At 70.9% G+C, this 115,343-nt stretch carries 93 protein-coding genes, 1 tRNA gene and 2 pseudogenes (1 of these 96 only partly in view); 48 read left to right on the plus strand and 48 right to left on the minus strand.

Annotated elements, in window-relative coordinates:
* Positions 1-211 (plus strand): hypothetical protein (locus tag ACIBG8_RS39735; protein WP_397348379.1); only part of this gene is annotated, 211 nt, incomplete at its 5' end.
* On the opposite strand, the gene ACIBG8_RS39740 is transcribed toward ACIBG8_RS39735, so the two are convergent.
* Complete coding sequence (locus tag ACIBG8_RS39740; RefSeq protein WP_397348380.1) at positions 208-747, minus strand: TetR/AcrR family transcriptional regulator; 540 nt, start codon at positions 745-747, stop codon at positions 208-210. The two genes, ACIBG8_RS39735 and ACIBG8_RS39740, sit on opposite strands and share 4 nt — an antisense overlap.
* 56 nt (positions 748-803) lie before the next feature.
* Between ACIBG8_RS39740 and ACIBG8_RS39745 the strand changes: the two genes are divergently transcribed.
* Entirely contained in the window at positions 804-2,003 is a 1,200-nt protein-coding gene (locus ACIBG8_RS39745; RefSeq protein WP_397348381.1) for an FAD-dependent monooxygenase, read from the plus strand.
* 867 nt (positions 2,004-2,870) lie between these two features.
* Here the strand turns inward: ACIBG8_RS39745 and ACIBG8_RS39750 are convergent.
* Positions 2,871-3,242 (minus strand): VOC family protein, encoded by a 372-nt coding sequence (locus ACIBG8_RS39750; RefSeq protein WP_397348382.1) that lies wholly within the window; start codon positions 3,240-3,242, stop codon positions 2,871-2,873.
* Positions 3,243-3,268: 26 nt separating this feature from the next.
* A complete protein-coding gene (locus ACIBG8_RS39755) occupies positions 3,269-4,504 on the minus strand; it encodes a LuxR C-terminal-related transcriptional regulator (RefSeq protein WP_397348383.1) in 1,236 nt (411 codons plus the stop codon).
* A 110-nt stretch (positions 4,505-4,614) separates the two neighbouring features.
* Here ACIBG8_RS39755 and ACIBG8_RS39760 point away from each other — a divergent pair, with 110 nt between their 5' ends.
* The 3 genes from ACIBG8_RS39760 (at position 4,615) to secA2 (ending at position 8,534) form a co-directional block, all read left to right on the plus strand.
* On the plus strand, positions 4,615-5,190 hold the full coding sequence (locus ACIBG8_RS39760) for a flavodoxin family protein (RefSeq protein WP_397348384.1): 576 nt from the start codon (positions 4,615-4,617) through the stop codon (positions 5,188-5,190).
* A 138-nt stretch (positions 5,191-5,328) separates the two neighbouring features.
* Positions 5,329-6,246, plus strand: coding sequence for a DMT family transporter (locus ACIBG8_RS39765; protein ID WP_397348385.1), 918 nt, complete (start codon positions 5,329-5,331; stop codon positions 6,244-6,246).
* 95 nt (positions 6,247-6,341) lie between these two features.
* Entirely contained in the window at positions 6,342-8,534 is a 2,193-nt protein-coding gene (gene secA2, locus ACIBG8_RS39770) for an accessory Sec system translocase SecA2 (protein WP_397348870.1), read from the plus strand.
* A 4-nt stretch (positions 8,535-8,538) separates the two neighbouring features.
* Here the strand turns inward: secA2 and ACIBG8_RS39775 are convergent, their stop codons facing one another.
* From ACIBG8_RS39775 to ACIBG8_RS39790, 4 genes are all read right to left on the minus strand, one after another.
* Positions 8,539-9,393, minus strand: coding sequence for an SAM-dependent methyltransferase (locus ACIBG8_RS39775; RefSeq protein ID WP_397348386.1), 855 nt, complete (start codon positions 9,391-9,393; stop codon positions 8,539-8,541).
* Positions 9,394-9,436: 43 nt separating this feature from the next.
* A complete protein-coding gene (locus ACIBG8_RS39780) occupies positions 9,437-9,901 on the minus strand; it encodes a DUF6328 family protein (protein WP_397348387.1) in 465 nt (154 codons plus the stop codon).
* Positions 9,902-9,960: 59 nt separating this feature from the next.
* Positions 9,961-10,320, minus strand: a complete 360-nt coding sequence (locus tag ACIBG8_RS39785; protein WP_397348388.1) for a PRC-barrel domain-containing protein — start codon at positions 10,318-10,320, stop codon at positions 9,961-9,963.
* Between the two features lie 72 nt (positions 10,321-10,392).
* Entirely contained in the window at positions 10,393-11,115 is a 723-nt protein-coding gene (locus ACIBG8_RS39790; protein WP_397348389.1) for a hypothetical protein, read from the minus strand.
* A 91-nt stretch (positions 11,116-11,206) separates the two neighbouring features.
* Between ACIBG8_RS39790 and ACIBG8_RS39795 the strand changes: the two genes are divergently transcribed.
* Positions 11,207-11,884, plus strand: coding sequence for a response regulator transcription factor (locus ACIBG8_RS39795; protein WP_397348390.1), 678 nt, complete (start codon positions 11,207-11,209; stop codon positions 11,882-11,884).
* A 38-nt stretch (positions 11,885-11,922) separates the two neighbouring features.
* Positions 11,923-12,072: a GPGG-motif small membrane protein gene (locus ACIBG8_RS39800; protein WP_169807523.1), complete on the plus strand. Its 150-nt coding sequence runs from the start codon at positions 11,923-11,925 to the stop codon at positions 12,070-12,072.
* Here ACIBG8_RS39800 and ACIBG8_RS39805 read toward each other — a convergent pair.
* Positions 12,062-13,606 carry a Coagulation factor 5/8 type domain-containing protein gene (locus ACIBG8_RS39805; protein ID WP_397348391.1) on the minus strand — a complete coding sequence of 515 codons (1,545 nt, stop codon included), beginning with the start codon at positions 13,604-13,606 and terminating at the stop codon, positions 12,062-12,064. The genes ACIBG8_RS39800 and ACIBG8_RS39805 overlap by 11 nt on opposite strands.
* A gap of 129 nt (positions 13,607-13,735) precedes the next feature.
* Here ACIBG8_RS39805 and ACIBG8_RS39810 point away from each other — a divergent pair, with 129 nt between their 5' ends.
* Together ACIBG8_RS39810 and ACIBG8_RS39815 are read left to right on the plus strand one after the other, a co-directional pair.
* Positions 13,736-14,743 carry an SDR family oxidoreductase gene (locus tag ACIBG8_RS39810; RefSeq protein WP_397348392.1) on the plus strand — a complete coding sequence of 336 codons (1,008 nt, stop codon included), beginning with the start codon at positions 13,736-13,738 and terminating at the stop codon, positions 14,741-14,743.
* A gap of 19 nt (positions 14,744-14,762) precedes the next feature.
* Positions 14,763-16,583, plus strand: a complete 1,821-nt coding sequence (locus ACIBG8_RS39815) for a transketolase (protein ID WP_397348393.1) — start codon at positions 14,763-14,765, stop codon at positions 16,581-16,583.
* Here the strand turns inward: ACIBG8_RS39815 and ACIBG8_RS39820 are convergent, their stop codons facing one another.
* Positions 16,584-16,844: a DUF6458 family protein gene (locus tag ACIBG8_RS39820; RefSeq protein WP_397348394.1), complete on the minus strand. Its 261-nt coding sequence runs from the start codon at positions 16,842-16,844 to the stop codon at positions 16,584-16,586. It lies immediately after the preceding gene.
* Positions 16,845-16,881: 37 nt separating this feature from the next.
* Between ACIBG8_RS39820 and ACIBG8_RS39825 the strand changes: the two genes are divergently transcribed.
* Positions 16,882-17,364, plus strand: coding sequence for a shikimate kinase (locus ACIBG8_RS39825; RefSeq protein ID WP_397348395.1), 483 nt, complete (start codon positions 16,882-16,884; stop codon positions 17,362-17,364).
* A gap of 4 nt (positions 17,365-17,368) precedes the next feature.
* On the plus strand, positions 17,369-17,902 hold the full coding sequence (locus ACIBG8_RS39830; RefSeq protein ID WP_397348396.1) for a GNAT family N-acetyltransferase: 534 nt from the start codon (positions 17,369-17,371) through the stop codon (positions 17,900-17,902).
* Here ACIBG8_RS39830 and ACIBG8_RS39835 read toward each other — a convergent pair.
* Together ACIBG8_RS39835 and ACIBG8_RS39840 are read right to left on the minus strand one after the other, a co-directional pair.
* Positions 17,889-19,016: a BTAD domain-containing putative transcriptional regulator gene (locus ACIBG8_RS39835; protein WP_397348397.1), complete on the minus strand. Its 1,128-nt coding sequence runs from the start codon at positions 19,014-19,016 to the stop codon at positions 17,889-17,891. The two genes, ACIBG8_RS39830 and ACIBG8_RS39835, sit on opposite strands and share 14 nt — an antisense overlap.
* Entirely contained in the window at positions 19,013-21,724 is a 2,712-nt protein-coding gene (locus ACIBG8_RS39840; RefSeq protein WP_397348398.1) for a BTAD domain-containing putative transcriptional regulator, read from the minus strand. The genes ACIBG8_RS39835 and ACIBG8_RS39840 overlap by 4 nt, the downstream gene beginning before the upstream one ends.
* Before the next feature lie 17 nt (positions 21,725-21,741).
* Here ACIBG8_RS39840 and ACIBG8_RS39845 point away from each other — a divergent pair, with 17 nt between their 5' ends.
* Positions 21,742-22,182, plus strand: coding sequence for a GNAT family N-acetyltransferase (locus ACIBG8_RS39845; RefSeq protein ID WP_397348399.1), 441 nt, complete (start codon positions 21,742-21,744; stop codon positions 22,180-22,182).
* Here ACIBG8_RS39845 and ACIBG8_RS39850 read toward each other — a convergent pair.
* Positions 22,166-22,555: a DUF3291 domain-containing protein gene (locus ACIBG8_RS39850; RefSeq protein WP_397348400.1), complete on the minus strand. Its 390-nt coding sequence runs from the start codon at positions 22,553-22,555 to the stop codon at positions 22,166-22,168. The two genes, ACIBG8_RS39845 and ACIBG8_RS39850, sit on opposite strands and share 17 nt — an antisense overlap.
* A 69-nt stretch (positions 22,556-22,624) precedes the next feature.
* On the opposite strand from ACIBG8_RS39850, the gene ACIBG8_RS39855 reads away from it, so the two are divergent.
* Positions 22,625-23,197: a TetR/AcrR family transcriptional regulator gene (locus ACIBG8_RS39855; protein WP_397348401.1), complete on the plus strand. Its 573-nt coding sequence runs from the start codon at positions 22,625-22,627 to the stop codon at positions 23,195-23,197.
* Here the strand turns inward: ACIBG8_RS39855 and ACIBG8_RS39860 are convergent.
* Complete coding sequence (locus tag ACIBG8_RS39860) at positions 23,187-23,660, minus strand: GNAT family N-acetyltransferase (protein WP_397348402.1); 474 nt, start codon at positions 23,658-23,660, stop codon at positions 23,187-23,189. The two genes, ACIBG8_RS39855 and ACIBG8_RS39860, sit on opposite strands and share 11 nt — an antisense overlap.
* Before the next feature lie 306 nt (positions 23,661-23,966).
* Here ACIBG8_RS39860 and ACIBG8_RS39865 point away from each other — a divergent pair, with 306 nt between their 5' ends.
* Together ACIBG8_RS39865 and ACIBG8_RS39870 are read left to right on the plus strand one after the other, a co-directional pair.
* Positions 23,967-27,323, plus strand: coding sequence for a serine/threonine-protein kinase (locus ACIBG8_RS39865; RefSeq protein WP_397348403.1), 3,357 nt, complete (start codon positions 23,967-23,969; stop codon positions 27,321-27,323).
* A 46-nt stretch (positions 27,324-27,369) separates the two neighbouring features.
* Positions 27,370-28,812: a BTAD domain-containing putative transcriptional regulator gene (locus ACIBG8_RS39870; RefSeq protein ID WP_397348404.1), complete on the plus strand. Its 1,443-nt coding sequence runs from the start codon at positions 27,370-27,372 to the stop codon at positions 28,810-28,812.
* Here the strand turns inward: ACIBG8_RS39870 and ACIBG8_RS39875 are convergent.
* From ACIBG8_RS39875 to ACIBG8_RS39885, 3 genes are read right to left on the minus strand one after another with little or no spacing between them, the layout of a single operon-like run.
* Positions 28,804-31,617: a BTAD domain-containing putative transcriptional regulator gene (locus ACIBG8_RS39875; RefSeq protein WP_397348405.1), complete on the minus strand. Its 2,814-nt coding sequence runs from the start codon at positions 31,615-31,617 to the stop codon at positions 28,804-28,806. The two genes, ACIBG8_RS39870 and ACIBG8_RS39875, sit on opposite strands and share 9 nt — an antisense overlap.
* Positions 31,617-33,428, minus strand: coding sequence for a potassium transporter TrkA (locus ACIBG8_RS39880; RefSeq protein WP_397348406.1), 1,812 nt, complete (start codon positions 33,426-33,428; stop codon positions 31,617-31,619). The genes ACIBG8_RS39875 and ACIBG8_RS39880 overlap by 1 nt, the downstream gene beginning before the upstream one ends.
* 3 nt (positions 33,429-33,431) lie before the next feature.
* Positions 33,432-34,397, minus strand: coding sequence for a hypothetical protein (locus ACIBG8_RS39885; RefSeq protein ID WP_397348407.1), 966 nt, complete (start codon positions 34,395-34,397; stop codon positions 33,432-33,434).
* Positions 34,398-34,524: 127 nt separating this feature from the next.
* Here ACIBG8_RS39885 and ACIBG8_RS39890 point away from each other — a divergent pair, with 127 nt between their 5' ends.
* Positions 34,525-36,309 carry a BTAD domain-containing putative transcriptional regulator gene (locus ACIBG8_RS39890; RefSeq protein WP_397348408.1) on the plus strand — a complete coding sequence of 595 codons (1,785 nt, stop codon included), beginning with the start codon at positions 34,525-34,527 and terminating at the stop codon, positions 36,307-36,309.
* Positions 36,310-36,384: 75 nt separating this feature from the next.
* Positions 36,385-37,221: a DUF4344 domain-containing metallopeptidase gene (locus ACIBG8_RS39895; protein WP_397348409.1), complete on the plus strand. Its 837-nt coding sequence runs from the start codon at positions 36,385-36,387 to the stop codon at positions 37,219-37,221.
* Here ACIBG8_RS39895 and ACIBG8_RS39900 read toward each other — a convergent pair.
* Entirely contained in the window at positions 37,211-37,645 is a 435-nt protein-coding gene (locus tag ACIBG8_RS39900; RefSeq protein ID WP_397348410.1) for a GNAT family N-acetyltransferase, read from the minus strand. The genes ACIBG8_RS39895 and ACIBG8_RS39900 overlap by 11 nt on opposite strands.
* 42 nt (positions 37,646-37,687) lie before the next feature.
* On the opposite strand from ACIBG8_RS39900, the gene ACIBG8_RS39905 reads away from it, so the two are divergent.
* Entirely contained in the window at positions 37,688-38,752 is a 1,065-nt protein-coding gene (locus ACIBG8_RS39905) for a hypothetical protein (RefSeq protein WP_397348411.1), read from the plus strand.
* 294 nt (positions 38,753-39,046) lie between these two features.
* On the opposite strand, the gene ACIBG8_RS39910 is transcribed toward ACIBG8_RS39905, so the two are convergent.
* Positions 39,047-41,797 (minus strand): BTAD domain-containing putative transcriptional regulator, encoded by a 2,751-nt coding sequence (locus tag ACIBG8_RS39910; protein ID WP_397348412.1) that lies wholly within the window; start codon positions 41,795-41,797, stop codon positions 39,047-39,049.
* On the minus strand, positions 41,754-43,568 hold the full coding sequence (locus ACIBG8_RS39915) for a BTAD domain-containing putative transcriptional regulator (protein WP_397348413.1): 1,815 nt from the start codon (positions 43,566-43,568) through the stop codon (positions 41,754-41,756). Before ACIBG8_RS39915 ends, ACIBG8_RS39910 begins: the two co-directional genes overlap by 44 nt.
* 103 nt (positions 43,569-43,671) lie before the next feature.
* On the opposite strand from ACIBG8_RS39915, the gene ACIBG8_RS39920 reads away from it, so the two are divergent.
* Complete coding sequence (locus ACIBG8_RS39920) at positions 43,672-44,358, plus strand: TIGR00266 family protein (RefSeq protein ID WP_397348414.1); 687 nt, start codon at positions 43,672-43,674, stop codon at positions 44,356-44,358.
* Here the strand turns inward: ACIBG8_RS39920 and ACIBG8_RS39925 are convergent.
* Together ACIBG8_RS39925 and ACIBG8_RS39930 are read right to left on the minus strand one after the other, a co-directional pair.
* Positions 44,322-46,097 carry a hypothetical protein gene (locus ACIBG8_RS39925; RefSeq protein WP_397348415.1) on the minus strand — a complete coding sequence of 592 codons (1,776 nt, stop codon included), beginning with the start codon at positions 46,095-46,097 and terminating at the stop codon, positions 44,322-44,324. The genes ACIBG8_RS39920 and ACIBG8_RS39925 overlap by 37 nt on opposite strands.
* Before the next feature lie 48 nt (positions 46,098-46,145).
* Positions 46,146-46,814, minus strand: coding sequence for a winged helix-turn-helix domain-containing protein (locus ACIBG8_RS39930; protein WP_397348416.1), 669 nt, complete (start codon positions 46,812-46,814; stop codon positions 46,146-46,148).
* Between the two features lie 67 nt (positions 46,815-46,881).
* Here ACIBG8_RS39930 and ACIBG8_RS39935 point away from each other — a divergent pair, with 67 nt between their 5' ends.
* Together ACIBG8_RS39935 and ACIBG8_RS39940 are read left to right on the plus strand one after the other, a co-directional pair.
* Entirely contained in the window at positions 46,882-47,988 is a 1,107-nt protein-coding gene (locus ACIBG8_RS39935) for a winged helix DNA-binding domain-containing protein (RefSeq protein ID WP_397348417.1), read from the plus strand.
* 22 nt (positions 47,989-48,010) lie between these two features.
* Positions 48,011-48,544, plus strand: a complete 534-nt coding sequence (locus ACIBG8_RS39940; RefSeq protein WP_397348418.1) for a DinB family protein — start codon at positions 48,011-48,013, stop codon at positions 48,542-48,544.
* Here ACIBG8_RS39940 and ACIBG8_RS39945 read toward each other — a convergent pair whose 3' ends face one another.
* On the minus strand, positions 48,545-49,219 hold the full coding sequence (locus ACIBG8_RS39945; protein WP_397348419.1) for a TioE family transcriptional regulator: 675 nt from the start codon (positions 49,217-49,219) through the stop codon (positions 48,545-48,547).
* A gap of 49 nt (positions 49,220-49,268) precedes the next feature.
* On the opposite strand from ACIBG8_RS39945, the gene ACIBG8_RS39950 reads away from it, so the two are divergent.
* From ACIBG8_RS39950 to ACIBG8_RS39960, 3 genes are read left to right on the plus strand one after another with little or no spacing between them, the layout of a single operon-like run.
* Positions 49,269-50,423, plus strand: a complete 1,155-nt coding sequence (locus ACIBG8_RS39950; protein ID WP_397348420.1) for an erythromycin esterase family protein — start codon at positions 49,269-49,271, stop codon at positions 50,421-50,423.
* A 58-nt stretch (positions 50,424-50,481) separates the two neighbouring features.
* On the plus strand, positions 50,482-51,243 hold the full coding sequence (locus ACIBG8_RS39955; protein ID WP_397348421.1) for an IclR family transcriptional regulator: 762 nt from the start codon (positions 50,482-50,484) through the stop codon (positions 51,241-51,243).
* A complete protein-coding gene (locus tag ACIBG8_RS39960) occupies positions 51,240-52,157 on the plus strand; it encodes a sugar kinase (RefSeq protein ID WP_397348422.1) in 918 nt (305 codons plus the stop codon). Before ACIBG8_RS39955 ends, ACIBG8_RS39960 begins: the two co-directional genes overlap by 4 nt.
* On the opposite strand, the gene ACIBG8_RS39965 is transcribed toward ACIBG8_RS39960, so the two are convergent.
* From ACIBG8_RS39965 to ACIBG8_RS39975, 3 genes are read right to left on the minus strand one after another with little or no spacing between them, the layout of a single operon-like run.
* Positions 52,158-52,631, minus strand: a complete 474-nt coding sequence (locus ACIBG8_RS39965) for a DUF4232 domain-containing protein (protein WP_397348423.1) — start codon at positions 52,629-52,631, stop codon at positions 52,158-52,160.
* 7 nt (positions 52,632-52,638) lie between these two features.
* Positions 52,639-55,581, minus strand: a complete 2,943-nt coding sequence (locus ACIBG8_RS39970; protein ID WP_397348424.1) for a chondroitinase family polysaccharide lyase — start codon at positions 55,579-55,581, stop codon at positions 52,639-52,641.
* A 15-nt stretch (positions 55,582-55,596) separates the two neighbouring features.
* A complete protein-coding gene (locus tag ACIBG8_RS39975) occupies positions 55,597-57,726 on the minus strand; it encodes a glycogen debranching N-terminal domain-containing protein (protein WP_397348425.1) in 2,130 nt (709 codons plus the stop codon).
* Positions 57,727-57,821: 95 nt separating this feature from the next.
* Between ACIBG8_RS39975 and ACIBG8_RS39980 the strand changes: the two genes are divergently transcribed.
* From ACIBG8_RS39980 to ACIBG8_RS39995, 4 genes are read left to right on the plus strand one after another with little or no spacing between them, the layout of a single operon-like run.
* Positions 57,822-58,790 carry a LacI family DNA-binding transcriptional regulator gene (locus ACIBG8_RS39980; protein WP_397348426.1) on the plus strand — a complete coding sequence of 323 codons (969 nt, stop codon included), beginning with the start codon at positions 57,822-57,824 and terminating at the stop codon, positions 58,788-58,790.
* Complete coding sequence (locus ACIBG8_RS39985; protein ID WP_397348427.1) at positions 58,787-60,004, plus strand: extracellular solute-binding protein; 1,218 nt, start codon at positions 58,787-58,789, stop codon at positions 60,002-60,004. Before ACIBG8_RS39980 ends, ACIBG8_RS39985 begins: the two co-directional genes overlap by 4 nt.
* A 4-nt stretch (positions 60,005-60,008) precedes the next feature.
* A complete protein-coding gene (locus tag ACIBG8_RS39990; protein WP_397348428.1) occupies positions 60,009-60,986 on the plus strand; it encodes a carbohydrate ABC transporter permease in 978 nt (325 codons plus the stop codon).
* Positions 60,983-61,801 (plus strand): carbohydrate ABC transporter permease, encoded by an 819-nt coding sequence (locus ACIBG8_RS39995; protein ID WP_397348429.1) that lies wholly within the window; start codon positions 60,983-60,985, stop codon positions 61,799-61,801. Before ACIBG8_RS39990 ends, ACIBG8_RS39995 begins: the two co-directional genes overlap by 4 nt.
* Here the strand turns inward: ACIBG8_RS39995 and ACIBG8_RS40000 are convergent.
* Both ACIBG8_RS40000 and ACIBG8_RS40005 read right to left on the minus strand, forming a co-directional pair.
* Positions 61,798-62,235 carry a hypothetical protein gene (locus ACIBG8_RS40000; RefSeq protein WP_397348430.1) on the minus strand — a complete coding sequence of 146 codons (438 nt, stop codon included), beginning with the start codon at positions 62,233-62,235 and terminating at the stop codon, positions 61,798-61,800. The two genes, ACIBG8_RS39995 and ACIBG8_RS40000, sit on opposite strands and share 4 nt — an antisense overlap.
* 58 nt (positions 62,236-62,293) lie before the next feature.
* A complete protein-coding gene (locus ACIBG8_RS40005) occupies positions 62,294-62,866 on the minus strand; it encodes a TetR/AcrR family transcriptional regulator (RefSeq protein WP_397348431.1) in 573 nt (190 codons plus the stop codon).
* 57 nt (positions 62,867-62,923) lie between these two features.
* Here ACIBG8_RS40005 and ACIBG8_RS40010 point away from each other — a divergent pair, with 57 nt between their 5' ends.
* A complete protein-coding gene (locus ACIBG8_RS40010; RefSeq protein WP_397348432.1) occupies positions 62,924-63,853 on the plus strand; it encodes an ATP-binding cassette domain-containing protein in 930 nt (309 codons plus the stop codon).
* Positions 63,850-64,614, plus strand: coding sequence for an ABC transporter permease (locus ACIBG8_RS40015; RefSeq protein WP_397348433.1), 765 nt, complete (start codon positions 63,850-63,852; stop codon positions 64,612-64,614). The genes ACIBG8_RS40010 and ACIBG8_RS40015 overlap by 4 nt, the downstream gene beginning before the upstream one ends.
* Here the strand turns inward: ACIBG8_RS40015 and zwf are convergent.
* Positions 64,604-65,953, minus strand: coding sequence for a glucose-6-phosphate dehydrogenase (gene zwf / locus ACIBG8_RS40020; protein WP_397348434.1), 1,350 nt, complete (start codon positions 65,951-65,953; stop codon positions 64,604-64,606). The two genes, ACIBG8_RS40015 and zwf, sit on opposite strands and share 11 nt — an antisense overlap.
* A gap of 35 nt (positions 65,954-65,988) precedes the next feature.
* Here zwf and ACIBG8_RS40025 point away from each other — a divergent pair, with 35 nt between their 5' ends.
* On the plus strand, positions 65,989-67,482 hold the full coding sequence (locus ACIBG8_RS40025) for an MFS transporter (RefSeq protein WP_397348435.1): 1,494 nt from the start codon (positions 65,989-65,991) through the stop codon (positions 67,480-67,482).
* A gap of 71 nt (positions 67,483-67,553) precedes the next feature.
* Here the strand turns inward: ACIBG8_RS40025 and ACIBG8_RS40030 are convergent, their stop codons facing one another.
* Positions 67,554-68,753 carry an MFS transporter gene (locus ACIBG8_RS40030; protein ID WP_397348436.1) on the minus strand — a complete coding sequence of 400 codons (1,200 nt, stop codon included), beginning with the start codon at positions 68,751-68,753 and terminating at the stop codon, positions 67,554-67,556.
* An 80-nt stretch (positions 68,754-68,833) separates the two neighbouring features.
* Here ACIBG8_RS40030 and ACIBG8_RS40035 point away from each other — a divergent pair, with 80 nt between their 5' ends.
* On the plus strand, positions 68,834-69,769 hold the full coding sequence (locus tag ACIBG8_RS40035; protein ID WP_397348437.1) for a DUF5937 family protein: 936 nt from the start codon (positions 68,834-68,836) through the stop codon (positions 69,767-69,769).
* Here ACIBG8_RS40035 and ACIBG8_RS40040 read toward each other — a convergent pair.
* The 4 genes from ACIBG8_RS40040 to ACIBG8_RS40055 form a co-directional block, all read right to left on the minus strand.
* The gene (locus tag ACIBG8_RS40040) at positions 69,766-73,326 is read right to left on the minus strand and encodes an AAA domain-containing protein (protein WP_397348438.1); all 3,561 of its coding nucleotides are present in this window, start codon (positions 73,324-73,326) and stop codon (positions 69,766-69,768) included. The two genes, ACIBG8_RS40035 and ACIBG8_RS40040, sit on opposite strands and share 4 nt — an antisense overlap.
* On the minus strand, positions 73,323-73,679 hold the full coding sequence (locus ACIBG8_RS40045) for a hypothetical protein (protein ID WP_397348439.1): 357 nt from the start codon (positions 73,677-73,679) through the stop codon (positions 73,323-73,325). The genes ACIBG8_RS40040 and ACIBG8_RS40045 overlap by 4 nt, the downstream gene beginning before the upstream one ends.
* A 126-nt stretch (positions 73,680-73,805) precedes the next feature.
* Positions 73,806-74,018, minus strand: coding sequence for a helix-turn-helix domain-containing protein (locus tag ACIBG8_RS40050; protein WP_397348440.1), 213 nt, complete (start codon positions 74,016-74,018; stop codon positions 73,806-73,808).
* Positions 74,019-74,346: 328 nt separating this feature from the next.
* A complete protein-coding gene (locus tag ACIBG8_RS40055) occupies positions 74,347-75,003 on the minus strand; it encodes an SDR family oxidoreductase (RefSeq protein ID WP_397348441.1) in 657 nt (218 codons plus the stop codon).
* A 38-nt stretch (positions 75,004-75,041) separates the two neighbouring features.
* On the opposite strand from ACIBG8_RS40055, the gene ACIBG8_RS40060 reads away from it, so the two are divergent.
* The gene (locus ACIBG8_RS40060) at positions 75,042-75,461 is read left to right on the plus strand and encodes a hypothetical protein (protein WP_397348442.1); all 420 of its coding nucleotides are present in this window, start codon (positions 75,042-75,044) and stop codon (positions 75,459-75,461) included.
* On the opposite strand, the gene ACIBG8_RS40065 is transcribed toward ACIBG8_RS40060, so the two are convergent.
* The 4 genes and pseudogenes from ACIBG8_RS40065 to ACIBG8_RS40080 all read right to left on the minus strand — a co-directional run bounded on the left by ACIBG8_RS40065 (position 75,440) and on the right by ACIBG8_RS40080 (position 78,176).
* A complete protein-coding gene (locus tag ACIBG8_RS40065) occupies positions 75,440-75,709 on the minus strand; it encodes a hypothetical protein (protein WP_397348443.1) in 270 nt (89 codons plus the stop codon). The genes ACIBG8_RS40060 and ACIBG8_RS40065 overlap by 22 nt on opposite strands.
* Positions 75,710-75,738: 29 nt before the next feature.
* A pseudogene (locus ACIBG8_RS40070) lies at positions 75,739-75,795 on the minus strand (hypothetical protein); the annotation flags it as partial.
* Between the two features lie 51 nt (positions 75,796-75,846).
* Positions 75,847-76,734 carry a zinc-binding dehydrogenase gene (locus ACIBG8_RS40075; RefSeq protein WP_397348444.1) on the minus strand — a complete coding sequence of 296 codons (888 nt, stop codon included), beginning with the start codon at positions 76,732-76,734 and terminating at the stop codon, positions 75,847-75,849.
* A 5-nt stretch (positions 76,735-76,739) separates the two neighbouring features.
* Positions 76,740-78,176, minus strand: a complete 1,437-nt coding sequence (locus tag ACIBG8_RS40080; RefSeq protein WP_397348445.1) for a PLP-dependent aminotransferase family protein — start codon at positions 78,174-78,176, stop codon at positions 76,740-76,742.
* Positions 78,177-78,265: 89 nt separating this feature from the next.
* On the opposite strand from ACIBG8_RS40080, the gene ACIBG8_RS40085 reads away from it, so the two are divergent.
* Positions 78,266-79,837 (plus strand): FAD-binding oxidoreductase, encoded by a 1,572-nt coding sequence (locus ACIBG8_RS40085; protein WP_397348446.1) that lies wholly within the window; start codon positions 78,266-78,268, stop codon positions 79,835-79,837.
* On the opposite strand, the gene ACIBG8_RS40090 is transcribed toward ACIBG8_RS40085, so the two are convergent.
* Entirely contained in the window at positions 79,806-80,324 is a 519-nt protein-coding gene (locus tag ACIBG8_RS40090; protein WP_397348447.1) for a nucleotidyltransferase domain-containing protein, read from the minus strand. The genes ACIBG8_RS40085 and ACIBG8_RS40090 overlap by 32 nt on opposite strands.
* A complete protein-coding gene (locus ACIBG8_RS40095) occupies positions 80,324-80,818 on the minus strand; it encodes a DUF1772 domain-containing protein (protein ID WP_397348448.1) in 495 nt (164 codons plus the stop codon). The genes ACIBG8_RS40090 and ACIBG8_RS40095 overlap by 1 nt, the downstream gene beginning before the upstream one ends.
* Positions 80,819-80,994: 176 nt before the next feature.
* Here ACIBG8_RS40095 and ACIBG8_RS40100 point away from each other — a divergent pair, with 176 nt between their 5' ends.
* The 5 genes from ACIBG8_RS40100 (at position 80,995) to ACIBG8_RS40120 (ending at position 98,454) form a co-directional block, all read left to right on the plus strand.
* Positions 80,995-92,040 carry a hemopexin repeat-containing protein gene (locus ACIBG8_RS40100; RefSeq protein ID WP_397348449.1) on the plus strand — a complete coding sequence of 3,682 codons (11,046 nt, stop codon included), beginning with the start codon at positions 80,995-80,997 and terminating at the stop codon, positions 92,038-92,040.
* 14 nt (positions 92,041-92,054) lie between these two features.
* Positions 92,055-94,130, plus strand: a complete 2,076-nt coding sequence (locus tag ACIBG8_RS40105) for a hypothetical protein (protein ID WP_397348450.1) — start codon at positions 92,055-92,057, stop codon at positions 94,128-94,130.
* Positions 94,131-94,272: 142 nt separating this feature from the next.
* The gene (locus tag ACIBG8_RS40110) at positions 94,273-95,568 is read left to right on the plus strand and encodes an NAD(P)/FAD-dependent oxidoreductase (RefSeq protein ID WP_397348451.1); all 1,296 of its coding nucleotides are present in this window, start codon (positions 94,273-94,275) and stop codon (positions 95,566-95,568) included.
* On the plus strand, positions 95,565-96,737 hold the full coding sequence (locus tag ACIBG8_RS40115) for a cytochrome bc complex cytochrome b subunit (protein ID WP_397348452.1): 1,173 nt from the start codon (positions 95,565-95,567) through the stop codon (positions 96,735-96,737). Before ACIBG8_RS40110 ends, ACIBG8_RS40115 begins: the two co-directional genes overlap by 4 nt.
* Positions 96,730-98,454: an FAD-dependent oxidoreductase gene (locus ACIBG8_RS40120; protein WP_397348453.1), complete on the plus strand. Its 1,725-nt coding sequence runs from the start codon at positions 96,730-96,732 to the stop codon at positions 98,452-98,454. Before ACIBG8_RS40115 ends, ACIBG8_RS40120 begins: the two co-directional genes overlap by 8 nt.
* Positions 98,455-98,709: 255 nt before the next feature.
* Here ACIBG8_RS40120 and ACIBG8_RS40125 read toward each other — a convergent pair.
* From ACIBG8_RS40125 to ACIBG8_RS40140, 4 genes and pseudogenes are all read right to left on the minus strand, one after another.
* Positions 98,710-101,190: pseudogene (locus tag ACIBG8_RS40125) on the minus strand (BTAD domain-containing putative transcriptional regulator); the annotation flags it as partial.
* 208 nt (positions 101,191-101,398) lie between these two features.
* A tRNA-Lys gene (locus ACIBG8_RS40130) sits at positions 101,399-101,472 on the minus strand.
* Between the two features lie 45 nt (positions 101,473-101,517).
* On the minus strand, positions 101,518-102,441 hold the full coding sequence (locus tag ACIBG8_RS40135; protein ID WP_397348454.1) for a nucleoside hydrolase: 924 nt from the start codon (positions 102,439-102,441) through the stop codon (positions 101,518-101,520).
* Positions 102,442-103,281: 840 nt separating this feature from the next.
* Complete coding sequence (locus ACIBG8_RS40140; RefSeq protein ID WP_397348455.1) at positions 103,282-103,671, minus strand: OsmC family protein; 390 nt, start codon at positions 103,669-103,671, stop codon at positions 103,282-103,284.
* A gap of 72 nt (positions 103,672-103,743) precedes the next feature.
* Here ACIBG8_RS40140 and ACIBG8_RS40145 point away from each other — a divergent pair, with 72 nt between their 5' ends.
* Positions 103,744-104,415 carry a hypothetical protein gene (locus ACIBG8_RS40145; protein WP_397348456.1) on the plus strand — a complete coding sequence of 224 codons (672 nt, stop codon included), beginning with the start codon at positions 103,744-103,746 and terminating at the stop codon, positions 104,413-104,415.
* Between the two features lie 59 nt (positions 104,416-104,474).
* Positions 104,475-105,242, plus strand: a complete 768-nt coding sequence (locus tag ACIBG8_RS40150) for an FAD:protein FMN transferase (protein WP_397348457.1) — start codon at positions 104,475-104,477, stop codon at positions 105,240-105,242.
* A 5-nt stretch (positions 105,243-105,247) separates the two neighbouring features.
* Here the strand turns inward: ACIBG8_RS40150 and ACIBG8_RS40155 are convergent, their stop codons facing one another.
* The gene (locus ACIBG8_RS40155) at positions 105,248-105,523 is read right to left on the minus strand and encodes a hypothetical protein (protein WP_397348458.1); all 276 of its coding nucleotides are present in this window, start codon (positions 105,521-105,523) and stop codon (positions 105,248-105,250) included.
* Between the two features lie 100 nt (positions 105,524-105,623).
* On the opposite strand from ACIBG8_RS40155, the gene ACIBG8_RS40160 reads away from it, so the two are divergent.
* From ACIBG8_RS40160 to ACIBG8_RS40170, 3 genes are read left to right on the plus strand one after another with little or no spacing between them, the layout of a single operon-like run.
* Positions 105,624-106,823, plus strand: coding sequence for a cation:proton antiporter (locus ACIBG8_RS40160; protein ID WP_397348459.1), 1,200 nt, complete (start codon positions 105,624-105,626; stop codon positions 106,821-106,823).
* Positions 106,820-107,188 carry a phage holin family protein gene (locus ACIBG8_RS40165; protein ID WP_397348460.1) on the plus strand — a complete coding sequence of 123 codons (369 nt, stop codon included), beginning with the start codon at positions 106,820-106,822 and terminating at the stop codon, positions 107,186-107,188. Before ACIBG8_RS40160 ends, ACIBG8_RS40165 begins: the two co-directional genes overlap by 4 nt.
* 5 nt (positions 107,189-107,193) lie before the next feature.
* Positions 107,194-108,477 carry an aromatic amino acid lyase gene (locus tag ACIBG8_RS40170; RefSeq protein WP_397348461.1) on the plus strand — a complete coding sequence of 428 codons (1,284 nt, stop codon included), beginning with the start codon at positions 107,194-107,196 and terminating at the stop codon, positions 108,475-108,477.
* On the opposite strand, the gene ACIBG8_RS40175 is transcribed toward ACIBG8_RS40170, so the two are convergent.
* Genes ACIBG8_RS40175 through ACIBG8_RS40190 form a run of 4 tightly spaced genes read right to left on the minus strand, consistent with a single transcriptional unit; the run spans position 108,436 to position 111,833 of the window.
* Positions 108,436-109,092 carry a hypothetical protein gene (locus ACIBG8_RS40175; protein WP_397348462.1) on the minus strand — a complete coding sequence of 219 codons (657 nt, stop codon included), beginning with the start codon at positions 109,090-109,092 and terminating at the stop codon, positions 108,436-108,438. The genes ACIBG8_RS40170 and ACIBG8_RS40175 overlap by 42 nt on opposite strands.
* A complete protein-coding gene (locus ACIBG8_RS40180) occupies positions 109,089-109,790 on the minus strand; it encodes a hypothetical protein (protein ID WP_397348463.1) in 702 nt (233 codons plus the stop codon). The genes ACIBG8_RS40175 and ACIBG8_RS40180 overlap by 4 nt, the downstream gene beginning before the upstream one ends.
* Positions 109,783-110,913, minus strand: coding sequence for an ATP-grasp domain-containing protein (locus tag ACIBG8_RS40185; protein ID WP_397348464.1), 1,131 nt, complete (start codon positions 110,911-110,913; stop codon positions 109,783-109,785). Before ACIBG8_RS40185 ends, ACIBG8_RS40180 begins: the two co-directional genes overlap by 8 nt.
* Positions 110,910-111,833, minus strand: coding sequence for an NAD-dependent epimerase/dehydratase family protein (locus ACIBG8_RS40190; protein WP_397348465.1), 924 nt, complete (start codon positions 111,831-111,833; stop codon positions 110,910-110,912). Before ACIBG8_RS40190 ends, ACIBG8_RS40185 begins: the two co-directional genes overlap by 4 nt.
* A gap of 97 nt (positions 111,834-111,930) precedes the next feature.
* Here ACIBG8_RS40190 and ACIBG8_RS40195 point away from each other — a divergent pair, with 97 nt between their 5' ends.
* The 4 genes in view from ACIBG8_RS40195 to ACIBG8_RS40210 are tightly spaced (each overlapping or abutting the next) and all read left to right on the plus strand, a layout consistent with a single transcriptional unit that may run on beyond the window.
* Entirely contained in the window at positions 111,931-112,932 is a 1,002-nt protein-coding gene (locus tag ACIBG8_RS40195; RefSeq protein WP_397348466.1) for a GNAT family N-acetyltransferase, read from the plus strand.
* The gene (locus ACIBG8_RS40200; protein WP_397348467.1) at positions 112,929-113,909 is read left to right on the plus strand and encodes a hypothetical protein; all 981 of its coding nucleotides are present in this window, start codon (positions 112,929-112,931) and stop codon (positions 113,907-113,909) included. The genes ACIBG8_RS40195 and ACIBG8_RS40200 overlap by 4 nt, the downstream gene beginning before the upstream one ends.
* On the plus strand, positions 113,906-114,616 hold the full coding sequence (locus ACIBG8_RS40205) for a hypothetical protein (protein WP_397348468.1): 711 nt from the start codon (positions 113,906-113,908) through the stop codon (positions 114,614-114,616). The genes ACIBG8_RS40200 and ACIBG8_RS40205 overlap by 4 nt, the downstream gene beginning before the upstream one ends.
* Positions 114,613-115,343 carry the 5' portion of a hypothetical protein gene (locus ACIBG8_RS40210; RefSeq protein WP_397348469.1) on the plus strand. It continues 460 nt past the right edge of the window, so 731 of the gene's 1,191 nt are visible here — the first part of the coding sequence; the start codon lies at positions 114,613-114,615; its stop codon lies off the right edge, out of view. Before ACIBG8_RS40205 ends, ACIBG8_RS40210 begins: the two co-directional genes overlap by 4 nt.

Here is a 115,343-nt window from a genome sequence, read left to right on the forward strand (position 1 = left end):
CGTGGTGGGCGGCGCGTGGTGGGCGGCGCGTGGTGGGCGGCGCGTGGTGGGCGGCGCGTGGTGGGCGGCGCGTGGTGGGCGGCGCGTGGTGGGCGGCGCGTGGTGGGCGGCGCGTGGTGGGCGGCGCGTGGTGGGCGGTGCGTGGTGGGCGGTGCGTGGTGGGCGGGGGGTGGGCGGTGCTCGGGAGGTGGGGCTTTTTGGGGTGGTTTAGGGGGTTTGGAGCATGCCGTTGAGGAGGTCGTGCAATGCTCTGCGGAGGTCGGCCAGGGTGGGCTCTACGCCTGCTCCCGCCACTGCGTCGAACATGATGCCCTCGCTGAAAGCCACGAGCTGCCGACCGTGGCGTACCGGGTCAGGTGAGCCCGCTGCCGCCATCAGGGCCACGGCGGGGTTGCGGAACTGGGCTCCTGTTCGGTCGTAGATTGCCCTCAGCTCTGGGCGTCTGGTTGCCTCCAATGCCAGTTCGTACCTGGCCAGTGTCCGGCGGCGGTCCTTCAGTTGCGTCATCAGGATCTTTGAGAGGGTCTCCACCAGGTCGCCTTCGCCGACCGTGAAGACGGCCGCCTCCAGCTCCGCCAGCCTCGCCAAGGTCAGTTCCAGGAGTGCCGCGCGGGTGCGGGCCAGGTTCGACGTGGATCCCGGCGGTAGCCCGGCCGCCTCGTCCACCGCGCGGTGCGTGAGCCCGCGCATCCCCCGCTCGGCCAGCAACGTGATGGCCGTTTCCGCGACGACCTCTGAGCGCTTCACAGACCGAATACTACATGTGTAGTATCGAAACTACAGACGTAGTGAAGGGGTCGGAAATGGCGCGAGCAGTAGTGATCGGTGGCGGTATCGGGGGGCTGACCGCTGGTGTGGCCCTGCACCAGCGCGGCTGGGACGTGACCGTCATGGAACGCGCGGAGAAGATCGAGCCCGTCGGCTCAGGGCTGGCGATCGCCGCCAACGCGCTCAAGGCGCTCGATGTGATCGGCCTTGGCGACGAGGTACGCAAGCTCTCCTCGATCCAGGGCATGGCGGGCATCCAGAGCGCGGACGGGCGCTGGATCACGCACACCACGGAGGACACCGCGCACGAGCGCTACGGCGACTCCATCGTGATGATGCTCCGCGCCACCCTGACCGAGCTCCTGCTCGACGCGCTGCCCAACGGTGCGCTGAGGCTCGGCGCTGAGGTCAGGGAGATTCCGGATGCCGATCTGGTCGTCGCGGCCGACGGAATCCACTCGGCCACGCGCAAGAAGCTCTTTCCCGAGCACCCCGGGCCCGTCTACTCGGGCACCACGGCCTGGCGCGTGCTCGTACCCAAGCCCGACCGGCCCCTCCAGACCACGGAGACCTGGGGCAGGGGGATGGTCGTCGGCGTGATGCCGCTGGCGGGAGATCTGGTCTACATGTACGCGACGGACGTGCTCCCGGCGGGCACGGTGTTCCCGAAAAGGCAAGACGAGCGGACCGAGCAAGACGAGCGGGCTGAGCAACACGAGCGGGCTGAGCAAGAAGAGCGGGCTGAGCAGGATGAGCGGGCTGAGCTGCTGAGGAGGTTCGGTGGGTGGCACGATCCGATTCCTGCGCTGCTCGAATCAGCCGACAACGCCAGGATCATCAGAAACGACGTCTACTACCTCGACACCCCCCTCCCCGCCATGCACCAGGGCAACATCGCCCTGCTGGGCGACGCCGCGCACCCCATGACCCCCAACCTCGGCCAAGGCGCCTGCCAGGCGATCGAGGACGCCGTGGTGCTGTCACTGCTGGCCGACAGAGGCCTGGCGGCCTACACGGCGGCCAGGCTCGACAGGACGGCCAAGGTGGTGAAGATGAGCAGGCAGATCTGCGCGCTGACGAAGGTCAGGAACCCTCTTGCGGTACGGCTGCGCGATGCGGGGATGCGACTGGGGTCGCGGCTGAATCCAGATCTGATGCTGAAGTCGATGGACGAGGTGCTGGCGTGGCACCCGCCGGTGCCTTCGAGTGGTCAGGCGCCAGCCGTCCAAGGGTGATCGTGCCGCCGATGGTCAGCGCGGCCGCCAGGAGCGCGGGGATCGCGGTGGACGGGCTGGTCGGCAGCGGTTCGCCGAGCAGGATCGCCCCCGCGAGGACGCTGGTGATCGGGTCGACGACCTGGACACCGGCGTAGGCGATGCCGAAGTAGCCCACGGCGTACGAGCGCTGGAGCAGCACCACCGCGAAGACCAGCAGCGTGGGCACGGCCAGGGTGAACCAGTGGAGCAGTTTGCCCCAGTCGCCCCCCATCCCACCGCCGACGACGCGGACGAACGTCGACACGCTCGCCGTCACCACGCCAGCCCCGATGGACAGCACCAGCGCCTTCGCCGGGCCGTGCAGCCTGGCGCCCCACACCTGCGTGATCAGCGCGAGCACGCCGATCACGGCCAGGAAGGCCAGCGCCGCCCCCGTGCTCAGCGACGGCGTCACGTGGTGCTGCGGCACGAGCAACATCAGCCAGAGCAGCCCGACGGCCACCGCGATGGATCCGAAGATTTCCGCCTTGTACGGCTTGCGCCCGTACATGAAAGCGGCGAGCGGGACCGCGAACACCAGCGTCGCCACGCTGATCGGCTGCACGGCGACGAGCGGGGCGAAGCTGAGCGCGACCGCGTGCAGGCACGCGCCGACGAAACCGATGATCCCGCCGATCCACCATCGAGGGCGTCGCATGAGTTTCAGCGAGGCGCCCTCGGCGACGGCTTCGTATTGCTGCAGCGCCGCGCCGAGCGCGTATCCCAGGGCCCCAGCGAGGGCAATGACCAGGCCAACCCAGGTCATGGGCGCCTACAGAGGGGCGTGGATCCTTCCAAGAGCATTGATACAGACTATTCGCCCTGGCAAAGCGCTGGAATCAGCCTTTAGGAGGACTGCGGCGGGCAGACGTCGAAAAGGTGGCCCTCCGGGTCCTGCATGACGACCCAGCCGCCCATGTCGACGCCGGGCTGGAACTCCGGCTTGGTGGCGCCGAGCGCGATGTACTCCTCGACCGCCTTGTCGACGTCCTCGACCCGGAAGTCGAGGTGGAACTGCTTGTCGTCGCTGGGCCACGCGACCGGCTTGCGTCCGGGGACGCGGCCGAAGTAGAGGGCGTGCGTGCCGTCGCCGACGGCCGAGTATTCCTCCTCGGCCACCTGGATCGGCCAGCCGGTGACCGCGCTGTAGAACTCGGCCATCCTCTTCGGGTCCGAGCAGTCGATGGTGGTCGCGATGAATGTTGCCTTCTGTGTCATGTGCACCATCCTTCCCCTCATACCTGTCACCTCATGTCAGGTACCCGAACTCCCGCGTCGCGAGCCACCGCCGCGGCCTCGCCGCGCGAGCCGACGCCGAGTTTGCCCAGGATGTTGGCCACGTGGAACTTCACCGTGTGCGGGCTGATACCCAGGTGCTGGGCGATCGTCTGGTTGCGGTGCCCCCTGCTCAGCTCACCGAGCACGTCGAGCTCGCGCGGGTTGAGCGCGGTCAGCGGGTGCGCGTCCGGCACCTCCGGCGGCGCCAGCGGGATGCTCGCCGTGATCGTCGTACCCCAGCCGGGCACGGCGTCCACCGCGAGCGTGCCCTCCAGCGACGCGAGCCGGTCGGCCAGCCTGTGTACGGCGAGCGCCTCAGCCGACAGCGTCCCCGGCCCGTCGTCGCGTACGGTCACCACCAGCCGCGCCTCCTCCAGCAGCCACGCCGCCCTGATCCGGCCCGCGCCGCCCTGGTCGAGCATGGTCAGCACGCTCCCCCGCACGGTCGCCGCCCCCGCCTGCGCCACCTCGCGCGGCAGCGGCCGACCGCCGCGCTCCGGCGGCACCAGCTCCAGCCGCACGTCGCTGTAGCGGGCCAGCAGCGTGAACTGCTCCGACAGCCGGGCGAACGCCTCGGCCGCCGTCTCGTCGCCCTCGTGGCGCTCGCCGCCGGTCCTGAGCTCGATGAGGCTCGACGCGGTCATGTCGGTGACCGTACGGCGGGCCGTGGCGTCGTCCAGGTTCCTGGACCGCAGGGTGGCCAGCAGCGCGGTCAGCGTGGCCGCGTGCGCGTCGACCAGGTCGGCCATCGCCGAGGCCCGCTCGCTGGCTGCGGCCCTGGTCTCGGCGAGGTAGACGGGTTCGCCGGTCGAGGCCAGGTCGTTGACGTGGATCACGGTGATGTCCCACAACTGCTGGACCGTGCGCATGGTCGGTTCGTCCGGTACGGCGTCGCCGTCCAGCACGACGGCCAGCAGAGAGCCCGCGGAGCCTTGGGGCGCGCTCGCCGCCAGGAGCACCGGGCCCGTTTCCGCCCTGCCGTACCTCGGGGTGCCGATCGCGACCGTCGCGGCCAGCCTGCCCAGCTCGGCGCTGGTGAGCTCGGGCTCGCCGTACAGGATGAGCGGGGAGCGGAAGCAGTCGCCGGTCAGCATCGCCAGCGCGCGGTGCGGCACCAGCGGCTGGAGCACGGCCGAGACGGCGCGCAGGATCTCGCCCGCCGGGGCGCGCAGGAGGGTGAGAACGGCGTCGAGGCTGTCCATGGACGCCACGCTAACCGGCCTGGGCCCGATCCTGCGCCGGTCGTTCGGGCGGGTGGAACCGGCCGTCCGGCCGGGGTTCCCCGCGGGCTTTCTCGGTGATGCTGGCCCGCATGACAACCGTTGCACTGGCCTACCACAGCGGGTACGGCCACACCGCGAGGCTCGCTTCAGCCGTGGAGGAGGGGGCCGCGTCCGTCGAGGGCGTGCGCACACGGCTGATCCGCGTCGACACGATCACTCCAGAGGAGTGGGAGGCGCTCGACCGGGCGGACGCCATCATCTTCGGCTCGCCGACCTACATGGGGTCGGCCAGCCCCGAGTTCCACGCTTTCGCCACCGCCACGGCGGCGCGGTGGCAGGAGCAGGCCTGGACGGACAAGCTGGCCGGCGGGTTCACCAACTCGGGGTCGAAGGGCGGCGACAAGCTGCACACGCTGCAGTATCTGGCGATCCTGGCGGCGCAGCACGGCATGCACTGGGTGAGCCTCGGACTGCTGGCCGGGTGGAACTCCAGCACCTCCTCGGAACACGATCTCAACCGGCTGGGGGTGTGGCTGGGGGCGGCCGCTTCCTCGAACGTGGACGAGGGGCCTGACGCGATGCACGAGGCCGATCTGATGACGGGGGCGCATCTGGGACGGAGGGTGGCGGAGCAGGCGCAGTTGATGGCGCGGGCGGTCCGCTAAGCTGCTGTCCGTGCCGTTCTACGTGATCTCTCCGCCGCCCGCCCAGTAGCGGGCGCTTTCTCCGGATTTTTCTCCATCCGGGGGTGAATGCTGCCCGCTTTTCGGGCCCATTCCCTTCTGATCTCGGAGAGATCCATCGTGAACGTCTCCGCGCGCCGTGGCGCGCTCTACATCTGCGTGGCCGCGGCCGCCTGGGGCACCGGCGGGGCGGCGGGCAACCTGCTCTTCGCCACCGCCGACCTGGGACCGATCGCGGTCTCCTTCTGGCGCTACCTCCTCGGCGCCGCCCTCCTCCTCACCCTCACCCGCACCCAAGGCACCCTGAGCAAGGCCCGCTCCCGGCGCCCCCGTACGGCGAGCATCCTCATGATCGGCGTCGGCATGGCCGCCTACCAGGCCGCCTACTTCGGCGCGATCCAGCAGACCGGCGTGGCCCTGGCAACGGTGGTGACCATGGGCGCGACCCCCGTGTTCACCGCCCTCGGCGGCCGTTTCTTCCTGGGCGAACGCCTGGGCGGGACGGGCCTGATCGCCCTGGCCACCGCGCTCCTAGGCCTGGGACTGCTGACCTCGGGCGGCTACGGCGCGGTCCACACCGGCGGCATAGCCCTCGCCCTCCTGTCCGCCCTCGGCTACGCGAGCGTCACCCTCGCCTCGCGCAAACACAACACCGACCCCAAGGGCACCGCGCTGGGTGGTTTCGCCGTAGGCGCACTCTGCCTGCTCCCCTTCGCCCTCGCCGAGGGCATCACCCCGGTGATCACCCCGACGACCGCAGCCCTGCTGGTCTACCTCGCCGCCGTCCCGACCGCCCTGGCGTACGGCCTGTTCTTCCGCGCCCTCACCGCGCTCAAAGCCACCACCGTCTCGGTGATCTCCCTCGGCGAGGCCGTCGGCGCGGCGGTCCTGGGAGTGGCGGTGTTCGGCGAGCGCCTGACGCCGTTGGCCGTGGTGGGAGGGGTGGTCCTGCTGGGGTCCGTGGTGGTCCTGACGTCGCATGCGAGCAAAGCCACCCCGACGCCTCAGGTCGGACGTCCGACTCAGGAGGCAGCATGAGCTAATGTCCGGTACGGCGCCTGCCGTACCGGACCCCATGGAGAAGGCCGGGGAACGGTGCCGACGGAGCGCGCGTTGGAGGAACTGTGGCCTCGATATCCGGATTTGTCAGGAACTTGCTGGACCGCCCCGGTGGGGTGAACCTGACGCCGTACAAGAAGATCGTCCATGCGGCTGGTGACCGGGCGCAGAAGGTCGGCGCGCTCGACGAGCTGCCCGAGCCGTCCATGGACGACCTGGCGGAGTTCTGCGCCGTCGCGCGCGAGGCCGCCGACAGGACCCTGGGGCTGCGGCCGTTCGACGTGCAGTTGCTCGGCGCGCTCGCCCTGCTGCACGGGCACGTCGCCGAGATGGCGACCGGCGAGGGCAAGACGCTGTCCGGCGCGATCGCCGCCGCCGGATACGCGCTGCAGGGCAAGCGGGTCCACGTGATCTCCGTCAACGACTACCTGGCCAAGCGCGACGCCGAGTGGATGGGCCCGTTCTACGAGGCGATGGGCGTCACCGTCGGCTGGGTCGGCCAGAACTCCACCCACGAGGAGCGGCGCGACGCCTACACCTGCGACGTCACCTACGGCGCGGTCAGCGAGATCGGCTTCGACGTGCTGCGCGACCGGCTGCGCACCTCGGCCGACGAGCTCATCATGCCCGCGCCCGAGGTGGCGCTGGTCGACGAGGCCGACTCGGTGCTGGTCGACGAGGCGCGCGTGCCGCTCGTCATGGCGGGCGCGGCCGACCCGGCGGACGCGGTGCCCGAGATGGCGGCTCTGGTGCGTACCCTCGTCAGGGGTTATCACTACGAGATCGACGAGCAGGCGCGCAACGTCTACCTCACGCCCAAGGGCGCGGACAGCGTCGAGAACATCCTCGGCGTCGAGCTCTACGACGAGAACGAGCCTGGCACGCTCATCGAGCTCAACCTGGCCCTGCACGCCCATGCGCTGCTGAGCAGGGACGTCGACTACATCGTGCGCGACGGCAAGGTCCAGCTGATCAACGCCTCGCGCGGGCGCGTCGCCGTACTCCAGCGCTGGCCTGACGGCCTGCAGGCGGCCGTCGAGGCCAAGGAGGCGCTGGCGCCCACCGAGAAGGGCGAGATCCTCGACTCGATCACCGTCCAGGGACTGATCAAGCGGTATCCGCAGGCGTGTGGCATGACGGGTACGGCTGTCGCGGTCAGCGAGCAGCTCGGCGAGTTCTACGGGTTGAAGGTCGCGGTGATCCCGCCGAACCAGCCGTGTGTCCGCGAGGACGAACCCGACCGTATCTACCCGACGGTGCCCGACAAGGACGCGGCGCTCGTGGAGGAGATCCAGGAGGCTTCGGCCACCGGGCGGCCCATCCTCATCGGCACGCTCGACGTGGCGGAGTCAGAGAACCTGGCCAAGCTGCTGCAGCGGCGCGGGCTCGACCCCGTGGTACTCAACGCCAAGAACGACGCGGAAGAGGCGTCGATCATCGCGCGGGCCGGTGAGCGGGGGGCGATCACCGTGTCCACGCAGATGGCGGGGCGGGGCACGGACATCCGGCTGGGCGACGGGGTCAAGGAGCTCGGCGGGCTATATGTCATCGGGTCGGGGCGGCACGCTTCGAGCCGGTTGGACGACCAGTTGCGCGGGCGGGCGGGGCGCCAGGGGGATCCTGGGGCTTCTGTCTTCTTCGTGTCGATGAAGGATGAGCTGATCACCCAGTTCGTTCCCGACGAGCGGCCGCCTGGGGCTGATGCCGACGGGCTGGTACGGCACCGCCGGGGGGCCTACATCGTGGGGCACGCGCAGCGGGTCGCCGAGGGGGTGAACCTGCAGATCCATCGGAACACGTGGCGGTACACGCGGTTGCTCGAGCATCAGCGGGAGCTGGTGCTGGAGTGGCGGGACAAGGTGCTGCACACGTCGTCGGCCGCCGATGCGCTGTCCGCTGCGGATCCTGAGCGGTGGGAGGCGCTTCCTGCCGACTCCCGGGAGGAGACGGCGCGGCAGATCGTGCTGTATCACCTGGACCGGTGCTGGACGGAGCATCTGGCGTTCCTCACGGATCTGCGTGAGGGGATCCATTTGCGGGCGTTGGGGCGGATGAGCCCGGTGGACGAGTTCCAGCGGGAGGCTGTGGCTGAGTACAAGGGGTTGCTGGGGGAGGTGGAGCGGCGGTCGCTGGAGTCCTTCGAGGAGCCCGCGGCCGAGCTCAAGCGACCTACGGCCACGTGGACGTACATGGTGCAGGACAACCCGTTCGGGACCGAGTGGGACCGCATCCTCAAACGCGTCACCTCAGCTACCCGCCGCGGCTGATCTGTCAGGGTTTGCGGGCTACGCCGCCGAGGAGGATTTGTTCCCAGCTCTCCAACGGTGCGGACACCTTCTCGTCCGGGTGCCACTCCGGGAAGGCGACCACGCCGGGGTCCACGAGGTCCAGGCCGTCGAAATAGCGGGTGATCGCCTCCCTCGACCGGAAGAAGCCGGTGCCCATCGTGGCGTGCAGCATCGCCTCCAGCGCCTTGGCCCTGGGGTTGGGGGCGGCGAACATGTTGGACGCGGCCAGGTAACTACCTGACGGCATCGCGTCCATGTAGTCACGCACCAGCCCCCAAGGGTTGTCCTGGTCGGGGAACAGGTGCAGCAGGCCGATCATCAGGACCGCCACCGGCTGCGAGAAGTCCAGGTGCCGCGTCACCAGAGGATGCCCCAGGATGACGTCCACGTTGCGCGCGTCCTCGGTGATCGCGACCGCGCGGGTGTTCTCCCGTAACAGCATCCGCGCGTGCGGCTCGACCATGGGGTCGATGTCCACGTAGACGACACGCGTCTCGGGGGCGGCGAACTGCGCGACCTCGTGCGTGTTCTCGATCGTCGGCAACCCGGCGCCCAGGTCGATGATCTGCCTGATCCCCGCCTCACGGACGAGGAAGTCCACGACCCGCCCGATGAAGGCCCGGTTGCACCACGTGAGCCGCCCCAGCTCGGGCACCGCCTCCTTCAGCCGGTTGGCGATGGCCCGGTCGACGGCGAAGTTCTCGGTGCCGCCGAGGAGGGCGTCGTGGACGCGGGCCACGCTGGGCTTGGTGGAGTCCACGCCGGGAAGGGTCCACTCGTTGCTGACGTCCATGATCACTCCGGTCGCCGAGTCGGGTGCCCGGAGCGTATCCCCCATCAGGGCTGTATGTCCCTCACCAGACTCACTGTCATCCCCCCGGTCAGTCGGGGAAACGGTGGAGGTCGATCAGGGGCTGGATGATCCAGAACCAGCCGCCGGTCAGGGCGACGGCTCCGGCGAACAGCGCGGCGGGCCAGGCGTTGAGCACGGTCTCCGCGACCAGCGCCACCGCACTCGTCATCGCGACCAGTAAGAAGACCGCCCCGGCGACCCCCAAGGAGTTGGCGCGGTGGATCATGCGCTCCTTCAGCCCGGTCCTGAAGAACAGGCGGTGCTGCGCCGCGGGGGTGATGAAGCAGATCGACGCCAGCGCGGACCCGCTCAACGCGACGAAGAACAGCACGACGCCCAGGGAGTCGAGCTTGCCGTACCCCGCCTGGAAGGGCACGGTCAGCAGGAACGCGAACAGCACCTGCACCCCCGTGACCGCCACCCGCAGCCCCTGGAGAAGCTCCCCCAGCTCCCTGTCCACCCGTTCCTTGTGACTCTCGCCCGTCGTCGTCATAAGAACTCCTAATAGAGGGGCCGCGCCCCGGCGAAAGGACGCGGCCCCTGGAGGAAGGGTCAGAACGTACCGGGGCCCTTGGGGAAGCGGCCGTAGTACTCGCCCGTCCGCGTCCTGAACTCAGGCTCCTTGTAACGGGCCTCGTCGAACTCGGGGGCGTTCTTGATCTCTTCCTTGGTGCGGGAAACGTAGACGTCGCGCTCCTGCGGGTCGATCTTCGTGATGACCGACGCGGGCAGCAGGACCTTCTTACCGAAGATCCACGGCCCGGTGTCGACGATCACGTAGCTCTCGCCGACCTGGTAGGTCGCCTCGTCCACGGACCCGATCTTCCCGTCCGTCGCCTGAACGTGGTATCCCGTGAGATCCAGGCTCTTGCTACGGTCGTAGACGTCAGGGTGATAGTCCCAGAGCTCCATTGGTGCTCTCTCCTTCTCTCTTCCGTCTTGTTCGGGCCTACTCCGGCTACCCCTGTCTCCTCGGGTAAACCTTCACGACGTCGGCCGCCCGGCGACGAGGTCCTGGAGCCCCCGCTTGAGCCGTTCGACCGGTTCGCGGACCTTCTGCTCCCGCCACTCGGCCTTGCGCAGCTTGCGCGAGCCGTCCTTGTAGCGCCATCGCGCCCACGGCGATCCCGGCCTGGCCAGGCGGATCGCGCCGATCAGCGCGAGCGGGGTGAGGTAGATGCCGATGAGCCCCGTCCACACCTTGCCCTTCATCAGCGTGATGACGGCGAACAGCACGTTCGGCAGGACGATGAGACCCCAGTCCCACAGGTCCTCGGAGTCGGCGATCTCCAGCGGGCTGACGCCGAGCAGCGCCAGCCCGGTCAGCGAGACGGCCACGAACACGGTGTCCACCGACAGCCTGCCCTGCTGCGCCCAGTAGACGTCGTCGAGGTGCAGCACCAGGGCGAACTCGTCGAGGACCAGCGCCGTCCCCACGCCGAAGAGCGCGGCGAGCAGCGCCGCCGCGACCGAGGAGCTGTCCTGTACGGCCAGCCCGCCGATGCCGCCGACGCACATGAAGACGAGGCCGAACACCACGTGGTGGATGTGCAGCCCGCCGGGCGCCACGTTGCCCGGCCACCACCTGACCTGCTTCCTGATCATGCGTACGGAGAACCGGATGAACAGGAAGGTCAGCAGGAAGAGAACGAAGAACGAGAACAGCCGCAACTTCCCCGCCCCGACGATCTCCGTCGCGAACCACATGCCCCGACTGTTTCACCAGCCTCACCAGTTTCCGGCAAAGCAACCACCCAGCCAGCACAAACCGCCCACAAGCCCGGCGTAGCGTGATCATGTGGTCCATGTGTTGCTGATCGAGGACGACGCGGCCATCCGCTCCGCGCTGAGCCGCGCGCTCACCGATCGCGGCCACGCCGTCTCCTCCAGCCCGACGGCGATGGCCGGGCTCAACGCGGTGATGGAGGAGCGCCCCGACGTGGTGGTGCTCGACCTGGGCCTGCCCGACCTGGACGGGTGCGAGATGCTGCGCATGCTCCGCGCGGTCAGCCAGACCCCGGTGGTGGTGGCGTCGGCGCGGGACGCGGAGTCGGAGATCGTGCGCGCGCTCAACGCCGGCGCGGACGACTACGTGATCAAGCCGTTCGGCGCCGAGCAGCTGGAGGCGCGGATCAAGGCGGTGTTGCGGCGGGCCGTACAGGAGCCGTCAGATCCGTCGATCGCGGTGGGCGGGCTGACGGTGGACCCGCTGTCACGCGAGGCGCGGCTGGACGGCGCGCTGGTGGAGCTGAGCCCCAAGGAGTTCGACCTGCTGCACTACCTGGCGGCCAGGCAGGGCCGGGTGGTGACCAAGCGGGAACTGATGGTCGAGGTGTGGCAGTTGCCGTACGGCGGCGCAGACAAGACGGTCGACGTGCACCTGTCCTGGCTGCGCCGCAAGCTCGGCGAGACCGCGGATGAGCCTCGCTACCTCCACACCATCCGGGGCGTCGGCGTGAAGCTCTCGGCGCCCTAGGAAGTTATTTCGCGATTTCTCAGGGCAGCAGCATTTCCATGGCTACATTGCTCTGGATCATCGCAGTCGTCCTCGTCATCGCCGGGATCTACGTCATCCTGGCCCGTCGCGACATCCTCTGGGGAATCGTCCTCATCGTTCTCGGATTCCTGGTCGGCCCCGGCGGTGTCAGTATCTTCAACGTTTGACGCTGGACGTGGTGGCCTCCCAGGTCTGCAGATAGGCCTCGGCTCCGGCCGCCATGTCCTGCACTATCCCGTCGCCGGCGATGAGCCGCATGTCCTCGACCCAGTCAGGGACGAGGCCGTAGTTGGCCACGCCGTCGACGTTGTAGTCCCATGTCCGCTGGCCGGTGACCTGGCGACCCAGCGTCACCGAGCCGTCGTAGGAGGCGAACGGGTAGCTGACCGCGCTCCCCTGGCGGGGGCTCGGCAGCGGACCCATCCCGTTCACGTCCAGGCCGTAACCGTATCCGGGCCTGGTGGTCTGAGCCCGGGTCTCGCGCCACGTCTGCACGAACTGGTCGGCAGGCGTGCCGTACCCGGTGATCATGCCGCCGAGCTGGTAGATGCGGCGGAAGTATCCGGGGTCGGCCCAGCTGTGCGAGGAGATGACGCCCGGGTAGCCGGCCGCTTCGAGCAGGTCGAGCGTCTGGTCGGCGGCCTTCACGCTCATGTGGTCGATCTCCACCATCATGCCGCGCTTGATCATGCCCTGGACCATGTAGCGGCCGAGTGAGGTCAGGCCCTTGGTGTTGCAGTGCGGCGCCGGCGGGTAGACCGGCAGCCCCACCCCGGGCGGAAGGATGTCGTCGAGCGGCGGCGGCAGCGTGCCCGAGATCTCGATCGGGTTGTCGTGCTCGGGCCCCGTGCACTTCTCGACCCGCCAGAAGCTGCCGGAGGACAGGAAGTTGGCCGCGTTGACGGCGACGCCCGCCACCCCTGAGTCGAAGCGGACCCCGCACAGCGCGTTGTCGTACTTGTGGCAGACGAACATGCTCTGGACGCCGAGGGCGTGCATCTCGTCCAGCCCGCGGTCGATCATCCCCTTGGTGCAGTGCGGGATGAAGAGGGTGGTCCTGCAGCCGAACGGCTCCGAGGTCTCGATGCCCAGCACGATCGCGAGCTTGCCTGCCGCGATCACCTGGCGCGCCTCCGCCGGGCTGCGCACGATGCGCAGCCAGCCCTGGCCCGGCCCGCCGTTCTGGCTGTCGATGTAGGCCTGCAGCTCGTTCATCCGCTGGGCCTGGAGCCTGATGGTGGCCATCTCGTCGCAGGAGTTCTTCTTCAGCGGGTAGATGGCGCACAGCTGCCGGTTGGCGACCAGGTCGTTGACCATGATGCGCAGCCCACCGCGCCAGGCCCGCTCGATCCAGGTGTAGTAGGCCTGCTGGTGGGTCCTGGAGTACCAGGCGGGCCAGTCCTTGAAGGTGGGCCACCCGACCGGGTCGTGCGTGCCGACCGGGGTGCCTTTGCTGACCAGGTTCTCCCACCAGGCGGCTGCCCCGTTGGGGTAGTGGTCCTTGCAGTCGGCCAGAGCCTCCTCGATGCCGTCGGGATCGAAGGGCTTGCCGCACATGAGAAGGCCGCCGAAGGCTTCGTAGGCCATCACATGGCTGTGGGCGTCGACGAAACCCCTGACTGGGGCGGTCGAGGCCTTGACGGGACCGGAGACCAGAAGGGCCCCCACGCACGCTAGCGCGGCGATGATACGGGTGATCACGCGCTCCAGGTTGACCGCGAGTTAACCTCTCGTCAAGACCTAACATGAGGCTTGCTCGCCATTATCACCCGTTAAGCGGCAGTCGCTGAGGGTACGTGGGCCCCCTGGCTCACAAGAGGAGGTCGGCCCATGGCAGAGCTACGTGGCAGGGTGGTCGTGGTCACCGGGGCGAGCGGCGGCGTCGGCCGCGCGGTCGTGCGCGAGCTGGGCGCGAAGGGCGCCCGCGTCGCGCTGATCGCGCGCGGCACGACGGGCCTCGGGGCGGCCGCCGTCGACGTGGGCGTCGCCGGGGGCAGCGCCAAGGTCTACGCGGCCGACGTGGCCGTCTACGAGGAGGTACGGCAGGCGGCCGAGCGCGTCGAGGCCGAGCTCGGCCCGATCGACGTCTGGATGAACGTCGCCTTCTCCTCGGTCTTCGCGAAGTTCACCGACGTGGAGCCGGCCGAGTTCAGCCGCACCACGGACGTCACCTACCTCGGCTACGTGTGGGGCACCAGGGTCGCCCTCGACCTCATGCTCCCCCGGAACAAGGGCGCGATCGTCCAGGCGGGGTCGGCGCTGTCCCAGCGGGGCATCCCGCTGCAGTCCGCCTACTGCGGGGCCAAGCACGCCATCAAGGGGTTCACCGAGTCGGTGCGCACCGAGCTGCTCGCCGACCGCAGCAACGTGCACGTCACCATGGTTCAGCTGCCCGCGCTCAACACCCCGCAGTTCGGCTGGGTGCTGTCCAAGCTGCGCAGGCACCCCCAGCCGGTGCCGCCCATCTACCAGCCCGAGGTCGCGGCGCGCGCGATGGTCTTCGCGGCGGAGCACCCCGAGCGCAAGGAGTACTGGGTCGGCGTCACGACGGCCGCCACCATGCTCGCCCAGCGCCTCGCGCCCGCCCTGGTCGACAGGTACGTGGCCAGGACCGGCGTGAAGTCGCAGCAGACCGGCGAGAAGAGCCCCAGCGGCGTGGCCAACCTGTGGAACCCCGCCGACGAGTCGCGCGACTACGGCGCGCACGGCGAGTTCGACGACCGCTCGCACGCGCACAGCCCGCAGGTCTGGCTGTCGCAGCATCGCCGTCCCGTCCTGCTGGCCGCTGCCGGAGTCGCGGCGGGCGCCGTGCTCGTCCGGCTGCTCCGCGCTCATTGAACCCCTGAGGTAGAGAACCATGCCTGACCTGCAATTCCTCTGCGACCTGGCCGCTCAGCTACGGGTCGACTCGATCCGCTGCTCCGACGCGGCCCAGTCCGGCCACCCCACCTCGTCCATGTCGGCGGCCGACCTGATGGCCACGCTGTTCGCCGGCCACCTGCGTTACGACTTCGACCACCCGGACGACCCGGGCAACGACCATCTGATCTTCTCCAAGGGGCACGCCTCTCCCCTGCTCTACTCGCTGTACAAGGCGGCCGGGGCGATCACCGACGAGGAGCTGTTGACGTTCAGGAAGCGCGGCAGCAGGCTCGAAGGGCATCCGACGCCGCGGCTGCCCTGGGTGGACGTGGCGACCGGCTCGCTGGGCCAGGGGCTGCCCGTCGGTGTGGGCATCGCGCTGGCCGGGCGGCTGGAGCGCCTGCCGTACCACGTGTGGGTGCTCTGCGGCGACGGCGAGCTGGCTGAAGGCTCGATCTGGGAGGCCGCCGAGCACGCGGGCGACGAGGGTCTGGCCAACCTGTGCGCCATCGTGGACGTCAACAGGCTCGGCCAGCGAGGCCCGACCAGGCACGGCTGGGACACCGGCGCCTACGCGCGCCGCCTCGGCGCGTTCGGCTGGCACACGATCGAGATCGACGGGCACGACCCGGGCCAGATCGACTACGCGCTGGCCGACGCGCGCAACACCCGCAGGCGGCCCACCGCGATCCTGGCCCGCACCCGCAAGGGCGAGGGCGTCAACGAGGTGGAGAACCGGGAGGGCGCGCACGGCAAGCCGCTGAAGAACGCGGCCAGGGCGATCGAGGAGCTGGGCGGGGAGCGCGGCGTCACCGTCCGAGTGAGTCCGGCGGGCGGCTCCCGCCAGCCGTACCGGCCCGAGGCGGGCGAGCTGAAGCTGCCCGGCTACGAGGTGGGCGAGGAGGAGTCGACCAGGGAGGCGTTCGGCGCCGCGCTGGCCGCCCTCGGCGCCGCGCGCGGCGACGTGGTCGCGCTCGACGGCGAGGTGGCCGACTCGGTCAGGACGCAGGCGTTCGCCGAAGCCTTTCCCGAGCGGTTCTTCGAGTGCTACATCGCCGAGCAGCAGCTCGTGGCGGCGGCCGTCGGGCTGCAGGTGCGCGGCTGGGTGCCGTACGCGGCCACCTTCTCGGTCTTCCTGACCCGGGCGTACGACTTCATCCGCATGGCGGCGGTGTCGCGGGCGGACATCAGGCTCGTCGGCTCGCACGCCGGGGTGTCGATCGGGGAGGACGGGCCGTCGCAGATGGGCCTGGAGGACCTGGCCATGATGCGCGCCGTGCACGGCAGCACGGTCCTCTACCCGTGTGACGCCAACCAGACGGCCGCGCTGACCGCGGCGATGGCCTCGCTGGACGGGGTCGTCTACCTGCGCACCTCGCGCGGTCCCACGCCGGTCGTCTACGGCAGGGACGAGCAGTTCCCCGTCGGCGGATCGCGCACGCTGCGCCGTTCGGACGGGGACCGGGCGACCGTCGTGGCGGCCGGGGTGACGGTGCACGAGGCGCTCGCGGCGGCCGACGAGCTGGCGGCCGAGGGAATCTCCGTCGGCGTGCTCGACCTGTACTCGGTCAAGCCGGTCGACGTGGCGGCGCTGGTCGCGGCCGCCACGACGACCGGGACGCTGATCACCGTCGAGGACCACCGGCCCGAGGGCGGGCTCGGCGACGCCGTCCTGGACGCGGTGTGCGATCTCGGTCCGCGCGTGGTCAAGCTGGCCGTACGGCATATGCCGGGCTCCGCCACCCCGGCCGAGCAGCTGGCGGAAGCCGGCATAGACAGGACCGCCATCGTGGCGGCCGTCAAGCGCCTGCTGTGACTACAACGGAGGTTCGTCGTAGCGGCGCTGCTCGTACACCGTGGTCCTGCGCGGCTCCTCATAAACGGTGTCGACGACCGGGGACTCGACCACCTTGCGGGCGGTCCTGATCCGGTAGATGCCGAACAGCAGCCCGGCGAGGCCGCCGAGCATGAGGATGACGCCCACGATGTTGATGTCGAGGCCGGCGAGGTCGAACTCGACGGCCCAGGTGAGTATGGCGCCGAGCATGATGAGGATGATGCTGCCAGCAATAGTCATGCGACTACCTCCTTAGCTCGGAGGAACATCTATCCCCATGGGGAAAAACAAACACGTGGTCTTGATCGGGCTCATGGGCTCCGGCAAGTCGACGGTGGCCCGGCTGGTCTCCCGCGCGACCGGGTTGCCGGTCAGTGACAGCGACACGTTCCTGCGTGAGCGCTACGGGCACAAGGCCGCCGAGATCGCCGCGACGCAGGGTGTGGACGTGCTGCACGAGCGGGAGGCAGAGCACGTGCTGGACGCCCTGGACGGGCCGCCCGCGGTGATCACCGCGGCGTCCAGCGTGGTGGAGCGGCCCGAGGTGCGTGAGGCGTTGCGCGACGCCCTCGTCGTCTGGCTGGACGCGCCGGACGAGGTGCTGGCGGAGCGGATGAAGGCGGACGACCACCGCCCGCCGTTCGCCCCGGCGCTGATGCGCGCGCGGCGGGAGCCGTACTTCCGCGCCCTCGCCGGCCTGGCCTTCCACTCCGGTACGCCGGGGGAGGCGGCAGCGACCATTTCCCGCCACCTAAGCTGATGCGATGTTCGCCAAGAAACCCACCCTTCACGGTGACCGCGTCACCCTGCGCCCCGTCGGTCCCGACGACGTGCCCGGCCTGATCGAGCTGACCAGCGACCCCGAGGTGGGCCGCCTGACCGGGTCGCACGGCGCGCCGAACGACGCGGCGGCCGCGCAGTGGTACGCCACCCGCGGCGACCACGCCGACCGGCTGGACCTGGCGATCTGCGACGCCGAGACCGGCGAGTACGCGGGCGAGATCGTGATCAACGAGCTCGACGAGGACAACCTGTCGTGCAACCTGCGCATCGCGCTGGTCGGCTCGCGCGCCTACGGCAAGGGGTACGGGACCGAGGCGATCAGGCTGACGATCGCCCACGTGTTCGCCACCACGCCGCTGCACCGGATCAGCCTGGGCGTCTACGCCTTCAACGAGCGCGCCGTGCACGTCTACCGCAAGGTCGGGTTCGTCGAGGAGGGCAGGCTGCGCGACGCCCTGCGCTGGGACGGCCAGTGGTACGACGAGATCGTGATGTCGGTGCTCAGGACAGACTGACCGAGGCCGCGTTGTCCGCCGCGACCAGCCCGGCCAGGTCGGCGCGGGTCGTCACCACCACCAGGCAGCCGGGCGAGCCCGGCAGCAGCGGCCTGACCTGCGCCGACGACGCGGCGTTGGCGAGCAGGATGAGCATCCGCCGCCCGCGCAGCGCGGTGCGCAGCAGCGCGGACCGCTCGTCCGGGTCGTCGGGAACGGCGTCGACGCCCAGCGCGGGCAGGAACGCCGGAGCCTCCCTGCTCAGGTCGGCGTAGAGCTGCCCGTCGGGGTAGCGCGGCGCGATCCGGTGCGCCCAGGGCAGCACCGCCTCGTCGTTCCCGGTGATCACGATCACGCCGGGGCGCTCCTCCAGCAGCCGGTCCAGCGGGTCGCAGCTGCGCGGCCTGGCGGGCGGGAGCTGCGCCGGGCCCGGCGCGCCGCGCAGGATCGCCTCGTGCAGGTCGCGCAGCCGCCTGCCCGGCTCGGTGCCCAGCTCAGCGGCCAGGAGCTGGTGCCCCTCCGCGTACACCCTGAGCGCCTCGGCCTGCCGTCCCGACCGCCACAGGGCCAGCATGAGCAGCTCGCGCAGCCGTTCGCGCAGCGGGAACCTCGCCACCGGCGACACCAGCTCGACCGCGGTCTCCCGGTGCCTGCCCAGCTCCAGCTCCGCCCGCGCCCACTCCTCGGTGACCGTCGGCAGCAGCTCCTCCCAGCGCGCCACGGCCGGGTGCGGCAGGCCGTCGAGCACCGGGCCGCGCCAGAGCCCCATCGCGGTACGCAGCAGCGTGGAGCGTTCCCCTGGGCCAGCGGTGCGCGCCCTTTCCAGCAGCCGTTCCGCGTCGTGCGCGTCCAGGCGCAGCTCCTCGGTCCTGATCCGGTAGCCGCCCGGAGCCGTCTCGATCGCGTCGTGGCCGAGCGCGGCGCGCAGCCTGGAGATCCGTACCCGGACCTGGGACTGGGCCGACGGCGGCGGGCTGCCCTCCCACACCAGGTCGGCCAGGCGCTCCACGCTGACGACCGCGCCCGCCTGCAGCAGCAGCCCGGCCAGCAGCGTCCTGGCCCGCGGCCCGCCCAGGTCGACGGGGCGCCCGCCGGAACGCACCTCCAGCGGGCCGAGGATCCGCGCGTCGATCACAGCTGCTGCCTGATGACCTCGGGGGTGACCGGCGAGCCGCTGAGCTCGATCTCGCCCGCCTGCGCCTCGGTGATCAGCCCCAGCCGCAGCAGGATCGCCGCCGACCTGCGGTAACAGGAGTGGTCGTCGAGCGTGCGGCCCAGCCCCCACAGGTGCTCCGCCTCCCAGTAGGTGCCCTCCAGGCCGCGGTGCGCGCCGAGCCTGAGCGCCTCGCGGAACGCGGCGGCCGCGCGCGCCTGCTGGCCGTCGAGCCGGTAGGCCTCGCCGAGGTTGCCGAGCGCCATGATCTCGGTGACCCGCGCGCCCGTCGTGCGCGCCAGCCGTACGGACCGGTCGTGGGCCGCGATCGCCTCGGCGTGGTCGCCCTTGCGCTGGTGGGTCAGCCCGATGCCGGTCAGGCAGGAGCTGACGTGCCGCTCGTGGCCGGTGACCCGCCACAGCGCCATCGCCTGGCGCAGCGCGCCCAGCGACTCCTCGTAGCGTTCCAGCGCGCGCAGCGTGGTGCCCCTGCCGTGCAGGGCGAGCGCCACGCCGGTGTCGTAGTGGATCGGCAGCCACCACTCCAGCGCCAGGTCGAAGGCGGCCAGCGCCTCGTGCTGGCGGCCGAGCGCGAACTTCGCCCAGCCGAGGTCGTTCTGCCCGAGGCCGTGGTGGCGCGGGTCGCCGGTGTATCTGGCCGCTTCCAGCGTGATCTCGGCCAGCGCCAGCTGCTCGCGCCAGGCCGCCCGGTGCTCCAGCGGCGTGTCCAGGCACGCGCCGAGGTAGGCCCCGATGGCCGGATCGTCGCCCGCGACCGCCTGGCGCGCGGCTGCCACCAGGTTCTCGCTCTCCGCCTCGACCCACTCCAGCACGTCGGCGGTGCTCTCCAGGGGCTCGCCCGGATGGCCGAGATCCTCGGGGACCCAGTCGATGCGCCACATGATGCGCGGCTCGACGGTCAGCGCGGCCCGGCGCGCCGTCGCCACGTAGCAGTGCAGGGCCCGGTGTACGGCCCGCGCCCGGTCGCCCGCGCTCTCCTCGACCATCGCCCGCTCCCTGGCGAACAGCCGCAGCAGGTCGTGCATCCGGTACCTGCCCGGCCCGCACGCCTCCATGAGCTGGATGTCGGCCAGCCGGTCGAGCAGCGCGGCGGTGTCGCTCTCGCCCAGCCCGGCCAGCGCCGACGCCACGGGCACGCTCATGGTGACCACGTCGAGCAGGCCGAACAGCCGGAAGAGCCGCGCCTCAGCCGCGCCCAGGTCGGTGTAGCTGGCCGAGAAGCTGGAGCGGACCGCCTGGTCGTCGACGGCGAGCTCGGCCAACCTGCGGCGCTCGTCGGCCAGCCGGTCGGCCAGCGCCCTGACCGACAGGCCTGGGCTGGTGACGAGCCTGGCGCCGAGGATCGTCATGGCCAGCGGCAGCCCGCCGCACAGCCGTACGACGTCGGCCACCGCCTCGGGCTCGCGCTCCAACCGCGCCGGGCCCGCGAACCTCGCCAGCAACGCGCGCGCCTCCCGCGGCTCCAGCACGTCGAGCCAGCGGTGGGTGAGCGCGAGCTGCGGGGTGCGCCTGCTGGTGACGAGGACGCCGCAGGTGGCGCTGCCGGGCAGCAGCGGGGCGAGCTGCTCGGCGCCCGCCGCGTTGTCCAGCACGATCAGCAGCCGCTTTCCGTGCGTCAGCGTACGGAACTCCGCCGCCGCCTCGCCCTCGTCTGCGGGGATCGACGCGGCGGCCACGCCCAGCGCGCGCAGGAACCGGCCGAGCACGGCGGCGGCCTCGACCGGCTGCGCCTCGGGGGTGAAGCCGTGCAGGTCGACGTAGAGCTGGCCGTCGGGGAAGCGCTCGGCCACCCGGTGGGCGACGTGGATGGCCAGCGCCGACTTGCCGATCCCGGCCGGGCCGGAGATCGCCACCGGGCCCCGGGTGACGAGGTCGCACAGCTCCTCGACGTCGGCCTCGCGCCCCGTGAACCTGGTGATGTCGCCGGGCAGCTGCGCGGGGACGGACGCGGCCGTGGAGCCGAGCACGGTCCTGGCCGCCTTCTGGAGTTCGGCGCCGGGCTCGATGCCGAGCTCGTCCGCCAGGCGCTGCCTGCCCTCGTGGTAGACGCGCAGCGCCTCCTGCCTGGCGCCGACGCGGTCGAGGGCGACCATGAGCTGGGCGCGCACGCCCTCCCTGTGCGGGTGGTCGGCGACGAGCGGGGTGAGCGCGTCCACGACCAGGGCGGCGTCGCCGTGCTCCAGCTCCAGCTCCGCCCATTCCTCGCTGGCCGACAGCCGGAGTTCCGCCAGCCGTTCCGCCTCGTGCCCCGGGTGTCCGTCCAGGACAGGGCCGCGCCACATCCTCAGCGCGGCGCGGTAGGCGGACGGGTCGCGGCGCTGCCTGCCGTCGGCGATGAGCCGCTCCACGACGTGCGCGTCGATGTCGGCCTCGTCGGGGTTGACCCGGTAGCCGCCTGAGACGGTCTCGATGGCGTGGCGCTCGCCGAGGGCCTTGCGCAGCTGGGAGATGAGGATGTGCAGCTGGGTGCGGGCGGAGGCGGGCGGGTCCTGGGCCCAGAGCATCTCCGCGAGGCGGTCGGTGGTGACGGTCTGCCCGGCTTCCAGGAGGAGCGCGGACAGCGCCACCTGGGCTCGCTGGCCGCCGAGGTCGATGGAACGCCCCTGCCTGCGCACCTCCAGGGGTCCCAGGATCAGAAACTCGATCCCTTTCGTGTCGTTTGTCGCCACTCTGGGATACTCCCACGATGGAGTTGCGACCTGCCGTCCCTGACGATCTCGAAGCGATCGCCGAGCTGCGCGCCGTCGTGATGCGGCCCGATCTCGAGCGCCTCGGACGGTATGACCCGCATCGGGTGCGGCAGCGCTTCCGCGACGCCTTCGTGCCCGAGCACACCTCGATCATCGTCGTCGAGGGCGAGTTCGCGGGCAGTGTCGCGGTGCGGCCCGCTTCCGAGGGGCACTGGCTGGAGCACTTCTATCTCGCGCCGGAGCTCCACGGGCGCGGGGTCGGCTCCGCCGTACTGCGTGAGGTTCTGGCCGGGACCGACGCTGCGGGGGCGCCGGTCCGGCTGCAGGTGTTGCAGGGGAGCCCGGCCCGCCGCCTGTACGAGCGGCACGGGTTCACCGTCGAGGCCGAGGACCCGATCGACGTGTCCATGGTGCGGCCGCCTAGCGCTCTGCGTTGATCCTGGTGACGGCGTCGTCCCACTTCATGGGCAGGGCACTGGCGGGGACCGTCCAGAAGACGAAGGTCGACTCCTTCATGACCTTGCGCTTGCGGCGCATGGCCGACTTGTGGGGCTCTGATCCTGCGTAGGCGTTGATGGCTGCTCTGTCGGTCCAGGCGGAGAGGGTCCAGAAGGTACGGCTGAGCAGGTCGGCCCTGAGCGAGACGCCCAGCGCCCCCTTGGACCTCAGCGCCTGGCGCCACAGCTTCATGGAGGTCATGAAGAAGCCGGGGACCTGGCTCAGCGACTTGACCTCGAACCTGGAGGCCATGACCAGCACCTCGGCGGTGTCGTCGGCGGAGTTGGCGTTCATCCACGGAATCGTCGGCATGTCGAGCCCTTTCTGGGTTATCTTGTCGTTGACAAGATTGCACGATCACCTAAACTTGTCAATGGCAAGATGTATTCCGCTCGGTTCGGGGAGGCTTCCATCAGTTACCACCACGGCAACCTGCGCAGGACGATCATGGACGCGGCCGTCGACGCCATCACCGAGACCGGCACGGCGACCTGGAGCCTGCGGGAGCTCGCGCGGCGCGCCGGGGTCTCGCACGCCGCGCCCGCCCACCACTTCGGCGACAAGGCGGGGCTGCTGACCGCGATCGCGGCCGAGGGTTACGCGCTGTTCGCCGACGCGCTGGCTGCGGCCGGGGATGACTTCCTGGACGTGGGGGTCGCCTACGTGGGGTTCGCGGTGTCGCATCGGGCGTATTTCGAGGTGATGTTCACCCCGTCGCTCTACGAGCCTTCCGACCCGGAGGTGGTGGCCGCCCGCGACCGCGCGGGCGCGATCCTGGCGAGGGGGGCTCGTACGGTGCCGCGTGGGGGGTCGCAGCGGGAGGCGGGGCTGGCGGCGTGGTCGATCGCGCACGGGTTCGCCAGCCTGTGGCTCAGCGGGGCTCTGCCGCCGGACCTCTCCCCCAGCCCGGAGGAGGCCGCCCGACCGGTGCTCAGGACCCTTTTCAGTACGTGACCCCCATGTAGTACTCGTCCACCCTTCGGCCGTCCACGTCGAGCGCCGACCGGCGGAGGCCCTCGACCTGGTAGCCGGAGGAGAGGTAGAGGTTGAGCGCCTTGCGGTTGTGGCACATGACGGTGAGCTCCAGCCGGACCAGCCCGGCTGTCTGGGCTTCCTCGGCGGCTCTGGCGAGCAGCGCCTTCCCGAGCCCCTTGCCCGCGGAGGCGGCCCGGACCCCCATCACGACGTAGCCGGTACGGCGGGCGCGAGCGTAGGGCATGACGTCGACATGCACGTATCCCGCCGCCGGTCCGCCCTCGTCGACCGCCAGCAGCAGAAAGGACGGCTCAACCACCTCCACCGCCCCTTGGCGCTCACCGGGTTCGAGCAACATGAAGGTGGACTCCTTGTCGAGCGCCAACTGCAGCTCAAGGAGGCGAGCGGCGTCCTCGGGGGTGGCCCGTCTGATCACAGTCACGCCGCGAGCCTGCTTCCCCACGCCCCCGGTCGTCAATGCCGCGATCGCTCCGGCTTCACGATAGGCCTCAAGAAGAGCGAGGCGAGTTGGGGCCGTCCTGCCAGTGCCATGTCCGCCAGTCGGTGGCGACCGGGATCTGCGCGGCGAAGCCGCGTCCAGGGACGCCCACGACGGACGGGCACTGCCTGCGATGGTCAGCCACAGCGGGACCGAGGGCGGGTTGGTGGGCGGGCCCTGGGCGGGAAACCGGGTGGGGGATGAGGACAGAACCAATTTGGGCTTTCGTGCATCTAAGCTGCAGTGACGATGCGTTTGGTCCCCGGTGATCCAGAACGGCTTGGCAGCTACTGGCTGGCAGGTCGTCTAGGCGCTGGCGGTCAAGGCATCGTCTACGACGCCTACGACGAGCGCGGTGACCGCTACGCCGTGAAAGTGCTTCACGGCGGCGTCTCGGCCCAGCTCGCCAAGGAAGCCCAGGCCGCCCAGCAGGTCGCTTCCTTCTGCACCGTGAAGATCGTTGATGTCCGGCTGGACGGGGCTCCGCCGTACATCGTCAGTGAGTTCGTTGAAGGGCCCAGTCTTCGGCAGGCCGTCGAGGAGCGCGGGGCGTACCAAGGGGATGCGCTCAGGAGGCTGGCCACCGCCCTCGCCACCGCCCTGGCTGCGGTCCACGAGGCCGGGGTCGTTCATCGGGATCTCAAGCCGGAGAACGTCCTCCTCGCCCCCGACGGCCCCCGGGTGATCGACTTCGGCGTGGCGCGCACGGCCGAGATGTCACTCACCACCACCGGGTTCGTCGCCGGGACACCCACCTACATGGCGCCCGAAGTGTTCACGGGCAAGCGCGCCGGGCCTCCGGCGGACGTGTTCGCCTGGGGTGGCGTGGTGCTCTACGCGGCCACCGGGGTCGACCCGTTCCAGGCCGAGAGCCTGGGCGGGGTCATGCATCGGGTGCTCACCGTCGATCCCGATCTCAGCGCCATCGACGCCCCCCTCAGGGACCTGCTCAAGGACGCGCTGGCCAAGGATCCCGAGCAGCGGCCCGCCGCCAAGGACCTGCTCATGCGCCTGCTGCAGAGCCCCGGCACCGACGCCAGGCTGGCCCCGCCCGAGGGGATCGGCGGTGACAGGCCGCTGGGGGTGATCGCCGAGGAGGTCTACGCAAGCCTCACCCCCCAGCAGCAGAAGTCCGTCCCCAGCATGCTGCTCCGCATGGTCGGCGAGGATTCGGTCCGCCGTATCCCCCTCGACGAGGTGGAGGACGACGACGTCCTGTGCCGCTTCTCGGAAGCGGGCCTGCTGGTACGGCACAGCATCAAGGTCACCCCCACCAACACCGCCGACGGCGTCCTGGTAGCCGTCGCGGGCGACTCCGTCGCCCCGGCGAGCGGCGCGCTCTTCCACGCCTGGCCCAGGATGCGCGCATGGCTCGCCGACGAAAGAACCGGCCTCGCCGTACACAGGAGGCTGCGCGAGCAGGCCATCTACTGGGACGGCCACCGGCGCAAGTCCGGCGACCTCTACCAGGGCACCGCCCTGGACAGCGCGCTCACCTGGGCCGCGACCGGCCGCCGCCACCTGGAGCTGAACGGCCGCGAGCGCGCCTTCCTCGACGCCAGCGCCCGCCTGGACCGGGGACGCACCCGCAGGCGCAGGGTCGTCACGTTCGGCCTGGCTGCCCTGCTGGCCGTGGCGGTGTCCGCCTCGGTGATAGCCGTACGGCAGAGCAAGGACCTGAGCGTCAAGCTCGACGAGGCGAACGCCAGGGCCGTCGCCGCCCGCGCCGACAGCCTGCGCGCCGCCGACCCGCGCGCGGCGATGCGGCTGAGCGTGGCCGCGTTCAAGATGTCGCCGGTCTTCGAGGCCAGGACCGCGTTGCAGCGCTCGCTGGCCCAGCCCGAGGTGGCGGCGTTCGCCGCGCCGAGCGGCGACAGCGAGGCCGTCTACCGGCTGACCTCGGACGGCCAGCGCCTGCTGAAGTGGAAGGGCGACAAGCTCACCGCCTGGGACGTCGGTTCCGGCAAGAAGACGGGCGAGTTCACCCTGCCCGAGGGCGAGCAGTCCGACCTGAGCGGCGACGGCAGGTTCGTCGCCGTGGCCGCGAAGGGCAAGGTCAGGCTCTGGGACGTCGCCTCGGGCAAGCAGGTCGGCGGCCCGTGGGCAGGCTCGTTCCCGACCTTCTACGGCGGGCTGCTGTCGACGGCGACCGGCCGGCTGTTCGCCGCGGGACAGAACGCGCCGGTGTTCACCACGAAGACCGACGAGGGGTTCGCCGTCTCCCCGGACAAGAGGTGGGTCGGCAAGTCGTTCAGCAGCGGCGCCGTCGAGCTCTGGGACCTGGTCAGGAACGCGAAGATCTACTCGGGCGAGGTGGCTGCGCCGATCAGCGCGAAGGGGGAGACGGGCACCCCGTTAATGGCGTTCTCCGACGACGGCGCGCTGCTGGCGGTCTCGGGCGACACCGGGATGACGCTGGTCAACACGGCGACGGCCGCCGAGCGCTACCTCCAGGACACCGCGGGCGGCCAGCCGCTCTTCTCCCCCGACGGGCGGTTCGTCGCCGAGCTGACCGAGACGGCGGTGAACCTCTACCGCGTCGCCGACCGCCACGTGCTGGCCACCTATCCCACCAGGCGGGCGGGCAACCAGTTCGCCTTCACCCCCGACGGCAGGACCATCCGCTACCTGACCGACCAGGGCTCCGTGGTCTCGCTCGACGTCTCCGCCCCGGTCGCGGCCCCCTCGCCGACCTGGCCGGTCTACGACACCACCCCGTCCGTCCTGTCGGCTGACGGGCGCATCGCCGCCTCCGAGGCGGGCCACGAGGTCCAGCTGTACGACGCCGTACGGCGCAAGCCGATCGGCACCGTCAAGGCCTCCGGCGACCTGGCCCTGGACGGCAAGGGCACGATCCTCGCGGTCAAGGCCAACCCGGTCACGGTGTGGGACGTGGCCACCCGCAAGCGCCTGGCCTCGCTCGACGTCGGCCCCGACCCCAAGGCGATCGCCCTGTCCCAGGACGGCACGCTGATGGCGGTCACCAGGGGCACGACGGTGCAGCTCTGGGACCTGGCCGGCCGTACCAAGGTGCGGTCCGTGGACAGGGCGGGCGACTGGGCGCTGGCCTTCTCGCCGGACGGCAAGCTCCTCGCCACCGGCGCCGACCTGGTCGACGTGGCCTCGGGCAAGGTCGACCGCGACGTCGCCAGGCTCTCCGGCAGGACGCCCACCGCGATCACCTTCTCCCCCGACGGCCGTACGGTGGCGTACGCGCTGAGCAGGGGCCAGGTCGTGTTGTGGGACCTGGCGGGCGGCCGCGAGGCCGGCACGTTCGAGCTGAGCTCGGGCGACGTGTCCGTGCTGCGCTTCTCCCCCGACGGCAGGATGCTGGCCGTGGACGGCGAGCAGATCAGGGTCTGGGAGTCGTCGCCGCTGCGCGAGCTGGGCGAGCTGCCCGTCGGCAGGTTCGCCTCCGGGCTGGCCTTCAGCGCGGACGGCAAGAGCCTGCGCGGCGTGCGCGGCGACGGGTGGGTGCAGGAGAGCCCGGTCGACCCGGCGCTGACGGTGACCGCGGTGTGCGCGCGGGCCGGTGGCGCGCTCACCGAGCAGGAGTGGAAGCGCCTGGTGCCGGAGGCGGATTACCGCGCGGACACCTGCGGTTGATTCGTTTCCAATTACGGTGCGACCCAAATGCTGACAATAAGATCGTATGGCGGAAAAGCTGGAATTCTCCTTGCTGGGGCCGGTCCGAGGCTGGCGTGACGGCAGGGAACTCGACCTGGGCTCCCCGCAGCAGCGTTCGCTGCTGGCGGTGCTGCTGCTTGCCGAAGGCCGGGCGGTAGGGCTCGCCCAGCTGGTCGACGCGCTCTGGGGCGACGACCCGCCGACCAGCGCGATCGGCACCGTCCGCACCTACGTCTCCCGCCTGCGCGCCGTCATCGGCGGCGACCGGCTCACCTCCCTCGGCAACGGCTACAGCGCGTACGGCGAGCTGGACGTGACCCGCTTCGCCGACCTGGCGGCCAGGGCGGAACGCACCTCCGACGCCGCCGTCGCCCTGCGGCTCCTGCGCGAGGCGCTCGACCTGTGGCAGGGCGAGCCGCTGTCCGGCCTGCCGGGCACGTACGTGGACGCGCAGCGGGTGCGCCTGGCCGAGCTGCGGTTCAGCATCCAGGAGCGGCGCGTGTCCATCGACCTGGCGGCGGGACGGCACCGCGAGGTGATCGGCGAGCTGAGCACGATGTGCGCCGAGCACCCGCTGCGCGAGCGGCCGCGCGCGCTGCTCATGCTGGCGCTGGCGCGGGCGGGCAGGCAGGTGGAGGCGCTCGACGTCTACGCCGACGCCAGGCGGCTGCTGGCCGAGGAGCTCGGCGTCGATCCCGGCCCCGAGCTGGCCGCGACGCACGCCAAGGTGCTGGCCGCCGACGCGTCTCTGGCGTGGCCGTCGCCTTCCGCGCCGCGCGCACGCACGGGTACGGCTCCGCGCCAGCTTCCCGCCGACATCGCCGACTTCACCGGCCGGGCCGTACAGCAGGAAAGGCTCGTCCGCGCGTTGCGTTCCGGCGGGCTGGCCACAGTCGGCGGGGTGGGCGGCGTGGGCAAGACGGCGCTGGCCGTGCACGTGGCGCACGCCGTCGCGCGGGAGTTCCCCGACGGGCAGCTCTACGCTGACCTGCACGGCGCCACCGACGTGCTCGCCGGATTCCTCCGCGCCCTGGGGGTCGATCCCGGCGAACCGGGCGAGCGCGCGGCGCTCTTCCGTGCCACGGTCGCCGAGCGGCGGCTGCTGGTGCTGCTCGACAACGCCACGGACGCGGACCAGGTGCGGGCGTTGCTGCCCGGTTCCGTAGGGTGTGCCGTCCTGGTGACGGCCAGGGAACGGCTCACCGGTCTCCGGGCGGACGTCCACGTCGAGCTGGACGGGCTCAGCCCCGGCGAGGCGTTCGCGCTGTTCTCCAGGATCGTCGGCGAGTCGAGGACCGCGGCCGAGCGGTCGGCGGCGGCGGACACCGTCGCCGCCTGCGACCACCTGCCGCTCGCCGTCCGGGTGGCGGCGTCGCGGCTGGCGGCCAGACCGGCGTGGACGGTGGCCCACCTGCGCGACCGCCTGGCCGACGAGCGCAGGCGGCGCGAGCCGCTGGTCCTACACTGACGCGGCGGCGAGCAGGTCGCGCACGTCGGACGCCTCGGGCAGCGACAGCCGTTCGAAGATCTCCAGCGCCTCCGCCAGGCAGGCGCGCGACCTGGCGGGCTGCCCGAGCTCGCCCAGCGCCCGGCCCAGCACGGTGAGCGTCATCCCCTGGCCCCAGTCGTCGCCCGCCTCCGTGACGACGGCGAGCGCGTCCTCCGCGCAGTCGACGGCGCGGCTCGGCAGGCCGATGGCCAGGTAGGTTTCCGCCATCCTGAACAGCACGGCCCCCTCCCACGTGCGCTGCTTGAACCGCCTGAACTCGGTCAGCGCCTGGTCGAGCCGGTCCAGCGCCTGCTCTGGACGGCCGGCGGAACGCAGCACGATCGCCAGCTGGTAGTCGGCGTTCGGATCCGGCCGCCCCTCCCCCAGGGCGACGACGATGCGGTTGGCCTCCTCCGCCGCCTCGACGGCCTCGGCGAACCGGCCCGCCTCGGCCAGCGCGCGGGCCAGGTTGCTGAGCCCGAGCGACAGGTCGGCCAGGTCGCCCCGCTCCCGCCACACCTCGACGGCCTGGCCGTACAGGTCCAGCGCGTCCTCGTTGTCGCGCCTGGCCATCGCGGCGAGCGCGAGCAGGTTGAGCGAGTCCGCGTAGGTGTCGTCGTCGCCGGCGCGGAGGCTCAGCTCGCGCGCCGTCCTGCCGTCGTCCTCCGCGCCGTCGATCAGCCGCCGGTTCATCCTGGTCGTGCCGCGCAGGCACAGCGCCCTGGACTGGGCGACGAGGTCGCCGCGCTCGACGGCCGCGGCCACGAGCAGGTCGGTGAGCCGCTCGTACCCGGCCGGGTCGGACTCGAAGCCGAGCGCGTCCGAGGCCATGTCGAGCAGCTGGATGACCTGCGTCAGGCTCGTCCCGTGCGCGTGGGCCGCCTGCTCGACGCAGCTCATGATGGTGGCCTCCTCCTCGTCGGCCCAGTCGACCGCCGCCTCCTCGTCGGCGAACGCGAGACCGGGACGCGACGTGCTGACCTCCTCCGGGCGGCGGTCGCCGGGATAGGCGAAGCGGAAGGCAGCGCTCATCGTGGCCAGCAGGAACTCCAGCAGCCTGGACAGCGCCGCCTCACGCACCTCCTCCTCGACCTTGGACCTGGCGTAGATGCGCAGCAGGTCGTGGAAGCGGTAGTGGGCGGGCGACGGCGACTCCAGCATGCTCACGTCGACCAGCGCCTCGCACACGTCCTCCGCCTCGTCGACGTCCAGGTCGAGCAGCGCCGCAGCGGCGCTGAGCGACACGACGGGCGCGTCGGGCACCGACAGCAGGCGGAAGGCGCGCTGGTGGGCCGCGTCGAGCTGGTCGTAGCCGAGCGAGAAGGTGGCCTCGACGGCCAGGTCTCCCGTGCGCAGCTCGGCGAGCCTGCGCCGCTCGTCGGCCAGCCGGTCGCGCATCCTGGCCACGCTCCAGTTGGGCCTGGCGGCCAGCCGCGCGGCCGCGATCCTGATCGCCAGCGGCAGGAAGCCGCACGCCGCTACCAGGTCCATCGCCGCGCCGCGCTCGGCGCGCGCACGCGCGTCACCCACGATCCTCGTGAACAGCTCCAGCGCGTCCACCGGGCCAAGCACCTCCAGATCGACCTGGCGCGCACCGGTCAGGCCGATCAGCCGCGCCCTGCTGGTCGCCAGCACCGCGCAGCCCGCCGCGCCGGGCAGCAGCGGCCTGACCTGCCCGATGCCCTCGGCGTTGTCGAGCAGCACCAGCACCCGCAGGTCCGCCAGCATCGACCGGTAGAGCGCCGCCCGCTCGGCCAGCTCCTCCGGCGGGTCCTCCACCCCGAAGGCGCGCAGGAACGAGGCGAGCACCGCGCCGGGCTCCGCGGGGTGCGGGCTCGACCCGCGCAGGTCGACGAAGAGCTGGCCGTCCGGGTAGTCGTCCACCAGCTGATGGGCGACGTGTACGGCGAGCGTCGTCTTGCCGACCCCGCCCGCCCCGGCCACCGCCGAGATGACCAGCGCCGAGGCGTCGCCGGACCGCAGCGCGCCCACCATGTCGGCGAGCTCGGACTCCCGCCCGGTGAAGTCGGCCGCGTCGGCGGGAAGCTGCCTCGGCACCCGGTTCACCAGGGTGTGCTGCTGCTTGGACGTCAGCGACGGGTCGGCGCTGATGATCTGCTGGTAGAGCTGCGCCAGCTCGGCAGAGGGGTCGATGCCGAGCTCCTCGGCCAGCAGCTCCCTGGTGTCGGTGAAGACGCCGATCGCCTCCGCCTGCCTGCCCGACCGGTAGAGGGCCAGCATCAGCAGGCCGCGCAGCCGTTCCCTGGTGGGGTGTTCCGCGCTCAGGGCGTTCAGCTCGGAGACGACCTCGGCGTGCCTGCCCTGCTCGACGTCGAGGGCGAGCCTGCGTTCGAGTACGGCCAGCCGGCGCTCGGCCAGCCTGGCCCGCTGCGCCTCCACGTAGAGGCCGTCGAGCCCGCCCAGCGGCTCGCCCTGCCACAGCGCTGCCGCCTCGGCGTACCGCTCCTCCGCGTAGAGCCGCTCCATGACGGCCAGGTCGCACTCGCCCACGCGGATCGCGTACCCGTCGCCCACGGACGCGATCACCTCGCCGCCGAGCACCGCGCGCAGCCGCGACACGTAGGTGCGCAGCGTGCTCAGCGCCGAGCGCGGCTGCGCCTCGCCCCACACCATGTCGATCAGCTGGTCGTGACCGATCGTCCTGCCCTCGGCCAGGACCAGCGCGGCCAGCACCAGGCGTTGCTGCGGCGAGCCCAGCTCCACCTCGGCCTCGCCCCGCCAGGCACGGACCGGCCCCAGCAGCGAGAACGTCAGATCACCCATCACCCCTCCGAAAGTACGATCACCCGATCGTCCTGGCTGAAGACCAGGGACTGCGATTTGGGCGGGTTGAGCACGACCCCGTACGCGGGCGCCCTGCCGAAGTCCGCGGCCAGCCGGTAGCCGATCGCGGTCTCGCCGCGCCGCCTGGCCGACTCGATCAGCGTCGCGAACGTGGCGGGCGTGCCAGGCACGACGTAGTCGTCAGCGGGCTTGAGGTAGATCTCCGAGCCCTCGTGCGAGAACAGGTGGTCGAAGACCTGCGCCAGGTGCCTGTTCTCGGCGAGCTGGGTGAGCAGCAGGCTGACCAGCTTGCCGCCCACCACGAAGTCGTCCGCCTGCGCCACCTCGGCGAGCCTGCGGTTGCGCTCGTCGTTCATCTCGCTGACGATCGCGCAGCCGGTGCGCATGTCGCGCAGGTGCAGGAGCGTCACCAGAGTGCGCGCGTCGGCCTTCTGCGCGTCGTAGGCCTCGTCGGACAGCACGATGGCGTGGTCGTAGGCGGCCACGTTCAGCGCTTCGAGCGCGGTGCGGCTGGTGGTGTCGCACTCCTTGGAGGTCACCAGGACGCCGGGGATCTCCTCGGGCGGCGGCCCGGCCAGGTGGATCTCCGAGCCGGGCATCAGGTACGGGCCGAGCTCGCGCAGGATCCGCCGCCTGCGGCTGTTGCTGCCCAGGATGAGGGTCCTGGACGGCTCCCGCGACGTGGTGCGCGCCTCCCTGATCGCCCCGGTGACGACCGTGGGCGGCGCGCCGGCGAGCCTGATGGCCGAGTCGTCGGGGGCGATGACGATCATCTGGTCGCCGTTGCCGATCACCGTGGCGCTCGGCGGGTTGATCAGCACCCGGCCGTCGTCGGCGCGGATCCCGATCGGGGTCGCGCTGTCGTAGGCGAACAGGGCCTCGCCGTACATCCTGCCGACGAGGGCGGGCTCGGCCCTGATGTAGATCTCGTCGCCGTCGAAGTCGAGCAGGTCGGTGTAGACGGCCGACAGCCCGGACTGGCGGCACGACTGCACGACCAGCCTGGCCGCGATGTCCTGGGAGTCGATCACCTCGGCGTGCAGCCCGCCGGCCAGGCGCGCGGCGGCCAGGTTGTCGCTGTCGGAGACGGCCGCGATGACCGGCGGGCGACCGCCGGTCCAGGCCCGGTTGCCGAGCGCCAGCAGGGTCCTGATCAGCTCGGCGTCGTCGGTGGGCAGCACGAGGACGGAACCGGCCGCGTCCGGGCTGACGAGGTCGAGCGCGGACGGCTCGGCCGGGTCGCCGCTGCGGCACACGATGCGCGTCGTGCCGGTGTCGCCCAGCCTGGCGCGCAGCTCCTCCTCCATCTCGACCTTGTCCCTGTCGGCCAGGACGGCCACGACCGAGCGCTTCTCGCTCTCCTTGGCCTTGACCAGCTCGGCGACGATCGCGAAGATCTCCTCCGACCAGCCGAGGACGATCGTGTGGCCCTTCTCGACGACGCGAGAGCGCCCTTTGCGCAGCGATTCGAGCTTGTTGTCGAGGCCCGCGCTGAGCACGCCGACCAGGGCGCTGACGATGAACAGGCCGCCGATGGTGACGACCAGCATCATGAAGACGAAGAACGGACGCTGATCGTCGCCGCCCATGGTGCCCGGGTCGAGCGTCCGCAGCAGGCTCATCCAGGCGACTTTGTACCAGGGCAGGTCTCCGTCGCCGGAGAAGGGGAAGGCGATCACGGTCGCGACGAGGATCATGACCGCGGAGACCACCGCCAGCCAGCCGATGAGGGCCGGGGTGCCCTTCGACATCGTGTTGTCGAACCAGTAGCGCAGGCGCTCTCGGGACATCGGTTATTGCCCCTTGTTGGCGTAGCCGCAGGGCTCGACTTCCTGGGTGCCGCCGTTGGTGAAGTCGGGGTCGAGCTCGATCTGACCCAGCAGGGTCGCCTCGATCGGCCGCCTGACGGTCTCCATGGTGCCGCAGTTGTAGAGGAGGTAGGCCCCCTCCTTCTCGCCCAGCACCAGCGCCCGGTCGTCGTCCTTGATGACGGCCTTGTTGTCGCCGTCGTGCACGGTGGCCCACTGGTTCCTGAAGCCGACCAGGTCGAGGAAGCCGTTGCCGTTGCCGTTGGTGTGGATGTCCTGGGCGCCCGCGACCATGCCGACCACCACGAGGAAGCCGAGGCCGACGCCGAACAGGGCGCCCGTCATGACCTTCATCCCGGCCCTGCTGCCCGACTTGCGGCGCATGACCCGGTAGGGGATCAGCAGGCCGACGACCGCGATCAGCAGCGCCTGCATGCCCGCCCCGCTCAGGGAGAGTTCGTTCCCGAGGAAGTCGCCGTGGATGTAGAGGTAGACCCAGTAGCCGAAGCCGGACAGGGCGGCGCCGACGAGCGCGGCGATCCAGGGGTTCTCCCTGAGCTTGCCGGTCAGGCGGCCGACGGCTCCCTTGGTGACGAGGTTGAGCAGCCAGGAGAGGGCGACGCCCACGCCGATCACGGGGATCAGGATGAGGAAGACCTGGACCAGGGTGCCGATCAGGCGGGCGAAGATCGTGGACTGGTCCATGCCCGCCTGCTCGGGGGTCACGCCGAAGACCCCGTAGACCTCCTGGATGCCGAGGTAGAGCATCGCGTAGAGGGAGACGGCGACGGGGACGGCGATGGAGCCGATCTTCTCGACCACTTCGAGCACGCTGCCCTTGGTGGACGCGGCCGGCGGCTGCTCGACGGGCTCCATCGGCTCGGCCGGGGTTTGCGGCGGCGCGGGCACGGGAACGTAAGCCTGTTCTGGCGAAAAAGGCTGATAAGTCATGAAGCCTGAATATGGGCCCTCCTGCTCGACACCTGGTTGACGGGAGATAAACGTCCCCGTCCATCTCCCGTCTATGCCGATGCAATGTCATGCGTGCCGCTCCCCGAACCCCCATGGAAGGCAACACGTGAGCGGCCTTCGCTTCGCCGTACTGGGCCCTGTCCGCGCCTGGCGCAACGGTCTCGAGCTGGACGTCGGCGCCCCGCAGCAGCGGGCGTTCCTCGCCCTCCTGCTCTTACGCAGCAACCGCATCGTGCTGCTCGCCGACGTGCTGACCGCGCTGTGGGGCGACGCGCCGCCGCCGAGCGCGGTGGCCACCGTACGGACCTATGCCTCGCGCCTGCGCCGGGTGCTCGAACCTGAGCGCGGCGCGGGCGAGCGGCCCGCGATCGTGCTGGCCGCCGACGGCGGCTACCTGGCCAGGGTCGCGCCGGAGGCCGTCGACCTGCACGAGTTCGAGACCAAGACGGCAGCGGCCGAGCAGGCGCGCGCGCACGACGATCCGCAGGAGGCGGCCAGGCTGCTCAGCGCCGCGCTCGACCTGTGGCGCGGGGAGCCGCTGGCGGGGGTGCACACGGCGTTCGCGGACGCGCAGCGGTCGTGGCTGTCCGAGCGCAGGCTGGCGGCGCTGGAGGCGAGGATCGACGCCGAGCTCGCTGCGGGCAGGCACACCGAGATCATCGGCGAGCTGCGCACCCTGGTGGCCGACGAGCCTTTGCGCGAACGGCTGCGCATCCTGCTGATGACCGCGCTCTACCGGTCGGGACGGCAGGCGGAGGCGCTCGACGCCTACGCGGAGGCGCGCCGCGTGCTGGTCGCTGAGCTGGGCATCGAACCGGGGTCCGAGCTGCGCGAACGGCACCGGCAGATCCTGGCGGGAGAGCTGACGTCCGCGCCCGTCCCCGTGCTGCGTCCCCTGCGACCGACCCCTGCCCAGTTGCCGCCCGACATCGGGGACTTCACCGGCAGGACGGCCGAGCTCAAGCATCTGCGCGAGATCCTCACCGCCGCCGACCCGGCCGCGCTCCCCGTGTGCGTGGTGTCCGGAATGGCCGGGTCGGGCAAGACCACGATCGCGCTGCACCTGGCGCACAGCGTGCGCGAGCACTTCCCCGACGGTCAGCTCTACGCGGACCTGCGCGGCGTCGCCGACCCCTGCCAGGTGCTCGGCGCGTTCCTGCGCGCGCTCGGCGTGCCGGGCGAGAGCGTGCCCACCGGCATGGGCGAGCGGGCCGGGCTGTTCCGCTCGCTGCTCGCCGACCGGCGGGTCCTCGTGGTGCTCGACGACGCCAGCGACGCCGAGCAGGTCAAGCGGCTGCTGCCGGGAAGCGCGGGCTGCTCGGTGCTGGTCACCGGGCGCACCCGCCTGCTCGGGCTGGTCGCGGACGCGCGGGTCGACCTCGGGGTGTTCCCGTTCGAGGACGCTCTGGCGCTCTTCTCGCGGATCGCCGGGGCCGAGCGCACCACCGTGGAGCTCCAGGCGGCGGGCGAGGTCGTGCGGCACTGCGGGCTGCTGCCGCTGGCGGTGCGGGTCGCGGCCGCACGGCTCACCGCCAGGCCCACCTGGACGGTGTCGCGGCTGGCCGGGCGGCTGGCCGACGCCTCGCGCAGGCTGGAGGAGCTGCGGGCGGTCGTGGCGGCCTTCGCCTCCGGGTACGAGCGGCTGGAGCCCGAGCTGGCCAGGGCGTTCCGGCTGCTGGCCGTACAGCGGGAGTTCTCCGCCCCCGCGGCTGCCGCCACGCTCGGGCTGCCCGAGTGCAGGGGCGAGGAGCTGTGCGAGGCGCTGGTCGACACCGGGCTGCTGGAGTCGCCTGAGCCCGGACGCTACCGCTATCACGAGCTGCTGCGCCTCTACGCGACCCGCGACGACGAGCCCGGACAGGGCGCTGGACGGCTGTGCCTCATTCGCTGACCGCTTGTCCATCGTCCGTCAAGATCACTGGTGGACAGTCCTGGGGTCGAAGGAAAGTGTCTTAGGAGACCCCTCATGAACATGAACAAGCTGGCCCTCGGGACGGGCGCGCTGCTTCTCGCCGCCACGCTGACCGCATGCGGCGGCTCCGCCGACGCCCCGGTCGCGGCCAAGAAGTCGACCGCCGCCACCGCGGAGGCCGAGCCCGCCGGCAAGGCCACGGTGGTGTACGGCGACGCGACCACGGACACCGCGACCCAGGGGCTGGACGTGCTGAAGAGCAGCGGCGTGATGGAGGCGTTCACCAAGTTCCTGAACGACACCTTCAAGCTGCCCCAGGACGTCACCGTCGCGGGCGAGCAGTGTGACGCGGTCAACGCCTTCTACACGCCGGACGAGAAGAAGATCACCGTCTGCTACGAGCTGGCGATCGACGGCTACACCCGTTACGCGGAGAAGGCGGAGACCGACAAGGAGAACGAGGAGCACGGCGACGCCAACCTCCTGGACACCGTCTACCACGAGCTCGGGCACGCGGTCATCGACTGGTACGACCTGCCCGCCCTCGGCAAGGAGGACGACGCCGCCGACCAGCTCTCCGCCTACCTGCAGACGCTGGAGATCGAGAACACGGGCGACGACTCCACCGCCGTGCAGACGATCACCTACTACTTCGACACGGCGCAGGACCAGGACAGGGCGTCGCTGCCCTTCTACGACGAGCACTCCATGGACGAGCAGCGCGCCTTCAACTACATGTGCTGGATCTACGGCTCAGACCCCAAGGCCTACGCCTCCTGGGTGGACGACAAGGAGGGGCTGCCCGAGGCCCGCGCCGAGCGTTGCCCCGGCGAGTACGAGAAGCTCTCCAACGCCTGGAACAAGCTCCTCGAGCCGCACATCAAGGGGTGATCTGGTACAGGATGAACCCCCTGTTGACCGCCACCTGGTCGTACAGGCGACGGGCGGTGGCGTTGGTCTCCTGGGTCGACCAGTAGACACGGCTGCACCCGCGCTCCCACGCCCAGTCGGTGACGGCCGCGATCAGCGCCCGCGCCGCCCCCTTGCCCCTGGCCTCCTCGGCGGTGAACAGGTCCTGCAAATAGCAGACGTCCGCCGCGGTGGTGCTGGCGTGCACGAGGAAATGGGTGATCCCGACCAGCCGCCCGTCGAGCTTCGCGCCCAGGGCGTGCATGACGGTGTCGTCCTGGAAGGCCGTCCACGCCCGGTCGAACGCCTCCTGCGGCAACGTCCGCCCGTAGAAGGTGTTGTAGCCGGTGAACAGCTCCTCCCAGGCGGGCCTGTCCGCCGGGGTGAGCTTGCCGATGGTGATCACGGGAACCCCTTAATGTCGGTGCGGCCTGACACGATGCCAGACATGGCCCAACCGCTCAAAGAGATGATCAACGCGACCTCCGTCGGCGCCCTCGCCGACGGGCTGGCGTCGGCCTGGGCGCCGTTCCCCCGCGACCGCTTCACCGCCGCCGCGCTGTCGGGTCTGGACGGGCTGGAGCTCAAGGACCGGGTGCGGCACGTGTCCACGGCGCTCGGCGACGCGCTGGCGCTGCCGTTCACCGACGCCGCCGCCGCGCTGCGGGAGAGCGCGGCGGGGCTCGACATGTGGAGCGGGTGGCCGGCCACCGACTACGTCGCCACCCACGGCCTCGACCACCTCTCCGCGTCGATGGCCACCCTGGCGGCGCTCACCCCGCACGCGACGGCGGAGTTCGCCGTGCGGCCCTACCTCGAGCGTTACGAGCACGAGGCTCTGTCGATCATGTGCGGCTGGGCCGAGTCCGACGACGAGCACCTGCGGCGGCTGGCCTCCGAGGGTTCCCGGCCGCGGCTGCCGTGGGCGTCGCGGGTGCGGTGGCTGATGGCTCCGGGGCCGACGTACCCCATCCTCGAGCGGCTGCGCGACGACCCGAGCGGCTATGTGCGGCGGTCGGTGGCCAACCACGTGAACGACCTGACGAAGGACCACCCGGCGGAGGCGCTCGCCCTGCTGGCGCGGTGGCAGGGCGAGGGCGGTTCCCACCTGGAGGCGGTGCTGCGCCACGCGGTCCGCGGCCTGCTCCGCGCGGGCCACACGGACGCGCTGTCCCTGGTCGGCGCCACGCCGGGGTCGGGGACCGTGGACTCGTTGGAGCTGGCTGTGACCGAGGTCCCGGTCGGCGCCCACCTCCCGTTCACGGTCACGATCACGGCGGGTACGGCGGGGCCGCTCGTGCTGCGGTATGCCGTGGTGCGGGACGGGTCCCGCCGCGTCTTCCACCTCGCCGAGCGGACGGCGACGCCTGAGGTGCGCACGTTCACGATCACCAAGCGCCACAGCTTCCGCCCGGTCACCACCCGCGTCGAACCGCCCGGCCCGCGCACCCTGGAGATCATCGTCAACGGCCACCCCCGCGCCACGGCCCCCTTCACCCTGACGCCGTCTTGAGAGACATGAGCTCGTAGGGGCCGCCGCTCAGCTCGCCGAGCCACACCCCCCACGCGAGCACTACGTGGGCGGACCTCGCACGCCTCCGGGCCCCATCCCGGGAAACGCACCACGCGGTGCCGCCCACCCGGCGTGTTGCCCCGCCCAGGCCTCGCCCGCTCGTGGGTTATTGCCATCGGCGGGCTTATCACACGCCCGACTGCCCAGAGCTCACCCGCTCTCGAGGGAGCCTCACCGTCACCTGCGGTCGTGCTCTCCTCTAGCCCCTACCCCAGGGACGAGTGGGGTGGCGGGTCAGACCAGGATGCGGACGTCCTCCGCGTCCGGGAGGTCCAGCCGTTCGAAGATCTCCAAAGCCTCCCCCAAACAAGCGTGCGCCCGCCCCCCAGCCCCCAGCTCCGTCAACGCCCGCCCGATCGCCAGCAACGCCTTCCCCTGCCACACCTCGTCCCCGCACTCGATGAGCAGCGCCAACCCCTCCTCCCCCCTCTCCAACGCCTCCTGCGGACGCCGCAAATCCAGCAGAACCCCAGCCATCCGCACCAGCACCGACCCCATCCACTCCCGCTGCCGCAGCTCGCTGAACCCCGCCAGCGCCGAGCTGAACAGCGACAGCGCCTCGGCAGACTCCCCCGCCGCCGCCAGCACGAGCGCGTAGCTGTAGTCCCCGTTGGCCCCCGCGTTCCCCCCGTGGATGACCTGCTTGAGCTCGTAGGCCCGCCGCGCCGCCGCCAGCCCGTCCCCGCCCATCGCCGACAGCACCACCGCGATGTTCCCCTGCACCGAGGCCTCCTCCGCCAGGTCCCCCCGCGCCTTCGCGATGGCGCCCGCCGACGTCAGCAGGTCGATGGCCTCCGCATAGGACCTGGCGTAGTAACCGAGCAACGCGAGCTGCGACAGGCAGTAGCCGTACAACCGCGTGTCCCCGCACGCCAGAGCCAGGTCCCGCGCGGCCATCGCCTCCTTGCGCGACGTCTCCGGGTCCATCGTGTAGAGCGTGCTGCGGTTGTACCGGGCGAACGCCTCAGCCGCGACGTCCCCGCGCTGGATGGCCGCGTCCAGCAGCAGCCCCAGCGTGTCGCCGAAGGCGCCGACGTCGCCCATGAGGTTGCCGACGAGCTCCAGCAGGTGGGCCAGGCCGTACAGGTCGTGGAAGGGGATCGCCTGCTGCACCAGGCTCAGCAGCGACTCCGACTCCTCGATCAGCCACCCGATGCCCAGGGACGGCGCCGCGCCCGGCTGCGGGGACAGGCGGCCTGGATAGCGCTGCCGGTAGACGGCCTCGACGGTCTGCGTGTAGAAGCCCAGCGCCCTGACCAGCGCCTCCTGCGCTGAGGGTTCCTCCTGCCCCCGCGCGAAGACCTTGAGCAGGTCGTGGAAGTGGTAGCGGCCGGGCGACGGCGACTCCAGCATGCTGAGGTCGACGAGCGCCTCGCACAGGTCCTCCGCCTCGAACCGGTCCACGCCGAGCAGCGCCGCGGCGACGGGCAGCGCGACGGTGGCCGCCTCGGGCAGGGCGAGCAGCCGGAACGCCCTGGACAGCGGCGCGGGCAGCTGGTCGTACCCGAAGGAGAACGACGCTTCCACGGCCAGGTTGCCTGTCCTGAGCTCGGCCAGCCGCCTGCGCTCGTCGGCGAGCCTGTCGCGCAGCCGCGCGATGCTCCACTGCGGCCTGGCCGCCAGCCGGGCGGCGGCGATCCTGATGGCCAGCGGCAGGAACCCGCACGCCGCGACCAGGTCCATGGCCTGCCCGTGCTCGTTCCTGACCCGTTCCTCCCCGGCGACCTTGGCCAGCAGCGCCAGCGACTCGACCGGGCTGAGGACCTCCAGGTCGACCTGGCGCGCCCCGCCCAGCCCGACGAGCCTGGCCCTGCTGGTGACGAGCACGGCGCAGCCGGGCGCACCGGGCAGCAGCGGCCGCACCTGCGCGGCGGACACGGCGTTGTCGAGGACGACGAGCATCCTGCGCTCGGCCAGCAGCGAGCGGAACAGCGCCGAGCGCTCCTGGGTCGCCTCGGGCAGCTCCTCCTCTCCGAGCGCGCGCAGGAACGCCCCGAGCACGGCGCCGGGCGCCGACGTGCCCTGGAGGTCGACGAAGAGCTGCCCGTCCGGGTAGTGCGCGGCGAGCCGGTGCGCGACGTGCACGGCCAGCGTGGTCTTGCCCACCCCGCCAGGCCCGGCCACGATCGACACGGGCAGTGCGGCCGAGCCGCCGGACAGCGCGGAGACCAGGCACGAGATCTCGGCCGCCCGCCCGGTGAAGTCGGCGACGTCGGCGGGCAGTTGACGCGGGGCGTTGCGCGGCGGCGCGAGCCGGGTGGTGACCGTGCCGCCCAGCTCGGCGTCCGCCGTGATGATCTGCTGGTAGAGCTCGGCGAGCTCGGGCGACGGGTCGATGCCGAGCTCCTCGGCGAGCAGCCGCCGGGTGTCGGTGTAGACGCCGATCGCCTCTGCCTGCCGTCCGGACAGGTAGAGGGCGCGCATGAGCAGCCCCCTGAGCCGCTCGCGCTCCGGGTGCGCGGCGGACAGGCTGGTCAGCTCGGCGACGGTCTCGACGTGCCTGCCGAGCGACAGGTCGGCTTCGATCCTGGCTTCCAGCGCGCTGAGCCGCAGCTCGCCGAGGCGCACCCGCTGGCCCTCCGCGTACGCGCCGGACAGCCCGGCGAGCGGCTCGCCGCGCCACAGGTCGAGCGCGCGGCCGAGCAACGCGCGCGCCTCCTGCGGCCGGGCGTCCCTGGCCTGCGCGACCAGCTCGCTGAAAACGTTTACATCCACTGCCGCGGCAAGTTGGTAGCCGTCGCCGACGGAGACGATCAGCGACGGCCCGAGTACGGCACGCAGCCGCGAGATGTAGGTGCGCAGCGTGCCCATCGCGCTGCGCGGCCGTTCCTGCCCCCAGAGCATGTCGAGCAGCTGGTCGGCGCCGAGCACGCGCCCACCGGCCAGGAGGAGCGCGGCCAGCGTGAGGCGCTGCTGCGGCGAGCCGAGCTCCAGCTCGTCGTCATCCCGCCAGCCGCGGACCGGTCCCAGCACCTCGAAGCGCACCACAGAAGTCTAGACCTCCTTTTTGTCCGGTTTTGATGCGCGGCAGATCATCGAGAATCGCCTGCCGGACGACCGGCTGCGCGAACCGCAAGGGCAGATCGTCGCAGATGAGGCCCATCTCCACCAACACTTCCAGTCCTTCCAGGTCCTCCGGCAGGTCGGAGCCGTCCAGAACGGCGACGGTCCTGGCCAGCTCGGCGGCCCGCGGCCCCGCGTGCCGCAGCCGGTCGGCCACCCATCGCGAGATCGACGCGGGCCGCGCGCCGGCCGCCAGCCCCTTCATGTGCTCGGCCAGCAGGAACGCGTTGCCGCCCGTCTCGCGCAGGCAGGCGGTGACGAACGCGGGCTCGGGCGCCACCCCGAACAGCTCGACCGCCAGCGCGGTAGCCGCGCCCTCCGGCAGGCCGCCCAGCTCGACCGGCCCGAGCAGAGCGCACAGCTCGTCCAGCAGCGCCGGGTCCGCGGCGGGCACGCCGGCCGCCCTGGTCGCGGCGACCACCACGGGCACCCGCCCGATGCGCCTGGCCAGGTAGGCCAGCCAGCGCTGCGACTCGGGGTCGCACCACTGCAGGTCGTCGAGGGCGATCAGCAGCGGCGCCCGCTCTGCCAGCCGTACGGCCAGCCAGTAGAGGGCGTGCAGGACGGCGGAACCACCGGTCGACGGCTGGTTGTGCCACACCACGTCGGCGGCGGGGGCGACGATCCCGCCGAGCACCTCGGCCCGCTCCTCGGCGGGCAGCGCGCACAGCAGCGGCTCGAAGACCTGCCTGGCCACGCCGTACGGATGGTCGCGCTCCAGCGGGTGCGCCTGCGCCCACGCCACGGTGAAGCCGCGCAGCCCGGCCAGCGCCTCGGCGCCGCGCAGCAACTGCGTCTTGCCCGCGCCCGGCTCGCCGTCGAACACCAGGCTGCCGCCCGTCCCCGCCTCGGCCGACGCCAGCGCAGCCCCCGCTGCGGCCAGCTCGTCGTCCCTGCCCAGGCAGCGGATGGGCGTCGGCGCCACGTGGGCGCGCGGCAGCTCCAGGCTGACGGTCTGCGCGAGGATGTCGGCCTCCAGCTGCCGCAGGCCTGGCCCTGGGTCGACGCCCAGCTCCTCGGCCAGGTAGGAGCGCGCGTCGCGGAGCGCGGCCAGCGCGTCGCCCTGGCGCGAGGAGCGGTAGAGGCCGAGGGCCAGCAACCGCCAGCCCTCCTCCCGCGTCGGGTGGCTGCGCGCGTGCGCCTCCAGCTCCGGCACGGCCTCGGCCTGCCTGCCCAGCGTGAGGAGCGTGTCCAGCCTGCGCTCCGTGGCGCCGAGCCGCAGCTCCTCCAGCCTGGCCACCTCGCCCTCCGCCCACAGCGTGTGCGCGAACTCGGCGTAGGCGGGCCCGCGCCACAGGTCGAGCGCCTGGTCGATCAGACCCAGCGCCTGGCGCGGGTCCCTGGCCGTACCTGACTCACGGACGAGTCGCTCGAATCTGGCGGAGTCGAGCGCATCCTCCTCGGTACGGAGCACGTAGCCGCGCGGCTCGGTCACCAGGACGGACGGCTGCGCCCGCCCCTCCACCCGAGGCTCGAGCACGCGGCGCAACTGGCAGACGAACGTGCGCAGCGACGACAGCGCCTGCGGAGGCGCCTCGCCCTCCCACAGGTCGTCGATCAGCCGGTCGATCGGGATGACCTTCCCTCGCGACAGCAGCAGCCGGGCGAGCACCGCCCGGTTGCGCGGCGTGCCCACCTCCAGCCGGTCGTCGTCGCGCCACACTTCCACGGTGCCCAGAACACCAAATCTCATGAGTAACCCCCATCGTCAGGGGCACATCTTGTTGGTCGCCGGTCGACAACCCATATATGAAACGTCAACGCGCTGTTTACGGGCCCCGACCAGCCTCTCCGCCATGAAGACAGAGATCAGGCATCCAGGTTCGTTCGCCGTCGCCCGCTGCTTCCTCGACGGCGGCGAGAGCCTGCGCGTCGAGGCGGGCGCGATGGCGGCCACGAGCGGCGGCGTGCAGCTCCAGGCCAAGATGGAGGGCGGCCTGCTGCGCGGGCTGGCCCGCTCCGCGCTGGGCGGCGAGTCGCTGTTCACCACCCGCTACACCGCCCCGGCCGGCGGCGGCTGGGTGGACATCGCCCACCACCTGCCCGGCGACGTGAAGGTGGCCCCCGTCAGCCGCGACAGGGCGCTGATGCTCACCCGTGGTGCGTGGATCGCCTCGTCCGAGGGCGTGGAGATCGTCACCAAGTGGGGTGGCATGTCGAACCTGATCGGCGGCGAGGGCGGCTTCCTCATCAGGGCAGAGGGCGACGGCGACGTGGTGCTGGGCTGCTACGGCGCGATGGACGTGGTCGAGCTGGCCCCGGGCGAGACGATCACCGTCGACACCGGCCACCTGGTCGCCTACGACGAGACCGTGAAGAGCGACCTGCGCAGGGCGGTCGAGGGCAAGACCATCCAGTCGCTGAAGTCGGGCGAGGGCCTGGTCTTCGACTTCACCGGCCCCGGCCGCATCCTCACCCAGACGAGGAACCCGTCCGCCCTGATCAGCTACCTGACCGCCGAGCTGCCGTTCAAGACGGCCTGAATCTCGGCGGCCCGCGGGTCGTCGTGCCGCTGGAAGATCTCCAGCGCGGAGTCCCAGTCCCGCCTGGCCTGCTCGGCCTCGCCGAGCAGGCTGAGGGTCCTACCCCGCTCGTCGAGCGCCCTGGCCTGCCCCAGCTCGTAGCCGATCTCCCCGAGTACGGCATGCGACCGGGTCGCCGCCTCGACGGACTCGGCCAGCCTGTCCGCCTCGCGCAGCGCCCTGGCCCGCAGGAACAGCGCCCGGCCTGACCACAGCGCGGAGCGCGCCCCGTCGAAGATCGCGACGGACTCCAGCAGCCCGTCGGCCGCCTCGCCGGCGCGACGGGCCTCCATGAGGACGTAGCCCTGGTGGTAGAGGGCGAAGGCGAGGCCCTGCCGGTTGCCGAGGTCGCGCAGCAGGGTGACCGAGCGCCCGGCCACCGCCACCGCCTCGCCCATGTAGCCGAGCTCGGCCAGCTTCGGCGCCATCGTGCTGAGGTGCTGGGCCTCCCCCAGCAGGTCGCCGGTGGAGCGGAACAGTTCCAGCGCCTCCCGGTCGTAGACCATCGCCTCCTCCGGGCTCACCAGAATCATCAGCGTGCTCAGCACGAACTGGTAGGTGCGCAGGTCACCCGCCCCCTTGCTGAGCTCGCGGGCCTGGTGCGCCTCGGCCAGCGCCCGCTCGCCGTCGCTGGTCTGCAGCACGTGCGCGATGCAGGCCCTGGCCATGCCCTCGGCGCGCGCGTCACCCATGGCCCGCGCGACCGGCGCGACCGCCTCCGCTGCCCTGCCGTACTCGGCCAGGTAGTAGCCGGACTCGGACAGGTTGTAGATGGCCACCAGCAGGTCGGCCGCCACGCCTGGCAGCCCGGCCTCCGCGAGCTGGCGCACGGTCGTGTGCAGCAGCCCCGCCTCGACGAGCAGCCAGTCCATGGCCTCGGCCGGGTCGGTGAAGGGAAGCCCGTCCGACTCCGTCGCGCCGAGCGCGGCGATGATCGACTCGTCGTCGTTGATCGCCACGAAGGCGTTGCGCGCCGAGGCGACGAGGAAGTCGGCCAGCCGGTCCAGCGGCGCTTCGCCGCGCGAGCGGGCGAAGACCTTGAGCAGGTCGTGGTAGCGGTAGCGGCCGGGCGAGGGCGATTCGAGCAGGCTGAGGTCGACCAGCGACTCGCACAGGTCCTCGGCGTCGAGCAGGTCCATGTCCAGGACGGCAGCGGCGGCGGGAGCGGGCAGGTCGGCCGCGTCGCTCCCGGCCAGCAGCACGAACGCCCTGGCCTGCGCCTCGGTCAGCTGGTCGAAGCCGAGCGAGAACGACGCCTCCACGCCGAGGTCGCCGACGCTGAGCTCGGCCAGCCTGCGCCGCTCGTCGGCCAGCCGCTCGCCCATCACCGCGATCGGCCATCCGCGCCTGGCCGCCAGGCGCGAACCGGCGATCCTGATCGCCAGCGGCAGGAACCCGCACGCCGCCACCAGGTCCATCGCCGCGCCGCGCTCGGCCGCCACCCGCTCCTCGCCGGCCACCCTGGCCAGCAGGTCGAGTGCCTCGCGCGGGTCGAGCACCTCCAGGTCGACGGCCCTGCCCAGCTCGGCGAGGCGCGCCCTGCTGGTGACGAGTACGGCGCAGCCGGGCGCACCGGGCAGCAGCGGGCGCACCTGCGCGGCCGATTCCGCGTTGTCGAGCAGGAGCAGCAAACGCCGCCCCGCCAGCGTCGAGCGGAACAGCGCGGCGCGCTCGTGGAGCTCCTCCGGCGGCTTGCGCACACCGAGCGCACGCAGGAAAGCCCCCAGTACCGCGCCTGGCGCGGCCGGTTAGCCGCCCGCGCCCCGCAGGTCGGCGAAGAGCTGGCCGTCGGGGAAGGACTGCCTGACCAGGTGGGCCACGTGGACGGCGAGCGCCGTCTTGCCCACGCCGCCGATGCCCGCGACCGCCGAGATCGCCACGGTGGCGCCGGGTTCGAGCGTCTCCGCCAGGTCGGCCACGAGGCGGTCGCGGCCGGTGAAGTCGGCCAGGTCGGCCGGTAGCTGCGCCGGGCGGTTCGGGTCGGCGAGCTGCTCCTCGGCCAGGCGCCTGCGCTCGGCGAGCCTGGTCCGCTGGGTTTCGGCGTACGTGCCGGTCAGGCCGTCCAGCGCGTCGCCCTGCCAGAGGTCGAGCGCCTCCCGCCACTGCTTGGCCGTACAAAGCTCGTCGAACCGGTCGAGGTCGCTGGTTCCGCCGCTGATGGCCCAGCCGTCGCCCAGCGAGGCGATCGTGGCCGCGCCCAGGAGGCCGCGCAGCCGCGAGACGTAGGTCCTGAGCACCTGCGTGGCACTGCGCGGCGGCTCGCCGTCCCAGAGCTGGTCGATCAGCGTGCGCTGGCCGACCACCTGGCCGCGCGCCAGCACCAGCGCGGCGAGGAACAGGCGCTGCTGCGGAGGGCCAAGGGGCACTTCCCGGCCGCCCACCCACGCGCGGACCGGTCCCAGAACGGAGAACATCATGGATGTCACCTTATGGGCGGTTCCATTGCGGCCCGTTCCTGGCCGCGACCGGCTCTAGGGTGTGGCTATGGAAACCCTCCTCAGCCGTCGCGCGCTCAACCGGGCCACGCTCGACCGGCAGCTGCTCCTGCGCAGGTCCACCCGCTCCGCGCTCGAGGTCGTCGACCACCTGGCCGGGCTGCAGGCGCAGACCCCGCACAGCTGGTACACCGGGTTCTGGAACCGGATCGAGGGGTTCAAGGCCGAGGAGGCGTCCGAGCTGCTCGAGTCGCGCCAGGTGGTGCGCATCGCGCTGCACCGCTCGACGATCCACCTGGTCAGCGCGCGCGACTGCCTGGCCATGCGGCCGCTGCTGGACGTGGTGACCGGGCGGATGACGAAGACGACGTTCGGCAAGAAGCTGGACGGCATCGACCTGGACGAATTGGCCGCGCTCGGCAGGCAGCTGGTGGAGGAGCGGCCGATGACCTTCGCCGACCTGGGGCGCGCCCTGGCCGAGCGGTGGCCGTCGCACGACAGGCACGCCATGGGCCAGGGGGTGCGCTGGCGGGTGCCGCTCGTGCAGGTGCCGCCGCGCGGGTTGTGGGGCAGGAGCGGACCGATCGCGCACACGAGCGCGGAGGCGTGGCTGGGGCTCGACGTGCCGCCGATGACGCCTGCCGAGCTGGTGCTGCGTTACCTGGCCGCGTTCGGGCCGGCCACGGTGAAGGACGTGCAGACGTGGTCGGGGCTGACCCGGCTGGCCGAGGCGGTGGACGGGCTCGACCTGGTCCGTTACCGCGACGACGAGGGGCGGATCCTCTACGACCTGCCGTCGGCCGAGCTGCCGGGCGAGGACGTCCCCGCGCCGGTGCGGCTGATGTACGAGTTCGACAACCTCTTCCTGTCGCACGCCGACCGCTCGCGGGTGATCACCCAGAAGGCGCTGGAGGTCTCGCCCGCCTTCGTCAAGACCAACGTCATGTGGAGGTTGATCCTGGTGGACGGCTTCACGGCCGGAGACTGGACCGTCAGCAGGGCCAAGCGCACGACCACGCTGACGATCCACCAGTGGGAGCCGTTCGCGGAAGAGGACCTCGCGGCCGCGACGGCCGAGGCGGCGGCGCTGCTGGAGTTCCTGGCGCCGGGCGACGACCACGTCGTCACGACCTCGCTGGGCCCTTCCCTGAGCTGATCTTCTGGACGACGATGTCGTCATGGAATTAGAGCGCAAGTTCGCATGGTCGGACATGTTCGTCCACCCCGACGACGACCCGCGCGCGGCCGCCGGATACACCACAGAGCGCGACACCCTGGTCGGCTTCCTGCGCGACCAGCGCCTCACCCTCGAACTCAAGTGCGCGGGCCTGGACGCCGAGGCCATGGCGAAGCGGTCGGTGGAACCGTCCGACCTGTCGCTGCTCGGCCTGGTGCGGCACATGGCGCGGGTGGAGCACGCCTGGTTCCGCCGCACCATGGTCGGTGACCCGGCGCCCAGGCTCTTCCCCGACAACTCCGACTTCGAGGGGGCCGTCGCCGACCCCGAGGTGGTCGCGGAGGCGTGGGCGTTGTGGCGGGCCGAGGTGGCCTTCGCCGAGCAGTACGTCGCCGACAACCCCGACATGGGTCACGTGGGCAAGCACGGCTCCGTGCTGCGCGACGTGATGGTGAGCATGATCGAGGAGTACGCCCGGCACAACGGGCACGCCGACTTCCTGCGCGAGCGCATCGACGGCCGCGTGGGCCGGTAGCTAGCCGAGGTAGTCGTCGAGCGCGGAAGCGGCGCGCAGCATCGCCCGGCCGCGCGTGGTGAGCCGCGCGCCCCACTCCTCCAGCGTCGCCTCCAGCGGTTCCACGCCGCCGGCCGAGCGCACCTGGTCGAGCAGCGCGGCGATCTGGTGCAGCAAGTAGCCGCCGCGCCTGAGCTGGTGGGCCAGCCGGGCGTCGCGCACGTCAGCCGCGCTGTAGACGCGGTAGCCCGTCTGCGGGTCGCGGGCCGGGGTGACCAGCCCTGCCCGCTCCCACTTGCGGAGCGTGGCGGGTTTGATGCCGAGCTGCCGGGCGAGCGGGCCGACGAAGGCGGCGCGCTCGCGCTCGTCCTCCAGCGGCGTCAGGTCGCGCAGCGCGCGCTCGACGGCGGCCAGCGTCTGCCGGTCGGCGAGCAGCTGCGCGTGGCTCTCGTCGATCAGTGCGAGCGCCTCGTCGGCCGCGCCGCGACTGGCCGCCTGCATGATCGCGGTGGCCGTCTGGTGGCCGTGCGCGGGGACGAGCGCGATGAAGGCGCGCAGGGCGCGGGCGTGCACCTGGGTGTAAACCCGGTAGCCGTGCGGCGTGCGGTCGGCGGGCGGCAGGATGCCCGCGTCCTCGTAGTTGCGCACTGCCTGAGTGGACAGCCCGTGCTCACGGGCCAGGTCGACCGGTCTCACGATCCTCCTGCAAAAGTTTCAACCGAAGGTTCAACGATACGGTATAAGCATGACTCTCAAGGACGCTGGCAGCCAGCTGAACGAGACCACCTTCTCCGCATTCCTCCACTCCCGTACGGCCAAGCCGTCCCTGCTCGCGCTCGGCGAACCCACCCACGGCGTGGAGGGCTTCCCCCTCCTGCGCAACCGCCTCTTCAAGCACCTGGTCGAGCACGAGGGCCACCGGGGGATCGCGCTCGAGAGCGACTGCATGGCCGGGCTGATCGTGGACGACTACGTGGTCAACGGGGTCGGCGACCTCGACACCGTCATGCGCACCGGCTTCAGCCACGGCTGGGGCGCCTCTCCGGCCAACCGCGAGCTCGTCGTGTGGATGCGGGAGCACAACGAGGGCCGCGCGCCCGCCGACCGCGTGCACTTCTACGGCTTCGACGCGCCCACGGAGACGATGTACGCCCAGAGCCCCAGGCAGCCGCTCACCGCGCTCCTCGCCTACCTGGGCATCGAGGACACCGCCGGCCCCCTGATCGGCGACGACGAGCGCTGGACCAACGAGGCGGCGGCCATGGACCCCTCGCAGTCGGTCGGCAACCTGCCCGAGGTCGCCGAGCTGCGGCTGCTCGCCGACGACCTGGTGAGCAGGCTCTGGTCGCGGGCGCCCGAGCTGATCGCGGCCTCGCCCGAGGCGTTCTGGCTGGCCGAGCTGCACGGCCGTACCGCTCAGGGGTTGTTGCGCTATCACGCGGAGATGGCCGGCACCTCGCCCGAGCGGCTCAACACCCTGTGCGCGCTGCGCGACACGATGATGGCCCACAACCTGCTGGCCATCGCGGAACGCGGCCCGGCGATGGTGTTCGCCCACAACAGCCACCTCCAGCGGGACATGAGCACCATGACCATGGGCGAGTTCAAGCTGGAGTGGTGGAGCGCGGGCGCCATCGCGGCCACCCAGCTCGGCGACCGCTACACCTTCCTGGCCACCACCACGGGCGCCGCGCCCGGCCTCCTCGACCCGGGCCCGGACACGATCGAGGGCGCCCTGTCCGCCCTGCCCGACGACACCTACCTCTTCGACGCCGTACGGCTGGCCGGGGAGCTCGGCACCGGGCTGGCCGTCAGCCCCACCGACTACCGCTACGGGCCCCTGGACCCCGCCAAGCTCGCGGAGGCGGACGGCGTCGTCTTCATCAGCAGTTGTGCATAGCACAATCATGTCCTGCAAAATGTGACATCTGCCGCACCTCTCCCCTACCGTGGCTGACGTGCACGAACGCAACCAGTCGGCCTCGCTGCGGCGCGCGCTGGTCGTGCTCGAACACGTCCGCGACCACGCCGGGCTGACGCTCACCCAGCTCGCCGACGCCGTCGGCCTCACCAAGAGCACGGTGCTCAGGCTGGCCACGCCCCTGATCGAGACCGGCCTGCTGCACCGCGACAGGAAGAGCGGCGCCTACCACCTCGGGCCTGGCGCGCTGCAGCTCGGCCAGGCCTACCTCGCCACCCTCGACCTGCGCACGGTGGCCGCCGAGGAGACGCACCGTCTGGCCGAGGAGGTGGGCGAGACCGTCCACCTGGTCGTCTACGACGCGCCGCACGTCGTCTACATCGACAAGGTGGAGAACCAGACGAACGTCAGGATGGCCTCGCGCATCGGCAGCCGCGGCCCGGCGCACTCCACCGCGGTCGGCAAGGCCATCCTGGCGTGGCAGCCCGAGCAGGCGATCTCGTCGGTCATCGCGCTCGGCCTGCCGCGGCACACGAAGCACACGATCACCGACCCCGCGCTCCTGCTCAAGGAGCTGGCCAGGGTCAGGCAGCGCGGTTACGCGGTCGACGACCGCGAGAACGAGCCCGAGGTCCGCTGCGTGGCCGCCCCGATCTTCAACCACCACGACACCGTCGCCTCGGCGATCTCCGTGTCCGGGCTCAGCTCGCGCATCACCGCGGCCGGGGTCAGGCAGCTGGGGCCGCTGGTGGCGCGGACCGCGACGACGATCTCGAGAAAGCTGGGCTCGACACGATGACCGACTTGGTGACCTTCGGCGAGACGATGGCGCTGTTCTCGGCGCGGCGGACGGGGCCGCTGCGGTATGCCCGCGACTTCGACCTGGGGCTGGGTGGCGCGGAGTCGAACGTGGCGATCGGCGTGGCCAGGCTGGGCGCGGCCGCCACGTGGGTCGGGCGGGTGGGGGCTGACGAGTTCGGTGACCTCATCGAGCAGACGTTGCGCGGCGAGGGTGTGGACGTGCGGGCCATCCGCGACGGGTCGGCGCCGACCGGGTTGATGATCAAGGGGCGGCGGACGGCTGACCTCATCGACGTGCGGTATTACCGGAGGGACAGCGCGGGCTCGCACCTCTGCCCTGAGGACCTCGACCTCTCGCTCGTCCGGGCTTCTCGGGTCCTGCACGTCTCCGCGATCACCCCGGCGCTGTCGGCCTCGGCGCGCTCGGCGGTGGCCGTGGCTCTCGCCGCCGCCCGTGAGGCGGGGGTGTTCGTCTCGCTCGACGTCAACTACCGCAGGGCGCTGTGGTCTCCCGCCGAGGCGGGTGACTGGCTGAGGTCGGTGATCGGCTCGGTCGACGTGTTGTTCGCCACCGAGCACGAGGCCCGGCTGATCACCGATGATCCGGAGAAACTGGACGTCCCGCACGTGGTGCTCAAGTTCGGCGCCCAGGGTGCGATGGAGCTTTCCGGCGGTGTCGTACGGCGCGCCGAGCCGTACCGCGTGACGGAGGTGGATCCGGTGGGCGCCGGGGATGCCTTCGCGGCCGGGTGGCTGGCCGAGTGGCTGGCGGGGGCCTCGCCCGAGGTACGGCTGAGCACGGCGTGCGCGGCTGGGGCGTTCGCGGTCACTTCGCAGGGCGACTGGGAGTCGCTGCCGCGCCGCGCCGACCTGGCCCTGCTGACCGGCGGCGCGGACGGCGTGAGCCGCTGATCACCTACCGAACGGTGTGACGCCGAGCCGCCCCTGGTCGCACACGTGGTCGGCGGGGAAGGCCGTGACCAGGTAGCCGTAGTCGTCCGGCGGGATGACCAGCAGCTTGGCCGCGTCGGGGCAGGTCCGCTCGGAGCCCGTCTCGACCGTCGTCCAGTGCAGCAGCGCCGTGGCGCGTTGCCCCGGCTTGAGCGTGACCCGGTGCGCGGAGCCGCCGTCCCGCCCCACGCGGGTGCGCAGGGCGTCGCCGTGCGAGTCGAGCATGATCAGGCCCGGGTAGCCGCGCAGCGAGCACGTGCGCGAGGAGACGTTCTTGAGCGTCAGCGGCGCGTGCCGCTGCCCCGCACCGGCGTCGATCCGCCCGACGCTCGCCTTCAGCGCAGGCGCGCCACATCGGGTCGCGGCCTCGGCCTGGGCGGGGTGCACGATCGCGAGCAAGGTCACCGATACCGCTATGGCCAGAATTCTCCTCATAGCCGGATTATCCGCGCACCAACCGGACCTGGACAGGGCGGCCGTCCACCGTCGTGAACTCGACCACCGTGACAGGTCCGACCCGCCGTACCCTGCACGGCTGGTCGCCGTCGGCCGCCCAGCGGCCGTCGAGGGTCACCCTGAGCACGTGCGGATGGCTCGGCCCCGCCAGCCACGGCCGCGACCACGGGCTGAAGTGGCCCACGTAACGCCCGCGCTCGTACTGGTCGTGGTCGATGCCCGAGTAGAGCCGCAGGTCGGGGTCGCAGACCGCGAGCACCAGCGCGTCGCCGTCCGTCCTGGTGAGCACCAGGCACGGGGTGTCGACCGCGCGGACCGCGCCGTCGAACGTGGTGCGCTCGAACGCCGCGTATCCGGTGATGCCGGTCGTCTGGTCGCTGACCACGTGCGCCTCGGCGTCCGCCCTGACGATCGTGTACGGCGGGAAGGCGGCCATGCGCTCGGGCGTGGCGTCGATCAGCATGGCGTAGCTGTAGGAGCCGTCCTTGGGGGCCTTGCCGTGACTCAGCCAGGCGGTGGAGAAGTCGCCGCTGGTCGGGGCCTCCGTGGCGTTGTCACGGGAGCTCTGCGTGGACCTCGTCAGGTTGAGCGTCTGCCCGACCGGCAGCTCATAACCGATGTTCTGGTCGTCGATCAGCCATCTCGCACTCAGATCAGCGCCGGTGTACGGAAAAGTCACCTCCTGGCCGTCCATGATGACCTTGCCGGTGCGCTTGACCTGGAAGAGCGTCGTCTCCGTCGGGTTGGCCGCGTCGTCGTTGGAGATGGCGGTGCCGACCGCGATCACCCGGTCGTCGAAGAAGAACGCCGACTTCCTGGCCCGGTGCGAGCCGTCGTACTTGGGGTGCCCGTGCAGGTCCATCGCCCACATGCCATGCCGCCCGTCGATGCTGTGCGCCCCGGCGAACCGCGAGTCGCTGAGCAGCATCTCCTCGATCGCGCCGGTCAGGTCGCCCCTGAGCTGGTCGAGCGGCTTGTGGATGGTCGTCGTGCCCGGCCTGCGGTTCCAGTCGTAGCCCTGCTGCTGGTAGCCGCTCTCCGCGTTGGACCCGCGCAGCACCTGGATCTGCCCGTAGGTGTTGTACCTGCCGTACATGTTGGCGCCGACGTAGATCTCGGTGCTCCACAGGTAGCGGTTGTGGCCGCGCGCGCTGACCTGCCAGTCCCCGCGCCGGTGCACGGCCATCGCGCCGTAGTTGAGCGCCCAGTTACCCGTCGGCGCCTTCTCCGCCGGTACTCGCACCTTGTCCGCCCACATCTTCTGCTCAGCCGTGGGTACGGCGGGCAGCAGGCGCAGGAAGGCCGCGCCGATCTCGTCGTCGCCCGACAGCCACATGTACGGCACGGTCGACAGCGCCGTCGCCCCGCTGGGGTTGCGCCCGCTGACGGAGATCGGCCAGCTCGCCTTGTTGGCGTAGACGCGCATGGTGAGCAGCGCCTTCTTCAGCGACGCGAAGGCCTCGGCCGAGATCCGGTCGCCCAGCAGGTAGATGATCGGGGCCGCGCCGGCGAAGCCGTCCCGCGCGTAGTCGGGGAAGAAGCCGACGTGGTGGAAGGTGGTGCCGTCGGTCTTGATGCCGTCCTGGATGCCGGTGGTCGGCAGCAGCGCGGCGTTCAGCCAGTCGACGAACGCGTTGAGGTAGGCGACCTGCTCGTCCTCGGTGTCGCGCAGCAGCGCGTAGGCGAGCATGCCGCGCACGGTCGTGTTGAGGATGTCCATCGTGCTGCCGTGCGCCCAGCGGTGCTTCCAGCCCCTGAACACCCTGCCGAACCCGGTCAGCCAGCCCAGATCCGCCCTGACCTGCTCGAACAGCCCGGCTTCCCGCAGGACGTCCCGCATGAGGAAGACCGAGTCGTAGTAGCCGCGCACGTCGTAGCCCAGGTGGTGGATGGTGCCCTGGCAGCTGCCCCTGGTCCAGCCCTGCTCCCTGAGCAGCTTGACCAGCCTGACGTAGAGGCCGCCGAGCGCCTGGCGGTCCTGGTCGTAGGCCTGGGCGACGGTCTTCATGAGGTCGGTGACGGACCTCAGCGTGACCGCGTTGACGAACGTGCGCAGCTCGGCGGCGATCTCCTGGGGGTAGATCTCCCGCTGGTAGGCGTGCACGGGGCGGTTCTCCATCGACGCGACCTGCGCGGTCAGTGCGGCGACGTCCACGGTGACCTTGGCGGTGAGGTACTCGTCGGTGTAGGCGGTGCGCAGCCGCCTGAGCGCTGCCTTTTCGTCATCCGTGGCCTTTCCCTCCGGTCTGGCCTCCTGCAGGAGCTGGTCGAACAGGTAGAGCGCCTGCCAGTGCTGGTGGTCGTACTCGTCCTGCTCCCGGCCGATGTCCGGCAGCTGGAAGTCGCGGCACGGGCCGTCCGGCCGGATGGCGGTGTTGAGGATGAGCTGGTCGAGCCAGAGGGCGCCCTTCCTGCGCGGGGCGGTGATCCGTACGGTGTCCATGTCCTTGTGGGGGCGGCCGTGCATGTCGTAGGCGTAACGCACCCACGCGGTCCGCCAGCCGGTGAAGCCGAGCCTGAACTCGAACCACAGGTCGGTACGGTCACCCCGGCCGAACTCGAACCGCACCACGTCGTCGACCGGGGTCTCGTTGTGGATCCACACCGAGAACGCGTCGACGAGCCCCTGCCACGCCTGGTCGTCACCGGGGCGGTAGGCGTCGGGCGACCAGTTCAGCGGGGTTCTGATGGTGACGGTGGCGCGCTCGTCGTGGTCCCAGCGCAGGGACCTGGTCCCGCAGACGGCCCGCTGGTCGGTGATCGCCAGCCCGGCGCCTTGGAGCTGAGGGGGGACGGCCGTCTCCAGCAGGAAGACGGGCGGCTTCATCGCGAGCGCCCGTTCTTCCAGCGTTTCGGCGCTCGCTTTACCGGTCGGGAGCAGCGCGACGCCCGCGGTCGCCATCAGCAGGGTCCTGCGAGAGACATCCACGCCATGACCGTAGATTCAGGAAGATCTACCTTCAAGAGGCCTCCCATGATTGGCGATAATCTCCATGGGCAATCCTTCGACGCGCGCCTCGCCTGATCGGTCCACCGACACCGACACCTCCACGCCTGCCGCCCGCATCCCCCGCACCACCACAGCCCCCAACGCGGCTCCTCCCGAGGACGCCCCTCCCTGGAAGGTTCCGCGCGTCATGGGTCGTAGGTCGACGCGGTTGTTGGGGACGTCGGGATACAGGCCCGTGGCGGCATGCAGGATCGTGATCGCCGCTGCCGCCGACCACGCCTGGGGGCGGCAGGCGGCCGGATAGGCCACGGGACGGCCGACCGTGTGCCGGTCGTCGCCCGCGTGCAGTTCGGGGAGCCGGTAGCCGAAGGCCTCGCCCGCCTCCAGGAGCCCGTCGGCGAGGAGCGCGGCGGCCTCGCCGTACCCTGCCCTGGCCAGGCCTGCCATGACGATCGCGGTGTCGTGCGCCCAGATCGAGCCGCAGTGGTAGGACAGCGGGCTGAACCCAGCGTCGTTCGACGACATCGTGCGCAGCCCAAAGCCACCGGACATTTCCGGATTTATCAGTTTCTGGGCGATCAGGGTCTCCTCGCCGGAGGTGAGCAGGCCGGTACCGAGGAGGTGGCCGATGTTGCTGGTCAGCGCGTCCACCGGGCGTTTGTCCCGGTCGAGGGCCAGCGCCGGGTAACCGCCGTCCACCCAGAACCGGGCGCGGAACCGGTCGGCCATCCGTCCCGCGTAGTCGCGCCACCGCTCGCCCCCTGGCCTTCCGAACGCCTCCAGCAACGCGGCCCCCTTCACCGCCGCCTCGTGCGCGTACCCCTGCACCTCCGCCAGCGCGATCGGCGGCCTCGCCAGGGTCCCGTCGCGGAAGCGGACGGCGTCGCCCGAGTCCTTCCACCCCTGGTTGGCCAGGCCGCGCCCGCTGGTGTCTATGTACTCGATGAACCCGTCGCCGTCGGCGTCCGCGTGGTCGCCGAGCCAGGTCAGGGCGGACTCCATGGCCGGGAGCAACGCCTCGACCCTCTCCTGCGGCAGGCCCCAGCGCCAGGCGTCGTGCAGGAGGTTGATCCAGAGTGGGGTGGCGTCGATCGTGCCGTAGTAGGCGGCGGGCAGACGCATCCCGCCGGTGGCGAACTCGTGCCTGCGCAGCTCATGCATGATCTTGCCTGGCGCTTCGCCGGAGTCGGGGTCGTGCTTGGTTCCCTGGCGATGGGCGAGCACTCTCAGCGTGCTCGCGGCCAGGTCGGTGCCGAGGGGGAGGAGCATCCGAGCGGCCCACAAGCTGTCGCGGCCGAAAAGCGTGAGGAACCACGGCACTCCGGCGCCCAGGAACGTGTCACCGCCCTCGGCGAGCCTGAGGGATTGCAGGTCGTCGAGGGACTGGCTGGCGAGCCGTACGAGCCTGGCGTCGTCGGCCGTGACGTGCGGACGGCTCCACTCGACGGCCGTGACGGGCGCGCTCACCACCGCGCCAGGGTCGTCGACGTCGGCCCACCACCGCAGGACGACCCGCCCCCGAGGCGCCAGGTCAACCTCCCAGAGCAACACCACCTCACCACCCCCGGGGGAACCCGCACCGGGGGAGCCCCCGCCCCCGCCTTCGCGGGCCCCGCCCCCGACGGCCGCGCCCTCACCGCTCACGGTGAGCCGGGTCGTCCCAGAGCGCCACTCGACCGTGTCACCCCGAACCACCGCCTCCAAGGCGACCGTCCCTCCCCCGCCCTTCACCGTCTCTATCCGGGCGAGGTCGCAGCTCAGCGTCATCGTCACCACGGCGCTCACCGCCACAGAGGCCGTCGAGACGATCTCCAGTTCCTCCTCCACCCGCCCAGGCGTCACCCGTCGTGTCCGGTCGACGCGCACCGTCGGGTCCGCGCCCGGATCCCCCAGCCACCGCACCAGCGACACGAACCGCGTCACCCCAGGCCCCCGCTCGGCGTACCCGACCGCCACAGGTTCCCGCCCGTCGATCTCCAGCCTGGCCTGCGCGAGCACCCGCGCGTCCGCGTGGAACACCCCCTGGACGCCCGACGCCCTGATCTGCCCGTCGGCCCCGCTCAGCGCGGACGTCGGGGCGAGGACGGTGCTCACCAGGTCATGAAGGAGCGGCTGCTGCGACATCGGCACTGTGAGGACCCCTTGACACTCCGTTTACTTGAACGATCTAATCCTGTCATAAGGCTTTTGGATCGATCAAACCCCAATAAAGGTGACTTATGGCGGAAAAGGTGACGATCGCCGATGTGGCGCGGGACGCCGGAGTCTCCCGGCAGACCGTGTCGAACGTGCTGAACTCCCCCGAGATCGTCAAGGAGGAGACCAGGCAGCGCGTGCTCGCCTCCGTCGAGGCGCTCGGCTACCGGGTCAGCGCCGCCGCCAGGCAGATGCGCACAGGCAGGTCGCGCCTGCTCGCCGTACGCATAGAACCCACCCAGGACGGCGTGAACGTCTTCGACCGGTTCCTGCACGGCCTCACCGAGTCCGCCGCCCGCGCCGGATACCGCGTGCTGCTCTACACCGCGACCGACGACCGCTCCGAGATCGCCACCTACGACGAGCTGCTCGGCGAGTTCGAGCCGGACGGTTTCGTGCTCACCAGCACCCACCACGGCGACGTCCGCACGTCGTGGCTGGCCGAACGCGGCCTGCCGTTCGTCACCTTCGGCCGCCCCTGGGGCGCGCCGGACGGCGGCCACCCCTGGGTGGACGTGGACGGAGCGGCCGGTACGGCTGCCGCCACCCGCCACCTGCTCGACGCCGGTCACCGGCGCATCGGCTTCATCGGCTGGCAGCCGGGCTCTGGCGTCGGCGACGACCGCCGCGACGGCTGGTCCAGGACGCTGGCCGCGAGCGGCCTGCCCGCCGACGGGGCCGACACGGAGAACGGCACAGCGGCAGAGGGAGAATCCGCCGCACACGAGCTGGTCAGCGCGGGCGCCACTGCCCTGGTGTGTGTGAGCGACTCCGTGGCCCTCGGGGCGATGCAGGCGACAGCCGTACCCGTCATCGGCTTCGACGACACCCCGGTGGCGGCCGCCGTCGGCCTCACCAGCCTCAGCCAGCCGCTCGCCGAAGCCGCCGCGAGCTGCGTCGACCTCCTCGCCGCCGCGCTGTCCGGGCGGGAAGCGCCGAAACACGTGCTGCTCCAGCCCTCCCTCACCGTCAGAAAGGACCCCCGACCATGAAACGCCTGGCCATCCCCCTCGTGCTGATCCTGCCCCTGGCCGCGTGCGGCAAGGGGTTCGACAGCCCGCAGGCCTCGCAACCGCAGCAGTCGGCCGGACCGGTGTCGCTGCAGATCCTCATGGCCTCCTCCGGCGACGCCGAGACCGCCGCGGTGAAGGAGGCGGCGGCCGCCTGGGCGAAGTCGAGCGGCAACGCGGCCACGGTCACCCCGGCGCAGGACATCCACCAGCAGCTCGGCCAGGCGTTCGCCGGGAGCAGCCCGCCCGACGTCTTCTACGTGGACGCCTCCCGCTTCGCCGACTACGCCAGCGTCGGCGCGCTCGAACCCTACGCGGACAAGATCTCCAACCCGGACGACTTCTACCCGAGCCTGCGCACCACGTTCACCTACAACGGCACGTTCTACTGCGCGCCCAAGGACTTCTCCACCCTCGCCCTGATCGTCAACGACGACCTGTGGAAGAAGGCCGGACTGACCGACGCGGACGTGCCCACCACCTGGGAGCAGCTGACCGCGGTCGCCAAGCGGATCAAGGGCGTCACCCCGCTGGCCATCGGTGACACCCGCGACCGGCTCGGCGCCTTCATGGTGCAGGCCGGAGGCTGGATCACCAGCCAGGACGGCAAGCAGGCGACCGGCGACACCCCGGAGAACCTCAAGGCGCTCGAGTACGTCCAGACCCTGCTCAAGGACAAGCTCATGCAGTACCCGAAGCAGCTCGACGCCGGGTGGGGCGGCGAGGCGTTCGGCAAGGGCAAGGCCGCGATGACCATCGAGGGCAACTGGATCAAGGGCGCGATGAAGGCCGACTACCCGAACGTGAAGTTCACCGCGCACGAGCTGCCGGCGGGTCCGAAGGGCAAGGGCACGCTGTCGTTCACCAACTGCTGGGGCATCGCGGCCAAGTCGAAGAACAAGGCGGCGGCGATCGGCTTCGTCGAGGCGATGACCAAGGCGGACCAGCAGATGACGTTCGCCAGGGCGTTCGGCGTGATGCCCTCGCGCCAGTCGGCCAAGGACGCCTACGTCAAGGAGTTCCCCGCGGACACCGCGTTCGTCAACGGCGCAGACTACGCCCAGGGCCCGGTGAACGCCCCGAAGATGGACAGCGTCCTGTCCGACTTCGACACCGGCCTGCAGCAGCTGACCTCGCAGGACCCGAAGGCGATCCTGGCCAGGCTGCAGAAGAACACCCAGTCGGCGCTCGGCTGACGTCATGCGCAGCCGTACCAGGGAGAACCTGGCCGGGTGGCTGTTCGTGGCGCCCGTGGTGCTGATCCTGGGCCTGTTCCTGCTGCTGCCGATCCTCATGGCGCTGTGGGTGAGCCTGACGGACTGGAACGGGCAGGGCAGCCCGTTCCAGGGCGGCGTGCCGTTCGCCGGGGTGGACAACTACGCCAAGCTGTTCACCGAGGACGGCCTGGCCAGGCAGAACTTCATGACCAGCCTGCGTAACAACGGCTACTACGTGGCGTTCGTCGTGCCGATGCAGACGGTGCTCGCGCTGGGGCTGGCGCTGGTGGTTAACCGGCGCAGGACGTTCTTCCGCACCGCGTTCTACTTCCCCTCCGTCACCAGCTCGGTGGCGATCAGCGTGGTGTTCCTGTTCATCTTCAGCAACTCGGGGGCGGTCAACCAGCTGCTGGCCTTCTTCGGGGTGAAGGGGCCGCAGTGGTTCTCCGACCCGCGCGGCATCTTCCACCTGCTGTTCGGGGACTTCCTCCCCAAGGACAGCGGGCCGCTGGGGCTGAGCTGGTACGAGTGGCTGTCCGGGCCGAGCGTGGCGATGTGCGCGATCATCCTGCTGGTGGTGTGGACGACGTCGGGGACGTTCATGCTGATGTTCCTGGCCGCGCTGCAGAACATCCCGCCCGCGCTGGACGAGGCGGCGGCGCTGGACGGGGCAGGGCGGTGGCAGATCTTCCGCTACGTGACGCTGCCGCAGCTCAAGCCGACGATGTTCCTCGTGCTGACGCTCGGGCTGATCGGCACGTGGCAGGTCTTCGACCAGATCTACGTGATGAGCCAGGGCAATCCCGCCAAGACGACGCTGACTCCGGCGTTCCTGTCGTATCGCACGGCGTTCCGCGACTTCGACTACGGGGCGGGGACGGCGATCTCGTTCGTGCTGTTCCTGATCATCGTGCTGCTGACGTTGTTCCAGCGGTGGGTCATGCGGGAGAGGAAGGCATGAGGAAGCTGCTGCGTGGGATGGTCCTCACGTTCTTCTCGCTCGTCTTCATCTACCCGTTCGTCATCCAGATCGCCAACTCCGTCAAGACCGACGCGGACGCCGCGGCCAACCCGCTGTCGCCGGTGCCGCATCCGCTGTCGACGGCCGGGTTCGAGAAGGTCTTCCTCGGCACCGACCTGCCGGTCTGGCTGGGGAACTCGCTGGTGGTGACGGTGATCGTCACGCTGGGGCGGGTGCTCCTGGACTCGATGGCCGGGTACGCGCTGGCCAGGCTGCGGTTCAGCGGGCGGGGCGCGTTGTTCGGCGCGATCATCGCGGTGATGGCCGTGCCGGGCGTCGTGCTCTTCATCCCGAAATTTCTGGTCCTGAACACTCTCGGGATGTACGACTCGTATCTCGCGCTGATCCTGCCCCTCATCGCGGACGCCGCGGGCGTGTTCATCATGAAGCAGTTCTTCGAGTCGATCCCGGTGAGCGTGGAGGAGGCCGCGCGGATCGACGGCGCGGGGACGTTCCGGATCTTCTGGTCGGTGGTGCTGCCCATGGCCAGGCCGGCGCTGATCACGCTGACGATCCTGTCGTTCCAGAACTCCTGGAACGAGTTCCCGCACACGCTGGTCGCGGTGCAGGACCCGGCGCTGTTCACCCTGCCGCGCGGCCTGGCCGACCTGGTCAGCGGGTCCCTCGGCGGCGGCACCCAGTTCCCGCTGAAGCTCGGCGCCGCCCTGCTGGCCACCCTTCCGGTGGCGCTCATCTTCGTGATCTTCCAGCGTTACTTCATCCGCGGGGCGAACGAGGGGAGCGAGAAGGGTTAGCCGACCGTGAGCGAGTAGTCCACGGCCACCCAGAACCCGCCCGGCTCGAACTCGCCGCGGATCTCCAGGAAGTACGACCCGGGCTCCAGCCCGTCGATCGTCGTCCAGAGCCCCCAGGCGCGCGCCCTGCGGAAGACCCCGATGGACATCGGCGAGCCCTTGACCGGCTTCAGCCGGAAGGGCCGCTGGTTGTGCACCTCGACGGCCGGGAGCGGCACGCCGTTCAGATCGGCCCCGCCGACGGCCGAGGGCACCACGAGCTTGCGCCCGCCGGACAGCAGCGCCGGGCCGCAGATGTTGACCAGCGGGAAGAACAGCGGGCGTCCTGCGGGGACGTGACAGCTGCGCTTGGCCTTGCCGCCGAACGTTCCGGCCAGGAACCACACGTCGTCCGGCTGCCCCTCGGCGGCGAACGCGCCGGTGGGATCTGCCACCGGATTACGCTCCGCGGGTGTGGACGCCGCCCACATCCACCACCTTTGTGCCAATAAATCAGGATTCATGACGAGCTAGTATGCCGCTCTCCAGCGTACGGATCACGACAGCGGTCACGCCGTGCTTGGGCAGCTTCCCCTTCTCCGCCGCCTCCCACCCGGTGTAGACGAGCGCCCACAACACCTGCTCGACCCACTCGGCGCCGACCTCCGGATCGAAGACGCCCTCCGCCTGCCCGCGCTCGATGAGGCTGACCGTCGTCGGCACCGACATGTCCGGCGCCCACCCGGCGGCCTCGAGCTGCTCGAGCATGCGCGGGTCGCCGAACATGAACGCCAGCCGGTCCGCCACGTCCACCAGCGCCGCAACGAGCCGCCGCATCGCCTCCGGCACCGGCCCCTGGTCGATCGCCGCCGCCTTGACCGACTCCTCGACGGCTGCGAACGAGTCGACGATCGCCGCCCTGACCAGCTCGTCGCGGTCGGGAAAGTACCGGTGCAGGGTGGTGCGCCCGACGTCGGCCGCCCGCGCGATGTCGGCGAGCGTCGCCGACCGGTCGCGGGCCAGCACGGAGGCGGTGGCGCTCAGGATCGCGCGCCGCGTGCGCCCCCGGGAACCCGACTCGATCATGCGAGAAAGCCTACCAAGCCCTATTGTGGAACATTGATGTTCCATTATGGTGTTCTCATGATTCAAACGGAAGGACTGACGAAGCACTACGGGACGACCAGGGCGCTCGACGGCCTCGACCTGACCGTCGCGGAAGGCGCGGTCTGCGGCCTGCTCGGCCCCAACGGCGCAGGCAAAACCACCGCCGTCCGCATCCTCGCCACCCTCCTGCTCCCCTCGTCCGGCCGCGCCACCGTGGCCGGTCTCGACGTCGTACGGCAGGCCGCCCAGGTACGCCGCCGGATCGGCCTGGCCGGGCAGGAACCGACGGTCGACGAGATCCTCACCGGCAGGGAGAACCTGGAGATGTGGGCGCGCCTCTACTCCCTGCCCGCGCCCCGGGCTCGCGCCAGGGCGGGCGAGCTGCTCGACCGGTTCGGCCTGGGCGAGGCGGCCGACCGCCGGGTCAAGCACTACTCCGGTGGCATGCGGCGCAGGCTCGACGTGGCCATCGGCCTGATCCTGGCCCCGGGAGTCCTCTTCCTGGACGAACCCACCACCGGGCTCGACCCGCGCAACCGCGCCGAGGTGTGGCGGTCGATCAGGGAGCTGGCGCGCGGCGGGACGACGGTGCTGCTCACCACGCAATATCTGGAGGAGGCCGACCAGCTCGCCCACCAGATCGTGGTGCTCGACCGGGGACGGGCGATAGCGGACGGGCCGCCGGACGAGCTCAAGGCGATGATCGGCGGCGACCAGATCGACCTGGTGGTCCACGACCGGGTCGCCGAGGCTGCGGCGATCGTGGGCCGTGTCACGGGCTCCTCGCCGGAGGTCGACGCGGACCTGCGCAGGATCGTGGCGCCCGTCCGTGACCGGGTGGTGGCGCTGGTCGAGGTCATGCGTGCCGTACAGGACGCCGGAGTGACCGTGGAGGACGTCTCCTTGCGTCGGCCCACGCTGGACGAGGTGTTCCTGCGGCTGACCGAGAGGGAGGTGGCGGCGTGACGGCCTGGATCGTGGCGCGGAAGGGGTTGATCCACTGGCGGCGCAACCCCGCGCTCGTCCTGGGCAGCCTGCTCTATCCGATGGTGATGGTGCTGCTGTTCGGGTTCGTGTTCGGCAGCGCGATGAACGTGGCGGGGGGTGGTGACTACCGCGAGTTCCTCATGCCGGGCATGTACGGCCAGGCCATGATGCTGGGCGTCATGTCGACGATGGCCATCGTGACGGCCGAGGCGTCGAGCGGGGTCACCGACCGGTACCGGTCGATGCCGGTGTCGATGGCCGGGGTCGTGCTCGGGCGGAGCGCGACGGAGATGGTCAACACCGTGCTGGAGCTGGCGATCCTCATCGGGTGCGGGCTGGCGGTGGGGTGGCGGTTCCACCTCGGGGTGGGGAACGCGCTGGTCGCGGTCGGGCTGCTGCTCCTCGTGCGGTTCGCGCTGATCTGGGTGGGCATCTTCCTGGGCCTGAAGATCACCCCGGCGGCGGCTGGGGCGGCGTGGATGCCGTTGATGCCGCTCACGATGCTGGCCAACACGTTCGTCTCGCCGTCCCAGATGCCCGGGTGGCTGGGCACGATCTCGGAGTGGAACCCCCTCTCCGCCACGGTCGCCGCCTGCCGCACCCTGTTCGGCAACCCGGGCTTCTCCGGCGACTCCTGGGCCTCCCAGCACGCCTTGCTGCTGGCGGTCGCCTGGCCGCTGCTGATCATCGCGATCTTCCTGCCGCTCTCCGTCCGCGCCTACCGGAGGCTCAGCAGGTAGACGGCGGGTGCCAGCGGGTGAGGGTTCTGGTGGGGCCGAAGGAGCCCTTCTCGTAGGGTTCCGGCTGGTCGGCGAGGTCGAGGACGGGGGCGACGATGCGCCACGACTCCTCGACCAGGTCGAAGCGGGCGAAATGCCGTGGATCCCCTTCGACGGCGTCGCCGAGCACCCGCACATAGGCGGCCTCGTTGGCCCCGAGCACCTGGGTGAAGTCCACGTTCACCGGCACCTCCCTGGTGCGCTCCGTGCCCTCGGGGTCCATCGCCAGCAACGTGAACCCCACCCCGGCGCGCGGCTCCAGCCGGAACCTGATGAGGTTCGGCGGGCACCCCCGCGACCCCACAGCAGGAAACAGCGCCAGCGGCGGCCGCCGCAGCTCGGCGACCACCTCCAGCGTCTTGACCGCGAGGTTCTTCCCGGTGCGGATGTAGAACGGCACGTCGGCCCAGCGCCAGTTGTCGATCTCGACCCGCAGCTCGACGAACGTCTCGGTCACCGACCCCGGCTTGACTCCCGGCGTGTCCAGGTACCCGGCGTACTGCCCACGCACCCACTTCTCCACCGGCTGTACGGCACGCAGCAACCGAGCCCGCTCGTCCAGCTGCGCACGGGCCTCGGCGGACGGCGGCGGGTCCATCGCCAGATACGCCAGCACCTGCAGGAGATGGTTCTGCACCACGTCCCTGACCGCGCCGACCGGGTCGTAGAACGCGCCCCGGTCGGCGACGTCGAAGTCCTCCGCCATGGTGATCTGCACCTCGCGCACGTAGGTGCGGTTCCAGATCGGCTCCAGCATCGTGTTGGCGAACCTGAACACCATGAGGTCCTCGACCGGCTCCTTGCCCAGGAAGTGGTCGACCCTGAACAGGTGGTCCTCGTCGAAATACTTGAGCAGCTCGGCGTTGAGCGCCCTGGCCGACTCCAGGTCGCGGCCGAACGGCTTCTCCACCACCAGCCGCGCGTTCCGGTTGAGCCCGACCCCGGCCAGCCCTTCGGCCACCACGGCGAAGAGCGAGGGCGGCACGGCCAGGTAGTGGGCGGCGAACCCGCTGACCTCCGCGCGCAGCCGTTCAAAAGTTGATTTATCCCGATAATCACCGGCGACCAGCCGGAGCGAGCTCGACAACCGCTCGAAGGCCGCCTCGTCGATCTCCCCCTTGGCCGCCACGGCCTCGCGCGCGTGGGCTCGCAGGTCGTCCAGCGTCCAGTCGGTCAGCGCCACCCCGACGACCGGCACCCCCAGCTCGCCGAGCACGCAGAGCCGGTAGAGCGCGGGAATGACCAGCTTCTTCGCCAGATCCCCCGTGATGCCGAAAAGGACCAACACGTCCGCCCTCATGCCATCCCCTCACTCTAAGTAGTCATAATGCTACTATGAGCGAGATAGTGCGAAGTCTGGTCCCCGCACGGATGGACCGCCTGCCCTGGGCGCGGTTTCACACCCGGGTGGTGATCGCACTCGGCGCCGCCTGGGTGCTCGACGGCCTCGAGATCACCATCGCCAGCCTGGTCGGCCCGGTGCTCCAGCGCCAGGACACGCTCCACCTGACCTCGGCGGAGGTCGGACTGGCCGCCACGATCTACCTCATCGGCGAGGTCGTCGGCTCGCTGTACTTCGGGTTCCTGTCCGACCGGCTGGGCAGGCGCAAGCTCTTCCTGCTGACGCTCGGCATCTACCTGGCCGCGAGCGCCCTGTCGGCGTTCTCCCCCAACCTGTGGGTCTTCCTCATCCTGCGGTTCGTCGCCGGAACCGGCATCGGCGGCGAGTACGCGGCCGTGAACTCCGCGATCGACGAGCTGATCCCCGCCCGCTACCGCGGCCACACCGACCTGGCCGTCAACGGCACCTACTGGCTGGGCGCGATCATCGGTACGGCGGGCACCTACATCCTGCTCAACCCCGACTTCCTGCCCGCCAACATCGGGTGGCGCATCGGCTTCCTCATCGGCCCCGTGATCGGCCTGGCGCTGTGGCAGCTACGGCGGCACATCCCGGAGAGCCCGCGCTGGCAGCTCACCCACGGGCACGCGGCGGCCGCCGAGGAGACGGTCGCGCAGATCGAGGCGGAGGTGGAGCGGGAGACCGGCAAGCCGCTCCCGCCGGTCGACAAGTCCAAGGCGATCGAGGTCAGGCCCGAGAAGGGGCTGCCGCTGATCGTGGTGGCCAGGACGTTGTTCCGCACCTACCCGACCCGGTCGCTGGTCGCCGTCTCGCTGATGACCACGCAGTCGTTCCTCTACAACGCGATCTTCTTCTCGTCGTCGCTGGTGCTCACCCACTTCTTCGGGGTCAGCGCCAGTACGGCGCCCGCCTATTTCTTCTTCTTCGCCATCGGCAACCTGCTCGGGCCGCTGCTGCTCGGCCGCTTCTTCGACACGGTCGGGCGCAAGAAGATGATCGCCGGGACCTACATCAGCTCGGGGGTGCTGCTGGCCATCTCCGGCATGATGTTCCAGGCCGGGCTGCTCACCGCGCTCACTCAGACGTTGTTGTGGTCGGCGATCTTCTTCATCGCCTCGGCGGCGGCGAGCTCGGCGTATCTCACAGTGTCGGAGATCTTCCCGATCGAGATGCGTGCCCAGGCCATCTCGATCTTCTTCGCCATCGGGCAGCTGGTGGGCGCGATGGGCCCGACCATCTTCGGCTCGCTGATCGGCGACCAGGAGCACCCCGCCACGACGGGCCTGTTCATCGGTTACCTGGTGGGAGCGTGCGCGATGATCGCGGGTGGGCTCATCGAGGCGAAGTTCGGCATCAACGCGGAACGCCAGTCGTTGGAGGACATCGCCGAGCCCCTGACCTCGGTGCGCAAGGCGGCGGGCAAACTCGCCACCCGCATGTCCCCCAAGGACCCGCCCCTCCCGTAACCCGTCACAGCGACCGGCTCCGCCGTACCCCGGGCCGCCGGGACACCGCCGCCGTCACAGGTGCAGCCGCGTCACGCCACCAGCTCCAGCTTGTGGGCGGCAGCCGTACGGCGGGCGATGGCCGGACCCAGCGCCAGCACCGCGAACGCCGCCGCGACCCCGCCCACCAGCGCCGCCCACCACAACACAGCCGAGTCCATCGCGAACACCGCCGCCCCAGCCGTCAGAGCCGTGAACCGCGCCACCCCCCACGTCCACTGGAAAGCACCCTGGTAACGCCCGCGGGCGTGCGCGGGAGCCAGGTTCGCCACGATCGACGCCGCGATCCCTCCAACCGCCGCCTCACCGACCGACCAGAGCACCACGGTCACCGCGTAGACGGCCGGGCCATCGGCCACGCCGGTCAGCGCCACCCCCACCGCGATCAGCACGCTCGCGGCCACGAACACCGGCAACTGCGGCAGCTTCGACAACACCGCCGTGGCGATGGGCTGCAGCACCACGACCACCACCGCGTTGATCACCGCCATCAGCCCGTAGACCGCCGGCGACAACCCGTCCTCCCGTACGGCCAGCGGCAGCGCGACCTCGGTCAGCGAGTACACGACCAGCCCCGCCCAGAACAGCGGCAGCAGCGCCAGCATCAGCTTGTCCCGCAGCACCACGCCGTACCCGACCCCGTCGTCCGCCTTGGCCGACCGGACCGGCCGGTCACGCGGCAGGAAGGCCACCAGCACCACCGCGAACCCCAGCGCGGCCGCGATGTCCACCGTGAACAGCAACCAGAACCCGCGCTCCGCCAGGAATCCGCCCAGCACCCCGGCGATCGCCGCGCCCACGTTGATCGCCCAGCCGAACAGCGCGTAGGCGGCCCTGCGCCGCTCCGGCTGCACCGTGTCGGCCAGCACCGCGTAGATGGCCGGGCTGACACTCGCGCCGGTCGCGCTCAACGCCATGGCGGCCAGCGCCAGCGTGGTCAACCCAGGCGCCAGGAACAGCGCGCCGTTCGCCAGCGCGTTGCCGACCAGCCCGATGAGCATCGTCGACCGCCTGCCCAGCCGGTCGGCCAGCACCCCGCCCACCATGGGGCCGATCAGGTTGCCGGCACCCAGTGCGCCGAGCACCCAGGGTGTCTGCTCGGCCGTGATCCCACGGGAGGCCAGGTAGAAGACAAGAAAGGGGGTGACCACAAAGCCGAGCCGACCCACGATGGTCCCGGTGAACAGGACCCAGATAGCGCGCGGAAACCCGCCGAACTGTGCAGTGAACATGGAGGAGATCCTGCGCGTGTCGGGCATCGGCGGCGAGTCATTAAGCTCGGACCGAATCTCCCGTCTCCCCAGGAGGGCGCATGGAGGCTGAGCTGGCCTTCTCCACCGGTGATCTGGCGCACACCCGGTTCTCGGTCTCCCCGATGTGGGAGGTCGTGACGAGCGTCCGCACGCTGCTCACCACCCCGACACCGTCCTTGCACCGGCCGTGGGTCGAACAGGTCCTCCCTCGGGTCCGCTCCACGGGCCTGGGGCTGCTGGCGAAGCTCATCCCGCCGACCGGCTACCTCCCCGACTTCCTCACCCCGACGCCGAAGACCGCCTTCCCCACCCTGGACTCCGAACTGGCCGCCATAGCCGCGACGCCCGCCTCGGTGATCCGTACCGAGCTGGCGGTTCTGGACATGGACCTCAGCGACGTGGACCTCAGCCACCTGACCGCCGAGATCGAGACGTACTGGGAACTGGCCCTGGCCCCCTACTGGGCGCGTATCAGGACGGTGTTGGAGGCCGACGTCTTCCACCGCGCACGGCAGGTGGCCGAGCACGGCTCCGCCCACCTGCTCAACGACCTGCACGCCTCGGTTCGGTGGGACAACGACACGTTGCTGCTGGTCCGCAGGCAGTGCGCCATCGTCCGCGACCGCCCGGGGTCGGGACTCATCCTGATCCCGTCGATCTTCGCCTGGCCCCACGTCCTGACCCGCTCCGTGGCCCCCGACCCCCCGCAACTCGCCTATCCCGCCCGAGCGGTGGGCACGGTGTGGGAAAAACGATCAGGTACGGACAACACCGCGATAGCCGCCGTGATCGGCAAGTCCCGCGCCCTGCTGCTGGCCGAACTGGAATCCCCCGCCTCAACCACCCAACTGGCCCAGCGCGCAGGATTGTCCGCAGCGGGAGTTTCCCAGCACCTGACCGCACTACGCGACGCCGGCCTCGTCACCGCCCACCGCGCCGGCCACAGCGTCCTCTACGCCAGAACCGCCATAGCCGACTCCCTCCTCACCGCCTAGTCGTACAGTCGCCAGGCCTGGGCCCTGACCGCCGGGTCCAGCAGCCTGCGCTTGCGCAACATCACGTCCAGATGCCTGCCGGGCGGGCGGTCCGCGGGAGCGCCCCGGTCGAGCAGCACCGCGTCGGACACTCCGTCCCGCCGGACGACGACGTCGACGCGGTGACCGTCCACCTTCTCGCCGAGCTCGACGGTCGCGCTCGGGTCGGCCGACAACCGCCGGTAGAGGCGCAGCAGGAGTTCGTCGGGGGGTGGCGGATCGGCATCCGGCTGGAGGAGTCCGGCCGCGACGCCGCCACGCCGGCTCCAGAACGTCTGGTCGCCCACGACCACCAGCAGCGACCGCGCGCGGGTAATGGCCACGTTCCACAGGTTCGGCTGGCGCTCGATCCAGCTGACCGCGCCCTCCCGCATCTCCTCCGTGGCGACCAGGGACAGGATCATCGCGTCGCACTCGCCGCCCTGGAACGTGTGCACCGTCCCGACCCTGACCTTCCGCCCGTCCAGCATTCTCGTCAGGAGGTCGGCCTGGGCCTTGAACGGCGTCACCACGCCGATCTTCGCCTTGGACGGCAGGCGCTCCAGCAGGTAGTCGACGCAGGTGACCACCTTGTCGGCCTCGGCCTGGTTCAGCCACGACTCCAAGGTGGCCGGCCGCGACGCCCGCCCTCGCACGTGGGTCCACCTGATGACCTCGCCGGGAACGGACGGACGGTTCCTCGTGTCGGTCAGCACCTCCAGCGCTCCGCCGTAGAAGAGCCTGTTGGCCAGCTGGCCGATGTCGGGATGACAGCGGTAGTGCTCGTCGAGCAGCAGGCTGCCGCCGTGCGCTGCTTCAGCCGCGTGGAAGGTGGAGTGCCGCCGGTAGGAGAGCTTGTGCTCCTCCAGCCACTCCGGCCGCAGTCCTGCCTCGCGCCTGATCCGCGCCTCCTGGTCAGCGCTCAGGGTCGCGATGTGCGGCAACTGCATCACGTCGCCGATGATCAGCGCTCGGCGCGCGCGGAACAGCAGCGGAATGACGTGCGGGATCGCGCACTGGCTCGCCTCGTCGACGACCACCAGGTCGAACAGCGCAGGTTCCGGCGGGAACCGCCGCGCGGACATGGAGGTGACCGCCCATGCGCGCAGGTGTTCCAGCACCAGCTTCAGCTGATACCAGTCCCGGCCTCCCTGTTCACCCGCCTGCACCAGCTCGCGGACGGCCCGGCGGCCTCTCGCCGCACCGCTCGCGACCTCCAGCTCGGCCAGGCGCTTCGAGCACACGCGTACCTGCTGCTCCGCCCGCTCCAAAGCCGCGGTCAGCCCGGCGTCGTCCCGCCACGCGACCGTCCTGGCGCGCAACTCGCGCAGGCGCAGCTCGCTCGCGGCGAATCCGGTCAGCGCCACGCGGACGTCGTCGTCACCGGCCAGGGCGGCCAGCCCGAGGCGTCGCAGGAGCCGGGCACGCCGCCAGGCACCGAACAGCCGGGCCTGCCCCGCACGGAGGGCTCGGCGCAGGTCCCTGTCGGAGGCGAGCCGCTCGGCGAGCGTCTCGACCGTCTGGCCCAGGGCGGCCGCATGACCTTCACGCTCCTGGCCGGCCCCGGCGAGGTCGCGTTCCGTCGCGCCGATCTCACCCAGCTCGGCCATGACCACGTCGAGATCGTCGTTGGCCAGGAGGAGGTCGGCGCGGGCCGTCTCCAGCCCGCCGGGTGGCGTCCGCACGGCGGCGAGCCGGTTCAGCGACGCCGTTTCCTTGGGCCGCTGCTTCTGCTTGTTGCCCGTCCTGATCACGCTGTCGGGGATCAGGTCGTCGCAGCGCCGTACCACCTCGTCGACGGCCTCGTTGTTGGTGGAGGCGACCAGCACCCGCTGGCCGTTGGCCACCGCAGTGGCGATCATGTTGGCGACCAGCTGGCTCTTTCCCGTGCCAGGAGGCCCGGTGGCGACCGTGAGGCGTCGGGTCATGGCGGACCGGATGACGTCGAGCTGGGCGGCGTTGGCGGGGAGCGGGGTGACCACCAGCTCGGCATGGCCGTCCGACTTCGGCTCTGCGGTGCCGGGCCACAGGGCGGCGAGCGCCGTTCCCGCGACCTTTTGGAGTTGCCCCTCCACCGCGGCAAGGTCCCTGAGCAGGCTCTTGGATATGTCCTCGGTCGGGGAGACGCGGAAGAGCAGTGCGGCGTTGCGCGCGCCGCGCCCGGGAGAGCGCAGGTCCAGGTGGCTGTCGAGGTCGGTCGGGCGGAGCTCCTGCACGACGGGGATCTCGTACTCGGTCCTGAGGAACGCGCCCAGGTTGTCGGCCATCACGCTGTGCTGGCCGGCCAGCCAGCCCTCCTGGTAGGTACGGGCGAGGTCGGCCGCCTGCTCGGGCCCGAGGACGTGACGCGCGAGCCCGGTGTGCGGGATCACCGAGCCGTACGGCTTGAGCCGCGTCGTACCGCCCTCGGTGACGACCTCCACCCGCCTGATCACGAGCGGAGCGAACCGCGCACGCTGCTCCCCGCGCCCGGCGGGCAGGACCACGACGGGGTAGCCCGCCCACAACTCCGACTCGGTGTCGACGCTGTCGACGAACTTCTGGATCTCCGGTGTCACCCGCACGGCTTCGGCGTCCCCCGAGACGAAGCGCTCGGCGCCGGTCAGGCACACGTAGGAAACGCCCTGGCCGGCGACTGTCATGAGCGGCATGCCGAGAGCCTCGGCCTGGACGCACATGCGGTGGTAGGCGAGCAACCGCCCCCAGTCCGGTGGCTCCTCTGATGACTTCGCCCAGGATGGAACGCTCGCGACCGGTTGCCGCGCGGTGAGCGGCTTCAGCGCTGGCGGCACCTGCGGGCAGCGCGCCAGCACGATCTTCCCGTTGACCGCCAACGACGACTTCTCGGGCCGCTGCCGCCCCTGGGCGCGCATACGTTCCGAGACGTAGGAGAAGAGGTCGTCCACCCCGACCTGCTCGGACCCCGCCCGCCCGGCCTTTCCGCCGCGCAGCGCCTCGACCAGCTCCGCGGTGAACAGGGACGGCCCGAGTCCGTCGGCGAAGGACGCCTCACCGGCCCCGGAGGACGCGATCACGTAGGCGCCCTTGCTGGAGACCGGCGTGTCACTGAGCGACTTGGCCATGGGGACGTCGCCGGTGCGCCAGCCCTGCACGAAGCCGCCGCTCTGGCAGCAGTCGAGGATGACCACCTTCTGCGGCGCGAGACACGACTCGAGCTCGTCGTTGACGAACGAGGCGCCGACGGCGCTCCGCTGGAGGTGTTCGTGGTCGGTGTCGCGGGCGACGAAGCAGAACTCGCCGGTGGACTGGGACAGGCGCACGCCGTGGCCGGAGATGTACAGCAGGGCCAGGTCGTCCACCCCGCACGACTCGAGGAACCCGCTGACGGCGCGGCGCATGTCGGCGGCGTCGAGGTCGACCGCCACCGCGACGCTCGCGAACGCGCCGATGCCCGGGTGGTCGAGCACCTGCTTCAGCTGCCAGACGTCGGCGCGGCAGGACGGCAGGTCGGGGAAGCGGTCGTCGCGATACGTCTCGGTGCCGATGAGAAGCGCGCGTCGCCGCAGCGGGGGTGTCACTGCCGCTCGCCGTCCAGGAACTGTCTGATCATCCGCTCCTGGGCGGCGTCCGGGCTGCCGTCGATCTCCACGCTCCTCTCGCCGTCCTTGAGGACGACCTTCTTGTGGCGCTCGGTGGCGCACCATTCCTTGATGGTCGTGATCAGGAGCTGTACGGCGGGCCTTGACGCGACGCCGACGGCGGCGACGAGCGCCAGATCCACGACGCCGCCCTTGTGTCCGTCAGCGCGGGCGGGCTCCTGGGGCGCGAAGTCGACCTGCACCTCGTCCAGGTCCTTGAGCGCCATGTACAGAGCGCGGGTCTGCCGTTCATGACGTAGCACGTCGCCTGTTGTCACGACTTCGATGAGCATGACTTCTCCGTCATTCGCTGGGGAGCGCCTTATTTTGCGGGCAAAAGCGAAGATCGGCAACTTGAGCGACCTTTATTGCAGTTGTATGCAAGAAGAAATTGACGGCTCGAAAATACTGTCGAGAATCTAGTTCACGGCAGCTTGGAGTATCGCCAGGTTGGTCCATTCGTCAGGGGAGAGCTGATAAGCACGGCTGAGTGCGCCGACGTCAGCCTTCGTCGGCGCGATGAGCCCGCTCTCCAGGTTCGCGATCTCGCCGGGGGACATCCCGGCCCGCTCGCCGGCCTCGTCCAGGGAGAACCCGATCTTCTGACGGGCGTCGCGGAGCGCGTGCGCCAAGTGGGCATGCTGCGGGCTCAGTGGGGCGCGCGTCACCGCGACACTCGGGATGGCCGTACCCCCGGCCGCCAGCTCCGGGGAACGCGGCCACAGAAGGACGGCGACAACGATGACAGCCAGAAGACTCGCGATGCCGCCGGTGCCCACAACCACACGCGGGCTTCGCCGGTGGTGCTCACGGACCCACGTCCACCCACCGGCTATTCTGCGCCAATGCCCCCGGACCTTCGCCATAAGCGACATTATGAATTCGCGACTGAGGGCGTCCAGAGTGCGCGTGGGCAGAATTTACTGGCTCGACATAACCCACTTAAGGGGCGATTATCCTCTATCGCGCCTTTTCTATGGCTTCGGTGATCGGGGTGGGGCCGGTGGTGAGTTCGAGGGTGAGGTTGGGGAGGTTGGCTGTGGTGAGCAGGGTGGCCAGGACTGAGGCCACGTCGGCTCGGGGTACCGCGCCCGCCGCCACCGGGGGCGGGGACAGGGTGACCAGGCCGGTGCCCGGGGTGTCGGTCAGCCGGCCGGGGCGGAGGATCTGCCACCGCAACGAGCGAGCACGCAGGTCGTCCTCGGCCTGGGTCTTCGCGTCGATGTAGGCCTTCCACACCTCGTCGGACCCAGGGGCGGGTGGGGAGCCCGCGCCCATGGTGGAGATCTGGACGAAATGCGGGACCCCTGCCGCCTCGGCCGCCGTCGCCAGCTTCACCGAGCCGTCCCTGTCCATCGTGTACTTGCGTTCAACGCCGCTCCCCGGACCCGCCCCGGCCGCGAAGACGGTCGCGTCGGCGCCGCTGAGCACGTCGGCGACGTCCGATGGCGATGCCGACTCCAGGTCGAGTACGGCCGGCGTCGCCCCCACCGCCGCCAGATCCGGGGACTGGGAGGCGTGCCGGATCAACCCGGTGACGGCTATGCCGCGGGCGGTGAGGATGCGGGACGTGAGCAGGGCGATCTGGCCGTGACCACCGGCGATGACGATGCGCATCCTCTGACGCTATGCGAGCACTCAGGCAATATGGGGTCATGCGCAATCCAGCACTGCAGAAACTGGACGTTCTTCTCGGCGAGTGGGACGTGAAGGCGCCCTTCGAAGCCCCCGGCCGGGTGTGGACCACGTTCGAGTGGCGCGGCGACCACCTCGTCCACCTCACCCAGGCCGAGGGCGCCCAGGAGGGCATGCCGTTCCCGTCCACGCAGATCATCGGGCTGGACGACGCGACCGGCCTGTTCACCTGCCTCTACACCGACGGCCGCGGCGTCTGCAGGGTCTACCAGATGAGCTTCGAGGGCGACGTCTGGACGATCTGGCGCGACGCGCCCGCCTTCCACCAGCGCTTCACGGCCACGGTCGGCGAGCAGATCAAGGGCCGCTGGGACTTCTCGGAGAACGGCGAGGACTGGCGCACCGACTTCGGGCTCACCTACATCCCGAGCACCGGGTGAGGCCGGTAGGGGCTTTCCATGGACGCGACCTCCGCTTCGTCCAAGCACACGTCGAGGGAGGCGACGGCGTCCGAGATGTGCTGAGGGCGGGTGGCGCCGACGATCGGGGCGGTCACCACAGAACGGTCGTTCTCCCCATAGAGCGCGTCACCTAGGGGGTCGTTGCCCGGGCGGGTGGTCGGGCCGGTCCTGGCCTGCGGCCCGCGCGCCGGCGGGCTGTAGGGAAGCACGGCGTCGCGGGGTCCCACCGGTGGATCTGGTAGAGGTCGATGTAGTCCACGCCGAGCCTGCGCAGCGACGCGTCGACGGCGGCGAGGATGTGCTTGCGCGACAGCCCCTGGTCGTTGGGCCCAAACCCGGTCGCGCCCTCCCGGCTTCACGTACTTCACAGGTCGAGGACGACCTTGCCCGCCACCCGGCGCGCGAGCAGCTCCGACGCCGCGTCCGACGCCTGCGACCACGGTCCGCGCCACCCGATCTGCGGGTCCAGGGAGCCGGACTCCAGCAATCCGGCCAGGTAGGCGAGGTCGTCCCCGAAGGGCGTGGTCACGTTGAAGTTCTCGATCCGCCCCCGCGCCGACCGCACCCGCGCCTCCTCGAAGTCGATCACCGTGGGCTCCCGCGACGCCTTGCCGATCGCCTGCACGACCCCGTCGTCCTCCAGCAGGTTGAACGCGTCGGCGAGCTGCTGCCCGCCCACGTTGTCCAGCACGCCGTACACCCGGCCGCGCAGCAGGGACGGCTCCGCGACCACCTCGGAAGCGCCCAGGTCGAGCAGCCCCTCGCCACGCGCGGCGCTGGCGATCACGTGGGCCCCCGCCCGAGCGGCGAGCTGTACGGCGAAGCGCCCCACCCCGCCCGACGACCCGGTGATCAGGACCCGCCGCCCGAGCAGCGCGCCCAGCCTGCGTACGGCCTGCAGCGCGGTGACCCCCGCGACCGGCAGCGCGCTGGCCCGCCCGAACTCGACCCCGTCCGGCAGCACGGCCAGCTCGGCGGTCTCGACCGCGCGCAACTGCGCCCACGCCCCGCCCCATCCGAACGTCACCACCCGCGCGCCCACGGCGGGCCCGGTGCCGTCGGCGGCGGCCTGCACGACGACGCCGGATGCGTCCCACCCGGACACATATCCGGGCCTGGGCGAGGCGTAGGCGACCTCCCCGAAGTTCAGCGAAACCGCCGCCACCTGGACAAGAGCCTGCGAAGGCGTGGGAACCGGCTCGGGCACGAGGCCGATGGACAGGGACGGGTCGAAGATCAGTGCTTGCATCATGGGACTCACCCTTCGGGAAGCCACGCACGGATCACGCACGACAACCTGTCGAGCGCCTCTTCCACCTGGTCGGTGCGGATCGCCCCGAACCCCAGCATCAGCCCCGGCCGCGGCCCCGGGGTCGCCGCGTGCGCGGCCATCGTCCAGACCGCGACGTCCCGCTCCCTGGCCCGCTCGGCGACCGCCAGCAGGTCCTCCCTGCTCCCGCGACGGGCATAGGCGCTGATGTGCAGCCCCGCCACCGCCGGAATGGGTTCCAGCCACGGCGCGAGCGGCCCGTCCAGCGCCGAGAGCACGAGGTCGCGCCGCACCTGGTACTCGCGGCGCGCCGTCCTGACGTGCCTGGCCAGCGCGCCCTCCTCGATGAACCTGGCCAGCGCCCCCTGGTTCGGCAGCGCGGTGTGCCAGTCGGCCAGGTGCTTCGCCGCCCGCACGGCCCGCCGCAGGGACGGCGGCACGATGAGGAACCCCATGCGCAACGTCGGCAGCATGATCTTGGAGAACGAGCTCAGGTAGAGCACGAGCCCCGCCTGGTCGAGGCTGTGCAGCGCCTCGATGGGCCGCCCGGTGTAGCGGAACTCGCTGTCGTAGTCGTCCTCGATGACGGCGGCCCCGGTCTCCTGGGCGAACGCCAGCAGCTCCATCCGCCGCGTCAGCGACATGGCGAGCCCGAGCGGCGACTGGTGCGACGGCGTGACGTACACCATCCGCGCCGTGCGCGGGAGCGCAGACACCACCAGCCCGTGCGCGTCGACCGGCACCGGCACCACCTGGGCCCCCAGCGACGCGAACAGCCGCCTGGCCATGTGGTAGCCGGGCTCCTCGATCGCCACCACGTCACCGGGCCCGACGAGCACCCGGGTGACCAGGTCGAGCGCCTGCTGGATCCCGGTGGTGACCACCACGTGGTCAGCGTCGGTGCGCACGCCCCTGGCGACGCCGACGTGCCTGGCGATGGCCGCGCGCAGCTCGGGCAGCCCCATGGGGTCGCCGTGCGCAGCCGTACCGACCGCCGACGGGCGCAGCTCGGCCGCGACCACCCTGCGCCACGTCTGGTAGGGGAAGAGCCTGGCGTCGACGATGCCGGGGCGCAGGTCGAACCGGGCGCCGTGGGCGCTGAGGTCGGGCGGCTCCGGCTCCTGCTCCCACTGCGGCCTGGGCCGCAGCGCCCGGCCCGTGGGCCGCCGCTCCCCGGCTGACTCCCCCACGGCGGCGCTGACGTAGGTGCCAGCGCCGGCTCTGGTGACGAGGAACCCCTCGCCGGTCAGCCGTTCGTAGGCGGTGGCCACGGTGTTGCGCGAGACCTCCAGCCGCCGGTGCAGCTCCCTGCTGGACGGCAGCGCCTGGCCGGGCCGCAGCCGCCCGTCGAGGATGGCGGCGCGGATCTGCCGGTAGATCTGCCCGGCCAGGTCGCGATCGGCCAGGCTGATGTGCAAGTCCACGCGCCGAAGCCTATTCGTGACTGGCCCGGAGCAAATCACCACATATCGGCTCTTCTGGCTCCCGTTCAACGCTCCTACGGTCGGTCATCATGACGGGGATCACACGACGCAACGTAATTGCAGCAGGTACGGCGGTGCTGGGCGGCACGGCTCTGGTGGGTACGGAGGAGAGCGCGGCGGAGACGCCCGCCACCACGGTCAGGCCGGGCGACCCGCAGTACCCGGACCTGGTCAGCGGCTACAACCAGCGCTTCGTCGGCAGGCCGGAGTACGTACGGGTGGTCGGCTCGGCCAGCCAGGTGGTGCAGGCGGTGAACGAGGCGGTGCGCGCGGGCAAGCGGGTGGCGGTGCGCAGCGGCGGCTACTGCTTCGAGGACTTCGTCGCCAACCCGGACGTCCAGGTCGTCATCGACATGTCCACCATGAAGACGATCGCCTACGACCCGGCCAGGCGCGCCGTCTCCATCGAGGCGGGCGCGCTGATCGCGGACGTCTACAAGGTCCTGTTCACCCGCTGGGGCGTGGTGATCCCGGCCGGGATCTGCCAGAACGTCGGCGTGGGCGGGCACATCGCGGGCGGCGCGTACGGCTACCTGAACCGGCTGCACGGCCTCGTGGTCGACCACCTGCACGCCGTCGAGGTGGTCGTGGTCGACAGGAGCGGCAGGGCCAGGGTCGTGTTCGCCAGCAGGGAGGAGAACGAGGACCTGTGGTGGGCGCACACCGGTGGAGGGGGCGGCAACTTCGGCGTCGTCACCCGCTACTGGTTCCGCACCCCGGGCGCTTCCGGCAGCGATCCGCGGGGGCTGCTGCCGCGACCGCCCTCCGAGGTGCTGCTGCACACCCAGACGTGGCCGTGGGCGAGCATGACCGAGCAGGGGTTCGCCAGGCTCGTCCACAACGCGGGCGCGTTCTACGAGGCCAACAGCGCACCGGACTCGCCGTACAACAGCCTGTTCAGCCACCTGCGGCTGACCCAGAAGGTCCAGGGCAACATCGGGTTCGCCGCCATGCTCGACGCGACCAGGCCGGACGCCGAGAAGCTGATGGCCGACTTCGTCGGCGCGCTCGGCGACGGCGTGGGCGTGACGGCCGTGACCGGCCAGCACCGCACGGCGCCGTGGGTGCACGCCGTGTGGTGGAACGGCTTCGCCGGGACGAACCCGACGGAGCGCGCCAAGTTCAAGTCCGCCTACCTGCGTAAGAGCTTCACCGACGAGCACGTCGCCGGGATCTACCGCAACGCGATCCGTACCGACAACACCGCCCCCATGCAGGTGCAGATCGCCTCATACGGCGGCAAGGTCAACACGGTCGCGCCCAGCGCCACGGCTGTGCCGCAGCGCGACTCGGTGATGAAGGTCATGTGGGCGACCTCGTGGCAGAACCCCGCCGACGACGCCCGCTACCTGGGCGTGCTCAGGGACGGCTACCGCACGACGTTCGCCTCGACGGGCGGGGTGCCGGTGCACAACGACGTCACCGACGGCTGCTTCGTCAACTACGCCGACGCCGACCTGAGCGACCCCGCGCTCAACACCTCCGACCAGCCGTGGCACGAGCTGTACTACGGCGCCAACTACGCCAGGCTCCAGCAGGTGAAGCGGCGCTGGGACCCGCGCAACGTCTTCAGGCACGCCCAGTCGGTCCAGCCTGGATAGACGGCGGCACCGGGATGCCGAACCGGTGGTGCAGCGCCATGACGTCGCGGACGTCGTCGTCGTCGATCTCGTAGCCGGTGTGCGAGATCACCTGGAACTCGGCGGTGCAGCAGGCGACCCTCTGCCCGAGGATCGTCCCTGTGCCGTCGAGCGACCCCACCGGGTACGCGAGCCCGGCCGGGCCGTGGAAACCATCCGCGGTGGTCGTGGCGAGGTCGACCAGATGGGCATCCACCCTGCGGTCCGACGGGTCGGCGAGGACGAAGTTGAACGCGCTGTCCTCGCGGAACATCGTGAAGCCGTTCGCCCGCATGACCTCGTTGAAAAGGTCGAGGTCGGCGGCGGAGACGGCCAGGTCGAGGTCGTCGTGCGGCCTGGTCTGCTCCCCCAGCAGCGCGTCGACCCCCCACCCGCCGTCGAGCCACACCGTGACCCCGGCGGCCTCCAGGAGGCCGAGCACCTGCAACACGTCCCGCGCGCTCATCATCAGCTCATCCTGCCGCTCCTGATCAGACCGACGCAAAGGGAAAAGAACGCCACGGTGGCGGTGACCGTGCGGACCATGTTGAAGGTCACCCACGTGCCCTCGTCGAACCGCCGGCGCACCTCGGCGAGGTCGGCGATCCTGTCCGGGTTCCCCGCCGCCTTGAGCGCGTCGTTGAGCGGCACGTTCACTCCCACGGTGACGGCGAAACCGACCACGGTGAGCGCCAGGGCGATCAGCACCCAGACCAGCACGCCGCGCTGGCGCCAGTACAGGACCGCCGCGATCGCCAGCAAAACCGGCCCGCCCATGAAGGTGAGCATGAACCAGGGGTTGATGATCGCCCCGTCCAGAGCCTGGAAGGCGGCGACGAACGTACGGTCGTCCGTCGGGGCCAGCCCCGGCATGACGGTGTGCGCGTAGAGGCCGAAAACCCCCGCCGCCAAACCCGTCGCCATCGTCGCCGCCACCAGGACCACACTGCGCATCTTGTTCATGGGCTCATTCAAGTGGTTACGGCGGCGCGCCAGCCATGGCCGAGGAGCTCATCCGCATGCGTGAGAGTCTCCGCTTGACGCGAGTTAATCGCCGTTGCACGCTGGCAGAGATCTCGTCACATCCCCATGACACGCCGTTGCGATTTTATGCGCGCCCGAAATCCACCGGAGGAAGCATGCGCGGGAATTCCCTGCCGAATTACGAGTTGCTTTTCGGGGATCTCGATTTCCGCAAGGCCGACGCGGCCAGATCGGTGACCTCGCCGGCCGCGTATCTGGTCGACCTGCTCAGGCTGCTGGAGGACGAGATCCACGGCGCCACGCTGCTCGACCGCAGGCCGGACATCAGGGAAATCCCGCTCGACGCGCAGCACACGAACGACGAGGTCCCCTATCTGGAAATCGTTCTGGAGATTCTGGAGCGCCTCGTAGGACCGGACGCCTACGAGAAGTTACGCACCGCGAAGTTCCCCTTCGACAAACCGTTCAACCTGGCCTACGAACGGCTCGGCGTGTTTCTCGCAGAACGCCGCGTCGGGCGCGAGGAGTTGTCCAGGCTGTTCGACCGCGACGCCGACGTGCTGGCCCGCGAGTTTCTCGGGCTGTCGCCCGAGATGGTCGACCTCGTGGCCACGGCCAGGCCGAACGAGGCGGACCAGCGCGCCTACTACAACGTCAACCCCGACCGGCGCGAGCGGCTCGAGGACCTCGCCGACGCGGAGCTCTTCAGGAGCAGGACGTCGCTGTCCGGCGCCGAGCTGGAGGAGCTGCTGGCGAGCGAGTTCGTCCGCCAGGGCGAGGGCCGGGTCACCGCACGCGACGGCCGGCTGAGACTGCCCGCGCGCCGTGAGCTGCCCGAGTGGATGGACCGGGTCAACCGCTTCGTACGGCTGGCGCACCGCGCCCACCTGTCCCTGCCCGACCTCGACGTCGTGCTGAGCGCCTGCTGCGGCAACCGGCTCGACGGCCACGCGCTGCGGATCCTGGCCACGGTGGTCCACGTGAGCAGGACGCTGGACCTGCCGATCCCGGTCGTGGCGAGCCTGGTCGCGCCGGTCACCGTGGAGCCGCTGGAGCTCGGCGACGTGGAGCTGGACCGGATCAGGGTACGGCTGGCCGAGGCGGGCAAGGGCGACGTCGGCACGGCAGCGCCGCAGCGGGCGGCGCGCTTCATGTCGGCGCTCGGGCTGTCGGCCGACGAACTGTTCGACCTGCTCGCGGTGCTGGATGGAACGTTCCCCGTGCCCTTCGCCATGACCAGGAAGGCCGCGGACAGCCGGACGATCCTGGCCGAGCCTGACGTGGAGTCCGGGCTGTGGCTGGCGCAGGCGCTGCCCGCGCTGCTGAGGTGGACGCGCGCCAACGGGCTGTCGGCGCAGGACCTGACCGACTTCGCCGGTGGCCCGCGCGCGACCAACGCCGCGCCGTTCATCCCGGCCGTGGAGGCGGCCGATCCCGCGATGTTCGTCTCGAAGCGCTTCAGCGAGCGCGCCTCCCGCGCGATCTTCGACGCCCTGCCCGAGGCCTCGCCCTACGAGGCGCTGACCGGGCTGGCGGAAGCCACCGAGGCCGACTTCCTCGGCCTGGGGCTCGGCGACGCGCTGGCCGCGAAGATCTTCGCGAACCTGGTGTTCCTCGGATCGGTCGCGGCCGACGGCACGCTGGTCGAGGTGCCGACCGCGGTCGCCACCGACTTCTCCGGGCTGCGCGACCGGGTGACCCGACTACTGCGCCGCCTCGACGGCAGGTGCTACCCCTCCGACCTGGACGACCTGCCCGGCCTGACCGCGCCGCAACGCGAGGAGCTCTACGACAACCTCGTCTACAACGGCTACCTGAGCACGGAAGGCGACATCCTCGACGCCGACGTCCAGGACGTCAACGCGGCGCTGGACGACGTCGCCGCGCAGGTCGTGAAGCTGGTCGCCGACCGGGCCGAGCTGGCCGACAAGGAGCCGCTCGCCATCGAGCTGGGCTTCGAGGTCGAGGGGCTGCTGGCCAACCTGGAGTTCAACCGGCACATCGACGCGGAGGGCCACTACCGCGACAAGCGCGCCCTGGCCGCGCTCGACTACGCCGGCTTCGCGCTGGCCGCCGAGTTCGAGCCCTACAGGGCGGACGTGCTCGACGCGATCCAGGCGCAGCTCGCCGCGCGCCGGGCTGAGCTGTGCACGTTCCTCCCCGAGGCGTTCGCGCAGCTCGCCGACGAGGCGGAGGCGCGGCGGGTCCTCGACACCGGCGAGACCGACCTGCCGGTCGCCGAGGGCAGGCTGCTGGCCATCGAGGCCGAGCAGCGCCCCTACCGGCTGGACCTGGCAGCGCTGGGCGCGCTCGGGTTCACGGAGGAGGAGCAGCAGGGCCTGGTGGCGATGCTGATCGGCGGCGGCGACCTCGACGAGGGGCTGGCCGTACCCGAGGACCGGCTGGCGTTCTTCTCCCGGCCCACCAACGTGCTGGACTTCTACCTGCCTGGGCTTGAGGACTTCATCCCCGACGTGTTCGGGCTGCTCCACGCGGTCGCGACCGAGCTCCTGGCGGGCGTGGCGGAGATCGAGGCGACGCGGAAGGCGCGGGCGGCCAAGGAGGCGGCCGCGCTGCTGGCGGTGGCGCAGGACGCCCTCGGGGTGCCGGTCCCGGTCGTCTCGGCCATCTGCGCGGGCATGGAGGTCGAGCTCGCCGACGTCGTGCGGGCGCCGGGCCTCGCGCACCGCAGGGCCAAGGCGTTCGCCAGGATGGCGGCCAAGCTGGGGCTGTCGGCCACCGAGGTGGCGCTCGCCTTCGACGGCCAGCGGCTGGCCGCCCGCTTCCCCGAGCCGCTCGCGCTGCCCGCGGGGGTCGACGGGATCGACGCCCTGCTCGACAGCTCCGACGGCTACGTGTACCTGTTCCGCCGCGACCGCTACTGGCGCTACCGCGACCGGGTGGTCGTCGACAGCGGGCAGGTGAGCGCGCTGGCGAAGTCACTGACCGGCGTCGACGCCGCCTTCAGGCACCCGGACGGCTCCGAGTGGCTGGTCAGCGGTTCGCGCTCCTACGTGCGCGAGCGCGACAGCCAGCGCTGGGTGGGCCGCGACCAGGTGTGGGGCAGGATCAGGAACGAGTTCGCCGACCACGCGATCGAGGCGGCCCTGGTCGACGAGGAGGGCAGGGCCTGCCTGTTCGCCGGCGAGCAGTACATCCGCTACTCCACGACCGACTTCGGCCAGGTCGACGAGGGGTTCCCCCGACCGGCCGCGGACTTCGGCGAGCTGGGCTTCCACGGCAAGGACGGCCGCTTCCACCCCTTCGACGCCCCTCTTGAGAGCGCGCCCGACCCGGACGGCCCGCCGGACGCCGCGTTCGCCGACGCGAGCGGCGTCTACGTCTTCCACGGCGACAAGGTCATCAGGCACATCGCGAGCCTGGAGAACGAGGGCGCGCACGCGGACGACGGCTACCCGCTGAAGATCGAGACACGTTTCCGCACGGTGCCCGCCGAGTTCGAGAGCGGGCTCGACGCCGCCTTCACCGACGAGGGCGGGGTGCTCCACCTGTTCAAGGACGGCCGCACGGTCTCCCTCACCGGTTCGCGTGAGGCGGTCGAGACGGCGACGCGCTGGGGCGCCACCCGGGTCCCGTTCCCGAACGGGGTCGTCGACTCGGCGTTCGTCGGGCTCGACGGCCGCACCTACCTGTTCAGCGGCGACACCTACATCCGCTACTCGGGCTCCGACTACTCGCGGATCGACCTGGGCTTCCCGCGGCTGATCGCTCCCGACTGGGGCGGTCTGACCAGGGTCGGCGCGTCGTTCGTGCTCGACGGCGAGACCTACCTGTTCGGCGACGGCCAGTTCGTGCGCTACTCGACGGGCGACTACGGCAAGCCGGACGAGGGGTACCCGCAGCCGATCCCGGGCAACTGGTGGAACCTGCCCGACGCGTTCGGCTCCTCGGTGGACGCCGTCTTCACCAGCGCCGACGACCGCACCTACCTGTTCTCCGGCAGCCGGTTCATCGAGTTCGACGTACGGCGGCGCTGGTGGTCGGCGCCGCGCACGCTGGAGAACGACTGGGACAGCATCCCGTTCCGCTCGGTCGACGCCGCCTTCGTCGGGCGCGACGGCCGTACCTACGTCTTCTCCGGCCCGAAGTACGTCCGCTACTCCACGAGCGACTACACCGAGGTCGACGACCGCTATCCGGCGAACGTCGCCACGTACTGGGGGCTGGGGCGCAACAACCTGGCGCGCACCGGGCGGGTGGACGCGACGCTCCAGCTCGGCAGCCACACCTACCTGTTCTCCGGCGACCAGTACGTGCGCTGGACGGGAGGCTCCCCGGACTACGGCTACCCGCGCGCGCTGAGCACGCTGAAGACCGAGCCAGGGCTCGCCAACCTCGGCGCCGAGCTCGACGGGGTGGACGCCGCCTTCGCCGACCAGGGCAACGTGTACCTGTTCCGCGGCCCGACCTGCCACGTCGTGTCCGCCTCCCGCTACCGCAGCTACCAGGTCCCCGGCGTCCGCTGCGCGTTCATCGAGGACGGCCAGCTGATCGTCGAGGGCCCGGACGGCTGGCGCCGACGCAGCGGGGTCGAGGCGCTCGGCGTCGTCACCGAGCCGGTGCGCCCGCGCGCCCTCGCCGGAACCCCCGAGCGGTTCAGGTCCGGACTCGACGCGGTGCTGCAGGGCACGGACGGCACGACCTACCTGTTCAAGGGCGACACCTGCTACGACACCCTGCTCGACCGCGACTACCCGATCGGCGAGGCGTGGGGGCGGGCGCGCGGGCTGGGCGCGGTCGACGCGGGGTTCGCGGGCAGGGACGGCAAGACGTACCTGTTCAGCGGCGACCGGTTCACCGACGGCGGCCCGGCCAAGGACATCGCGCCGGTGTGGGGCGGCCTGACCAGCGTGGGCATCGCCTACGTCGACGACGAGACCACCTACGTCTTCGAGAAGCCGGACGCCGACGGCCGGATGCGGTACCTCGTCTACAGCGGCGACGACTACGAGGCGCCGGACCCCGGCTATCCGCAGCTCGCCGACGCCGGGTTCTGGGACGCCGAGGAGATCCCGCGTGCCGTGCTCGCGGTGGGCGACGGGCTGGTCCTGCTGTCTGGGCAGACCTACACGCTGCCTGGCGCCGAGCTGGCGCGCCCGATCGGGCTGCTGTGGCGCGGGTTCGAGGGCACGATGACCACGGCGTACGCAGGAGCGGACGGGGCCACGTACTTCTTCTACGGCGAGCAGTACCGCCGCCACGCCGACGGGGTGCTCGGTCCGCTCACCTCGCTGACCGGCGACTCGTTCGGCCACGTCGACGCGGCGTTCACCCACGAGGGCCGCACGTACCTCTTCAGCGGCGAGCGGTACGTCCGCTACTCCACGGACGAGTACGTGTACGCCGACCCCGGCTACCCCAAGCCCATAGCCAGAAATTTCAGGAAAGAGTTTCCTGGGCTGCCCGAGTCGTTCGAGGACGCGCTCACCACGATCGACGCGGTCGTCGCCAACCGGCGCAACATCTACGTCTTCATGGGCGGCGCCTGCCACGTCGCCTCGCGCACGCCGTACGCCACCTATGAGAACCTCGCCGGGCGGACCAGGCCGCTGGACGGGCCGATCGACGCGGCGCTGATGATCGGCCGCTCCACCTACCTGCTGTCCGGCGACCGCTACACCCGCTACACCGGCGACCAGTACACCTCGCCGGACGAGGGCTACCCGCGCGCCATCGCCGGTTCGCTCTCCCGCGACCTCGGCGTGCCCGAGCTGCCGCCCGAGTTCCTCGACGGCGTGGACGCCGGGTTCGCCTCCGGCGGTATCCACCTGTTCAAGGGGAAGCAGTACATACGCGCCGACGCCCACGGCAGGGCGGCGCCCGAGTGGGGCAAGGTGCGCTCCGCCTTCGACGGCCGCGTGGACGCCGCGTTCGCCGCCCCGACCGGCGAGGTGTACGCCTTCCGCGGCGACCAGTACGTCCGCTGCTCACCGGACGGCGACGGCTACACCTACGCCGACCCCGGCTACCCGCGCACGATCAAGGACGACTGGGGCGACCTGCCCGTCCGCTTCGAGGGCGGCATCGACGCCGCCTTCACCCTGGGCAAGCGGGTCTACTTCCTCAGGGGCGCCGAGTACGTCGACGACGACGGGTTCGCCCGTCCGATCGCCGAGGGCTGGGCCGACACCGCCGACTTCCGGCTGGCCGACATCTACACGATCACCCGGTTCGCCGCGCTCAACCAGGCGCTCGGCGCCACCCTGACGGCCCCGGACGAGGATCCGTACAAGACCATGGCCGCGCTGTTCGGGTGGGATCCGGCGGAGCTGATGTGGGTGCAGCGCTCGATGCCGTCCGGCTCACCCATGGAGTTCGCGCTGAAGGCCGTGGAGCTGTTCGCGCTGGCGCGGCGGGTGGGCGTGGCGCCGTCGAAGCTCGCCGCCGTGACCGGCGAGTCCGCCTCTCCCGAGGCGGTGACCGTACTCAAGAGGGACGCGCTCGTCTCCGCGGTCGTCGCGATCACGCCGGACGTGGAGGACTCCGCCGACCTGTTCGAGCGGCTGCTCATCGACGTCGAGATGGGCGGCAAGGGCACCACCTCCCGGGTCCGCGAGGCCATCGCGGCCGTCCAGCTCTACATCCACCGCTACCTGCTCGACCTCGAACCGGGCGGCGACGAGCAGGCGCGCATCCGGCTGCGGCTGTGGTGGGCGTGGATGAAGAACTACCGGGTGTGGGAGGCCAACAGGAAGGTCTTCCTCTACCCGGAGAACTACCTGCGTCCCGAGCTGCGCGACACCAAGACGCCCGGCTTCGTGGAGCTGGAGAACGAGCTGCTGCGCAGCGGCGTCACCACGGTCACCGCGCAGCTCGCCTACAAGCGCTACCTCGACGAGTACACCGAGGTGTCGCGCCTGGCCATCGCGGGCGGCTACGTCGACGTGCCGTCCGACGGGGTGCGCAGCCTCGTGCTGTTCGGCCGCACCCGCACCGAGCCGCGCCGCCACTACTACCGGCACGCCACCTTCCGCGACGGCGACCGCATGTCGGCCACGTGGGGCCCCTGGCTCAAGGTCGACGTGCGGATCGACGCGGAGAAAGTCTACCCGGTGCGCGCCTTCGACCGGACCTTCGTCTTCTGGTCGACCGTGGAGAACGCCCCACCCGAGCACCAGGAGAGCACCACGATCGTGGCCACCAGCTCGGGCGACGGTTCCCAGCAGGTGTCCGCGCCGCCGGCCAAGCGCTGCGTGAAGATCTACTTCTCGTTCCTGAACCTCAACCAGGAGTGGGTCCCCGCGCAGGTGCTGGCCACCGGCGCCCCGCGCACCGACCTCGGGCACGAGGTGGCGCTGGCCGTACGGCCGGGGCCGCTGCCCAACACCGACCACCAGGCCATCGTCGTCTCGTACACGGCGACGACGGAGGACGGCGTGGTCGGCGCGTCGTACGCGCTGACGCCCGAGCTCTACACGGTCCCCGTGGACCGGATCACCGTGCCGCAGATCGCGGGCGACGTGACGACGATCTTCGACGAGCCCGGTGGCGTCGACCCGGCGTCCGTGGTCTGGTTCAACAAGCCGGCCGGGCTCTCCGGCGCCTCGTGGTTCAGCGTGGACCACAAGGGCGGCAGCTTCCTGTGCCGCCCGCTGATGCCCGCGCCCAGCGACCCGGTCACCCCGCAGACGATCAGGACCGCTGCCGGGCTGCCGTCGTGGGACCGGGTCAACGCCGGGTTCGAGCTGCCGAACGGCACACGTTTCTTCTTCGACGGGCCGGGCGGGCGCTACTCGCGCCTGCTCGCCGGGGAGACCAGGTCGGAGCGGTTCACCCCCATCGGCCGCACCTTCGGCCGCGCGAATCCCTTCGGCCCGCCGAGGTTCCCCCCGCGCCCGCCCGAGTGGCGCAACGTCGACACGGCCTGGATCTCCGGCCAGCAGATCTTCCTGACCAACGGCGACCAGCTGATCCGCTACACGCTCGGCCCCGCACCCGACTACCAGATCCCCGAATTCGCCGACGACGGCTACCCGATCACGATCCCGGCCCGTCTCACGGCCGTCTTCCGCGGCTACGCGATGGGGACCATGGGGTACGCCAAGGTCGGCGACTGGCGCTTCGGGCCCACGGCGGGCAACTGGGAGGACCTGCCCGACGGCGTCACCGGCGCGATGGAGACCAAGGACGGGCTCCTGCTGTTCCTCGACACCAAGGTGGCCACCTACCCCAAGGGCACCGGGCCGTACAGCTATGCCGAGCTCCCGCACGACATCGTCAGGCTGACCACGAGCACCGCCTACAAGCTGAACCAGCGGCTGCTGGCCGGCGGGGTGCCCGCGCTGCTCGACACGACGACCCAGGAGACCGACGAGCTGCCCGCCTTCGACATCAGGAGGTCGGACGCGACCACGATCCGGGTGCACGAGGAGAGGGTCGTGCCCGCCTGGCTGCCCGGCCGTACCCACCTGGACTTCGGCAGCGCCAACGGCTGCTACTACTGGGAGATCTTCTTCCACGCGCCGCTGCTCATCGCGCAGTCGCTCAACGCGGCGCAGCGGTTCGAGGAGGCGCGGACCTGGTACGAGTACGTCTTCGACCCGACCAGGTCCGACCAGTACTGGCGGTTCCTGCCCTTCCTCGGCGCCGACCCCGGCGCCCTGGCCGAGGCGCTGCGCGAGTCGGGCGACGGGCGGCTGAAGGACGCGATCGCGCTGCTGGAGTCGCTGGTGCCGGTCTTCCGCGGCATCGGCGACCTGACCGAGCCGCAGCGGCGCGCCCTGGCGGACCTGGGCAGGCTGTCGCCGAGCGAGGACGTCGCGATCGCCGCCGAGCTGGGCAAGGTCTACGACCAGCTCGGCGACCGCGCCGGGCTCATGGACGCCTACAGGAACGACCCCTTCGACCCGCACGCCGTCGCCGCGCTGCGCCCGGTCGCCTACCGCAGGGCGGTGGTCGCCGGGTACATCGACAACCTCATCGACTGGGGCGACCTGCTCTTCCGCCAGTACACCGGCGAGAGCATCGACGAGGCGCGCATGCTCTACATCCTCGCCTTCGACCTGCTCGGCAGGCGGCCGGAGAGCCTCGCGCCGCTCCCCCAGAGCCCGGCCCTGGCGTACGGCAGGCTCGACCGGGCGCCCTCGGGCCAGGACCTGGTCCGCGTGCACGCCAGCACGGCCGACCCCTACTTCCACGTCCCGGTCAACGACGCGCTCGGCGGCTACTGGGACCTGGTGGCCGACCGGCTCACCAAGATCAGGGCGTCGCTCGACATCCTGGGGATCAGCCGCCCGCTGCCGCTGTTCGAGCCGCCGATCGACCCGATGGCGCTGGTCGCGCGGGTCGCGGCGAACGGGCTGCCCGACGCCGTCACCGACGCGGCGGCCGACGTCCCGCACCAGCGTTTCTCCGTCGTCTTCCGCAGGGCGCAGGAGCTGGCCGACCGGGTGCGCGACTTCGGCGGCTCCCTGCTCGACGTGCTGGAGCGGCGCGACTCCGAGGCGCTGTCCCTGCTGCAGAGCAACCACGAGGCCGCCCTGCTCGACCTGACCAGGGGGATCAAGGAGGCCCAGGTCACCGCGGCTGCGGAGAACCTCTCCGCGCTCCAGGCCGGGCTGACGGCGGCGGGCCAGCGGGTGACGTACTACCAGCAGCTGATCGCCGAGGGCGCCTCCCCGCTGCAGGAGGCGCAGATCGCGATGATGTCCATGGCCTCGGCTGCGCACTTCGCGTCCGGCGGTCTCAAGATCGCCGCGGCGATCGCGCACGCCACGCCCGAGGCGTACGTCGGGCCGTTCATCATGGGCGCCTCCTTCGGCGGCGAGCAGCTGGGCGACTCCCTCGATGCCGGATCGGCGGTCTCCGAGTCGTTCGGCGAGGCGTTCTCGATGCTGGGCGAGGTTCTCGGGGTGCGGGCCGAGCAGGAGCGTGCCGTACAGGACTGGGAACTCCAGCTCGCCACGTCGAACAGCGAGGTCACCCAGATCGGCTACCAGGTGGCGGGCGCGACGGCGCAGCTCGCCATGGCCCAGCGCGAGCTCGACGTGCTGAACCGCGAGATCGCCAACCAGCAGGAGGTCGCGGCGTTCCTGCGCGACAAGTTCGCCGGCGCCTCGCTCTACCAGTGGATGTCGGGACGGATGGCCGAGCTCTACTTCTCCGCGTACGGCATGGCCTACGAGCTGGCCCGCGCCGCGGAGCGCGCCTACCAGTTCGAGCGCGGCACCACGGAGTCGATCATCAAGCCGGTCTACTGGGACAGCAGGAGGAACGGCCTGCTCGCCGGTCATGCCCTGCTGCTCGACCTGGACCGGCTCGCCAAGGCGCACGCGAGCACGGACACCAGGCCGCTGGAGATCACCAGGCGCACCTCGCTGCTCGAACTCGACCCGATCGCCCTGATGAACCTGCACACCACCGGATCGTGCGAGTTCGCCCTCACCGAGGAGTTCTTCGACCACGACTTCCCCGGCCACCACCGCCGCCAGCTCCGCACGATGGCGCTGAGCTTCGTCGACGCCGAGGGCACCGCGCTGACGGTGAACGCCTCGCTGACCCAGACCTCCAGCAAGACCGTCCTCACCCCCGACCCCAAGGCCGTGGCGTACCTCCTCGACCCCAAGGGCCCGCCGCCCGCGACGCTGCGCGCCGACTGGCGTCCCGGCCAGCGCATCGCCCTGTCGCACGTGGCCGAGGGCTACGAGAACAACGGGCTGTTCGAGCTGCGTTACGACGACGAGCGCTACCTGCCCTTCGAGGGCACGGGCGCGGTCTCGACGTGGCTGCTCGAACTGCCCGGCCTGCGCACGGCCGACCGGCCCGCCAACCTGTACGACGTGGTCATCACGCTCCGCTACACCGCGGAGCACGGCGGCGACGTGTTCGCCAACACGGTGAAGGGCCTGCTCAAGCCCTACCCGGCGGCGAAGTACTTCGACGTGGCCGCCGACTTCCCGCAGGCGTGGGAGGCGCTCGGCGAGACCCTGGACCTGCCCATCACCCCCGACCTCCTGCCCGACGTGTACGGCAGGCAGATCACCGGCCTCTACCCGGTCTACGACCTGGCGGAGGCGGGCGCGGCGCAGTTCGCGCTCAACGGCACCGCCCTCGCGGACGGGCAGCTGGTGTCCACCCCGGGCCTCCCTCTCTCGAACGGGCTGCGGCTGTCGTTCTCCGGGGATCGCGAGGCGTTGCGCGGATTCGGCCTCGTCGTGACGTACCGCGCCGGAACGCGCTGAAAGGAGACAGAGCCATGAGCCACACCTCGACCACAGCGCACAAGCAGACCTCCAAGAAGTCGCCCAAGAAGAACAAGCCGACCACGCCCGACGCCATGGAGGTCGTGCCCTCCGGCGAGGCCCCCACCCCGCTCGCCCTCGACGAGATGCTCGACGTCGAACGCCAGATGCCCCCGGCGTCGATGACCATCACCAAGCGCGCCAAGACCCCGTCCGAGATGGAGATGGAGGCGGAGGACACGTTCGTCTCTCCTGACCCCCTGAACTACGGCACCACGAGCACCATGCTCTCGCTGATGGACCCGCCGGCCTTCGCCCAGGTCACGCAGCAGAACCCCGGGCTGGTCAAGACGGTCACCAAAGGGAACGCCGACTACCTCAAGATCGCGGGCGGGTTGACCGTCGCCTCCACCCCGGAGGAGATCCTCATGGCGGCCTGGGCCCACCCCGACGCCGGCGACCCGCAGCTCTGGGCCGAGATCGGCAAGAAGCTGGCGATCATGCCGGGAACGTGGTCGGAGATCCTCGGCAGGACCGCCCACGTGGGCGCCAAGTTCGCCGACACCAAACTACGCAAGTCCATCCGTACCTTCTGCAGGGAGTTCGGACTGAACTTCGCCGACTACGAGAACGCGCTGACCAGTGAGGGCTACACCCTGCTCGGTCCCGGGTGGACCGCCGTCGACGAACCCGGGCCGACGGTCGCCCTCGGCTCCCCGGCGGATGCCGTCAGAAACCTCGTGGTCAAGCAGCTCGAAAAGAGGCACGAAGCGGCCAAGGGCGGGAAACTGACGCCTGACGAGATCGGCGTGCGGGAGATGGAGGACGATCCCGACCAACGCGCCCTGGACCGTCTGGCCTGGGTGCTGGCCAACCTCAAGGTGTCACGCGAATGCGTGGCCGTGGCCAAACTCCAGTCGGCGGAGCTCCGCCTGTTCGCCAACGTCCCCGACAAGGAGATGGAGGCCGACTTCCAGTCGATGCTGACCGCGGCGACGGAGGGCGTCGACGAGGCGGAGGAGCTGACGAAGTCCCTCTTCGACCAGCTCACCGACCGGAAGAACCGCACGGGCGACGACCTGAAGGAGATCAACCTCAGAGACGCCGAGCGGCGGCTGCGCAAGACGCTCACCTTCCTTCAGGAGCTGAGCGGCCAGTGGCAGAGAATGCGGGTGATCGCGCACACCACCCAGTTCTCCGGCGCCGGCGCCAAGGAAAGGAAGGTCCACGCCGAGACGCAGGTGGGAGCGACGGCCATCCGCAAACACAACCTCGATACCCGGAAGGCCTCGAATGTCACCCTCAAGACGCCAGCGAAGAAGCTCACGGATCCTCCAGGGCTGGGCGACGTCAAAGCGGCCATCGTCGACCTGATGGATACGACGGACGGCGCAGAACTGAACGGGCGGCTCCAGCAGACGGAGATCTCGATCGGCATCTCCAAGCTCTGCTGCTTCTACTGCTGGCTGATGCTCGGCGCGCTCGCCAAGACCAAGGACATGGTGCTGAACATCTCGGCGACCCACTTCAGAACCTACGCCTGGCCGGTGCCCACGTCGCTGACAACGAAGGACATCCTCGCCGCCTTCCTGGGGCTCAGCGACGTCGACGAGGACGATCTGACCCCTGACCAGGCGACGTTGCTCCATTACCTGGACACCGACAAGGGGCGGGAGGCGGCGATCTCCGCGATCAAGTCAACCCAGCTCGGCAAGAAGGGACTGCAGCGGACGGAGTATCCGTCCAGCGACGAGGAGGGCGAGACGGCGCCCGATGAGTACACGCTGTCGGTCGACCCGCCGCCGGACCAGGTGGCGGCGAGGGCGCTGGTCCGCGGCAAGGCCGTGAAGGCGACCGGCACGGCGCCGCTCCCGGCCAAGTCCAAGATCCAGGGGAAGCCCACGGGCGTGACCAAGACCGCGAAGAAGAAGAAGAAGCAGAAGGAGCAGGCGACGAAGGTCGCGCAGAACGTTGTCGGCCAGCACCACGTCCTCCGCAAGGACCGCGCCACCCAGAAGGCGGAGACGACCGCGAAGAACCTCGCGGTCGTCAGGAAGGAAACCAGGTCCACGAGCGAGGACGACGACTGACGAGGTCGCCCGCGCGGATGGTCTGCCCGCCGCACTCGATGGCGTCGGGCAGAGTCCACGATGCCGTCCTCATCGCGAACGCATAGCGAACGCATCAACCCGGCCCGCCAAGCTGCTCGCGTACTGAGAGTTTGGAGAGGCCATGACGCCACGAGTCGTCATCATCGGCGCCGGGTTCGCTGGATACAACGCCGCGCGGGTGCTCACCCGCAAGCATGGGCGGCAGGTGGACGTAACCATCGTGAACCCCACCGATTTCATGCTTTATCAGCCATTGCTGCCCGATGTTGCCGCGGGCATCGTCGATCCGCGGCACGCGGCCGTGTCCCTCGCCGCGACGCTTCCCCGCGCCCGGCTGCTCCCCGGCGTCGCGACGGCCGTCGAGATCGACCGGCGGGCGGTCCACTACACCGACCCGGACGGCAGGGCCCGGCAGGTCTCCTACGACCGGCTGGTCATCGGCGTCGGGGCGGTGAACAAGGTGCTGCCCATCGAGGGGAGCGCCGACTACAGCCACGGACTGAAGGGCATCCCCGAGGCGCTGTATCTCCGCGACCACATCATCAGGCAGGTTGAGCTGGCGGCCGTGGCCGAGACCGAGGAGGAACGGCGGGCGCGGCTGACGTTCGTCGTGGTGGGCGCGGGGTACACGGGCACGGAGACGGCGGCCGTGGGCCAGCTGTTCACCCGGTCCATCACCCGCAGGCACCCGCACCTGAAGGCGCGGTGGATCCTGGTGCAGTACGCCGGTCACCTCCTCCCCGAGCTGGGCCCCTACCTGCAGCGGGCCGCCGAGCGGACCCTGCGCGAGCGCGGCGTCGAGCTGCGGCTGAACACCTCCGTCGCCAAGGAGGAGGCCGAGGGGGTCCTGCTGACGGACGGCGAGTTCGTCGCCGCCCGCACGGTCGTCTGGACGACCGGCGTGCGCCCCGACCCCGTCGTCGAGTCGTTCGGCCTGCCCACGACGCACGGCCGGATCAGGACCGACGAGTACCTGGCCGTCGACGGGCACCCGGAGATCTACGCGGCGGGCGACGTCGCCGCCGTGCCCGACCTGCTGAACCCGGGCGAGCCGACCCCGATGACCGGCCAGCACGCCGAACGCCAGGGAGCCGTGGCCGGGCGTAACGTCGCGGCGTCGCTGGGGCTTCGTACGGCCAAGCCGTACAAGCATCATCCTCTGGGCTTCCTGGTGGACCTGGGCGGGGCGAAGGCCACGGCCGACCCGCTGGGGATCCCGATGTCCGGCGTGCTCGCGAAGGTGGTCACCCGCGCCTACCACCTGTACGCCATGCCGGGAAACAGGGTCAGGGTCGCGGTGGACTGGGCGCTCGACGCGCTGTTGCCTAGGCAGGTGGTGCGGCTCGGGCTGGTGAGCGAGGACGCCGTGCCCCTGGACAGCGCCGATCCCGAGCTTCCCCGGCGGGCGGGGCGATGAGAGCTCGGCACACCCGCCTCCTGGCCGAGGTCGCGGTCTACTCCCTGGTGGTCCTCATCCTCACCGGGGTGTTCCTCCTGTTCCACTTCGACCCCGACATGACCCAGGTCGTCTACAACGGCAGCTACACCCCGCTGCGCGACGTGCCCGCCAGCAAGGCGTTCGCCTCCACACTGGCGGTCAGCCTGGAGGTGCGCGGCGGTCTGCTCGTCCGGCAGCTCCACCACTGGGCCACCCTGGTGTTCGTCGCGGCGATCTGCCTGTACCTGCTCGGGCTGTTCTTCACCGGGGTGTTCCGTCGCACCTGGGTGATCTGGATCGGCCTGCTCACGCTGAGCATGGCGGCGGGCGTGACCGGGAGCATCCTGCCCGACGACATGCTGTCGGGCGGCAGCCTGGGGCTGATCCAGGGCGTCACCCAGTCGATCCCGCTCGTCGGCACCTTCCTGACGGGGCTGATGTTCGGCGACGGCGTGCCCGGCGATCGGATCATCCCGGTCTTCTACTGGCTGCACGTGCTCCTGCTGCCCGCCGTCATGGTCGGCATGCTGGCGGTCGGGCGGCGATCGTTCACGAGGCACCGCTACTCGCCGGCGCTGTTCTTCGCCACCTGCGGCGTGCTGGCGCTGCTGGCCACGGTCGCGCAGATCAACCCGATCTGGTTGTACGGGCCGTACCGGCCTGGCGTGATCAGCTCCGGCGCGGTACCCGGGTGGTACATGGGGTTCCTGGACGGCGCCCTGCGGATCATGCCCGCGTGGGAGCCGGTCGTCGGCGGCCACCCGGTCAGCCTGTCCATCCTCATCCCCGCCCTGGTCGTGCCCGGCGCGTTCTTCACCGTGCTCGCGGCGTACCCGCTGCTCGACCGCAGGATCTCCCGCGCGGCCAGGAACGCCGTCGGTGCGGCGGGCATGACCTTCTACGTCGTCCTGTGGGCCGCGGCGTCCAACGACCAGCTCGCCTACTACTTCCACCTGTCCCTTTTCGCGGTCACCTGGTTCTTCCGCGTCGCCGTCTTCGTGGCCCCCGCCGTGGCCTTCGAGGTCACCCGGCGCCTGTGCCTCGCCCTGCGGCAGCAGGAGCGCGAGGAGGCCGAGCACGGGGTCGAGACCGGCAGCGTCAGCCGTACGCCCGAGGGCGAGTACATCGAGGAGCACACCTATGCATGACATCCGCATCCACGCGGTGAACGTCCTGGTCATCGGCGCAGGCGGGGCCGGGCTGCGAGCGGCGATCGCCGCGTCGGAGGCCGGCTGCGAGGTGCTCGTGGTCGGCAAGCGCGCCAGGAACGACGCCCACACCGTGCTCGCCGCCGGAGGCATCAACGCCGTGCTCGGCACCCGCGACCCCGAGGACACCTGGCAGCAGCACTTCGCCGACACCTACAAGGAGGGGTACGGCCTCGGCGATCCCGAGATGATCGAGATCCTGGTGCGCGAGGCGCCGAGGGCCGTCACGGAACTGGCTGACTGGGGCGCGCCCTTCGTCCGGCTTCCCGACGGGCGCCTGGACCAGCGCTACTTCGGCGCGCACACCTACCGGCGCACCTGCTTCGCCGGCGACTGGACCGGGCGGGCCATGCTCCAGACGCTGGCGCGCAGGAGCGAGGGCATCCCGCTGCGCGAGCGCTTCTACGTCACCAGCCTGCTGGTGTCCGACGGGGTCTGCTTCGGCGCCTTCGGCTTCGACCTGGACACGGGCGAGCGGACCGCGATCTACGCCGACGCGGTCGTGCTGGCCACCGGCGGGCACACCCGGCTGTGGCGGCGCAGTTCCTCCCGCCGCGACGAGAACACCGGCGACGGGATGAGCCTGGCCCTGCGCGCCGGATGCACGCTGGCCGACATGGAGCTGGTGCAGTTCCACCCGACCGGCATGCTCACCCCCGAGGAGGCTGCGGGCACGCTCGTCACCGAGGCGGTGCGCGGGGAGGGCGGGCGGCTGTTCAACGCCCTGGGCGAGCGGTTCATGGCGAACTACGACCGGGAACGGATGGAGCTGTCCACCCGGGACCGGGTCGCGCTGGCGTGCTACACCGAGATCGCGGCAGGCCGAGGCGGCCCCCACGGAGGGATTTTCCTGGATATTTCACACTTGGATAAGGCGCTGATCCTGGAACGGCTGCCGCGCATGTACCGGCAGTTCCTGGAGTACCAGCTCCTCGACATCTCCAGGACCCCGATGGAGGTCGCGCCCACGGCCCACTACTCCATGGGCGGCGTGGTCGTCGACCCGTCGAGTACGGCCACCGGTGTGGCGGGCCTGTTCGCCGCCGGTGAGGTGACAGCCGGGGTGCACGGGGCCAACAGGCTCGGCGGCAACTCGCTGGCCGAGACCGCCGTGTTCGGCCGTCGCGCCGGCGAGTCGGCCGCGGCCCACGCCAGGGCGTCGGAGTCCGCCGCCCGTCCGCGCGCCGTCGTGGCCCGCGCCGGCGAGGAGGTCGCCGAGCTGATCAGGAGCGGCGCCGAGTTCGTCCGTCCGATGCAGCGCGACCTGCGCGACCTCATGTGGGAGCGCTGCGGCGTGGTCCGGGACGAGGACGGGTTGAAGCACGCCCTGATCGGCATCGAGGAGCTGACCGCCCGGGTGCGTGAGGCCGATGTGGCGCCCACGTCAGAGGGGTACGACGACCTGGCCCACGTGCTCGACCTGCGCGGGTCACTGCTCGTCGCCGAGGCGACCGTGCGCGGCGCGCTCGCCCGCAGGGAGACCAGGGGCGCTCACAACCGCAGCGACCATCCCGCGCTCGACCCGGCCCTCACCCTGCAGATCACCGTGTCCGTGGACGGGCTCGCCACGCGGCCCGCACCTCCCCTCGCCCCCGAGCTCGCCAGGATCGTCGAAATGACGCCGGACCACGAGGTCGACGGCCGTCTGCTCGAGTAGGAGCGCCTGCATCTCCCCGGCCCGCGCAGCGTGCTCCCCTGCCAGGTCCGCGTTCCCCAGGCCGCGATACGCACGCGCGAGCCCGTCGTGGGCCTGGGCCACCTCCGTGCGGAGGGCCAGCTTCGTGGACAGGTCCAGAGCCGCGCCGAAGTGGTCCACGGCGCCGCCGTAGTCGGCTATGGACAGCGCCAGCAGTCCCAGCCCGTTGAGCGCCTCCGCTTCGTCGAAGCGGAGGCCACGCTCGCGCGACACGGTGAGGAACCGCGTGTGGTACTCCCGGGACTCCTCGAACCGTCCCGTCTCCCGGTACACCACGCCCAGGCAGTACAGGGAGGTGGCCTCGCCGCCCTGGTAACCGATCTTCCGGCACAGGGCGAGCGCGTTCAGGTAGTTCTCCTCGGCCTGCCGGAAATCGCGTCGTTTCAGGTCCAGCCGGCTGAGGCTGCACCAGATCGCCGCTTCGAGATTGCGGCACTCGAGGTCGCCGATCAGATCCAGCGCCCGCCGGAAGCGGGAGGAGGCCTGCGTGGTGTCGTCCTCGCGGCTGGCGACCAGACCGAGCAGGTAGTGCGCCCTGGCCATGCCGTACCGGTCGCCGCTCTCCTCGGACAGCCGCAGCGCGGTCCTGCAGTCGTCGCTCACCCGGTCGAACTGGCCTCGGCGGAACGTGAGCCAGTTGAGGTCGAGCAGGGCGTGCGCCTCGCCCGATCTGTCGGCGCGGCTCAGGCCGACCTCGCGAGCCCGGTCGCGCAGGGTGGTCGTGAGGTCGGACAGGTGCGCTGGGTCGACGAGGTACGGGTCCAGCGCGATGGCCAGGCGCCCCGAGTTCACCGGCCATTCGTAGTCGGCCGTGTAGATGGCGGCCGACACCAGGTTGCCGTGCTCCGCCTCCAGCCACGCCCGCGCCGACGCCTTGTCGGTGAACACGCGCTGCGCCGCGCCGGAGGAGTAGAGGAGGTCGACCGCCGCGCTCGCCGCGTAGAGGTAGTGCTCCAGCAGCCTGGCCATGGGCCCGTGCCTGTCCTCGTCCGCCGCCATGGCCCTGGCGTGGTCTCTGACCAGGTCGTGGAAGGTGTACCTGCCCGGCTGGTGCTGCTGCAGGATGTGCGAGTCCAGCAGCTCCTCCAGGATCGTCTCGGCGTCGTCGGACGGCAGGTCCGCCAGCGCCGCCGCCGCGTACCGGTCGACGTCCGTACCCGGGTGCAGGCCGAGCAGCCGGAACATGCGCTGCTGCTCGGGCGTGAGCTGCTGGTAGGACAGGGCGAAGGCGGCCGCGACGTCACGTTCGACCGTCGACAGCTCGGCCAGCCTGCGGCGCTGGCCCCACAGCCGCCCGGCGAGGTACCCGACCGTCCACCTCGGGCGGTGGCGCAGCCGCGCGGCGGCGATGCGCAGGGCGAGCGGCAGGAACCCGCACGACTGCAGGACGTCCATCACCGCCAGCGGCTCCGCCATCGCGCGGTCGCCGACGATCCGGGTGAACAGCGCCACCGAGTCGGCCACGGGAAGCACGTCGAGCGAGAGCGAGCGCACCCCGTCCAGATCGGTCAGCCGGCGGCGGCTGGTGATCAGGATCAGCCCGTCGGAGACTCCGGGCAGCAACGGACGCACCTGCTCGGCGCTCGCCGCGTTGTCCAGGATGACCAGCACCCTCCGGTCGGCGAGCTCGGCGCGCCAGCGGGCCGAGCGGTCGGCCAGCGTGTCCGGAATGGACCCCGCGGGCACGCCGAGCTGGCGCAGCAGGATCTCCAGCGCGGAGCCAGGTTCGAGCGGGGGCTGGCCGGCCGTGTGCGCGTGCAGGTCGACGAAGAGCTGGCCGCCCGGGTACCGCTCGGCGAGCCGGTAACCGGCGTGGATCGCGAGCGTCGTCTTGCCGATCCCGGCCATGCCGTCGATGACGGTCACCGGCGCGTCGCCGGCGATCGCCTCGATCTCGGTGGTCCGCCCGGCGAAGTCGGGCACGTCGTAGGGCAGGTAGCGAGGGCAGGAGGCGGACTGGTCGTCGCGGAGGATCTGCTCCTCCGCCGCCAGGAACACCCCGCCCGGGTCGAGTCCCTGCTCGTCGGCCAGCTTGGCGCGGTACGCCCTGGCAGCGGCGAGCGCGTCCGCCTGGCGGCCCGCGCGGTGGAGGGCGAGCATGAGATGGCACGTCAGCCGCTCGCGCAGCGGGTTGGCGGTGACCTGCCCCATGAGCCAGTCGACGATGGCGGCGTGGCGGCCGAGGGCGAGTTCGAACTCGGCGAGCCGCTCGACCGCGGACAGCCGCCGATCGTCCAGCCGGGCACGCAGGTCAGCCACGTAGTCGGCGGTGATGCCCGCCAGCGGCTCGCCCCGCCAGAGCTCCAGCGCGCGACGCAGGCGCAGGACCGCGCTGGCCTCGTCCTCCCGCTCGGCCTCGCGCACGGCGGTGTCGAACACCTCGAGGTCGAGCTGGCCTGGCTCTGGGGACATGACGTATCCGGCGGGCCGGGTGACCAGCAGCTCGCCCGCTCCCGCCTCGCGCAGGACGCGGCGGATCGCGGTGACCGCCGCGTGGACCTGCGAACGGGCGGTGTCCGGCGGGGCCTGGCCCCACATGGCGTCGATGATGCGCTCGTTGCTGAGCACCATGCCGGCGTTCACCAGGAGGTACGCGAGGACGGCACGTTGCCGCGGCCTGAGGTGCGGCACCTCACGCCCCGGAACCACCACCTCCACCGGCCCCAGAACCGTAAAGCGCAATCCCACCCAAATCACCCCGAAACGGGACTATATCTGGGACCGCCGGTCACCCCTGAGCGCCCCCTTCCAGGAGGACGCCGCTTCGCCTGCGGACGCCTGTACGACTCATCCAGCCAGACCACCCGCGTTCACACGCGGTGACACTTCGTTGATTCCGTCCCAGGAAAACACGAAAACGGCCTAGTTTCCTAGGCCGTTCGTGCAGGTCATCGACCTGTATCGGTGCGCCGCCAGGGACTCGAACCCCGGACCCGCTGATTAAGAGTCAGCTGCTCTAACCAACTGAGCTAGCGGCGCTTGCGACAGGCATAACTCTAGCAGCCCCCAACCACCTCTCGCACATCACCCGAGCCGCGCGCCCAGTCGCTTGTACGACGAGAGCATCAGGTCCCAGAAGCCACCCACGTCCAGGTCAGTGGCGACCTGCGCGCTTGGCGCCCGGTCGCGGAGGTTGAAGTCCACGACGGTCATTCCGGTTGTGTACCGGCCTGCCGTCTCCACGTTCACCACGGCGGGGACGGTCGTGAACAGCGACGGGTCAACGACGTACGCCACGGCGCACGCGTCGTGGATGGCCGGGCCGCTGGTCTCGGTGACCTGGGCGTACGACTGCGCGGCCGGGACCAGCAGGTCGGACAGGCGGCCGAGGCCCCACATGCGGTCCAAGAGGGCGGAGGTCATCCGGGCCTTGAGGGTGACGTCCAGGCCGATCATGGTGGGGACCCAGGCGGCGTCGAAGACGATCGCGGCGGCCTCTGGGTCGGTGATGATGTTGAACTCGGCGGCGGGGTTGTGGTTGCCGCGGGTGTAGGAGCCACCCATGATCACCAGGTCGTTCGCCCAGTCGACGATCCTGGGCTCTTTGCGTACGGCGAGCGCGACGTTGGTCAGCGGGCCGGTGGCGATCAGGGTGATCTCGCCGGGGGCGGCGCGGAGGGTGTCGACGATGAGATCGACGGCATGGCCGTCGGCGGCGGGTTTGGTGGCGGGCGGGAGTACGGCGGCGCCGAGACCGGTGGCGCCGTGCACGTGGGAGGCGCGGACGTTGTCGCGCATCAGGGCCACGGGGCTGCCTGGGGCTACGGGGACGTCGCCGAGGTCGAGGAACTCGCGGAGGGCAAGGGCGTTGGCGGTGGTGAGGGCGAGGTCCACGTTGCCACCGACGGTGGTGACGCCTACGAGGTCGAGCGTGGGGGAACCGGCGATCAGGGCGAGCGCCAGGGCATCGTCGATCCCGGGATCGCAGTCGAGGAGAACCTTTGTCATGAAAAGGCAGCCTATGAGCACCCACCCACCCCCCAAACCCACCCACCCCGGCCCGCCCGGGAACCCACCTCACACGCGCTCCCCTACGGAGCGCTCACCCCACAGGCGCTCCCCCACGGAGCGCCCACCCCACAGGCGCTCCCCCACGGAGCGCCCACCCCACAGGCGCTCCCCCACGGAGCGCCCACCCCACAGGCGCTCCCCCACGGAGCGCCCACCCCACGGGCGCTCCCCCACGGGGGGCTCACCTCACGGGGGGGCTCCCCACACGAGAGCCCCTCACGGAGGGCTCCCACACGAGAGCTCACCTCACGGGGGCTCGCGAAAGAGCAGGAGGCGCCCAAAGCGCAAGGGGTGGCGGGGCGAGGGCACGAAGGCGCTGGAGAAGGGGGTGCGGGAGAGACGCGAGGGGGTGGAGGCGGAGGCGAAGGTGGGCGGGAGTGTGACGGCCCAGGCGAGGTGGGTGGGGTGCGACGGCGGAGGCAAGGTGGGTGGGGTGTGACAGCGGGGATGAGGGTGGGTGGGGGTGAAGGCGGGTGGAGTGTGAGGGCGGGGGTGAAGACGGGTGAGGTGTGAGGGCGGGGGTGGAGGTGGGTGGGGACATGAATCGGGACCGGGCAGTTTCCCCCAAAACTGCCCGGCCCCGATCTACCGCGGTCCAGGCCAACCCTTTCCCCCAAAAGGGTCGGCGGTCCCGCTACAGCAGACGACGGTCCCCCTCCGCGTCCGCATCGGCAAAAGTCTGCAAGTCAGTCGCAGCACCCTTGACCTGCCTTAACGCTATAGAGCCGAATGCAACGGACGCGTCAAGCGAGGGATGATATGTCCCTAAATTCAGTCCTAGGGCAGCTCCAAGACCACCTTCGTCCCCTCCTGCAACGACGTACTCACCGTGCAGTACTTGTCGTGCACCCGATGCGCCACAGCCCGGAACACCTCGTCAGCCTCCGCGGAAGGCAGCTCCACGTCGTACGTGATCGTCACGTCCCCGAGCTTGTTCGGCTTGATCTTCTCCGCCGACACCGTCATCTCCAGCCGCACCAGCCGATGCCCACGCTGCGCGGTGAGCGGCTCCACGGTCACGATGTTGCACCCGCCCACCGCGGCCAGCAGCAGCTCCACCGGCGTGAAGACCCCCTCACCGGCGGAGTCGCCGATCTGCACCGACGCCCCCCGGTCGTTGGTCGCCACGAAGCCATCTTCCGTCCGCGAAACTCGCACGTTAGCCATAGCCAGGAACCTACCTGGAGTCTTCAGGCTTTACTCAGGTGGTTCTCATGTTCCGGACGCATCGTCGAAGACATGACGAAGAGCACATGGCCCGTCGTCTTCTGGGCGGGCGCAGCGGTAGGGCAGTTCGGGGCCATCCATCCCGAGTGGACCTATCCCTGGCGACCAACCGCGTACCTGGGCGTCGTGCTGCTCGTCGCGCTCGGACTGCTCGCCGTACGAGCAGGAAGCGACCTCACGATCGGGCCGGCGGTCAAAGTAGCGGGCTACGTGGCAGGAGCGCTGGTCGTGGCCCACCAGCTCGGCACGACCGCGCAGGTCACCTCGCTGAGCAGGACGGGCTCCATCCTGCTGTACGGCACGGCCCTCGTGATGGCCGTCTGGCGGCGCAGCACCAGGACCCCGGCGGGCGGCGGCCCCCTGCTGATCGCGCAGGGCATCGGCCCGCGCCGCCTGAAGACGCTGCTCGCGACCCTGCCGAACGACGCCATCGTGGTCTACCGCACCCAGGCCGACACCGGCGAGGTCAGGGACCCGAGGGTCACCCTGGTCGTCGGCGACGAGCACGACCCGTACGCCAAGGAGCAGGTCAGCGCGTCGGGCCTGCACCGCCTGGTCCCGGACATCGGCGACCGCCAGGTGCTGCTGGCCGGCCCGCGCCCGTTCAGGAAGTACGTCAGGGGCGCGCTCGCCAGGCTCGACGTCCCCAAGGAGCACGTCCTCAAGGCGCGGCAAAGGGCTTAGGTCGGCATTACACCCGTTATGGGACGGTGACATTCGGCCTTGAGAGAGGAAGCGACTCGATGACATTCCCCGGAAGCGCCCGCGTGGAGACGGTCATGGGCATGCCGGTCAGTGTGGACATCCGGACCGCCCTGCCGAGACGCGAGCTCGCGCCGCTGCTCGACGACGCCTTCTCCTGGCTGCGCTGGGTCGACGAGACCTTCAGCCCGGACAGGGACGACAGCCAGATCAGCCGGCTGAACAGGGGTCAGACCATCGAGCAGATCCCGGAGGTCGTCGAGGTCCTGCACCGCTGCCAGGACATGCGCGTGGCCACCGGCGGTTGGTACGACGAGCGCATCGGGGGCGTCGTCGACCCGACCGGCTACGTCAAGGGCTGGGCCGTCGAGCGCCTGTCCCGCGCGCTGACGAACGCGGGCGCCGTCGACCACCGCATCAACGCGGGCGGCGACATCAGGGTGCGCGGCTCAGCCGCCCCCGGCCGCCGCTGGCGGGTGGGCATCCGCGACCCGCACCTGGGCACGGTGTGCAAGGTGGTGTTCGCGCACGACCTGGCCATCGCCACGAGCGGCGGGGCGCGCATCGTCGACCCGCACACCGGCGAGGTCGAGGCGACGCTCGGCTCGGTGACGGTGATCGGCGCCGACCTCGGCATCGCCGACGCCTACGCCACGGCGCTCTACGCGATGGGCCCGGCCAGGGCCAAGCGCTTCGCGCCCGAGCTCCAGCCGTACCAGAGCATGATCATCAGCCGCGACGGGCGCGCGACGAGCACGCCCGGTTTCGCGGAGTACGGCGGAGCCGCAGAAGGACTGGTGGCCGTCTAGAAGGTCTAGGCGTCGGGATGCTTGACGAGGTAGTCGATGTAGACAGGACGCAGCGCCTCGCCGAGCTCGCCCTCGCCAGCCGACATGGCGTCGCTGAGCAGGGCGGACACCCGGCTGAGATCATTGGCGGTCTCACCACCGTGCCCGCTGGCCGCCTCCGCGGCGGGGATCACCTTGAGCAGGTCCCACAGGAACCCGAAATCTCCATGGCGTACGGCATAGCGCACCGCTCGGTCGTGCAACTCGCTGGCCGGCAACGTCTGCAAAGCCTCTGTGTCCATATCACTCCCTCCCCCTGCACCGCTCTTCCCCCCATCACGGCATGCATAACGCCAACGTCTGGCGTGACTACAGTGAGTGACGAGTGGGCACATAGCGTTCATGTCCGATCATCAGCTGACGAGCATCCTGCTCATCGCGGTCGCCGCGGCTCTGGCGCCCGTGATTTCCGCGCAGGTGGGGAGGTTCGTCCGGGTCCCAGGCGTGGTCCTGGAGATCCTGCTCGGCGTGGTGTTCGGGCCCGTGGTGCTCGGCTGGATCCAGGTGAGCGACATCGTCGAGGCGGTCTCGCAGTTCGGCCTGTCGATGCTGATGTTCATGGCCGGTTACGAGATCGAGTTCCGCCGGATCAGGGGCGCGCCGATCAAGCTGGCGACCATCGGGTGGTTCGTCTCGCTGGGCATCGGGCTGACGTTCGGCCTGATCGTGTCGGGGTTCACGCTGACCGGGCAGGTGGTCGGGCTGGCGGTCACCACGACCGCGCTGGGCACGATCCTGCCGATGGTGCGCGACGCGGGCGCGCTGCCGACGCCGTTCGGCGGGCGGGTGCTGGCGATCGGGTCGCTGGGCGAGTTCGGGCCGATCGTGGCGATGGCGATCATCTTCTCCGAGGACGAGAAGTGGCACACGTTCGTGCTGATCGGGGTCTTCGCGCTGATCGCGGTGGGCGCGGCGGCGATGGCCTCGCGCAAGCGCCACCCGGTGCTGGCCAGGATGGTCACGGCGACGATGGGCAGCAGCGGGCAGCTCGCCGTACGGATCGTCATGGTCGTCCTGGTCTTCATGTTGTGGGTGGCCGAGGCGTTCGGGCTGGACGTCCTGCTGGGCGCGTTCGCGGCGGGCATCGTGATCAGGCTGGCGATGGACGCGGGCCCGCACATCGAGGAGCGGGTGGTCTCGTCCAAGCTCGACGCGATCGGCTTCGGCTTCCTCATCCCCTTCTTCTTCGTCGTCAGCGGCGTCAAGCTGGATCTCAAGGCGATGTTCGCCGATCCCATGAGCCTGCTGTTCATCCCCACCTTCCTGGCGCTGTTCCTGCTGGTGCGCGGGCTGCCGACCTTCCTGCTGCACCGCAGGGACCCGGAGCTGCGCCCCGGAGAGTCCAAGGCGCTCGCCCTGTTCGCCTCGGCGGCGCTGCCGCTGATTGTGGTGCTCACCAACACCGGCGTCGAGGCGGGGGCGCTCAAGACCAGTACGGCGGCCGCCATGGTCACCGCCGGCGTGTGCAGCGTGATGCTTTATCCGCTGATCGCGCTGGGCCTCTATCGGATTGCTGATCAGAAATGCGAGGATGCCGTGTGAATTTCATCTTCAGAATCCTGGGAGCGGCGGTCGCCTTCTGGGTGGCCATGCAGATCCTGCCGGGCATGACCATCAACGCGGAGGGCTCCAAATACTGGGGCACGCTGCTCGTGGTCGCGCTGATCTTCGGTGTGATCAACGCCATCGTGAAGCCGATCGTCGAGGGGCTCTCCTGCCTGTTCGTGATCCTCACGCTGGGGTTGTTCCTGCTCGTCATCAACGCGGCGATGCTGCTGCTGACGAGCTGGCTCGCCGGGCAGCTCAACGTCCCGTTCCACGTCGACAACTTCTATCCGACCGCCTTCTGGGGCGCGATCATCATCAGCGTCGTCACCTGGGTGCTCGGCCTGTTCTCGCGCGACTGATCCAGATGGAACTAGACGGCACCGGGCTGACCTGCGCGCAGGTGCACGAGGTCGCCCACGGCGGCGCCCGGGTCACGATCGGCTCGCCCGATCGGGCCCGGACCGCCTGGCTCGCGGCCCAGCAGCTCACCGGTCCCGTGTACGGCCAGACCACGGGCGTCGGCGCCAACAAGGATGTCGACGTCGACGAGGGCGGCCTCGACCTGCTGCGCAGCCACGCGGGCGGCGCGGGCCCGCTCGTGTCTGAAGAGCGGGCGCGGGCGATGCTCGTCGTCAGGCTCAACCAGCTCCTCGCCGGTGGTTCCGGCATCGATCCGCGCATCCTGCCCGTCCTGGCCGAGGCCATCAACAGCGGGCACACCCCGCCGATCAGGACCTATGGCGCGATCGGCACCGGCGACCTGACCGCGCTCGCCACGACCGCCCTCTGCCTGCTGGGCGAGAAGGAGTGGCAGGGCCCGCACTACCCGCTCGCCAGCGGTGACGCGTTGCCGTTCATCAGCTCGGGCGCCGCCACGCTGGCCGACGCTGCGCTCGCCGTCCACGCGATCACCGCGTTGTTCGAGGCGGCGATCGAGGTGGCCGTCCGCAGCTTCCTCGCCGTCGAGGCCTCGCCCGAGCCCTTCGCGCAGGCCGTACAGCTGGGTGAGGGTCAGGCCCACGTCGCCTCCCGGCTGCGCGCGGTGCTGCAGGCGTCCGGGGCGAGGGTCCAGGATCCGTACGGCTACCGCGCCTTCGCCCGGGTGCACGGCGCCGCGATCGAGGTGGCGCGGCGCGCCGGTCAGGTCGTCGAGACCGACATGAACGCCGCTGCCGAGAACCCGCTCATCGCCGACGGCCTGGCCTGGCACAACGGCAACTTCCACGCGGCGGGAGTCGCCCTGGCGCTCGACTCGCTGCGCGCGGCCGTCGCCCAGACGGCCCAGCTGTCGGCCGCGCGGCTGGCCACGCTCATGGAGCCCGCCTACACCGGCCGCCTCCCCTTCCTGGCCGGCAAGCCGGGCGGCTCCGGCGCCATGATCCTCGAGTACGTCGCCCAGGACGCCCTGGCCGAGCTGCGCCACCTGGCCACCCCGGTCACGACGGGCACGGCGGTCATCTCGCGCGGCACCGAGGACCACGCCAGCTTCGCCACCCAGGCAGCCAGGTACGCCCTGCGGTGCGTGGAGCCGCTGGAGATCGTCCTGGCCTGCGAGCTGGTGGCCGCCACCGAGGACCTCGGCGCCGACCGGCCCCTCGACGGCGACCTAGACATGGCCAGACGCCTTCTTCGCGCCGAATCGCCGTAGCGGCACCACCAGGGCGAGTACGGCCAGCAGGACGTGCACGCCGATGAAGATGTACGCCTCCTGCCGCGTGGCCACGTGGCCGAGGCGCACCGTGATGTGGTGCGCCCAGTCCCACACCTCGGGAACCCCGTCCAGCCTGCGGTTCATCAGGACGGCGACCAGGTCCTCAGCGCCGGAGAGCTGCAGCAGCGTGGTCGCGGCCCCGATCCGCAGCACCCCCTCACGCGTCCCGCCGCCGAGCCGGTAGCTGAGCGCCAGCCCCACGATGAGGAACGGCACGAACACCACGACGTGCAGGTAGAGCGCCTCGAATCCCAGGGTCCCGTCCTTCATGTCCAGCGCGATCATGAACGTCTTGGGCACGAAGTAGCACAGGAACGCCAGGAAGATCAGCGGCAGCGCGACCAGGTGCAGCCTGAGCCGCCTGGCCCACTCCACGTCCAGCCACGCGACCGCGACGCACGCGGCGAGCTGCGGGGTCACCTTGACCAGCAGCTCCCACAGCGAGGTGATCTCCCGCTCGTAGGGGATGACGAAGCGCACGAGCCCGGCCAAAAGGACGGCGAGCGCCGCGGCCGGAAGGGCGACGCGGTTGGCGCGCCAGAACGAGGTCAACGATCGGCTCCCTGCTCGAAGATGGGGGTCCCGTGCTCGGCGCAGGACGCCAGCCTGGTCTGGCCCGGGTCGTCGGGAATCACCGCGACCAGGGTGGGCCGCCTGGAGCGCAACGCGGTCAGCGCGGGCGGGTGGCCACGGGCGTGGAAGCGCCGCCACAGCAGGTGGATCCGGCCGCACGGGGCGCGGGCGGCGAAGTAGCCGAGATGCGGGTCGTGCACCAGGTCGCCGTCCGCTGCCTGGCCCAGGGTGACCCTTCTCAGCAGGGTCACCTCGACCCCGGCCAGCGGTGGAGCGGACTCCCCCACGACGACCACCCGGGTCGCCCGGCCCAGCGCCTCGGCGTTCAGCTCCTGCCGCCTGGTCTCGTCCACGACCTTGGCGTCCTCGGAGAGCAGCACGCCGTACCCGCGCCGGTCGAGCACCGCCCGCCGTACCTCCAGAACGGGGAGGCCGCGTGGAGCACCGGCCACCGCCAGCGCCTCACGCAGGGAGTCCCCGATCCACAGGCTCGGCTCGCGGGCCGGGTCGAACGGGCGGGCGAAAGGGCACAGGCGGTGCTCCTGACCGGCGAGCGCGGCCGACGGGACGGGCACCGGCTCGTCGAGCACCCGACCGGCGGCCACCCACTGGTCGCGGTAGAAGGGCACGCGGGCGAAGGCGTGCCTGACGACCCGCCGATAAGCCCGCTCAGACATCGACCTGGACCAGCCGGTCCACCTCCGCCAGCGCCCCGGCCAGCGCCTCGGCGCTCTCCGCCGAGGCCAGCACGTAACCGAGCTTGGCCCGGCACTCGGTGTACGGCACGACGTGGTCGCCGGGCACGGCGGCCACGACCACGTCGGCCACCTCGGGCAGCGCCACGACCTCCGCCAGCCCGCGGATGCCGGTCAGCGTGCCCTCGGACGGCGAGCGGAGCACCCGCACGGCCACGTGCCTCGGCGGTTTGGGGTCGAGGCGCGGCCGCTCGCCGATCGCGAGCAGCACGGCCGCCTCGACGGTGTCCACCCCGTACATGAGGCCGAGCGCCTCGCCGAGCCCGTTGCCGCCGATCCTGGCGCCGATCTCGATGAGCACGACCTGCCCGCCGGAGAGGAACAGGTCGGCGTTGAGCGGGCCGTCGCGGTAGCCGAGCTCGGCGCAGACCAGTTCGAGCTGCCTGACGACCTCCGCGTCCTCCCTGGGCGACATGTCGTGGCCGATGGCCACCACGCCCGGCGGCGCCGTGACCCGCTCGCTGAGGCCGAGCAGCACGATCCTGCCGTCCTGGAGGAACGCCTCCGCGCACAGGTCGAGGCCGGTCACGACCTCCTCGACGATGACGCGCCCGGTCGGCGAGACCAGGGCGGCGTGCTCGACCGCCGCGGGCACCTCCTCGGCCGTCGAGCAGATGGTGATGCCGCGCGAGCTGCCCGAGTCGACCGGCTTGACGATCACCGGGAAGGCCGGGTCCTGGTCGTCGTACCGGGGGCCGGGCAGCCCGAGCCGCGCGCAGAGCGCGCGGAAGTACGCCTTGTCCGTCGAGGCGTGCAGCGCGGGCTCGCTCAGCGGGCAGGGCAGGCCGAGCAGGTCCGCCAGCTCGTACAACGACGGCAGGTTGATGTCCGTCCCCGGCGCGATCACCCCGGTCAGGCCGCCGCGCGTGTGCAGCGCGTCGGCCAGTGCTGGCACGTCACGGGTGCTGAGGTGCAGGAACTCGTCCGCCTCGCGGACGCCGGGGGCATCGGCCCGCATGTCCACGCAGATGGTGCCGATGCCGAGGCGCCGGGCGGCGCGGAAGGTGCTGATCGTACCGTCCGAGCCGCCCAGAACGACGATCACGGCGACTTCCAGTGCATGCCGCGGCTCTCGATGAACCAGTCGATGGTCTTGGCCATGCCCTCGTCGAGGCTGACGAGGTCGGCCGGGTCCATGCCGACCAGGCGCAGGCTCTCGGTGTCTGCCGTGACCGCGGTGTCCGGCGTCTCGCCTGGCCGCATCGGCAGGTCGACGATGGGGACCCGCTCGTAGCCGCGTTCCACGCACAGGTCGATGATCAGCGTGGCCACGTCGCGGATGCTGGAGGAGGTGGTGGGGCCCACCTCGACGACGCGGTCCAGCTTGTCCGGCGTCTCCAGCGCGGCCACCAGGCCCTTGGCCACGTCGCCGACCCACACCATGTCGGAGATCTGGGTGCCCCCGCCGTACAGCTCGACCGGCATCCCGGACAGGGCGCGGCAGACCACCGCCGGGGTGATCTTCCGCACCTTCCCCGCTGCGAACGGCGGGGCCGCCTGCTGGCGCGGGCCGTACGCGTTGACGACCCTGACGCAGTTGACCTTGGTGCCGCGGTGCGCGTTGAACATGCGGGTGAACCGCTCGACGGCGGTCTTGGAGATCGAGTAGCTGTTGTCCATCCAGTGGTTGCCGACGCAGATGTAGACGCCGGGAAGGTCGTACTGCGCCACCGCCTCCAGGAAGTTGAGCCCGCCCATCAGGTTGGTCTCTGCCGCTGGTCGCGGGTTGGTGATGGTCTCCTGGGTGCCGAGCACGGCGGCCAGGTGGATGATCGCGTCGGCGTGGGCGGCCAGTTCGGTCATCGCCGTGGCGTCCCTGATGTCGCCGCGCATGACTTCCCACGGCAGGTTCCCCGTGCCGCGGTCCCTGTGGTCGAACACGATCGGCTCGTGGCCTCGTGCCGCCAGTTCCTCACAGACGTAACGGCCGATGAAGCCGTTACCGCCGGTAACTCCAACCTTCATGTCACTCCTCGGTACGAGTGAGAGGCGGGGCGGATATTGCGGATTGACGCTTCAGATCCAATTTGTGATGATCTCTCCAGTCAACAGGGAGACACGGGTGAATTTCGAAATATTCGACCCCTGTCGGGACGCGGAGCCGGAAGATTGGGAAGCCTTCCGGAAGGCGGAAGGCCTGACGGCCCTCTGGGCGTACGACGTCATCGCCGCCGCCTCTCGCGACTCGTGGGCGCCCCCTCTCCTGGCCGTGGCGCGCGAGGCGGGCGCGATCGTCGGCGCGGTCGGCGCCGTCTACCTCGGACTCCGATTACCCGGCTCGGCCCGCGCCCCCAGACCGCGCAGGGAACCGATCGTCCTGGACGTGCGCCTGCCCGCGCATTCCTACGGCCCGACCTGGCACTTCCGTACCGGGGTGCCGGTCAGGGAAGCGCTGCGCCTGTTCGAGCGGGCAGCGGCCAAGGAGCTCGGCTGGGGCCTGGCCGGGGTCACCTACCGCATGCTGACCGAGCCAGAGCACGTGGCGAGGCGCGGCGCGATCCTCCGCGACTCGCCTGGCGGCACGATGATGCCGATCCGGTGGAGCTCGGTCGACGGCTGGCTCGGCTCGCTGGACAAGAAGAGACGGTCCGAGTTGCGCAGGCGCAGCAGGCGCATCGCCGAAGAGGTGGCGGTGACGGCCGCGTGGGCGCGCACCGATCTCGACGCGGCCGAGATGGCCGAGATGAACCGCAAGCACACCGAGCGCCTGGCCGTACGGCACGACCCCAGGTCCCCGCTGCCGCCCGACTACTTCGCCAGCCTGCTGGGCCGCGACGACGTCTACGTGATCTCCTACCGGGACGAAGGGCGGCTGCTCGCCTACTCCATCGTGTTCGACCACGAGACCTCGCCGCTGCACGGCACCTGGGCGGCGCTGCGTCCTGAGGAGGGCGGGCGCAGGCACCTGTACTTCGACGCCTATCTGCAGGCCCTTCGCCGCGTGACCGAGGACGGCAAGAAGGAACTGCACGGCGGCAGAGGCGTGGTCGACATCAAGCAGGAGCTGGGCTTCGGCTACGTGCCGATGAGCTTCGCCGCCGTCCCCCGCTGGTCGATGGGGTGAACGCCACGCTGCAGGTCCTCGACCCCAGGCACGACCCGGAGCCGGACGACTGGGAGCGACTGCGTCTCGCCGCCGGCCAGTGCGTGACCTGGCGTTACGACCTGCTGCGCGCCTACGCGTGGGCGGCGCAGGCGCCCGTCCTGGTGACCGTGCTCAGGCAGGACGGCGTCGCCGTCGGCGCGGTGTCCGTCTCGCTGCGCGGGATCGCGCGGCGCAGGGGCGTCTACGCCGACCGCCGCGGCCGGGTGGGGGTGCTCGACGTGCACGCACCGGCCAACAGGTCGCTGAAGGGCTGGTGGTTCGCCGGGGAGCAGCGCCCCGAGCTGCTGCGCGACTACGTCGGCGGGATCAGGCGCGAGCTCGGGCCCGGCTGGCGCAGCGTCGTGTGGCGCGAGGTGTCCGACGGCGAGGAGCTGCCGGGCCCGGCCAGGCTGAGGCTCCCCACCGCGCCGCTGGCCAAGCTGGCCGTCCCGTGGGCCGACCTCGACGGCTGGTACGGCACGCTGGACCGGCCACGCCGCGACTCACTCAGACGGCGCGCACGCGGATTCGAGGGAATCGTCCGCGTCGGGCCCGCACGCGAGCTGGTCACCGCTGCCGAGGTCGCCGAGCTGCGCGCGATGAACGACCTCAAGTACCGCAGCAGGCTCGTCCCCACGGCCCCGCTGCCCCTGCCGTACCTGGAAAGGCTGGTCGGCGGTGACGAGGTGATCGCGATCGCCTACCGGGGCAGGCGGCTGCTCGGGCTGTCGCTGATCCTCGACCACCCCTCCTGGCCGGTCTGCCTGAGCTGGGGCGCGCTCGCGCCCGAGGACGGCGGGCGCAAGCACCTGTACTTCGACGGCTACGTGCGCATGGTCGAGTGGGCGATCCGCGCCGGGAAGGCCGGGCTGGTGCTGGGCAAGGGCCAGGCCGAGGTGAAGAGCGCGATCGGCGCGGCGCTGGTGCCGTCCTCCGCGCTGTGGGCGCTGCCATGACGTGCGTCCAGTGCGGCCACCCGCATCCGCACCGCATCGGGCGGCGGCGCTACTCCTGCCGCGAGTGCGGCGCGGTCTTCCGCCGGGGCGCGCCGCGCGACCCGTACGCCTCCACGGACGGCGATCCGCTGGCCGCGTACATGCCCGCCCGCATGGTCAGGTGGGTGCGTGCGCAGGGCGAGGCCTCCAACACCCCGGACCGGGTGGCGATGGCCCGCTGGTACAAGGGGTTCGACGCCTTCGTGGCCAGGGCGCGCGCCGACGCCGCCGAACGCGCTGACTTCGAGCGGCTGAGCGAGGTGCCGCTGGAGGACCTGCCCGCCAAGCCGCCCGCGTTCCCCCAGGTCTGCGCCGCTCTCCACGCGTCCTGCTACTCCACCGACCTGGCGGTGGCCAAGGTCGGGCACGCCGAGCGGGTCGGACACGCGCGCGCCTGGCTGGCGACGGCCGGGCGCTCGACCACCTGGCTGGAGGCGCGGCCCGCGGACGATCCGCCGCACGACGCGGTCAAGGAGCTGCTCCCGCTGCCTGAGTCGTTCGACGCCGACCAGGTCAAGACGCTGTTCTCGGCGCTCTTCCAGGTCGAGCGGGGCCCTTCGCTGCCCGGCGTGCTGGCGCTCGGCGCCGGGCCGATCGAGCGGGCGCTGGCCGCGTTCCTGGAGACGGGCGAGCGGCCGCTGCTCGACGCCGTCCGGGCGTCGTTGTGACGACCGCCGCCACCGTCTCTCACCGCATCGGGGTACGCAGGCTGCTCGCGCTGCTGGGCGGGCGTGCCACCTTCCGCCTCCTGCTGTACGGCTCGGCCGGGATCCTGGTCGCCGCGTGGAGCAAGGACGACTTCAACCGCTACGCCGCGGTGATGGGCGCGGTGGGCTGGTTGTGCATGCTCGTCCAGTCGGGCACCGAGAAGGCGGCGCTCAAGCTCATCCCCCGTGCCCGCCGTACGCGTGACCAGCTCGCCGGGATGCTCAGGGCGGTCGTGGCCTACGTGCCGCTACCGTTCACGCTCGCCGCCGTGGTGGCGCTCGTGGTCGCGCCGGGCGGCACGGTGACGCTCTACCTGCTGGGCATCGCCTACTACGTCACGCTCGGCTGCGGGAGCCTGGGCGTCGCCGTGCACCGGGCGCTGGGCAGGTACACCAGGGACACCGTGCACTTCGCGCTGCTCGGGGTCGGCATGGTGATCATGGCGTGGGCGGCCTTCGCCGTACCCGTGCGGCCGGTCGGTTACCTGGCCGGGCTGCTGGCGCTGACGACCGCGCTCAACCTCTCCCTCCTGCCAGGACTTCCCCGTACGGCCAGGCCGCGGCGCTCGCTGCGCACGCTTCTGGCCGGGACGGTCGTGCTGATGGGCGTGGCGGACGTGCTGGCCAACGCCATGATCGGGACGTTGTTCGTCGAGCTGTCGCTGACCGTGCACGCTGGACAGAGCGG

Source organism: Nonomuraea sp. NPDC050556, from assembly GCF_044457355.1.
GTDB lineage: Bacteria > Actinomycetota > Actinomycetes > Streptosporangiales > Streptosporangiaceae > Nonomuraea.

Bases quoted from the DNA above. Each gene is read 5' to 3' on its own strand.
- ACIBG8_RS39745 (WP_397348381.1), top strand. From the start codon at position 804: ATGGCGCGAGCAGTAGTGATCGGTGGCGGTATCGGGGGGCTGACCGCT.
- ACIBG8_RS39750 (WP_397348382.1), bottom strand. From the start codon at position 3,242: ATGACACAGAAGGCAACATTCATCGCGACCACCATCGACTGCTCGGAC.
- ACIBG8_RS39755 (WP_397348383.1), bottom strand. From the start codon at position 4,504: ATGGACAGCCTCGACGCCGTTCTCACCCTCCTGCGCGCCCCGGCGGGC.
- ACIBG8_RS39760 (WP_397348384.1), top strand. From the start codon at position 4,615: ATGACAACCGTTGCACTGGCCTACCACAGCGGGTACGGCCACACCGCG.
- ACIBG8_RS39775 (WP_397348386.1), bottom strand. From the start codon at position 9,393: ATGGGGGATACGCTCCGGGCACCCGACTCGGCGACCGGAGTGATCATG.
- ACIBG8_RS39780 (WP_397348387.1), bottom strand. From the start codon at position 9,901: ATGACGACGACGGGCGAGAGTCACAAGGAACGGGTGGACAGGGAGCTG.
- ACIBG8_RS39785 (WP_397348388.1), bottom strand. From the start codon at position 10,320: ATGGAGCTCTGGGACTATCACCCTGACGTCTACGACCGTAGCAAGAGC.
- ACIBG8_RS39790 (WP_397348389.1), bottom strand. From the start codon at position 11,115: ATGTGGTTCGCGACGGAGATCGTCGGGGCGGGGAAGTTGCGGCTGTTC.
- ACIBG8_RS39800 (WP_169807523.1), top strand. From the start codon at position 11,923: ATGGCTACATTGCTCTGGATCATCGCAGTCGTCCTCGTCATCGCCGGG.
- ACIBG8_RS39810 (WP_397348392.1), top strand. From the start codon at position 13,736: ATGGCAGAGCTACGTGGCAGGGTGGTCGTGGTCACCGGGGCGAGCGGC.
- ACIBG8_RS39815 (WP_397348393.1), top strand. From the start codon at position 14,763: ATGCCTGACCTGCAATTCCTCTGCGACCTGGCCGCTCAGCTACGGGTC.
- ACIBG8_RS39820 (WP_397348394.1), bottom strand. From the start codon at position 16,844: ATGACTATTGCTGGCAGCATCATCCTCATCATGCTCGGCGCCATACTC.
- ACIBG8_RS39825 (WP_397348395.1), top strand. From the start codon at position 16,882: ATGGGGAAAAACAAACACGTGGTCTTGATCGGGCTCATGGGCTCCGGC.
- ACIBG8_RS39830 (WP_397348396.1), top strand. From the start codon at position 17,369: ATGTTCGCCAAGAAACCCACCCTTCACGGTGACCGCGTCACCCTGCGC.
- ACIBG8_RS39845 (WP_397348399.1), top strand. From the start codon at position 21,742: ATGGAGTTGCGACCTGCCGTCCCTGACGATCTCGAAGCGATCGCCGAG.
- ACIBG8_RS39850 (WP_397348400.1), bottom strand. From the start codon at position 22,555: ATGCCGACGATTCCGTGGATGAACGCCAACTCCGCCGACGACACCGCC.
- ACIBG8_RS39855 (WP_397348401.1), top strand. From the start codon at position 22,625: ATGTATTCCGCTCGGTTCGGGGAGGCTTCCATCAGTTACCACCACGGC.
- ACIBG8_RS39865 (WP_397348403.1), top strand. From the start codon at position 23,967: ATGCGTTTGGTCCCCGGTGATCCAGAACGGCTTGGCAGCTACTGGCTG.
- ACIBG8_RS39870 (WP_397348404.1), top strand. From the start codon at position 27,370: ATGGCGGAAAAGCTGGAATTCTCCTTGCTGGGGCCGGTCCGAGGCTGG.
- ACIBG8_RS39875 (WP_397348405.1), bottom strand. From the start codon at position 31,617: ATGGGTGATCTGACGTTCTCGCTGCTGGGGCCGGTCCGTGCCTGGCGG.
- ACIBG8_RS39880 (WP_397348406.1), bottom strand. From the start codon at position 33,428: ATGTCCCGAGAGCGCCTGCGCTACTGGTTCGACAACACGATGTCGAAG.
- ACIBG8_RS39885 (WP_397348407.1), bottom strand. From the start codon at position 34,397: ATGACTTATCAGCCTTTTTCGCCAGAACAGGCTTACGTTCCCGTGCCC.
- ACIBG8_RS39895 (WP_397348409.1), top strand. From the start codon at position 36,385: ATGAACATGAACAAGCTGGCCCTCGGGACGGGCGCGCTGCTTCTCGCC.
- ACIBG8_RS39905 (WP_397348411.1), top strand. From the start codon at position 37,688: ATGGCCCAACCGCTCAAAGAGATGATCAACGCGACCTCCGTCGGCGCC.
- ACIBG8_RS39915 (WP_397348413.1), bottom strand. From the start codon at position 43,568: ATGAGATTTGGTGTTCTGGGCACCGTGGAAGTGTGGCGCGACGACGAC.
- ACIBG8_RS39920 (WP_397348414.1), top strand. From the start codon at position 43,672: ATGAAGACAGAGATCAGGCATCCAGGTTCGTTCGCCGTCGCCCGCTGC.
- ACIBG8_RS39930 (WP_397348416.1), bottom strand. From the start codon at position 46,814: ATGATGTTCTCCGTTCTGGGACCGGTCCGCGCGTGGGTGGGCGGCCGG.
- ACIBG8_RS39935 (WP_397348417.1), top strand. From the start codon at position 46,882: ATGGAAACCCTCCTCAGCCGTCGCGCGCTCAACCGGGCCACGCTCGAC.
- ACIBG8_RS39940 (WP_397348418.1), top strand. From the start codon at position 48,011: ATGGAATTAGAGCGCAAGTTCGCATGGTCGGACATGTTCGTCCACCCC.
- ACIBG8_RS39950 (WP_397348420.1), top strand. From the start codon at position 49,269: ATGACTCTCAAGGACGCTGGCAGCCAGCTGAACGAGACCACCTTCTCC.
- ACIBG8_RS39960 (WP_397348422.1), top strand. From the start codon at position 51,240: ATGACCGACTTGGTGACCTTCGGCGAGACGATGGCGCTGTTCTCGGCG.
- ACIBG8_RS39965 (WP_397348423.1), bottom strand. From the start codon at position 52,631: ATGAGGAGAATTCTGGCCATAGCGGTATCGGTGACCTTGCTCGCGATC.
- ACIBG8_RS39975 (WP_397348425.1), bottom strand. From the start codon at position 57,726: ATGTCGCAGCAGCCGCTCCTTCATGACCTGGTGAGCACCGTCCTCGCC.
- ACIBG8_RS39980 (WP_397348426.1), top strand. From the start codon at position 57,822: ATGGCGGAAAAGGTGACGATCGCCGATGTGGCGCGGGACGCCGGAGTC.
- ACIBG8_RS39985 (WP_397348427.1), top strand. From the start codon at position 58,787: ATGAAACGCCTGGCCATCCCCCTCGTGCTGATCCTGCCCCTGGCCGCG.
- ACIBG8_RS39990 (WP_397348428.1), top strand. From the start codon at position 60,009: ATGCGCAGCCGTACCAGGGAGAACCTGGCCGGGTGGCTGTTCGTGGCG.
- ACIBG8_RS39995 (WP_397348429.1), top strand. From the start codon at position 60,983: ATGAGGAAGCTGCTGCGTGGGATGGTCCTCACGTTCTTCTCGCTCGTC.
- ACIBG8_RS40005 (WP_397348431.1), bottom strand. From the start codon at position 62,866: ATGATCGAGTCGGGTTCCCGGGGGCGCACGCGGCGCGCGATCCTGAGC.
- ACIBG8_RS40010 (WP_397348432.1), top strand. From the start codon at position 62,924: ATGATTCAAACGGAAGGACTGACGAAGCACTACGGGACGACCAGGGCG.
- zwf (WP_397348434.1), bottom strand. From the start codon at position 65,953: ATGAGGGCGGACGTGTTGGTCCTTTTCGGCATCACGGGGGATCTGGCG.
- ACIBG8_RS40025 (WP_397348435.1), top strand. From the start codon at position 65,989: ATGAGCGAGATAGTGCGAAGTCTGGTCCCCGCACGGATGGACCGCCTG.
- ACIBG8_RS40030 (WP_397348436.1), bottom strand. From the start codon at position 68,753: ATGTTCACTGCACAGTTCGGCGGGTTTCCGCGCGCTATCTGGGTCCTG.
- ACIBG8_RS40035 (WP_397348437.1), top strand. From the start codon at position 68,834: ATGGAGGCTGAGCTGGCCTTCTCCACCGGTGATCTGGCGCACACCCGG.
- ACIBG8_RS40045 (WP_397348439.1), bottom strand. From the start codon at position 73,679: ATGCTCATCGAAGTCGTGACAACAGGCGACGTGCTACGTCATGAACGG.
- ACIBG8_RS40055 (WP_397348441.1), bottom strand. From the start codon at position 75,003: ATGCGCATCGTCATCGCCGGTGGTCACGGCCAGATCGCCCTGCTCACG.
- ACIBG8_RS40060 (WP_397348442.1), top strand. From the start codon at position 75,042: ATGCGCAATCCAGCACTGCAGAAACTGGACGTTCTTCTCGGCGAGTGG.
- ACIBG8_RS40075 (WP_397348444.1), bottom strand. From the start codon at position 76,734: ATGATGCAAGCACTGATCTTCGACCCGTCCCTGTCCATCGGCCTCGTG.
- ACIBG8_RS40085 (WP_397348446.1), top strand. From the start codon at position 78,266: ATGACGGGGATCACACGACGCAACGTAATTGCAGCAGGTACGGCGGTG.
- ACIBG8_RS40090 (WP_397348447.1), bottom strand. From the start codon at position 80,324: ATGATGAGCGCGCGGGACGTGTTGCAGGTGCTCGGCCTCCTGGAGGCC.
- ACIBG8_RS40095 (WP_397348448.1), bottom strand. From the start codon at position 80,818: ATGAACAAGATGCGCAGTGTGGTCCTGGTGGCGGCGACGATGGCGACG.
- ACIBG8_RS40100 (WP_397348449.1), top strand. From the start codon at position 80,995: ATGCGCGGGAATTCCCTGCCGAATTACGAGTTGCTTTTCGGGGATCTC.
- ACIBG8_RS40105 (WP_397348450.1), top strand. From the start codon at position 92,055: ATGAGCCACACCTCGACCACAGCGCACAAGCAGACCTCCAAGAAGTCG.
- ACIBG8_RS40110 (WP_397348451.1), top strand. From the start codon at position 94,273: ATGACGCCACGAGTCGTCATCATCGGCGCCGGGTTCGCTGGATACAAC.
- ACIBG8_RS40115 (WP_397348452.1), top strand. From the start codon at position 95,565: ATGAGAGCTCGGCACACCCGCCTCCTGGCCGAGGTCGCGGTCTACTCC.
- ACIBG8_RS40120 (WP_397348453.1), top strand. From the start codon at position 96,730: ATGCATGACATCCGCATCCACGCGGTGAACGTCCTGGTCATCGGCGCA.
- ACIBG8_RS40135 (WP_397348454.1), bottom strand. From the start codon at position 102,441: ATGACAAAGGTTCTCCTCGACTGCGATCCCGGGATCGACGATGCCCTG.
- ACIBG8_RS40140 (WP_397348455.1), bottom strand. From the start codon at position 103,671: ATGGCTAACGTGCGAGTTTCGCGGACGGAAGATGGCTTCGTGGCGACC.
- ACIBG8_RS40145 (WP_397348456.1), top strand. From the start codon at position 103,744: ATGACGAAGAGCACATGGCCCGTCGTCTTCTGGGCGGGCGCAGCGGTA.
- ACIBG8_RS40150 (WP_397348457.1), top strand. From the start codon at position 104,475: ATGACATTCCCCGGAAGCGCCCGCGTGGAGACGGTCATGGGCATGCCG.
- ACIBG8_RS40155 (WP_397348458.1), bottom strand. From the start codon at position 105,523: ATGGACACAGAGGCTTTGCAGACGTTGCCGGCCAGCGAGTTGCACGAC.
- ACIBG8_RS40160 (WP_397348459.1), top strand. From the start codon at position 105,624: ATGTCCGATCATCAGCTGACGAGCATCCTGCTCATCGCGGTCGCCGCG.
- ACIBG8_RS40170 (WP_397348461.1), top strand. From the start codon at position 107,194: ATGGAACTAGACGGCACCGGGCTGACCTGCGCGCAGGTGCACGAGGTC.
- ACIBG8_RS40180 (WP_397348463.1), bottom strand. From the start codon at position 109,790: ATGTCTGAGCGGGCTTATCGGCGGGTCGTCAGGCACGCCTTCGCCCGC.
- ACIBG8_RS40190 (WP_397348465.1), bottom strand. From the start codon at position 111,833: ATGAAGGTTGGAGTTACCGGCGGTAACGGCTTCATCGGCCGTTACGTC.
- ACIBG8_RS40205 (WP_397348468.1), top strand. From the start codon at position 113,906: ATGACGTGCGTCCAGTGCGGCCACCCGCATCCGCACCGCATCGGGCGG.